General features: G+C 70.7%; 106 protein-coding genes (2 of these 106 only partly in view). 37 read left to right on the forward strand and 69 right to left on the reverse strand.

The genetic code is table 11. The features are described 5' to 3' along the window. Both ACFY1E_RS16190 and ACFY1E_RS16195 read right to left on the reverse strand, forming a co-directional pair. Window positions 1-323, reverse strand: the 5' end (the start) of a protein-coding gene (locus ACFY1E_RS16190; RefSeq protein WP_389076137.1) for an ATP-dependent helicase. The gene continues 3,082 nt to the left of window position 1, outside the view; the window shows 323 of its 3,405 coding nt (coding positions 1-323); its start codon is at window positions 321-323; its stop codon lies off the left edge, out of view. Between the two features lie 257 nt (window positions 324-580). Further along, entirely contained in the window at window positions 581-967 is a 387-nt protein-coding gene (locus ACFY1E_RS16195; protein WP_389076138.1) for an MGMT family protein, read from the reverse strand. A gap of 186 nt (window positions 968-1,153) precedes the next feature. Between ACFY1E_RS16195 and ACFY1E_RS16200 the strand changes: the two genes are divergently transcribed. The 3 genes from ACFY1E_RS16200 to ACFY1E_RS16210 all read left to right on the forward strand — a co-directional run bounded on the left by ACFY1E_RS16200 (window position 1,154) and on the right by ACFY1E_RS16210 (window position 7,249). Further along, window positions 1,154-3,925, forward strand: a complete 2,772-nt coding sequence (locus ACFY1E_RS16200; RefSeq protein WP_389076141.1) for a lysylphosphatidylglycerol synthase domain-containing protein — start codon at window positions 1,154-1,156, stop codon at window positions 3,923-3,925. Between the two features lie 77 nt (window positions 3,926-4,002). Further along, window positions 4,003-5,556 carry an alpha/beta hydrolase gene (locus ACFY1E_RS16205; protein WP_389076143.1) on the forward strand — a complete coding sequence of 518 codons (1,554 nt, stop codon included), beginning with the start codon at window positions 4,003-4,005 and terminating at the stop codon, window positions 5,554-5,556. A gap of 136 nt (window positions 5,557-5,692) precedes the next feature. Beyond that, complete coding sequence (locus ACFY1E_RS16210; protein WP_389076145.1) at window positions 5,693-7,249, forward strand: alpha/beta hydrolase; 1,557 nt, start codon at window positions 5,693-5,695, stop codon at window positions 7,247-7,249. A 266-nt stretch (window positions 7,250-7,515) separates the two neighbouring features. Here ACFY1E_RS16210 and ACFY1E_RS16215 read toward each other — a convergent pair whose 3' ends face one another. The 13 genes from ACFY1E_RS16215 to ACFY1E_RS16275 all read right to left on the reverse strand — a co-directional run bounded on the left by ACFY1E_RS16215 (window position 7,516) and on the right by ACFY1E_RS16275 (window position 22,879). Continuing rightward, entirely contained in the window at window positions 7,516-7,740 is a 225-nt protein-coding gene (locus ACFY1E_RS16215) for a hypothetical protein (RefSeq protein ID WP_344405422.1), read from the reverse strand. A 225-nt stretch (window positions 7,741-7,965) separates the two neighbouring features. Next, the gene (moeZ, locus tag ACFY1E_RS16220) at window positions 7,966-9,144 is read right to left on the reverse strand and encodes an adenylyltransferase/sulfurtransferase MoeZ (protein WP_389076147.1); all 1,179 of its coding nucleotides are present in this window, start codon (window positions 9,142-9,144) and stop codon (window positions 7,966-7,968) included. Window positions 9,145-9,207: 63 nt separating this feature from the next. Beyond that, window positions 9,208-9,957 (reverse strand): spherulation-specific family 4 protein, encoded by a 750-nt coding sequence (locus ACFY1E_RS16225; RefSeq protein ID WP_389076149.1) that lies wholly within the window; start codon window positions 9,955-9,957, stop codon window positions 9,208-9,210. Then, the gene (locus tag ACFY1E_RS16230; protein WP_030929185.1) at window positions 9,945-10,904 is read right to left on the reverse strand and encodes an NAD(P)-dependent oxidoreductase; all 960 of its coding nucleotides are present in this window, start codon (window positions 10,902-10,904) and stop codon (window positions 9,945-9,947) included. The genes ACFY1E_RS16225 and ACFY1E_RS16230 overlap by 13 nt, the downstream gene beginning before the upstream one ends. 175 nt (window positions 10,905-11,079) lie before the next feature. Next, window positions 11,080-12,219: a hypothetical protein gene (locus tag ACFY1E_RS16235; protein ID WP_389076151.1), complete on the reverse strand. Its 1,140-nt coding sequence runs from the start codon at window positions 12,217-12,219 to the stop codon at window positions 11,080-11,082. 458 nt (window positions 12,220-12,677) lie between these two features. After that, window positions 12,678-14,402: a DUF3492 domain-containing protein gene (locus ACFY1E_RS16240; RefSeq protein ID WP_389076153.1), complete on the reverse strand. Its 1,725-nt coding sequence runs from the start codon at window positions 14,400-14,402 to the stop codon at window positions 12,678-12,680. Between the two features lie 190 nt (window positions 14,403-14,592). Continuing rightward, on the reverse strand, window positions 14,593-16,455 hold the full coding sequence (locus ACFY1E_RS16245) for a dipeptide ABC transporter ATP-binding protein (RefSeq protein ID WP_389076155.1): 1,863 nt from the start codon (window positions 16,453-16,455) through the stop codon (window positions 14,593-14,595). Continuing rightward, the gene (locus ACFY1E_RS16250) at window positions 16,452-17,450 is read right to left on the reverse strand and encodes an ABC transporter permease (RefSeq protein WP_389076157.1); all 999 of its coding nucleotides are present in this window, start codon (window positions 17,448-17,450) and stop codon (window positions 16,452-16,454) included. Before ACFY1E_RS16250 ends, ACFY1E_RS16245 begins: the two co-directional genes overlap by 4 nt. Beyond that, a complete protein-coding gene (locus ACFY1E_RS16255) occupies window positions 17,447-18,451 on the reverse strand; it encodes an ABC transporter permease (RefSeq protein WP_389076159.1) in 1,005 nt (334 codons plus the stop codon). The genes ACFY1E_RS16250 and ACFY1E_RS16255 overlap by 4 nt, the downstream gene beginning before the upstream one ends. A gap of 4 nt (window positions 18,452-18,455) precedes the next feature. Further along, the gene (locus ACFY1E_RS16260; RefSeq protein ID WP_389076161.1) at window positions 18,456-20,174 is read right to left on the reverse strand and encodes an ABC transporter substrate-binding protein; all 1,719 of its coding nucleotides are present in this window, start codon (window positions 20,172-20,174) and stop codon (window positions 18,456-18,458) included. 184 nt (window positions 20,175-20,358) lie between these two features. Then, window positions 20,359-20,451: an Ms4533A family Cys-rich leader peptide gene (locus tag ACFY1E_RS16265; protein WP_311736786.1), complete on the reverse strand. Its 93-nt coding sequence runs from the start codon at window positions 20,449-20,451 to the stop codon at window positions 20,359-20,361. A gap of 56 nt (window positions 20,452-20,507) precedes the next feature. Beyond that, window positions 20,508-21,752 carry a DUF3152 domain-containing protein gene (locus tag ACFY1E_RS16270; protein WP_389076934.1) on the reverse strand — a complete coding sequence of 415 codons (1,245 nt, stop codon included), beginning with the start codon at window positions 21,750-21,752 and terminating at the stop codon, window positions 20,508-20,510. Window positions 21,753-21,817: 65 nt separating this feature from the next. Further along, the gene (locus tag ACFY1E_RS16275; RefSeq protein ID WP_389076164.1) at window positions 21,818-22,879 is read right to left on the reverse strand and encodes an alpha/beta fold hydrolase; all 1,062 of its coding nucleotides are present in this window, start codon (window positions 22,877-22,879) and stop codon (window positions 21,818-21,820) included. A 164-nt stretch (window positions 22,880-23,043) separates the two neighbouring features. Here ACFY1E_RS16275 and ACFY1E_RS16280 point away from each other — a divergent pair, with 164 nt between their 5' ends. The 4 genes from ACFY1E_RS16280 (at window position 23,044) to ACFY1E_RS16295 (ending at window position 24,961) form a co-directional block, all read left to right on the forward strand. After that, window positions 23,044-23,268, forward strand: coding sequence for a hypothetical protein (locus ACFY1E_RS16280; protein WP_389076166.1), 225 nt, complete (start codon window positions 23,044-23,046; stop codon window positions 23,266-23,268). Between the two features lie 205 nt (window positions 23,269-23,473). Next, window positions 23,474-24,118: a TetR/AcrR family transcriptional regulator gene (locus ACFY1E_RS16285; protein WP_115906081.1), complete on the forward strand. Its 645-nt coding sequence runs from the start codon at window positions 23,474-23,476 to the stop codon at window positions 24,116-24,118. 152 nt (window positions 24,119-24,270) lie between these two features. Next, entirely contained in the window at window positions 24,271-24,498 is a 228-nt protein-coding gene (locus ACFY1E_RS16290; protein WP_030929216.1) for a DUF3107 domain-containing protein, read from the forward strand. 193 nt (window positions 24,499-24,691) lie between these two features. Further along, a complete protein-coding gene (locus ACFY1E_RS16295) occupies window positions 24,692-24,961 on the forward strand; it encodes a hypothetical protein (protein WP_389076936.1) in 270 nt (89 codons plus the stop codon). 102 nt (window positions 24,962-25,063) lie between these two features. On the opposite strand, the gene ACFY1E_RS16300 is transcribed toward ACFY1E_RS16295, so the two are convergent. Continuing rightward, window positions 25,064-25,801 (reverse strand): ferritin-like fold-containing protein, encoded by a 738-nt coding sequence (locus ACFY1E_RS16300; protein WP_351483548.1) that lies wholly within the window; start codon window positions 25,799-25,801, stop codon window positions 25,064-25,066. 471 nt (window positions 25,802-26,272) lie between these two features. On the opposite strand from ACFY1E_RS16300, the gene ACFY1E_RS16305 reads away from it, so the two are divergent. Together ACFY1E_RS16305 and ACFY1E_RS16310 are read left to right on the forward strand one after the other, a co-directional pair. Beyond that, window positions 26,273-29,095 carry a DEAD/DEAH box helicase gene (locus ACFY1E_RS16305; protein WP_389076169.1) on the forward strand — a complete coding sequence of 941 codons (2,823 nt, stop codon included), beginning with the start codon at window positions 26,273-26,275 and terminating at the stop codon, window positions 29,093-29,095. A gap of 128 nt (window positions 29,096-29,223) precedes the next feature. Continuing rightward, a complete protein-coding gene (locus ACFY1E_RS16310; RefSeq protein WP_389076171.1) occupies window positions 29,224-30,114 on the forward strand; it encodes an alpha/beta fold hydrolase in 891 nt (296 codons plus the stop codon). Between the two features lie 3 nt (window positions 30,115-30,117). Here ACFY1E_RS16310 and ACFY1E_RS16315 read toward each other — a convergent pair whose 3' ends face one another. Further along, window positions 30,118-31,011 (reverse strand): NYN domain-containing protein, encoded by an 894-nt coding sequence (locus tag ACFY1E_RS16315; protein WP_389076173.1) that lies wholly within the window; start codon window positions 31,009-31,011, stop codon window positions 30,118-30,120. A 183-nt stretch (window positions 31,012-31,194) separates the two neighbouring features. Here ACFY1E_RS16315 and ACFY1E_RS16320 point away from each other — a divergent pair, with 183 nt between their 5' ends. After that, the gene (locus ACFY1E_RS16320; RefSeq protein ID WP_344405444.1) at window positions 31,195-31,347 is read left to right on the forward strand and encodes a hypothetical protein; all 153 of its coding nucleotides are present in this window, start codon (window positions 31,195-31,197) and stop codon (window positions 31,345-31,347) included. 127 nt (window positions 31,348-31,474) lie between these two features. Here ACFY1E_RS16320 and ACFY1E_RS16325 read toward each other — a convergent pair whose 3' ends face one another. From ACFY1E_RS16325 to ACFY1E_RS16340, 4 genes are all read right to left on the reverse strand, one after another. Next, window positions 31,475-32,080, reverse strand: a complete 606-nt coding sequence (locus tag ACFY1E_RS16325; protein ID WP_389076176.1) for a MarC family protein — start codon at window positions 32,078-32,080, stop codon at window positions 31,475-31,477. Between the two features lie 63 nt (window positions 32,081-32,143). After that, on the reverse strand, window positions 32,144-33,001 hold the full coding sequence (locus ACFY1E_RS16330) for a PHP domain-containing protein (protein ID WP_389076178.1): 858 nt from the start codon (window positions 32,999-33,001) through the stop codon (window positions 32,144-32,146). A 218-nt stretch (window positions 33,002-33,219) separates the two neighbouring features. After that, the gene (locus ACFY1E_RS16335; RefSeq protein ID WP_115906090.1) at window positions 33,220-33,861 is read right to left on the reverse strand and encodes a DUF6758 family protein; all 642 of its coding nucleotides are present in this window, start codon (window positions 33,859-33,861) and stop codon (window positions 33,220-33,222) included. Window positions 33,862-34,025: 164 nt separating this feature from the next. Further along, window positions 34,026-34,622, reverse strand: coding sequence for a suppressor of fused domain protein (locus ACFY1E_RS16340; RefSeq protein WP_389076180.1), 597 nt, complete (start codon window positions 34,620-34,622; stop codon window positions 34,026-34,028). A 450-nt stretch (window positions 34,623-35,072) separates the two neighbouring features. On the opposite strand from ACFY1E_RS16340, the gene ACFY1E_RS16345 reads away from it, so the two are divergent. Continuing rightward, window positions 35,073-36,191 (forward strand): magnesium and cobalt transport protein CorA, encoded by a 1,119-nt coding sequence (locus ACFY1E_RS16345; RefSeq protein ID WP_389076182.1) that lies wholly within the window; start codon window positions 35,073-35,075, stop codon window positions 36,189-36,191. Window positions 36,192-36,213: 22 nt separating this feature from the next. Continuing rightward, window positions 36,214-36,726 carry a hypothetical protein gene (locus ACFY1E_RS16350; protein WP_389076183.1) on the forward strand — a complete coding sequence of 171 codons (513 nt, stop codon included), beginning with the start codon at window positions 36,214-36,216 and terminating at the stop codon, window positions 36,724-36,726. Between the two features lie 28 nt (window positions 36,727-36,754). Here ACFY1E_RS16350 and ACFY1E_RS16355 read toward each other — a convergent pair whose 3' ends face one another. Next, a complete protein-coding gene (locus ACFY1E_RS16355) occupies window positions 36,755-37,492 on the reverse strand; it encodes a hypothetical protein (protein ID WP_389076186.1) in 738 nt (245 codons plus the stop codon). Window positions 37,493-37,706: 214 nt separating this feature from the next. Here ACFY1E_RS16355 and ACFY1E_RS16360 point away from each other — a divergent pair, with 214 nt between their 5' ends. Genes ACFY1E_RS16360 through ACFY1E_RS16370 form a run of 3 tightly spaced genes read left to right on the forward strand, consistent with a single transcriptional unit; the run spans window position 37,707 to window position 40,762 of the window. Continuing rightward, complete coding sequence (locus ACFY1E_RS16360; protein WP_389076187.1) at window positions 37,707-39,002, forward strand: magnesium transporter MgtE N-terminal domain-containing protein; 1,296 nt, start codon at window positions 37,707-37,709, stop codon at window positions 39,000-39,002. Beyond that, window positions 38,992-39,585, forward strand: coding sequence for a DUF1003 domain-containing protein (locus ACFY1E_RS16365; RefSeq protein ID WP_389076190.1), 594 nt, complete (start codon window positions 38,992-38,994; stop codon window positions 39,583-39,585). The genes ACFY1E_RS16360 and ACFY1E_RS16365 overlap by 11 nt, the downstream gene beginning before the upstream one ends. A 43-nt stretch (window positions 39,586-39,628) precedes the next feature. Then, window positions 39,629-40,762 (forward strand): Mrp/NBP35 family ATP-binding protein, encoded by a 1,134-nt coding sequence (locus ACFY1E_RS16370; RefSeq protein WP_099931150.1) that lies wholly within the window; start codon window positions 39,629-39,631, stop codon window positions 40,760-40,762. Window positions 40,763-40,836: 74 nt separating this feature from the next. On the opposite strand, the gene ACFY1E_RS16375 is transcribed toward ACFY1E_RS16370, so the two are convergent. The 5 genes from ACFY1E_RS16375 to sigE all read right to left on the reverse strand — a co-directional run bounded on the left by ACFY1E_RS16375 (window position 40,837) and on the right by sigE (window position 46,567). Next, window positions 40,837-41,508 carry a hypothetical protein gene (locus tag ACFY1E_RS16375; RefSeq protein ID WP_389076191.1) on the reverse strand — a complete coding sequence of 224 codons (672 nt, stop codon included), beginning with the start codon at window positions 41,506-41,508 and terminating at the stop codon, window positions 40,837-40,839. 248 nt (window positions 41,509-41,756) lie between these two features. After that, on the reverse strand, window positions 41,757-42,200 hold the full coding sequence (locus ACFY1E_RS16380) for a sec-independent translocase (protein WP_389076194.1): 444 nt from the start codon (window positions 42,198-42,200) through the stop codon (window positions 41,757-41,759). A gap of 204 nt (window positions 42,201-42,404) precedes the next feature. Next, window positions 42,405-44,111 carry a trypsin-like peptidase domain-containing protein gene (locus ACFY1E_RS16385; RefSeq protein WP_389076938.1) on the reverse strand — a complete coding sequence of 569 codons (1,707 nt, stop codon included), beginning with the start codon at window positions 44,109-44,111 and terminating at the stop codon, window positions 42,405-42,407. A 774-nt stretch (window positions 44,112-44,885) separates the two neighbouring features. Then, window positions 44,886-45,866 carry an anti-sigma factor family protein gene (locus tag ACFY1E_RS16390; protein ID WP_389076196.1) on the reverse strand — a complete coding sequence of 327 codons (981 nt, stop codon included), beginning with the start codon at window positions 45,864-45,866 and terminating at the stop codon, window positions 44,886-44,888. Beyond that, entirely contained in the window at window positions 45,863-46,567 is a 705-nt protein-coding gene (sigE, locus tag ACFY1E_RS16395; protein ID WP_389076199.1) for an RNA polymerase sigma factor SigE, read from the reverse strand. The genes ACFY1E_RS16390 and sigE overlap by 4 nt, the downstream gene beginning before the upstream one ends. A 301-nt stretch (window positions 46,568-46,868) precedes the next feature. On the opposite strand from sigE, the gene ACFY1E_RS16400 reads away from it, so the two are divergent. Then, window positions 46,869-47,501 (forward strand): O-methyltransferase, encoded by a 633-nt coding sequence (locus ACFY1E_RS16400; protein ID WP_099931145.1) that lies wholly within the window; start codon window positions 46,869-46,871, stop codon window positions 47,499-47,501. A gap of 114 nt (window positions 47,502-47,615) precedes the next feature. Here the strand turns inward: ACFY1E_RS16400 and ACFY1E_RS16405 are convergent, their stop codons facing one another. Next, complete coding sequence (locus ACFY1E_RS16405; RefSeq protein ID WP_003966491.1) at window positions 47,616-47,783, reverse strand: DUF3117 domain-containing protein; 168 nt, start codon at window positions 47,781-47,783, stop codon at window positions 47,616-47,618. Window positions 47,784-48,159: 376 nt separating this feature from the next. Between ACFY1E_RS16405 and ACFY1E_RS16410 the strand changes: the two genes are divergently transcribed. Further along, the gene (locus ACFY1E_RS16410) at window positions 48,160-48,963 is read left to right on the forward strand and encodes an enoyl-CoA hydratase/isomerase family protein (protein ID WP_389076201.1); all 804 of its coding nucleotides are present in this window, start codon (window positions 48,160-48,162) and stop codon (window positions 48,961-48,963) included. 74 nt (window positions 48,964-49,037) lie between these two features. Here ACFY1E_RS16410 and ACFY1E_RS16415 read toward each other — a convergent pair whose 3' ends face one another. Next, on the reverse strand, window positions 49,038-49,619 hold the full coding sequence (locus ACFY1E_RS16415; protein ID WP_389076204.1) for a DNA-3-methyladenine glycosylase I: 582 nt from the start codon (window positions 49,617-49,619) through the stop codon (window positions 49,038-49,040). Then, on the reverse strand, window positions 49,616-49,972 hold the full coding sequence (locus ACFY1E_RS16420; protein ID WP_180292538.1) for a DivIVA domain-containing protein: 357 nt from the start codon (window positions 49,970-49,972) through the stop codon (window positions 49,616-49,618). Before ACFY1E_RS16420 ends, ACFY1E_RS16415 begins: the two co-directional genes overlap by 4 nt. A gap of 164 nt (window positions 49,973-50,136) precedes the next feature. Here ACFY1E_RS16420 and folP point away from each other — a divergent pair, with 164 nt between their 5' ends. Then, complete coding sequence (gene folP, locus ACFY1E_RS16425) at window positions 50,137-50,997, forward strand: dihydropteroate synthase (protein ID WP_389076206.1); 861 nt, start codon at window positions 50,137-50,139, stop codon at window positions 50,995-50,997. A 107-nt stretch (window positions 50,998-51,104) separates the two neighbouring features. On the opposite strand, the gene ACFY1E_RS16430 is transcribed toward folP, so the two are convergent. Together ACFY1E_RS16430 and dapE are read right to left on the reverse strand one after the other, a co-directional pair. Continuing rightward, window positions 51,105-51,863 (reverse strand): TIGR00730 family Rossman fold protein, encoded by a 759-nt coding sequence (locus ACFY1E_RS16430; RefSeq protein WP_232647819.1) that lies wholly within the window; start codon window positions 51,861-51,863, stop codon window positions 51,105-51,107. Between the two features lie 99 nt (window positions 51,864-51,962). Continuing rightward, a complete protein-coding gene (gene dapE, locus ACFY1E_RS16435; protein WP_389076209.1) occupies window positions 51,963-53,042 on the reverse strand; it encodes a succinyl-diaminopimelate desuccinylase in 1,080 nt (359 codons plus the stop codon). An 85-nt stretch (window positions 53,043-53,127) separates the two neighbouring features. Between dapE and ACFY1E_RS16440 the strand changes: the two genes are divergently transcribed. After that, on the forward strand, window positions 53,128-54,105 hold the full coding sequence (locus ACFY1E_RS16440) for a heavy metal transporter (RefSeq protein ID WP_389076212.1): 978 nt from the start codon (window positions 53,128-53,130) through the stop codon (window positions 54,103-54,105). 279 nt (window positions 54,106-54,384) lie between these two features. After that, complete coding sequence (locus ACFY1E_RS16445; RefSeq protein WP_389076215.1) at window positions 54,385-54,840, forward strand: ATP-binding protein; 456 nt, start codon at window positions 54,385-54,387, stop codon at window positions 54,838-54,840. Between the two features lie 64 nt (window positions 54,841-54,904). Here ACFY1E_RS16445 and ACFY1E_RS16450 read toward each other — a convergent pair whose 3' ends face one another. After that, window positions 54,905-55,996 carry a bifunctional succinyldiaminopimelate transaminase/glutamate-prephenate aminotransferase gene (locus ACFY1E_RS16450; RefSeq protein ID WP_389076217.1) on the reverse strand — a complete coding sequence of 364 codons (1,092 nt, stop codon included), beginning with the start codon at window positions 55,994-55,996 and terminating at the stop codon, window positions 54,905-54,907. Between the two features lie 138 nt (window positions 55,997-56,134). Next, window positions 56,135-56,455 (reverse strand): ferredoxin, encoded by a 321-nt coding sequence (gene fdxA, locus ACFY1E_RS16455; protein ID WP_030929316.1) that lies wholly within the window; start codon window positions 56,453-56,455, stop codon window positions 56,135-56,137. Between the two features lie 140 nt (window positions 56,456-56,595). Here fdxA and ACFY1E_RS16460 point away from each other — a divergent pair, with 140 nt between their 5' ends. Continuing rightward, window positions 56,596-57,612, forward strand: a complete 1,017-nt coding sequence (locus ACFY1E_RS16460) for a GNAT family N-acetyltransferase (protein WP_389076218.1) — start codon at window positions 56,596-56,598, stop codon at window positions 57,610-57,612. 32 nt (window positions 57,613-57,644) lie between these two features. Continuing rightward, window positions 57,645-58,496 carry a tetratricopeptide repeat protein gene (locus ACFY1E_RS16465; protein ID WP_389076220.1) on the forward strand — a complete coding sequence of 284 codons (852 nt, stop codon included), beginning with the start codon at window positions 57,645-57,647 and terminating at the stop codon, window positions 58,494-58,496. Window positions 58,497-58,612: 116 nt separating this feature from the next. Here the strand turns inward: ACFY1E_RS16465 and ACFY1E_RS16470 are convergent, their stop codons facing one another. The 8 genes from ACFY1E_RS16470 to ACFY1E_RS16505 all read right to left on the reverse strand — a co-directional run bounded on the left by ACFY1E_RS16470 (window position 58,613) and on the right by ACFY1E_RS16505 (window position 66,227). Beyond that, window positions 58,613-59,227, reverse strand: a complete 615-nt coding sequence (locus tag ACFY1E_RS16470; protein ID WP_115906111.1) for a response regulator transcription factor — start codon at window positions 59,225-59,227, stop codon at window positions 58,613-58,615. Beyond that, window positions 59,224-60,423, reverse strand: coding sequence for a sensor histidine kinase (locus tag ACFY1E_RS16475; protein ID WP_389076941.1), 1,200 nt, complete (start codon window positions 60,421-60,423; stop codon window positions 59,224-59,226). Before ACFY1E_RS16475 ends, ACFY1E_RS16470 begins: the two co-directional genes overlap by 4 nt. Window positions 60,424-60,428: 5 nt before the next feature. Next, entirely contained in the window at window positions 60,429-61,160 is a 732-nt protein-coding gene (locus tag ACFY1E_RS16480) for an ABC transporter permease (RefSeq protein ID WP_389076222.1), read from the reverse strand. Further along, entirely contained in the window at window positions 61,157-62,107 is a 951-nt protein-coding gene (locus tag ACFY1E_RS16485; protein WP_389076225.1) for an ABC transporter ATP-binding protein, read from the reverse strand. Before ACFY1E_RS16485 ends, ACFY1E_RS16480 begins: the two co-directional genes overlap by 4 nt. A gap of 143 nt (window positions 62,108-62,250) precedes the next feature. Beyond that, window positions 62,251-64,542 carry a hypothetical protein gene (locus ACFY1E_RS16490; protein WP_389076227.1) on the reverse strand — a complete coding sequence of 764 codons (2,292 nt, stop codon included), beginning with the start codon at window positions 64,540-64,542 and terminating at the stop codon, window positions 62,251-62,253. A gap of 154 nt (window positions 64,543-64,696) precedes the next feature. Next, window positions 64,697-65,107, reverse strand: coding sequence for a DUF6113 family protein (locus ACFY1E_RS16495; protein WP_389076229.1), 411 nt, complete (start codon window positions 65,105-65,107; stop codon window positions 64,697-64,699). Then, window positions 65,104-65,985 (reverse strand): N-acetyl-1-D-myo-inositol-2-amino-2-deoxy-alpha-D-glucopyranoside deacetylase, encoded by an 882-nt coding sequence (gene mshB, locus ACFY1E_RS16500; protein WP_389076231.1) that lies wholly within the window; start codon window positions 65,983-65,985, stop codon window positions 65,104-65,106. The genes ACFY1E_RS16495 and mshB overlap by 4 nt, the downstream gene beginning before the upstream one ends. 47 nt (window positions 65,986-66,032) lie before the next feature. After that, window positions 66,033-66,227, reverse strand: a complete 195-nt coding sequence (locus ACFY1E_RS16505) for a hypothetical protein (protein ID WP_351483477.1) — start codon at window positions 66,225-66,227, stop codon at window positions 66,033-66,035. A 177-nt stretch (window positions 66,228-66,404) separates the two neighbouring features. Here ACFY1E_RS16505 and ACFY1E_RS16510 point away from each other — a divergent pair, with 177 nt between their 5' ends. Further along, window positions 66,405-68,525, forward strand: coding sequence for a prolyl oligopeptidase family serine peptidase (locus tag ACFY1E_RS16510; RefSeq protein WP_389076234.1), 2,121 nt, complete (start codon window positions 66,405-66,407; stop codon window positions 68,523-68,525). Between the two features lie 122 nt (window positions 68,526-68,647). On the opposite strand, the gene ACFY1E_RS16515 is transcribed toward ACFY1E_RS16510, so the two are convergent. From ACFY1E_RS16515 to ACFY1E_RS16565, 11 genes are all read right to left on the reverse strand, one after another. Beyond that, window positions 68,648-69,679 carry an ABC transporter ATP-binding protein gene (locus tag ACFY1E_RS16515; protein ID WP_389076236.1) on the reverse strand — a complete coding sequence of 344 codons (1,032 nt, stop codon included), beginning with the start codon at window positions 69,677-69,679 and terminating at the stop codon, window positions 68,648-68,650. Next, the gene (locus ACFY1E_RS16520) at window positions 69,672-70,655 is read right to left on the reverse strand and encodes an ABC transporter ATP-binding protein (protein ID WP_389076239.1); all 984 of its coding nucleotides are present in this window, start codon (window positions 70,653-70,655) and stop codon (window positions 69,672-69,674) included. The genes ACFY1E_RS16515 and ACFY1E_RS16520 overlap by 8 nt, the downstream gene beginning before the upstream one ends. Before the next feature lie 166 nt (window positions 70,656-70,821). Beyond that, window positions 70,822-71,799, reverse strand: coding sequence for an ABC transporter permease (locus tag ACFY1E_RS16525; RefSeq protein ID WP_389076241.1), 978 nt, complete (start codon window positions 71,797-71,799; stop codon window positions 70,822-70,824). Further along, window positions 71,792-72,715 (reverse strand): ABC transporter permease, encoded by a 924-nt coding sequence (locus tag ACFY1E_RS16530; RefSeq protein ID WP_389076243.1) that lies wholly within the window; start codon window positions 72,713-72,715, stop codon window positions 71,792-71,794. The genes ACFY1E_RS16525 and ACFY1E_RS16530 overlap by 8 nt, the downstream gene beginning before the upstream one ends. Before the next feature lie 6 nt (window positions 72,716-72,721). Further along, entirely contained in the window at window positions 72,722-74,353 is a 1,632-nt protein-coding gene (locus tag ACFY1E_RS16535) for an ABC transporter substrate-binding protein (protein ID WP_389076245.1), read from the reverse strand. Window positions 74,354-74,458: 105 nt separating this feature from the next. Beyond that, a complete protein-coding gene (locus tag ACFY1E_RS16540) occupies window positions 74,459-75,337 on the reverse strand; it encodes a GNAT family N-acetyltransferase (RefSeq protein WP_389076247.1) in 879 nt (292 codons plus the stop codon). Between the two features lie 120 nt (window positions 75,338-75,457). Then, window positions 75,458-76,579, reverse strand: a complete 1,122-nt coding sequence (locus ACFY1E_RS16545) for an ABC transporter ATP-binding protein (protein WP_389076249.1) — start codon at window positions 76,577-76,579, stop codon at window positions 75,458-75,460. A gap of 11 nt (window positions 76,580-76,590) precedes the next feature. After that, complete coding sequence (locus tag ACFY1E_RS16550) at window positions 76,591-77,652, reverse strand: ABC transporter ATP-binding protein (protein WP_389076252.1); 1,062 nt, start codon at window positions 77,650-77,652, stop codon at window positions 76,591-76,593. A gap of 22 nt (window positions 77,653-77,674) precedes the next feature. Then, window positions 77,675-78,655: an ABC transporter permease gene (locus ACFY1E_RS16555; protein WP_389076254.1), complete on the reverse strand. Its 981-nt coding sequence runs from the start codon at window positions 78,653-78,655 to the stop codon at window positions 77,675-77,677. 94 nt (window positions 78,656-78,749) lie between these two features. Beyond that, window positions 78,750-80,564: an ABC transporter substrate-binding protein gene (locus ACFY1E_RS16560; RefSeq protein ID WP_389076257.1), complete on the reverse strand. Its 1,815-nt coding sequence runs from the start codon at window positions 80,562-80,564 to the stop codon at window positions 78,750-78,752. 83 nt (window positions 80,565-80,647) lie between these two features. Continuing rightward, on the reverse strand, window positions 80,648-81,682 hold the full coding sequence (locus tag ACFY1E_RS16565; RefSeq protein WP_389076259.1) for an ABC transporter permease: 1,035 nt from the start codon (window positions 81,680-81,682) through the stop codon (window positions 80,648-80,650). A 791-nt stretch (window positions 81,683-82,473) separates the two neighbouring features. Between ACFY1E_RS16565 and ACFY1E_RS16570 the strand changes: the two genes are divergently transcribed. Next, window positions 82,474-82,920 carry a VOC family protein gene (locus ACFY1E_RS16570; protein ID WP_389076261.1) on the forward strand — a complete coding sequence of 149 codons (447 nt, stop codon included), beginning with the start codon at window positions 82,474-82,476 and terminating at the stop codon, window positions 82,918-82,920. 81 nt (window positions 82,921-83,001) lie between these two features. Here ACFY1E_RS16570 and typA read toward each other — a convergent pair whose 3' ends face one another. The 3 genes from typA to ACFY1E_RS16585 all read right to left on the reverse strand — a co-directional run bounded on the left by typA (window position 83,002) and on the right by ACFY1E_RS16585 (window position 87,981). Next, a complete protein-coding gene (gene typA / locus ACFY1E_RS16575) occupies window positions 83,002-84,909 on the reverse strand; it encodes a translational GTPase TypA (RefSeq protein WP_389076263.1) in 1,908 nt (635 codons plus the stop codon). 135 nt (window positions 84,910-85,044) lie between these two features. After that, entirely contained in the window at window positions 85,045-85,719 is a 675-nt protein-coding gene (locus ACFY1E_RS16580; RefSeq protein WP_389076266.1) for a hypothetical protein, read from the reverse strand. Between the two features lie 123 nt (window positions 85,720-85,842). Then, window positions 85,843-87,981 carry an ABC transporter family substrate-binding protein gene (locus tag ACFY1E_RS16585; RefSeq protein WP_389076268.1) on the reverse strand — a complete coding sequence of 713 codons (2,139 nt, stop codon included), beginning with the start codon at window positions 87,979-87,981 and terminating at the stop codon, window positions 85,843-85,845. Between the two features lie 332 nt (window positions 87,982-88,313). Between ACFY1E_RS16585 and ACFY1E_RS16590 the strand changes: the two genes are divergently transcribed. From ACFY1E_RS16590 to ACFY1E_RS16605, 4 genes are read left to right on the forward strand one after another with little or no spacing between them, the layout of a single operon-like run. Next, window positions 88,314-88,604, forward strand: a complete 291-nt coding sequence (locus ACFY1E_RS16590) for a hypothetical protein (RefSeq protein WP_115906133.1) — start codon at window positions 88,314-88,316, stop codon at window positions 88,602-88,604. Between the two features lie 19 nt (window positions 88,605-88,623). Then, window positions 88,624-89,445, forward strand: coding sequence for a hypothetical protein (locus ACFY1E_RS16595; protein WP_389076271.1), 822 nt, complete (start codon window positions 88,624-88,626; stop codon window positions 89,443-89,445). A gap of 16 nt (window positions 89,446-89,461) precedes the next feature. After that, window positions 89,462-91,429, forward strand: a complete 1,968-nt coding sequence (locus ACFY1E_RS16600) for a fumarate reductase/succinate dehydrogenase flavoprotein subunit (RefSeq protein WP_389076272.1) — start codon at window positions 89,462-89,464, stop codon at window positions 91,427-91,429. After that, window positions 91,426-92,196, forward strand: coding sequence for a succinate dehydrogenase/fumarate reductase iron-sulfur subunit (locus ACFY1E_RS16605; RefSeq protein ID WP_389076275.1), 771 nt, complete (start codon window positions 91,426-91,428; stop codon window positions 92,194-92,196). The genes ACFY1E_RS16600 and ACFY1E_RS16605 overlap by 4 nt, the downstream gene beginning before the upstream one ends. A gap of 22 nt (window positions 92,197-92,218) precedes the next feature. Here the strand turns inward: ACFY1E_RS16605 and ACFY1E_RS16610 are convergent, their stop codons facing one another. Beyond that, complete coding sequence (locus ACFY1E_RS16610; RefSeq protein WP_389076276.1) at window positions 92,219-93,424, reverse strand: hypothetical protein; 1,206 nt, start codon at window positions 93,422-93,424, stop codon at window positions 92,219-92,221. 330 nt (window positions 93,425-93,754) lie between these two features. Here ACFY1E_RS16610 and ACFY1E_RS16615 point away from each other — a divergent pair, with 330 nt between their 5' ends. Continuing rightward, window positions 93,755-94,375: a hypothetical protein gene (locus ACFY1E_RS16615; RefSeq protein WP_389076278.1), complete on the forward strand. Its 621-nt coding sequence runs from the start codon at window positions 93,755-93,757 to the stop codon at window positions 94,373-94,375. Between the two features lie 151 nt (window positions 94,376-94,526). Here the strand turns inward: ACFY1E_RS16615 and ACFY1E_RS16620 are convergent, their stop codons facing one another. The 7 genes from ACFY1E_RS16620 to ACFY1E_RS16650 form a co-directional block, all read right to left on the reverse strand. Next, window positions 94,527-97,193, reverse strand: a complete 2,667-nt coding sequence (locus ACFY1E_RS16620) for a SpoIIE family protein phosphatase (protein ID WP_389076280.1) — start codon at window positions 97,191-97,193, stop codon at window positions 94,527-94,529. A gap of 273 nt (window positions 97,194-97,466) precedes the next feature. Beyond that, window positions 97,467-97,874 (reverse strand): ATP-binding protein, encoded by a 408-nt coding sequence (locus tag ACFY1E_RS16625; protein WP_389076942.1) that lies wholly within the window; start codon window positions 97,872-97,874, stop codon window positions 97,467-97,469. A gap of 129 nt (window positions 97,875-98,003) precedes the next feature. After that, window positions 98,004-98,414: a (deoxy)nucleoside triphosphate pyrophosphohydrolase gene (locus ACFY1E_RS16630; RefSeq protein WP_389076282.1), complete on the reverse strand. Its 411-nt coding sequence runs from the start codon at window positions 98,412-98,414 to the stop codon at window positions 98,004-98,006. Window positions 98,415-98,433: 19 nt separating this feature from the next. Beyond that, window positions 98,434-98,634: an SPOR domain-containing protein gene (locus ACFY1E_RS16635; protein WP_344405510.1), complete on the reverse strand. Its 201-nt coding sequence runs from the start codon at window positions 98,632-98,634 to the stop codon at window positions 98,434-98,436. 352 nt (window positions 98,635-98,986) lie between these two features. After that, the gene (locus ACFY1E_RS16640) at window positions 98,987-99,739 is read right to left on the reverse strand and encodes a GntR family transcriptional regulator (protein WP_351462160.1); all 753 of its coding nucleotides are present in this window, start codon (window positions 99,737-99,739) and stop codon (window positions 98,987-98,989) included. A 147-nt stretch (window positions 99,740-99,886) separates the two neighbouring features. After that, window positions 99,887-101,005: a DUF4190 domain-containing protein gene (locus tag ACFY1E_RS16645; RefSeq protein WP_389076285.1), complete on the reverse strand. Its 1,119-nt coding sequence runs from the start codon at window positions 101,003-101,005 to the stop codon at window positions 99,887-99,889. Between the two features lie 111 nt (window positions 101,006-101,116). Then, on the reverse strand, window positions 101,117-101,563 hold the full coding sequence (locus ACFY1E_RS16650) for a MarR family winged helix-turn-helix transcriptional regulator (protein ID WP_389076288.1): 447 nt from the start codon (window positions 101,561-101,563) through the stop codon (window positions 101,117-101,119). Between the two features lie 137 nt (window positions 101,564-101,700). Between ACFY1E_RS16650 and ACFY1E_RS16655 the strand changes: the two genes are divergently transcribed. Further along, a complete protein-coding gene (locus ACFY1E_RS16655; protein WP_389076290.1) occupies window positions 101,701-102,681 on the forward strand; it encodes an SMP-30/gluconolactonase/LRE family protein in 981 nt (326 codons plus the stop codon). 234 nt (window positions 102,682-102,915) lie between these two features. Here ACFY1E_RS16655 and ACFY1E_RS16660 read toward each other — a convergent pair whose 3' ends face one another. Beyond that, window positions 102,916-103,740, reverse strand: coding sequence for an SDR family NAD(P)-dependent oxidoreductase (locus ACFY1E_RS16660; protein ID WP_389076293.1), 825 nt, complete (start codon window positions 103,738-103,740; stop codon window positions 102,916-102,918). A 106-nt stretch (window positions 103,741-103,846) separates the two neighbouring features. On the opposite strand from ACFY1E_RS16660, the gene ACFY1E_RS16665 reads away from it, so the two are divergent. Next, window positions 103,847-104,773 (forward strand): LysR family transcriptional regulator, encoded by a 927-nt coding sequence (locus ACFY1E_RS16665; protein ID WP_389076294.1) that lies wholly within the window; start codon window positions 103,847-103,849, stop codon window positions 104,771-104,773. A gap of 100 nt (window positions 104,774-104,873) precedes the next feature. Then, on the forward strand, window positions 104,874-105,455 hold the full coding sequence (locus ACFY1E_RS16670; RefSeq protein ID WP_389076296.1) for a Uma2 family endonuclease: 582 nt from the start codon (window positions 104,874-104,876) through the stop codon (window positions 105,453-105,455). A gap of 70 nt (window positions 105,456-105,525) precedes the next feature. Here ACFY1E_RS16670 and ychF read toward each other — a convergent pair whose 3' ends face one another. Next, window positions 105,526-106,614 carry a redox-regulated ATPase YchF gene (gene ychF, locus ACFY1E_RS16675; protein ID WP_351462166.1) on the reverse strand — a complete coding sequence of 363 codons (1,089 nt, stop codon included), beginning with the start codon at window positions 106,612-106,614 and terminating at the stop codon, window positions 105,526-105,528. 199 nt (window positions 106,615-106,813) lie between these two features. Between ychF and ACFY1E_RS16680 the strand changes: the two genes are divergently transcribed. Beyond that, window positions 106,814-107,404 carry a DUF6542 domain-containing protein gene (locus tag ACFY1E_RS16680; RefSeq protein ID WP_389076299.1) on the forward strand — a complete coding sequence of 197 codons (591 nt, stop codon included), beginning with the start codon at window positions 106,814-106,816 and terminating at the stop codon, window positions 107,402-107,404. 4 nt (window positions 107,405-107,408) lie between these two features. On the opposite strand, the gene ppgK is transcribed toward ACFY1E_RS16680, so the two are convergent. Further along, window positions 107,409-108,164: a polyphosphate--glucose phosphotransferase gene (ppgK, locus tag ACFY1E_RS16685; protein ID WP_389076302.1), complete on the reverse strand. Its 756-nt coding sequence runs from the start codon at window positions 108,162-108,164 to the stop codon at window positions 107,409-107,411. Window positions 108,165-108,193: 29 nt separating this feature from the next. Then, window positions 108,194-109,204: a 4-hydroxy-3-methylbut-2-enyl diphosphate reductase gene (locus ACFY1E_RS16690; protein ID WP_389076304.1), complete on the reverse strand. Its 1,011-nt coding sequence runs from the start codon at window positions 109,202-109,204 to the stop codon at window positions 108,194-108,196. Between the two features lie 81 nt (window positions 109,205-109,285). Between ACFY1E_RS16690 and xseA the strand changes: the two genes are divergently transcribed. From xseA to ACFY1E_RS16705, 3 genes are all read left to right on the forward strand, one after another. Further along, on the forward strand, window positions 109,286-110,503 hold the full coding sequence (gene xseA / locus ACFY1E_RS16695) for an exodeoxyribonuclease VII large subunit (protein ID WP_389076307.1): 1,218 nt from the start codon (window positions 109,286-109,288) through the stop codon (window positions 110,501-110,503). Window positions 110,504-110,550: 47 nt separating this feature from the next. Then, window positions 110,551-110,781 carry an exodeoxyribonuclease VII small subunit gene (locus ACFY1E_RS16700; protein WP_266959600.1) on the forward strand — a complete coding sequence of 77 codons (231 nt, stop codon included), beginning with the start codon at window positions 110,551-110,553 and terminating at the stop codon, window positions 110,779-110,781. Window positions 110,782-110,940: 159 nt separating this feature from the next. Next, a complete protein-coding gene (locus ACFY1E_RS16705; protein WP_389076310.1) occupies window positions 110,941-111,531 on the forward strand; it encodes a malonic semialdehyde reductase in 591 nt (196 codons plus the stop codon). Between the two features lie 98 nt (window positions 111,532-111,629). On the opposite strand, the gene ACFY1E_RS16710 is transcribed toward ACFY1E_RS16705, so the two are convergent. After that, window positions 111,630-112,151 carry a DUF4245 domain-containing protein gene (locus tag ACFY1E_RS16710; protein WP_389076312.1) on the reverse strand — a complete coding sequence of 174 codons (522 nt, stop codon included), beginning with the start codon at window positions 112,149-112,151 and terminating at the stop codon, window positions 111,630-111,632. A gap of 127 nt (window positions 112,152-112,278) precedes the next feature. On the opposite strand from ACFY1E_RS16710, the gene glpX reads away from it, so the two are divergent. Continuing rightward, on the forward strand, window positions 112,279-112,568 hold the start of the coding sequence (gene glpX, locus ACFY1E_RS16715) for a class II fructose-bisphosphatase (RefSeq protein ID WP_389076314.1). Its footprint extends 745 nt past the window's final position; the window shows 290 of its 1,035 coding nt (coding positions 1-290); the start codon lies at window positions 112,279-112,281; the stop codon falls past the right edge of the window.

Here is a 112,568-nt window from a genome sequence, read left to right on the forward strand (position 1 = left end):
GCCGCCCCCATGCGCAGCGCCATGCGGTCGCGCAGTTCGACGGCCGCCTTGCGGCTGAACGTCAGCACCAGGATGCGCTCGGGGTCCCCGCCACGGGCGATCCGCGCCGCCACGGACTCGACGAGGGTGGTGGTCTTGCCGGTGCCCGGACCTGCGAGGACGAGCAGCGGTCCGGCCTTGTGGTCAACCACGGAGCGCTGTGGCGCGTCCAGAAGAGGGGGATCGTGTCGGGTCGGCGGGGTACGCAGCAGTCGGTAGGCGCCACGGCCCCCCTGTCGCACCTGGGGGTGCGACAGGCGCCTGGTGGAGGAAGAGGAGCTCACGTGGTTCGCCGGTCCTGGTGGTTGTACTGGTCGTCGGACCACCGCGCGTGCAGGGCGGTGATCGGGAGGTGAGGGGGGCGCGTGCAGCCGACGCTACGCCGACCCAGGTTGCGGAAGCAGGGCTTCCTCTTCTTCCCTCGCGGCACGCGTACCCCGCAGGCCCCTCGTCCCACGAACGTACGCCATGCCACAAACGTGCCCCTCGTCCCCCGTACGGATCACGGGTCACACACCTGCCCGTCCCATGGCGGAAGCTTTCAGGTGTGACCGTCTGCGCGCTCGCCGCCGTCCCATCGCGCCCGCCTCATGTCGAGGCGCGGCAGGTGGCCCTCGGCGGTCCTGCTCGCCTCCTTCAGAGGGGTGCCCTCGGCGCGGTAGTGATCGAGAGCACGCAGCTCGTGCCCCGGGAGCAGGGCGCCGTCCGCGCGCACGACGCGCCACCACGGGACGGCTCCCCCGTAGAGGGCCATCACCCGGCCGACCTGACGGGGCCCGCCCCGCTCCAGCCATTCGGCGACGTCCCCGTACGTCATGACACGCCCGGGCGGGATCAGTTCGGCGACCTCGAGTACCCGCTCGGCGTACTCCGGCAGCGCGTCCGCGCGTTCCGGGCCGGCGTCCCGCGGAAGGCTCTCCTCGCTCATCCGGCCCATCCTGCCGCATGCCACCGACAGCGTGACGCGCTGTCGGCGCTGCGTATCCCTCGCCCCGGGGCGGCGCTTCCGGCAGACTGTGCGCCCCCGCTCTTGCACCCTGATGCCCCCGTGTGTCGGTGGAGCATGCCACCATCATGCGGGCGGTGACCGGTGATACGAGACCAAGAAGAGACGATGAAGCAGCAGGGTGCGCACCCAGAGGACGCCGAGAGCACCTCTGACGCTTCGTCGCGCCCCGGCACCGGCTCCGGCTCGGACACCGACGGCAAGGGCACCGACGGCAAGGGCACCGACGGCAAGGGCACCGCATCGAAGGACGTCGACACGGGCGAGGACGGCTTCCCGGACGAGGCCCACATCGACGAGGTCGAGGGCGACGAACCGCTGCTCCCCGCGCGCGTGCACCGTCCGTCGGATCTGATGCGCCTCCTGGTGGGCGTGCTGGGGATCATCCTGCTGCTCGCGATCGCCGCGTTCGCCCACGGCACCACCTCGGGCCTCGAACAGGACATCAACAAGGGCACCGGACAGGCACCCGATCTGCTCATCAAGATCGCCGGCCTGGCCTCCAGCATCGCGATCCTGCTGGTACCGGTCGCGTTCGCGATCGAACGGCTGATCAAGCGCGACGGCCTGCGCATCGCCGACGGCGTCCTCGCGGCGGTCCTCGCGCACGGAGTGACTCTCGCCACAGACCTGTGGGTCGCCAAGGGCGCCCCCGGCTCCATCCAGGAGGCGCTCACCCAGCCCTCCCCCGGCGACATCCACGCCCTGACCGACCCCGTGCACGGCTATCTCGCGCCGGTCATCGCCTACATGACAGCCGTCGGCATGTCGCGGCGGCCGCGCTGGCGGGCGGTGCTGTGGACGGTGCTGCTCCTCGACGCGTTCTCCATGCTGGTCTCCGGCTACACGACACCGTTCTCGATCATCCTGACGGTGCTGATCGGCTGGACCGTGGCCTACGGGACGCTGTACGCGGTCGGCTCGCCCAATGTCCGCCCCACCGGACGGACGCTGATGGCGGGCCTGCGGCACGTCGGATTCCGCCCGGTGACCGCGTCGCGCGAGGAACTGCCGGAGACACCCGAGACCGGCGACCGCGGACGGCGCTACTTCGTCACACTGGAGGACGGCCCGCCCCTGGACGTGACGGTCGTCGACCGTGAACAGCAGGCGCAGGGCTTCTTCTACCGCGTGTGGCGCAATCTGACGCTGCGCGGCTTCGCCACCCGCAGCAGCCTCCAGTCGCTGCGCCAGGCATTGGAGCAGGAGGCCCTGCTCGCCTACGCGGCGATCGCGGCCGGCGCGAACGCGCCCAAGCTGATCGCGACCTCCGAGCTCGGTCCCGACGCCGTGATGCTCGTCTACGAGCACACCGGCGGGCGCACCCTCGACAGCCTCGCGGACGAGGAGATCACCGACGAGCTGCTGCACGACACCTGGCACCAGGTACGCGCACTGCAGTCCCGGCGCATCGCCCACCGAAGGCTGGTGGGCGACGCGATTCTGGTGGATCGTTCCGGCACGGTCATCCTCACCGACCTGCGCGTCGGCGAGATCGCGGCCGGTGATCTGCTGCTGCGCATGGACATCTCGCAGCTCCTGGTGACGCTGGGGCTGCGGGTGGGCGCCGAGCGCGCGGTGGCGTCCGCGGTGGGCGTGCTCGGCCCGGACGCCGTGGCCGACTGCCTGCCGATGCTGCAGCCCATCGCGCTCAGCCGCACCTCCCGCGCGACCCTGCGCAAGCTGGCCCGGGAACGGGCCCAGCGCGAGCGGGAGGCGGTCCTGGAGGCGTCCCGGCAGGTCAAGCAGGACCGCCTGGAGGAGGCCTCCGAGCAGACCGGGGCCGTCGAAAAGCCCGACAAGAAGGCGGTGCGGGCTGAGCAGCGGGCCGAGAAGCGGGCCATCGACGAAGCCATCGAGGAGGCGCGCGAGGAGGACCTGCTCACGCAGATCCGGCACCAGGTGTTGTTGATCAGGCCGCAGGCGCCGGTCGAGCCGGCCCGGCTCGAGCGGGTACGGCCGCGGACGCTGATCAGTTTCATCGCCGGAGCCATCGGCGCGTACTTCCTGCTGACGCAGCTCACCCACATCGAGTTCGGTCCTCTGGTCGCCAACGCGCAGTGGGGCTGGGTCGTCGCGGCCGTACTGTTCTCGGCGCTGAGCTACGTCGCGGCGGCCATGGCCCTGCTGGGGTTCGTACCGGAGCGGGTGCCGTTCCTGCGGGCCGTGGCGGCGCAGGTCGCCGGGTCGTTCGTCAAGATCGTCGCGCCGGCCGCGGTGGGCGGTGTCGCCCTCAACACGCGCTTCCTGCAGCGCGCGGGGGTGCGCCCGGGGCTCGCGGTGGCGAGCGTCGGCGCCTCGCAGCTGTTCGGGCTCGGCTGCCACATCCTGATGCTGCTGTCGTTCGGCTATCTGACCGGCACCGAGAAGACACCGTCCCTGTCACCGTCCCGGACCGTCATCGCGGGTCTGCTGACGGTGGCCGTGCTCGTCCTCGTCGTCACCTCGGTGCCGTTCCTGCGGAAATTCGTCTCCACGCGCGTGCGGTCGCTTTTCGCCGGTGTCGTGCCGCGCATGCTGGACGTGCTGCAGCGGCCGCAGAAGCTCGTCACCGGCATCGGCGGCATGCTGCTGCTGACCGCCTGCTTCGTGATGTGCCTGGACGCCTCGATCCGCGCCTTCGGGCAGCAAGGGACCTCGCTCAGCATCGCCAGCGTCGCCGTGGTCTTCCTCGCCGGCAACGCGCTCGGCTCCGCGGCCCCGACCCCGGGCGGCGTGGGCGCCGTGGAGGCGACCCTGACGGTCGGCCTGATCGCCGTGGGCCTCCCCAAGGAGGTGGCGGCCCCCGCCGTGCTGCTGTTCCGGCTGCTGACGCTGTGGCTGCCCGTGCTGCCCGGCTGGCTGGCCTTCAACCAGCTTTCGCGCAAGGGTGCGCTGTAGTACGAAGACCGTAGCCGGGCTCCCTCTTACGGCCCGTGCCCCGAGCGCCCACGCGCGCGTGACGACAGGATGGGAGCATGCCGAACCCTTTCCGCCCGCGCGCGGCCGCCCTGACCGCCACCCTCCTGCTGCTGTCCTCCGTGCTGGCGGGCTGCAGCGGCAGCTCCAAGGGCGCCGAGGACGGGGACCTGTCGGCCCAGAAGCTGGACTGGAAGGACTGTCCGGCCCCGTCCGCGGCGGAAGGCGGCGGCAACGCCCCGTCACCTCTGCCGAACGGCGGCCAGTGGCAGTGCGCCACCATGAAGGCGCCCCTCGACTGGGCGAAGCCCAAGGGCGACACGATCGGCATCGCGCTGATCCGGGCGAAGACCAGCGGCGACAGCAGCAAACGCATCGGCTCTCTCGTCTTCAACTTCGGCGGCCCCGGCGGCTCGGGCGTCACCACGCTGCCCGCCTTCGGCCAGGACTACGCGAAACTGCGCACCCGGTACGACCTGGTCAGCTTCGACCCGCGCGGCGTCGGCAGCAGCGCTCCCGTGAAATGCGAGAACGACCAGCAGCTCGACGCGTACTTCCAGCAGGACGCGACACCCGACGACACCGGCGAGCGCACCGCATACCTGGACAACACCAAGAAGTTCAACGCGGCCTGCGAGAAGAACTCCAAGAAGGTGCTGCCGCATGTGCGCACCACCGACGCAGCCCGCGACATGGACCTCATGCGGCAGGTCCTCGGCGACGACAAGCTGTACTACTTCGGCATCTCGTACGGCACCGAACTCGGCGGTGTCTACGCCCACTTGTTCCCGAAGAAGGTGGGCCGCGCCGTCCTCGACGCGGTCGTCGACCCCACGCAGAACGCCGAGCAGAGCTCGCTCGGACAGGCCAAGGGCTTCCAGCTCGCGCTCGACAACTTCGCCGCGGACTGCACGTCGCAGGCCACTCCGTGCCCGATCGGCGACACCCCGCAGGACGTGAAGGACCGTATCGCCAAGCTGCTCAAGGACCTCGACGCGAAGCCGATCTCCGGCATTTTCCCCCGCCGGCTGACCCAGACCGCCGCGACCAACGGCATCGCGCAGGCCCTGTACTCCAAGGACTACTGGCAGTACCTCACCGAGGGCTTGCAACAGGCGTACAGCGGCGACGGCAAGGTCCTCATGGCGCTGTCCGACTCGCTGAACGGGCGCAACGAGAACGGCGAGTACAGCAACATCACCGCCGCCAACATCGCCATCAACTGCGCCGACGAGAAGCCCCGTTACAGCACGGCCTACGTGGAGCAGAAACTGCCCGAGTTCCGGGCCGCCTCACCGCTGTTCGGCGACTTCCTGGCCTGGTCCATGCTCAGCTGCACCGACTGGCCCGTCGCGGGGGCCGCCGACCATCCGGACGTGAGCGCGCCGGGGGCCGCGCCGATCCTCGTCGTGGGCAACACCGGCGACCCCGCCACGCCGTACGAGGGTGCGAAGAAGATGGTGGACGCGCTGGGCAAGGGCGTCGGCGTGGAGCTGACGTACAAGGGGCAGGGGCACGGCTCCTACGACAGCAAGAACAAGTGCGTGCAGGCCGCGGTGAACGGCTATCTGCTGGACGGGAAGGTACCGGCGGCCGGCACCGTCTGTTCCTGAGGCCTGACCCGAGTTTGCAGTAAAGCAGCAGGTCAGAAGGTTATCCACAGGCTCCGGCAGGTCTGGCTTGATCCGCCTACGATGGCCTGACAGCCGTCTGCTGCTCGATGCGGACGGCCCGTGAGGGGGGACGCACATGGCGCGATTCGTACGGTGGACGGCTCTGGGGGCCGCCGCGGCGCTCCTGGTCGGGGGTTGCAGCAGCGGTTCGTCGTCCGACGACGGCAAGGGCGGCGGGAGGACGAGCGCGGCCGCCTCGCCGTCGTCCGGCGCCTCGGGCACTACGGCCGCGCTGCCCTCCTCGCTGACCGCGCAAAACCTCGCCTGGGGCCGCTGCAAGGCGACCGACGACGCCCCGGCGCCGGGCAACGACTGGCAGTGCGCGACGCTGAAGGTGCCGCTGGACTGGTCGAAGCCGCAGGGCGAGACGATCGGCCTCGCACTGATCCGCGCCGAGACCCGCGGGGGCAAGCGCATCGGCTCGCTGCTGTTCAACTTCGGTGGCCCCGGCGCCCCGGGCGTCTCCTACCTGCCGTCCTTCGGCCCCACCTTCGCCAAACTCCGTGAACGGTACGACCTGGTGAGCTGGGACCCGCGCGGCGTCGGATCGAGCGGGGGAATCCGCTGCCGCAGCGACAAGGAGATCCAGGCCGCGGAGTCGGTGGACACCACACCGGACACCCCGGCCGAGGAGAAGGCGTATCTCCAGGACGCCGTCGACTTCGGCAAGGGCTGCGCGAAGGCCGCCGGAAAGCTGATGTCGCACGCGTCGACGACCGACACCGCCCGCGACATGGACCTGATGCGCCAGGTGCTGGGCGACCCGAAGATGCACTACTTCGGCATCTCGTACGGCACCGAACTCGGCGGCGTCTACGCCCACTTGTTCCCGAAGAGGGTCGCGCGGCTCGTCCTGGACGCCGTGGTCGACCCGAGCGCCGACATGGTGGGTCACGCCGAGAACCAGGCCAGGGGCTTCCAGCGGGCACTGGACGACTACCTCAAGTCGACGGGACAGGACCCGGCACAGGGATCACAGAAGATCTCGGCCCTGCTGAAGCGCATCGACAGCCGCCCGCTGCCGACCTCGAGCGGCCGCAAGCTCACCCAGACGCTCGCGCTGACCGGATTGACCTACCCCCTGTACTCCAGGCAGAGCTGGCCCAGTCTCACCAGCGCGCTGAGCGCCGCCGAGAGCGGGGACGGCTCGGAACTGCTGTCGCTGGCCGACGGCTACAACGGCCGCGACGCTGCAGGGCACTACGAGACGACGACCCATTCACAACGGGTCATATCGTGCCTGGACAGCAAGCTGCGCCCGACACCCGCCGAAACGAAGAAGCGGCTGGCGCAGTTCGAGAAGATCTCGCCCGTTTTCGGCGACTTCATGGGCTGGGACACCGCCGGCTGGTGCCACGACTGGCCGGTGGCCGGCCAGTGGGACACTCCGCCGGCCAGTGCGCCCGGCGCGGCCCCGATCCTCGTGGTCGGCAACACCGGCGACCCGGCGACGCCCTACGAGGGCGCCCGGAAGATGGCCGACGAACTGGGCAAGGGGGTCGGTGTGGAGCTCACCTGGAAGGGCGAGGGACATGGCGCGTACGGGAACGGGAGCGACTGCGTGGACTCGACGGTGAACGCGTATCTGCTGAACGGGACGGTGCCGAAGGACGGAAGGGTCTGCGCCTCGTAGCCCGGGCGGCGGGACTCGCAGCCCGGGACGCAGAAGGGCCCGGCACCCGTGGTGCCGGAGGTGCTCGGACACCGCCGCGGGGTGCTTCCATCCCGTCCACCATCGACCAGGCAGAGCCGAGCAGCAGCGGCCCATGGCGTCCAGGGGGTTCGTACGGTGGCGTGCTCCACCTGGACGCCGTGAACCACGCCCGCTCCACGGTGTGTGGGTCGACGGCGGACGGGACGGAAGCTGGGGAGAGTGGCGGGTTGAGGGGACCGTTCGACCTAGATCGTCGGGTAGTCGAGCACGTTGCCGTTCGGGCAGTTGTTGGCGTGGATGGGAACGAAGTCAGTCAGAATCGGCAGCGCCGACACCTCTGCCCCTTCCAGCCCGCAGACGGATCCCGGCGCGAAGGTCCAGTGGGGGGTCGACTTGTCGTCCGCATGAGCAGGAACTGCCATGGCGACAGCAGCCACGGCCAGCGTGGCGGTCAGGATGATCTTTCGCATGCTCGCTCCAACGACCATGACAATCACCAGACACGGCTCACCATGGGCATGTCCCCCACCTGCCCGAACCAGCGAGCACCAACGGAACAGCGGGGACCTGCAGGCCAGGTTTCACATCACCCCAGAGGCCGCCCGACGCCGACCGGCAACGACAGAAGCCCACGGCATCCGAACTGGTCAGAGCCGTGGGCTTCGTCAGTCTCGCTGGTCGGCGAGGGCGGGAGATCAGTAGACCGGCTTGTGCGGCTCGATCTGGTTGACCCAGCCGATCACGCCGCCGCCCACGTGTACGGCGTCGGCGAAGCCCGCGGACTTCAGGACAGCGAGGACTTCCGCACTGCGGACACCCGTCTTGCAGTGCAGGACGATCTTCTTGTCCTGCGGGAGGGTCTCCAGGGCGGCGCCCATGAGGAACTCGTTCTTCGGGATCAGCTTGGCGCCGGGGATCGAGACGATCTCGTACTCGTTGATCTCGCGGACGTCGATGATCTCGATGTTCTCGCCGTCGTCGATCCACTCCTTGAGCTGCTTCGGAGTGATCGTCGAGCCGGCGGCCGCCTCCTGGGCCTCCTCGGAGACGACGCCGCAGAAGGCCTCGTAGTCGATGAGCTCGGTGACGGTGGGGTTCTCGCCGCAGACCGCGCAGTTCGGGTCCTTGCGGACCTTGACCTGGCGGTACTGCATCTCCAGGGCGTCGTAGATCATCAGGCGGCCGACGAGGGGCTCACCGGTGCCGGTGAGGACCTTGATGGCCTCCGTGACCTGGATGGAGCCGATGGACGCGCACAGCACGCCCAGGACGCCACCCTCGGCGCAGGAGGGGACCATGCCCGGCGGCGGGGGCTCCGGGTACAGGCAGCGGTAGCAGGGGCCGTGCTCGGACCAGAAGACGGAGGCCTGGCCGTCGAAACGGTAGATCGAACCCCACACGTACGGCTTGTTGAGCAGCACGCACGCGTCGTTGACCAGGTAGCGGGTCGCGAAGTTGTCCGTGCCGTCGACGATCAGGTCGTACTGGCTGAAGATGTCCATCACGTTGTCGGCCTCGAGCCGCTCCTCGTGAAGGATCACGTTCACGTACGGGTTGATGCCGAGGACGGAGTCACGCGCGGACTCGGCCTTGGAGCGGCCGATGTCGGCCTGGCTGTGGATGATCTGGCGCTGCAGGTTCGACTCGTCGACCTCGTCGAACTCCACGATGCCGAGCGTGCCGACGCCGGCCGCGGCCAGGTACATCAGCGCCGGCGAGCCCAGGCCGCCGGCGCCCACACAGAGCACCTTGGCGTTCTTCAGCCGCTTCTGCCCGTCCATGCCCACGTCGGGGATGATCAGGTGGCGGGAGTACCTGCGGACCTCGTCTACGGTGAGCTCAGCAGCTGGCTCGACCAGGGGTGGCAGCGACACGGGGACTCCGTTGGTCGGTCAATCACTACAGTTGTTCTCCCCGTAACACTGCCACGGCCTTCTTCATTCCGAGACACCCGTTCCGATCCGCGAGACGATTTCGTCCCAGTAGCCGGGCATGGTCTCCCAGGGGTCGGCGCGGCCGCCCCGGTCGGTGTGGTCGGTGAAGTAGATCGTCGAGGCGCCCTGCCAGCGGGCGATGCGCAGTGCTTCCTCCAGGTGGGGGCGCGGCACCCCGTGGACGAAGTGGCAGAAGCGCTCCGGCGGGTGGTCCGCGGTCCATTCGGCCACCTGCGACCAGCGGTAGTCGCTCCAGGACCCGCAGAAGGTGACCAGCTGATCGGCGGTCTCGACGTAGCCGGGGTGCGGGTGGGTGCCGTGGCCGAGGACGATGTGGGCATCGTCACGGATCCCCCGGAGCGTGGTGACGGTCCGGCGGACCTCGGGGAGCGAGACGCGTTCGGTCGGGCAGCGGTCCAGCAGGAAGCCGTCGACCTGATACCAGTCGATGTAGCGGTGCGCGTCGGAGATCACCTCGCCGAAGGTGCGGGCCCCGTGGGCGGTGTCGAGATGGCCGAGGACCCGCACGCCCGCGTTGCGCAGGCGGCCGGCGGCCTCCAGGCAGTGCGGGTCGGGGCGGGAGCCGGGACCGTCGGCCACGTTGAGGACGACCCAGTGCAAGGGCGTTCCGGGGCGGGTGAGTTCGCCCCACTCGGTGGGTGCGACGAGGGGGTGTGCATAGCCCGGGATGCCGAACCCGGTGCGGACGTCGGTGCTCGCGGTGCCCGCTCTGGTGCTGGTCAGATACGGCATGCCGCCTCCATCCAGATGTCGGCGAGGGACTCTTCGAGGTTGATGCGGGGCCGCCAGCCGAGCCGGTCGCGTGCGGTGCGCACATCGGCCTGCTGCCAGCTGCCACAGCCGTCGGGGTACGGGTAGGCGACCGGGGCCGCGTGGTCGGATTCGCTGCGGGGGTGGCCGATGGTGGCCCGCAGCGGGCCGGGCGGGCCGTCGAGTTCGTGGAGCGCGCCGCCGTATCCGGCCACGCGGGCGAGCATGGCGGCGGCGTCGCGCAGCCGGACGGCGCGGCCCGAGCCGATGTTGATGACACCCTGCGCGGCGGAGAGCGAGGCGGCGTGGACGGCGCGCGCCACGTCGCGTACGTCGATGAAGTCGCGCTGGACGCCGAGGCCGCCGAGCTTGAGTTCGCCGTCGCCGGACTGCATGGCGCGGCGCATGGCCTCGGCGAGCCGGCCGAGCGGCGAGCCGGCGGGGGTGCCGGGGCCGGCCGGTGAGAAGACCCGGAGGACGACGGCGTCCAGGCCCGAGCCCAGGACCAGTTCGGTGGCGGCGAGCTTGCTCACGCCGTACGGGCCGCCGGGGCGCGGGACGGCGTCCTCCGCCGTCGACGAACCCGGCTGGCTCGGGCCGTACTCGGCGCCGCAGCCGATCTGCACCAGGCGGGCACCGCAGCCGCTGCGTCGCAGGGCCTCGCAGACGGTGGCGACGGCCACGGTGTTGTGGCGGGTGAGGTCGCGTGCGCCGCCCCGGGTGGCGCCGGCGCAGTTGATGACGACGCCGGGGTGGACCGCGTCGAGGAAGCGGGTGAGGGCTCCGGGGCTGCCCGACGCGAGGTCGAAGCGGACGTCGGCGTCGTCGCCGCGGCCGAGCGCGGTGAGCTGGACGGCCGGGTCGGCGAGCAGACGGTCGGCGACGAAGCGGCCGAGGTAGCCGTTGGCTCCGATCAGCAGGACTCTCATCGGGCGGCTCCCGGGGCCGAGATGTCGGATCGGGAGGTGATCATCTGGGGTTCTCCTTCGGAGGGGGTGGTGCGCTTGCCTCGGGCGGCGGGGCCGGGCGCCAGCGGCAGGGCGTGGGCCGACACGCGCCGGCGTGCGTGCGGCTCGTGGGGGTGCGCCGGGGACGGCTGCCGCGTCAGCACGGCCGGTCCGCGGGTGCATGGGCCGAGGCCCGGGTGAGGGTGCGGGTCGCGTGGATCAGCAGCGTCAGCGCGGCTGCCCCACAGGCCAGGGCCGGGACGCTGCCTGGGCCCCAGTCGTCGACGAGGGTTTCCACGGGGGTGGCGAGGAAGCCGCACCCGGGGAGGCGGCCCGCGAGAACGGTGGCCGCGGCGGTGATCTCGGCCGCGGCCGTGCCGGTGAGGACGAGCGCGGGGGCGCGGGTGAAACCGTGCGTGGTGAGGAGGCGGGCGAGGAGCAGCAGGGCGCCCAGGGTGACGGTCTGGGCGTAGGCCGCGGGCTCGTCCAGGGCCGCGCCGCACAGGGCGAGCAGGGCCGTCAGCGCGCACAGGAACAGGGCGAACGTGCCGATGAGGAGCGGGCGTACGGAGGCTGCGTACTCCTCCAGGGCACGGCTGGCGGTCAGTCTGCGGCGGGCGCGTACGGCGAAGAGGTGGGCGCTCCAGGCCGCGGGTGCGCAGGCCAGCATGAGGGCCAGGACGGGGGCCTTGGCGAGGGGCCAGGGGCCGTCGGCGGCTCCGGCGAGGGTTGCGCGCAGCAGGCCGTCACCGAGGAGGGCGTACCCGAGGAGCCAGTACGTGCTCACACGGCTGCCGGGTGCGTGCGGGAGGGGCCCCGGGGGTCTGCGGTCCGTCGCGCCGAGGGGGCCACGGGTGAGCGCCGCGCGCACGGCGAGAGCGACGGCGAGGACTCCGGCGGCGGCCGCGATCGCGCGGGCCTGTCCGTGGGTGAGGTGCAGGGCGGTGACGGTGGCCGCGCACAGTGCTCCGGGCAGGAGGGTGAGCAGGGCCCAGTCGACGCGCGCTCTGGGCACCTCGAGGGCTGCCGGGTGGCCGGAGGCACCGTCGTCGCGGGGTACGCGCGCGTACATCTCCTCCGCCAGCGAGAAGACGTCCCGGTGCCGGAAGCGCGCGGCGGTCCGGTCGGTGACGCCGTGCGCCTCCAGTCCCGCAGCGATCTCCAAGGGGTCCACCGCCCGCTCGCACAGCTCGCGGTGACGGTGCATCAACGCCTTCACGGGGTCGGCGGCGGCGCGCCGCGGAGCAGCTGGTTGGCGGGGAGTGGCCGGGGGGCCGGTGTCTGCCTGCCCCGGCACGGGGGCTTCGGCGTCCGCACGCGCCGGCGCGAGGGCTTCGGCGTCCGAACGCGCAGGCGCCAGGGCTTCGGCGTCTGCTCGCGTGTGTGCCGTGGCTTGGGCGTCTACATGCGCGCGGGACGGGGGTTCGGGGGCGCCACGCCTGTGTGCCGAGGCTTCGGCGTCAACACCCGCGCGGGCCAGCGATTCGGCGTCGCCACGCACGCGTGCCAAACCTCCGGCCTCAACACCCGCGCCGGCCAGGCACTCACCGTTTACATCGCCGCCCCCTCGTCCCAGCCCTTCGGCGTCGGCCCGTGCGCATCCCAGGGCGTCATCGCCGCCGTGTCCACCAGGTGCCGCCTCCCCTCCGGTGGCGTCCGGGCCGGTGGGCTCTTCCGTGAGCCATCCCTGTGACCGTTCGTCCCAGGCTCCGGGGCTGTCCGGGGTGCCAGGGCGGTCCAGTGCTCCCAGGTCGCTCATCGCGCCCCCTCGGTGGCCGGCATCGGGGGTGTGGGTCGCGGCGTCGCGCGTACCGGGGTGGCCGTGGCCCAGCCGGGGCCGCCGCGGGCCACCACGCGCGCGTCCGGGTGGGTCCAGCGGCCGGGCAGGTGTGCCTCGGCGGGGACGGCGAACGGCTGGGGCTCTCCCGTGTGGTCGAGGACGACGCGGCGCACCGGGGTGCGTGAGACGACCTCCAGGTAAATGCCGTGAAATGCCGTGGTGTTCTGCTCGACGGTGAACAGTTCGAGCGCCCGCGCGCGTGCCGCGGCGCCCAGGCGCTCCCGGCGCTCGGGGTCACGCAGCAGCGCCAGGCAGGCCTCGGCGAGCGCCCGGGGGTTGCGCGGCGGTACGACGAGCCCCGTGCCCCCGATGACCTCCACGACCGCGCCGACGTCCGTGGAGACGGTCGCGCGGCCGCAGAACATCGCCTCGACGAGGCTGATCGGGAAGCCCTCGACGACACTGGACAGCACGGTCACGGCGCCGGCGGCGTACGCGTCGGCCAGGCTCGGCAGCTCCGGGCCGCCGATCTCCTCGAAGGACACGGGGTTGTCACCGACGGCGTGCAGCCCTGCCGCCTCGTCGGGGAAGAGCTGCGCGGCCAGCGCCCGGCAGTGCCCGAGGTAGGCCTCGCCGTCGGGGCCGTCCGGGGTACCGACGATCCGCAGCAGGGTCTTCGGCGCCTCCTTGCGGATCTCCGCGAACGCGTGCAGCAGCGACACCAGGTCCTTGGCGGGTTCGACGCGGCCGACCCAGACCAGCGTGTCGGGGTCCGCGGACTCCGGGGACTCACCGACCTCGGCGAAGCGGGAGGCGTCCATGCCCGGGTAGACCGTGCGGAGCTTCGCTCGGTCGGCGCCGCACCGTTCCTGCCAGCGGCGGGCGTGCGCGTTGCCGGGCGTGACGATCGTGGCGCGGTCGTAGATCTCGGCGGCGAGCCTGCCGTGGAAGGCGGCGAGCAGGGACCGTACGGCGGGCGGCGCGTCCGTGGCGGCGAGGTAGTGGGTGCGCAGTCGCACGCCGTACTCGGTGAGCAGCAGGGGTACGCCGTGGAAGTGGCGGGCGAGCAGCCCGGCCAGGGCCGCGGGCCCGCCGGACGTCGCGTGGCACAGGTCGGCCGAGCCGAGTCCGTCGTCCTCGTACCAGTCGAGCGAGAGGGGGCGCAGGGCTCGTTCCAGGTGGGCGGCGACGGCGAGCAGATCCGGTACGCGCGCTTCCCGCGCCGCTCCCAGGGCGCCCGGCGCACGACAGGCGCGCTCCAGGGCTCGTACGGCGGCCTCGGAGCGGAGCGCTCCCACCAGGCCGCGCTCGTCGCGGGCGAGTTCGGCGAGCCCGTACAGCGCGCTGCCGAAACGGTCCGCCTCAGTGGCCGAGGTCCCCTCCGAAGCGCCGGAAGGATCCCCGGCGTTCCCCGAGCACAGCGCGGCCGCCAACTCTCCGTAGCACTCGGCGAACCGGCGCCGCGCCCGGCGCCCGTAGCTCGTCCCGTCGTCCTCGGCCGTCCACAGCGGCGCCGTCCGTACCCGGCCGACCTGCGGCGGGAGCGCGACCCAGCCCTCGCGCTCCTGGCGCTCGCTGCGGCTGAGCGCGTAGACGTCGAACTCGTGCTGCCCGAGCCCACGCACGAGCCGGTCGCACCAGAGCCTGGCGTCACCGCTCACATACGGATAGCCACCCTCCGTAAGCAGTCCGATGCGCACGAACGCACCCCCGATCTCCCGTCTGGGGAGCCGCCGTTGACCCGGCGGCTCGCAGCGGGAAGAACGTATGCGGACAAGGCGGTGGCGCGACGGACGGTTGTCCATCGCGCCACCAAAAGGGGTGAACGGTCGTAACTTTCCCGTGCAGTTCGCGTTCGATCGCGCTACGAGATCAAGCAGTTACGTCAAGTCAGGCGGCGGCCAGTTCCCGCCGGGCGGCCCTGCGCCGGGCCGCGACCTGCGGGTCGAGTGCCGGTACGGCGGCGAGCAGCTGCTGCGTGTACGGCTCCTGGGGGTTGTCGTACACCTCGTCGGCGGGCCCGGACTCGACGATCCGGCCGCGGCACATCACCGCGACCCGGTCGCTGACCTGCCGTACGACGGCGAGGTCGTGGGCGACGAAGACGAGCGCGAGCCCGAGTTCGCGCTGCAGCTCGCCGAGCAGGGCCACCACCTGGGCCTGCGTGGTCACGTCCAGCGCGGAGACCGGCTCGTCGCAGACGATGACGCGCGGGTCGGCCGCGAGTGCCCGGGCGATGCCCACGCGTTGGCGCTGGCCGCCGCTGAACTCGTGCGGGTACCGGTCGTAGTGCGTCCCTTCGAGCCCCACGCGCTCCAGCAGTTCCGTCACGCGGTCCCGGATGGCCTTCTCGTTCCGCTCTCCACGCGCGCGTAGCGGATCGGCGATCGACTCGCCCACGCTGCGACGGGGGTTGAGGGAGGAGACGGGGTCCTGGAACACCATCTGGACGGCCGGATTCACGCCCACGCGCGCGTGCCCCTCGTAACGGACCTCACCCGCGGTCGGCTCCAACAGCCCGACCAGCATCCGCCCGAGTGTCGTCTTGCCGCTGCCGCTCTCGCCGACGACGCCGAGGGTCTCGCCGCGGCGGAGGGTCAGCGACACGTCGTCCACGGCGGCGAACGCCCGCTTGCCGCGCCCGAATTCGCGCCGCAGCCCGGCCGCCTCCAGGACCACGTCCCCGGTAGCGCCCGAAGAGACACCCCGGGCGTCCTCCGTCCCGGTGGCCGGGGAGGCAGCCTGGGTGCCCTCCGCCGAAGCGCTCGACGAGCCGCCGTCCCCCGAGGAGCCGGCCCGGGCGCCCCGCACCGGAGCACCCGAAGAGGCCGTCTCGCCGGCCCCGGACGCAGCACCCGCGGACAGCGGCCCGCCCTCCCCCGACGAACTGGGCTGCATGCCCTCCGCCGGAACCTCCGGCAGGGCGATCCCGCCGTGGCCCGCCGCGGACTGCGGGAGGGCCCCGGGTGTCGTCCGCCGCGCGTCCACGCGCGGGACCGCTGCCAGGAGGGCCCGTGTGTAGGGCTCCGTCGGCGCGTCCAGTACGTCCGTGACCGGTCCGTGTTCGACCACGCGCCCGTGCCGCATGACGAGGACCTCGTCGACGCTCTCGGCGGCGACGCCCACGTCGTGCGTGACGAGCAGCAGCCCCATGCCCGTCTCCTCGCGCAGGGTGTGCAGCAGGTCGAGGATCTGGGCCTGGACGGTGACGTCGAGCGCGGTGGTCGGCTCGTCGGCGATCAGCAGCTCGGGCTCGCAGGCGAGTGCCATGGCGATGAGTGCGCGCTGGCGCATGCCGCCGCTGAACTCGTGCGGCCGGGAACGGGACCGGCGCCGTGCATCCGGAATGCCCACCCGGTCGAGCACCTCCACCGCACGCGCGCGTGCCGCCCGTCGTGACCCGCGCGTGTGCACGCGGTACACCTCGGCGATCTGGTCGCCGATCGCGTAGTACGGGTCGAGGGACGACAGGGGATCCTGGAAGACCATCGCGGCCTTTGCGCCGCGCAGCCGCCGCAGTTCGTCGTCCGATGCGTGCTGTACGTCGGTGCCGGCGACCTCGATCGAGCCGCCGACCCGCGCGCCCGTGCCGCGGTGCAGCCCCAGCAGCGCCGCGGCGACGGTGGACTTCCCGGAGCCGGACTCGCCGACCAGGGCCAGGGCGGCGCCCTGTTCCAGGCGGAAGGAGAGGCCGTCGACGGCCCGCAGGTCGCCGAACTCGACGGAGATATCCGTGACTTGGACGAGACTCACGTCAGTACCACCCGTCGGTCGGCCACCGCGTACAGCACGTCCGCGACGGCGTTGGCGAGGACCACGAAGAAGCCGATCACCAGGACCATGCCGACGACGACCGGCAGGTCGACCACATTGACGGCGTGGACGAGTTCCTGGCCGATGCCGGGGAGGCCGAAGAGGGTCTCGGTGAGCACGGCGCCGCCGATCGCTGAGCCGACGTTGTTGGCGTTCAGCGCGATGACGGGCGCCAGCGCCCCGCGCAGCGCATGCCGTCCCACGATCGTCCGCTCCGCGACGCCGTAGGCCCGGAACGTGCGGATGTGGTCCTCGGCCAGGGTCTCCAGCATCGACGACCTGGTCAGCCGGGCGAACGCCGCGGCCTCGACGAGGGCGAGCGAGAGCCAGGGCAGGAGCAGGTTCCACGCCCACTGCTCGGGGTCGTCGGTGAAGTTCACGTACTGCGGGAAGGGCAGCAGTTGGAGTTCGCCGCAGACGACGATCATCAGGACCAGCCCGATGACGAAGACCGGCGTGGCCCAGCCCGCCAGGGTGAGGGCGGTCAGCACCCGCTCGGTGAGCCGGCCGCGCCGCCAGGCGGAGAGGACACCGGTACCGACGCCGAGCACCAGCCACAGCACCATCGCGCCGAGCACGAGCGAGAGGCTCACCGGGAGCTTCGTGAGGATGATGGCCATGACCTGCTGGTCGCTCTGGTAGGAGAGCCCGAGGCAAGGGGCCGGGCAGTGCTCCACCGAGGTGCCCGTGGAGTAGTCCTGGCCGATGACCAGGCCTTCCAGGAAGTGCCAGTAGCGCAGGTACAGCGGATCGCCGAGCTTCAGCTGCTGCGCCACCTGGTGCACCTGCTCCGGGGAGCAGCGCGGGCCGCAGGTGATCTGCGCGACGTTGCCGGGCGTGGCGTAGAAGACGACGTAGACGATCACCGAGATGGCCAGCAGGGTCACCACGGCGCCGAGGGTGCGACGCAGGAGGAAGCCTCCGAAGCCGCTCATGCGGTTTCCTCCTTGTCGGCCTTGGCCTCACGCCTGCTGCCCGTTCCGACGCTCAGGCGCGAGGCCGCGCGCGGGTCCAGGGCGACGCGGACACCGTCGCCGAGGACGGTCAGCGCGAGGACGGTGACGAACAGCGAGCCCGCCGGGAGCAGCAGGTACTGCGGGGCCGCCTGGTACCAGACGTCCGCTGCGGTGAGCATCTGTCCCCAGGACGGCGTCGGCGGCTTCACTCCGACGCCGAGGAAGGACAGGGCGGCCTCGATGCTGATGTTGACCGGCATGAGGATCGCTGCGTACGTGATGACCGGCGCGGCGAGCCCCGGCAGCAACTCCCTGCGGGCGATGCGCCAGGTGCCCCAGCCGCTGAGCCGCGCGGCGGAGACGTAGTCGAGCCCCTTCAGGGTGAGCGTCTGGGCGCGCACGATCTTGGCGATGTTGCCCCAGGCGATGAACCCGATGACCAGGGTGACCAGCACAGGTCGCGGGAAGCTCGCCGGGACGATCGCGAGCAGGGCCAACGACATGATCATCAATGGCATGGCGACGAAGATGTCGGTGATCCGGCTCAACAGTTGATCAACCCATCCACGGCCGAGTGCGGAGGCGATGCCCATCACCACACCCACGACGACCTGGATGACCGTCGCGGCGAGTGCGACCCCCAGCGAGACCCGCGCCCCGTACACCAGCCGGGCGAACAGATCCCGCCCGGTCTGCGGTTCGACACCGAGCCAGTGGTCCCCGCGGATGCCCCCGAAGGAGCCGGTCGGCACGCCGCCGCGCGCGGAGTCGACGAGCGAGGGGTGGTACGTGGTGGGGTCCTGGCCCTCGAGGGCGGTGAGGAGGGGTGCGGCGAGCGCGACCAGGACCAGCAGCGCGACGACGGCCGCCGCGACGAGGGCGGCGCGCTGCGTGCGCAGCCGACGCCAGAACAGACGGGCCCCCGAGGCCCCCGAGGAGGAGACCTCGGGGACCTGGGTGGCGACAAGTGCCTCGCTCACGGCGCTACTTCACCGCGACCTGCGAGATGTCCAGCACACCGGTCCAGTCGCTGATCACGACGTTCCTGATGTCCTTGCCGACCAGGCGCTTGTAGACCGGGTGGAACAGCGGCACGGTCAGCGCCTGCTCGCCGATCTTCTTGTCCAGTGCACCCCACCTCTTGGCGGCAGCGTCAAGATCGGTCAACTTGTTGATCGCGTCAATCTCGGCATTGACCGACTTGTCATTGAGCAGGCCCGAGTTGAAGTTCGCGCCGTCCTTCACGATCTGCCGGCCGTCGAAGATCGGAGCCAGGAAGGGACCGCCGGAGGGCCAGTCGGCACCCCAGTGGGCGAGGAAGAACCCGGGCTCGGTCTTCACGTTGTGGATCTTGTCCCGGTAGTCGTTGTCCTCCAGCCCCTGCAGCTTGACCGTGATGCCGGCCTGCTTGAGCGCGTCCTGGACGGCGGTCGCGATCTCCGGGCTGGTCTCGAAGTTCTTGGCGTTGGAGTGCGTCAGCGTGACGGTGAGCCCGTTCTTGTAACCGGCCTGCGCCAGCAGCTCCTTGGCCTTCGCCGGGTTGCCCGTCTTCCCCGCCGGGAAGAGGTCGTACGGCGTGTAGCCGAAGGACTTCTGGTCGGGCAGGTAGGTGGTGGCGGCCTCGGCGAGCGCGGAGCCGCCCGCCGCGTTGATCACGGACGACCGGTCGATGGCGTACGAGATCGCCTGCCGCACCTTGACGTTGTCGAACGGCTTGACGGTCGGGTTGAACGCTATGTAGTTCGTGTAGCCGAAGTGGCCGGTGCCGACGCGCGAGGCGAGCTCCTTGTCGCCCGTCACCTTGGCGAGTTCGGCCGGGCCGAGGTTGGTGTCCGTGGTGACGGCGGCCGCGTCCGCGCCCTGGGAGGCCGAGAGCCGCTGGTTGATCACGGACGAGTCCAGACCCGACTTCACGTCGACCTTGTCCGGGTAGGCCTTGCGCTCGGCGTCCGTCGCCGTCGACCAGTAAGGGTTGCGCTCGAGGAGGAGGTGCTCGCCGTTGTTCTCGTTCTTCACGACCTTGTACGGGCCGGACGAGACCGGGTGCTCCGCGTACTTCGTACCCGTGTCCTTGCTCTTCGGGACGGGCGTGAACTGCGTCTGCGTGGCCAGGTACGGGAACTCGCCCTCGGGCTTGTTCAGATGGAAGACGATGGTCCGGGCATCCGGCGTCTCGATCGCCGACAGGCCCTTCTTGTCCTTGTACGGCCCCTGGTAGTCCGCCGCGCCGACCAGCCAGTCCCTCAAGTAGGGGGCGCCGCCGGACAGTTCGGGCGCGAAGGAGCGCTCGATGCCGTACTTGATGTCGGCGGACGTGATCGCGGTGCCGTCCTCGTACTTGAGGCCCTTCTTCAGGGTGTACGTCCACACGGTCGCGTCCTTGTCGGGGCGCCCGGTGTCGGTGGCGAGGTCCGGGACGACCTTGGCACCGGCCGCGCCGTTCTCGCGGTTGCGGGTGGTGAGCGTACGGAAGACCAGGGAGGGGACGTTGCCGCCGCCGGAGGTGTACAGGCGGGCCGGGTCGAAGTTCTCCTGGGCGACGGAGTTCAGCACCGTGAGGGTGCCGCCCTTGTGCGGCGTGGAGTCGCCACCGGAGCCCTTGGCATCGTTGTCCTTCGGCCCGCAGGCGGCGGCGCCCGCTGCCAGGACCAGGCCTACGGATGCCGCGGCCACGCGGCGCGCTCTGACGGACGGTTGACGCATCGGAATGACGACCTCTCGGAGTGGTTCGGGCCGGTGAAACCAGGACAAGCCCGAATGGTGAGACGGATGGACGAGGAGTGAGACGGAAGCGAACAGACCTCTGCCCAGGCGTCAGGTCGTCGAAAACCGTGACCGAGTCACGGAGGGAGAAAGAGATGGCGACGCGAACGCCGAAGGGCGAGCGTCAGCGACAGTGGATGTCGGCCACGCAGAGCGGGGTCACGCCGATGAGCGCCAGCTCGATGGCGGCGCGGTCGGAGGCGTGGGGGGTCGACATGCCCAGAAATATGTATGAACTTTCTGCGCATGTCAACGTGACATATGAGGTGCCCGTCAACTCCCGGGATAAGGCCAGGGGTTGGGCAGACAGTGGATCCCGTCGTGGTCGAGGAACTTGGTCTGCTGCTGCATGACCGGCGCGAGCTGGCCGTTCCTGGTGCAGGTGACGTGGCTGTGGCCGAGCCGGTGACCCACCTCGTGATTGATCAACATCTGCCGGTAGGCGTGAATTTGATCACCGTACGTCTTCGATCCCTGCGCCCATCTGTATGCGTTGATCATCACACGCTCGGTGGCGGCCGAGTCGCACGAGACATTGTCCTCGGTCGTGTCGAGCCCGGACTTCGCGCACCATTTCGCGGTCGTCCCGGGGCTGGCGAGCGTGATCACGAAGTCGGGCTTGCCGGTGTAGATGCGCTCGAAGGTGCGGGCGCCGTGGTGGGCCCAGCTCCGGTCGTCGTTGAGTGTCTTCTGCACGGCTTCGGCGAAGAGCGCACCGTCGAGCCCGAGCCCCTGCTCCACGTCCACGCGGTAGGTGTACTTCTGCCCGGTGCCCGGCGCCTTGTCGAACCCCGGAACCGCATCGAACTTCCCCGACCCCTTGAGCGTGGCGCTGAGCGGGTACTTCTCCCCCATCGCCTGCGCGTACGTCAGCGTCGCCACGCCGGCCGAGGAGGTGGGCGACGGCCCCGAGTCCCGGGCGTCGCGTGCCTGGTCGGTGGCCGACCGCGTCCCGAGGTCGGTGGTCTCGCGTCCGTTGGTGACCTGGCCGGCGACGACGACGGCCAGCACGGTGGTGACGGCGGCCGCCGCGATACCGGTGAACGTCCGGCCCTTGCTGCCTCTGGTCTGCGCGGGTACGCCGGTGGGCGGCTCGTCGTCATCGGCCTCGGAGGGCACGCCGACACCGGTGCCGGGGCCCCGGTCGGTGACGGAGGCGTACTGGTCCGAGGCGTGCGCCGCGACAGCGGTGCGGGGCGCGAAGACGTCGTCGTCCTCGTCGAAGGCTTCGAGATAGTCCTGCCGCGGCCCACGGGACGCCGCCTGCCGCTGCCGCGGTATGGCCGCACCGGGACCGGTACCGCTGCCCGGCCCCCTCAACTCACCCCATCCGCCACCGGCTTCACGCTGCTCGGGGTGACCGCCGCGGACCTGGGGGGTGCCGTGCGCGGGGGTGCCGTCGGGGAACCGGGGCACCCCATGGGCAGGCGTACCGTCGCCCGTCCTCGGTGCCCCGTACCCCGGAGCCCGCTGCTGCCCGCCCGACGGCCCGGTCATCCGGCGGCCCCCCGCACCCATGTCAGCGGCGTCACCCTTCGCGGCGGCGGCGCCTCCGCGGCGGCTGTGGCGTCCCACGTCGACCCTCAGCTCCCCGCACTCTCGGCGGCGGCCTCGCCGTCGTCGACGACCGGACCACCTCCGTCGGGGGAAAACGCGGTCACCGGGTCACCGGCCGGGACTCCGCCGGCCAACTGTCCTGTCTCACCGAGGAGTTCGCAGAAGGCCCGGGCCACCGTGTCCGGGTACTCCATCATCGCCACATGCCCCGCGTCCGGCAGGGTGAGCAGCCGGGAGTCGCGGAAGGCGCGGGCCGCCCGCTGGGCCATGCGGAAGCCGACGAGCTGGTCCCGGCCGCCGTAGACGAGCAGGGTCGGGGCGAGGACGCGCTCGGCCTGGCGCCACAGGCCGTGCTGGCCACCCAGCGTGTAGGCGTTCACCACCCCGCGTGCGGAACGCGTCAAAGCGTCCCAGAAGTACGGCAGTTGGAGGCGCCGTTCCATCTCCTCGACCGCATTGCGGAAACCTTCCGGCGTCACCCGCCCGGGGTCGCCGTAGCAGAGCGCCGTGACCCCGCGGACCCGCTCCTCCGCGGACCACTCCTTGGTGAACCGGGTGAAGAGCGCGGTGACACCGGGCAGCGCCAGCAGCGCCGTGGGGACCGCGGTCCGCTGGACGCGGATCTCCGGGAGCGCCGGCGACACCAGCGTGAGCGTCCGCACGAGGTCGGGCCGCAGGGCCGCGACGCGGGTGCTGACGGCACCGCCGAGCGAGTTGCCGAACAGGTGCACGGGCCCGCGTCCGGCCGCGTCGAGGAAACGGATGACCGCGCGCGCGTGCCCGGTCACCGAGTAGTCGCCGTCGTCCGGCGGCGGGGAGTCGCCGAAGCCCGGCAGGTCGATCGCCTCGCCGTCGACGACGCCCTCCAGCTGCTGCATCAGCGCCGACCAGTTCTGCGAGGAGCCGCCGAGGCCGTGGACGTACAGCGCGGGCGGCAGTCCCTCACGGGCCGGCGGTCTCGACCGCACCGACAGCGTGATCCCCGGCAGCCCGACCGACCTGAGCCGCTCACCGTCCGCGACCCTGACGGGCGCCACCTTCGGGAGCGCTGTGGTCGCCGGCACGGAGGGCAGCTCGGTCGAAGACATGCGGCAATGTTACGAGACGATCACGCAGTGACTCATGTGTTCGCCGTCACAGATCGCATGCGCAACACATAGCGTCCGGATCGGGTGTCTCCTAGGCTCGTAAAGAGGGCACCCGCTGTGGTCCCTGCTTCTTCCAGGGACAGTCGTAGGAAGGGAGCCCAGCCATGGCCGTAGACCCCACCGACCCCGAGACGTTCGAGGACGAGGACGCGCAGGAAGCCCAGGAGATCGACGTCGAGGCCCCCGAGAACGACGCCGCGGAACAGCACACCGGGCTGGCGCCCGACCGCGACGAACCCCTCGAGGACGTGGACCCGGCCCGTGCGAACGAGGCCGACCTCGTCGAGCAGCGCCGTGTCGTCTCCATCGACGAGGACGACTACCGCTGACAAGCGCTTACGGGGCGGCGGAGGGCGGCGCTGAGCTGGAACGGGGTGACCCGCTGCCCGCTTCGGCGTGCTCTGAAACCCTTTGTACGGCTTTCGCCGCCGTCCGGTCCGTGAAATTCTGCGCTCGCACCGCGCACGACAGGGTTACCGAAAAGTACGATGGCCGCGCGGCGCACACCGCATGTGGACGATTTTGGGAGGCGGCGTGACAGCCATCGAGCAGACAGAGGCGGCACGCCCGCGGGGCACGCGCCTGCCGCGCCGTGCCCGACGGAACCAGTTGCTGGGCGCCGCACAGGAAGTCTTTGTGGCGCAGGGGTACCACGCGGCCGCGATGGACGACATCGCGGAGCGCGCCGGCGTCAGCAAGCCGGTGCTCTACCAGCACTTCCCGGGCAAGCTCGACCTCTATCTCGCGCTGCTGGACCAGCACTGCGAGTCGCTGATCGGGGCGGTTCGCGGGGCACTCGCCTCGACGAGCGACAACAAGCAGCGCGTGCGGGCGACGATGGACGCCTACTTCGCATACGTCGAGGACGACGGCGGTGCCTTCCGCCTGGTCTTCGAGTCGGACCTGACGAACGAGCCCGCGGTGCGCGAGCGCGTCGACAAGGTCACGAACGAGTGCGCGGAGGCGATCCGTGACGTGATCGCCGAGGACACCGGCCTCTCACCCGCGGAGGCGATGCTGCTGGCCTCCGGTCTCGGCGGCCTCGCCCAGGTGGTGGCCCGGTCCTGGCTGCACAGCGACCGCAGCGTGCCGCGCGACCAGGCGGTGCAGCTGCTGACCTCGCTCGCCTGGCGCGGTATCGCGGGCTTCCCGCTGCACGGCACCGAACAGCACCACTGACCCGCACGCGCGCGTACAGGCCGTTTGTTCCCGTCCGCTGTTCGCTCCTGGCGTGCAGGCGCGGAGGGTGTACGTCCCCTCACCGGGCTAATGTGTGCTGGGTACGGCGCGTAAAGGTCGCGCACTTCACTGACCGTCGGAGGGACATAGCCGTGGAGGTCAAGATCGGCGTGCAGCACGCGCCCCGCGAGATCGTTCTGGAGAGCGGTCAGAGTGCCGAGGAGGTCGAGCGGGTCGTGGCCGAGGCACTGGCCGGGAAGTCACAGCTGCTGACCCTCGTGGACGAGCACGGCCGCAAGGTCCTCGTCCCGGCCGAGCGCCTCGCCTACGTCGAGCTCGGCGAGCCGGCCCCGCGCAAGGTGGGTTTCGGAGCGCTGTAGGCACACAACAGCACATCACTGGAGAGGGGCCCGGCGACCGATGGTCGCCGGGCCCCTCTCGCTTCCCCCCGAGATTTTTTTCTCCACAACTGGAGCACAAGTCGCGCACAGGGGAGGATTGCATTCCGCAGGTCACGGGTATGACGGGCTACGACCGTGATCGGCAGTGTGGCCGTGTGGGAGGGACTCCATGATGTTGTTCGAAGCGCTCGGCTCCGCACTTCTCGGTCTCGTGCTGGCAGGGGCGGCGATCCACCGTCTTTCCGAGCGTCTGCCCACCCGTTCGCTGGTGCTCGCGACCGGTGTGGCCGGCGCCCTCTTCGGCGCCTTCGTCACCCACAGCGCGCTGGACCCGGGCAACTTCCTGCTGATCCTGCTCGGCGCGGCGATCGTCTCCGCGGCCTCGCTCTCCCTGCTGGTGCGCCCGGCCGGGAGACTCCGCCGGCGATCAGCGCCGGCGTAATCCCGACCGGGACGACGAGGAAGACCGGGACGACGAGGAAGACCGGGACGACGAGGAAGACCGGGACGACCGGGACGACCGGGACGACCGGGGAAGCGAAAGCTAGGCGGCGAGCCCCAGGGCGGCCATCCGCTTGGTGTGGGCCTCGGTGATCCGCGAGAACATCCGGCCGACCTCGGCGAGGTCGAAGCCGTCCGCGACGCCGCCGACGAGCATCGTCGACAGCGCGTCGCGGTCCGCGACCACCCGCTGGGACTGGGACAGGGCCTCGCCCATGAGACGCCGGGCCCACAGGGCGAGACGGCCGCCCACGCGCGGGTCGGCGTCGATCGCGGCGCGCACCTTCTCCACGGCGAAACCGGCGTGCCCGGTGTCGTCGAGGACGGCCAGCACCAGCTCACGCGAGTCCGAGTCGAGCCGTGCGGCGACCTCGCGGTAGAAGTCACTGGCGATCGAGTCGCCGACGTAGGCCTTCACGAGCCCCTCCAGCCAGTCCGAGGGCGCCGTCTGCTTGTGGAAGCCGTCCAGCGCGGCGACGAACGGCTCCATCGCGCGCGTGGGCTCCTCGCCGATCTCCGTGAGCCGGTCGCGCAGCCGCTCGAAGTGGTGGAACTCCGCCGAGGCCATCTTGGCCAGCTCCGCCTTGTCCGCCAGCGTCGGCGCCAGCTTGGCGTCCTCCGCGAGCCGCTCGAACGCCGCGAGTTCGCCGTACGCGAGGGCACCGAGGAGGTCGACGACCGCTGCCCGGTACTGGGGGTCCGCGGAGGCCCGGCCCCAGTCCTGGGCGGCCACTCCGGTCTGCTCGGCGGGTGCGTCAGAGGTGTTGTCAGGCGTCGTCATGAAGCGCACAATAGTCCGCTTGCCGAGCCCTGGAAGTCCCTGGTCAATCAGTGTGATGACGGCTACGTGACCAAATCGGCCATCGCATGTGCGTGATTCCGGGGTATGGTGGTAATGCGCCTGCCGAGTACTCGACGGGCCGCACGTATGAGGATGCCCGGTCGGTGGCCCGATCGGCTCCGACCCGACAGCCCTCCAAGCCCGTACGGCACATTGCGTACGGCGTCCGGAGGGACACCCTCAGCGGTACGAGCGCTAGAGCGTCGGCAGTGGTCCCGTGCCCTACGGCAAGCCCGTAAGGCAGCCGACGTCCCCGGCACGGTCCGTCAAAGACCCCCCGCGCTCGCCTCGCACCGCGCACACAGAAGAGGCAGCACCCTGACTACCACGTTCAGAGATCTCGGCATCCTTCCCGAGACCGCCGAGGCCCTCGAGGCCGTCGGCATCATCACCCCCTTCCCCATCCAGGAGATGACCCTCCCCGTCGCCCTCTCCGGCACGGACGTCATCGGCCAGGCCAAGACCGGCACCGGCAAGACACTGGGCTTCGGCCTCCCGCTCCTCGAGCGCGTCACCGTCCCCGCGGACGTGGAGGCGGGCCGCGCGAAGCCCGAGGACCTCACCGACACCCCGCAGGCGCTCGTCGTCGTCCCCACGCGCGAGCTGTGCACACAGGTCACCAACGACCTGCTGACCGCGGGCAAGGTGCGCAACGTACGCGTTCTCGCCATCTACGGCGGCCGGGCCTACGAGCCCCAGGTCGAGGCCCTCAAGCAGGGCGTCGACGTGGTCGTCGGCACCCCGGGCCGGCTGCTGGACCTCGCGGGCCAGAAGAAGCTCAACCTCAAGCACGTCAAGGCGCTCGTCCTCGACGAGGCCGACGAGATGCTCGACCTGGGCTTCCTGCCCGACGTCGAGAAGATCATCAACCTGCTGCCGGCGCGCCGTCAGACGATGCTGTTCTCGGCGACCATGCCGGGCGCGGTCATCGGTCTCGCGCGCCGCTACATGTCGCAGCCCACGCACATCCGCGCCACCGCGCCGGACGACGAGGGCGCGACGGTCGCGAACACCTCGCAGCACGTGTACCGCGCGCACAACATGGACAAGCCCGAGATGGTCGCGCGCATACTGCAGGCCGAAGGCCGGGGACTGGCCATGGTCTTCTGCCGTACCAAGCGCACCGCGGCCGACCTCGCCGACCAGCTCAAGCAGCGCGGCTTCGCGGCCGGCGCGGTCCACGGCGACCTCGGCCAGGGCGCCCGCGAGCAGGCGCTGCGCGCCTTCCGCAACGGCAAGGTGGACGTCCTCGTCTGCACCGACGTCGCCGCCCGCGGCATCGACGTCGAAGGCGTGACGCACGTCATCAACTACCAGTCTCCCGAAGAGGAGAAGACGTACCTGCACCGCATCGGCCGTACGGGCCGCGCGGGCGCCAAGGGCATCGCGATCACGCTCGTCGACTGGGACGACATCCCGCGCTGGCAGCTGATCAACAAGGCGCTGGAGCTGAGCTTCAACGACCCGCCGGAGACGTACTCCACGTCCCCGCACCTCTTCGAGGAACTGAACATCCCCGCGGGCACCAAGGGTGTTCTGCCGCGCGCCGAGCGCACGCGTGCCGGGCTGGACGCGGAGGAGCTCGAGGACCTGGGCGAGACCGGCGGCCGCGGTGCACGCGGCGGTCGCGGTGGCCGCCCCGAGCGGGGTGGCCGGGGCGAGTCCCGGTCCACCGAGCGCGAGCGCGCGGAGCGTACGCCGCGTCGCCGCCGTCGTACGCGCGGTGGGGCGCAGTTGGACGCCACGGCCACTCCGGAGGCTTCGACGGCGGTCTCGCCGTCCGAGGAGGCCACCGGTCCCCGCACCCCGCGTCGCCGTCGCCGCACCCGCGGCGGTTCGGCCCCGGAGCCGGTGTCGGCCACGACCACGGCCCCCGAGGCCGCGGAGGCCGCCGTCACGACGGCGGAGGGCCCCGCGCTGGACGCCCCCGAGGCCCCGTCGACGCCGCGCCGCCGCCGCACCCGCAGGTCCGCGGAGAGCACGCCGGCCGCGGAGGCGCTTGCCGTTGAGGCCCCGGCGACACAGGAAGCCCCGGCCCCCACGGAGCCCGAGGCCCCCGTCGCGGCACCGCGCCGCCGTACCCGCAAGGCCACGGCCGCCGCCGAGGCCGCGGTGGACACCGCCGAGGCCACCGAGGCGAAGCCGCGCACCCGGACCCGCAAGGCCACGGCCGCCGCGGAGACCGCGGTCGCCACCGCCGAGGGCACCACCGAGTCGGCCCCGGAGCCGACGGAGGCCGCACCGCGCCGCCGCACCCGCAAGGCGACGGTTGCCGCGGAGCCCACGGTCGACACGGCCGAGGCCACGGAGGCCAAGCCGCGCACCCGGACCCGCAAGACGGCCGCTGCCGCGGAGACCGCGGTGGACACCGCCGAGGCCACCGAGGCCAAGCCGCGCACCCGCACCCGCAAGGCCACGGCCGCCGCGGAGACCGCGGTCGACACGGCGGAAGCCACCGAGGCCAAGCCCCGCACCCGCACCCGCAAGGCCACGGCTGCCGCGGAGCCCACGGTCGACACGGCCGAGGCGACCGAGGCCAAGCCCCGCACCCGCACCCGCAAGGCGACAGCCGCTGCAGAGGCCGCCGTCGACACCGCCGAGGCCAAGCCGCGCCGCACCCGCAAGACGGCCGCCACCGCGGAGACCGCGGTGGACACGGCGGAAGCCACCGAGGCCAAGCCCCGCACCCGTACCCGCAAGGCCGCCGCCGTGGCGGAGATCCCGGCGCAGGCCGCCGAGGAGCCCGAGGCCAAGCCGCGGACGCGGAAGGCGGCGGAGGCCGTGGTCGACACCGTCGAGGGCACGGACGCCAAGCCGCGCACCCGGGCCCGCAAGACGGCCGCCGCCGCGGAAACCGCCGAGGCCGCGCCCCGTCGGCGTACCCGCAAGGCCGCCGAGTCCGCCGACGCCGCCCCGGCGCCGGAGGTGGCGAACCCGCGTCGTACCCGCAAGGCGGCGGCTGCCGCCGAGGCCGCGGTCGACACGGAGGCCAAGCCGCGCACCCGGACCCGCAAGGCCACGGCCGCCGCGGAGACCACCGAGGCCAAGCCCCGCCGTACCCGCAAGGCCGCCGCCGTGGCCGAGATCCCGGCGCAGGCCGCCGAGGAGCCCGAGGCCAAGCCGCGCACCCGTGCCCGCAAGGCCGCGGTACCCGCCGAGGCCGCTGCCGAGGCGAAGCCCAGGGTGCGTCGCACGCGGAAGGCCACGGCCGCAGCGGAGCCCACGGAGAGCTGATGCGCTCACTCACCGACGGCCCGGTCCCCCCGCCTCACGGGAGGGGCCGGGCCGTCGGCCTGTGCGCCCACGGCTGGATGCCGCAGCCCGTCACCGTCCCCGACACCCGAGGCGGATAACCTCACCCCATGAGCAGGCCCCCGACCTTCACCCCGCCTCCCGGCGCCCGCGCGTACTCGCTGCGGACCGCGCGCGGGGAGTTCGCCGTCGTCGACGCGCCCGTGGCGGACGGCGTCGCCGCCAAGGGAACCGCGCTGCTGCTGCCCGGGTTCACCGGCAGCAAGGAGGACTACAACCCACTGCACGAGCCGCTCGCGGCCCGCGGTTACCGGACCGTCGCGGTGGACGGACGGGGCCAGTACGAGTCCGACGGTCCCGAGACCGACGAATCGGCCTATGCCCAGAGCGAGTTGGCGCGGGACGTGCTCGCCCAGGCCGCCGCGCTCGGCACCCCCGTGCACCTGGTCGGCCACTCCCTCGGCGGGCAGATCGCACGAGCAGCGGTCCTGCTGGACCACACCCCGTTCCTGTCGCTCACCCTCATGGCCTCCGGCCCTGCCCAGATCTCCGGCTCCCAGCAGCAGCGCGTCAAGCTGCTCCGTGACGCTCTCGCCGTGATGAGCATGGCCGAGGTGTGGGAGGCGATCCAGGCCATGGAGGCGCCGGAGGAGACCGAGACCGGCGAGCCCGGGGAACTGGACGGCGGCCTCGACGACCAGGACGACCTGCGGCGCCGCTGGCTCGGCAACAAGCCCGCCCAACTCCTCGCGACGGGCCGCCAGTTGTGCGTCGAACCGGACCGCGTGGCCGAACTGGCCGCCGTACCGCTGCCGTTCCACGTCCTGTCGGGTTCCAGCGACGACACCTGGCCGGTACCCCTGCTCGACGACATGGCGCGGCGCCTGCGCGCGCACCGCACCGTCGTCCAGGGCGCCGAACACTCCCCCAACACCGACCGGCCCCTCGACACGGCCCGCGCCTTCGCGGACTTCTGGGACCGCAACAACCCGAGCCGGTAGCCGCTAGTACTGCCCCTGCAGGTGCTCCCAGAACCCGTCCCGCAGCGCGCGCCGCAGGTCCGCCTGGCCGCGCAGGGAGTACTGCAGCAGCCCCTCCGCCTCCACCAGCAGGTCCTGGTCCACCGAGCCCGGCAGATAGGGGTGGCCGGGCAGCAGTTCCGCCAGGGAGTCGCGGCCCCGCGCGGCCAGCCACTTCGCCGCGATCTGCGCACCGACGAAGCGGACGTCGTCACGGCCGGGCCGGGCGGCGGTGGCCTCGTAGGCGGCCCCGGTGCGCCGGGAGACGTACGGCTTGAAGAAGTCGAGGTCGAGGGTGCGCTGGCTGTCGACCTCCCAGAGCAGGGGCTCCGCCTGGTTGCGCCCCTCGGGGGCCTCGATGCCCCACAGGTGGACGCGCGCCCCGTACCCCTGCGCCGCCTCGACCGCCGACACCAGGTCCTCGTCACCGCCCAGCAGTGCCGCATCGCTGATCGCCCGGTGTCTGGCGAGTGACTCCAGATCCGTCCTGATCAGCGAGTCGACGCCCTTCTGCTGGTTGTTGGCGTTCAGGTTGCCCAGCCGGACCTTCACATCGGGGAGTTCGGCGATCGACTGCTGCTCGCCGGTGTGGATGCGGCGCCGCGCGCCGTCGTACCAGTAGACGCGGAGCAGCCGGCTGTCCGCGAAGATCGTGCGGGCCCGGTCGATCAGCGCCTCGATCAGGCCCTCGGCGTCCAGGTCGAAGGCGCGACGGTCCTCCGTCCCCGCCACCAGTCGGCCCGCGGCCGCATACAGGTACCCCGCGTCGACGAAGATCGCATGGGTCGAGGGCGTCTTCGCCACCTCGGCGAGCATTCGCTGCAGCAGCTCGTTCGTGCGGTCGATGCGGGCGCTGAGGGCCGCGAGGTCGTCGTTCATCGCCTTCATTGTCCCGGCGGTCACGCTGCGAACACAACTGGTCCCGATCGGTCTCCCCTGCCTCCGTGGCGGTTCCTTACCGGCGAGTAGTTAGACGTTCGAAAAATTTCTTTAGCGTAGGGAATGTTTGTAACACGCAGCCCGTTGACTGTCATGGAACACAGCGAGACGAAGGGAGAGGCCATGCGCTTCGAAATCATGCGACTCGACGAGGTCGACGGCACGACCGTGGACAGCACCGTCGTGGACGCCGCCTCCGTCAACCGGATCGTTCAGCAGGCCGCGGCCATCGGGCAGCGCCTCTGGATCCGTCCGGCCGAGGACTCGGCCGCGTAACACCGACGCGAAGACGTAACGCCAAAGACGCAACGACGAGGACGCGGATCACCGCAGCAGCTTCAGAGCCCCCGTACGGCATCGACGCCGTGCGGGGGCTCTGCGCATGCCCGGCGCCCTGCGGGGCTCAGGCGCCCTTGATCACTTGCGTGATGCCGTTGATGATCTGCTGCACGGCGATCGCGGAGAGCATCATGCCCGCGAGCCGTGTCACCAGGACCACGCCCCCGTCCTTGATGACCCGGATGATCAGCAGCGAATACCGCATCACGAGCCACAGCACGACATGGATGGCGAGGATCGCCATCCACACCGACGTCTGTGTGGCGACGCTGTCGGCCTTCTGCACCGCGAGGATGACGGACACGATGGCGCCGGGACCGGCCAGCAGCGGCATGCCCAGCGGTACGAGCGCCACATTGACGTCCTTGGTCTGCTTCGGCTCGTCGTTCTTGCCGGTCAGCAGGTCGAGGGCGATGAGCAGGAGCAGCAGCCCGCCCGCGATCATCAGCGCGGGCACGGAGACATGCAGATAGTTGAGGATCTGGTGCCCCAGCAGCCCGAAGACGGTGATCACACCGCCGGCCACGCACACGGCCTGGAAGGCCATCCGCTTCTGCACCTTGCCGGGGCGCCCGGCGGTCAGCGCGAGGAAGATCGGGGTGATCCCGGGGGGATCCATGATGACAAAAAGGGTCAGGAACAGGGAGCCGAAGACGGCGACGTCGAACATGGGTGAGCTACACGCCTTGCAGGAAAAGGTGAGGGACGGGAACAGGGGGGTGCGGACGGTTCCTCAGGCTCCGCCGGTCCCCGGCACCGGGAACGCCCCGGTCGCCCGTCGCGTGATCTCCCCGTAGACCTCGGGATCCGTGACGTACTCGCCGAGCACGCAGGTCTTCCGGCTGCCGTGGTAGTCGCTGGACCCGGTGGTCAGCAGTCCCAGCTCCTTGGCCAGTCCGCGCAGCCGTGCCCTGGTCTCCTCGTCGTGGTCCATGTGGTCGACCTCGATGCCGTCGAGCCCGGCGGCGGCCATCTCGGCGATCGTGGACTCCGGCACGGTACGGCCGCGCTTGCTGGCGCCCGGGTGCGCGAAGACGGTGACCCCGCCCGCGGCCTTGACCAGCCGGATCGCCTCGAAGGGGTCCGTCTCGTGCTTCTCGACGAAGGCCCGCCCGCCGTCGGCCAGCCAGTCCTCGGTGAACGCCTCGCTCACGGTCGGTACGACACCCAGCTCCACGAGCGCGGTCGCCACATGCGGCCGCCCGACGGAACCGCCCCCGGCGATCCGCTCGACCTGCTCCCAGGTGACCGGCACACCCAGCCCGTTCAGCTTGGCGACCATGCCCTTGGCCCGCGGCACCCGGTCGTCCCGCACCAGCTCGCGCTCGGCGAGCAGCGCCGGCTCCTCGGGATCGAAGAGGTAGGCGAGCATGTGCATGGAGACACCGTCGACCCGGCAGGACAACTCGGCCCCGGTGACCAATGTGAGCCCCGCCGGCACCGCGGCGATCGCCTCGGCATACCCACGAGTGCTGTCGTGATCGGTCAGCGCCACCACGTCCAGCCCGGCCGCGGCAGCATTCCGCACCAGCTCAGCCGGGGTGTCCGTACCGTCGGAAGCAGTGGAGTGGGCGTGCAGATCGATACGCACTACGCAGACTCCAAGCGGTGACGGCACGAAAGGGGACGCTCAAGGATAACCGGATTCTCACGGTCCCCTGTCACACCCGCACAGCCCGATCGCCCCCTACCGAAACCACCGCCCAAAGGGGCGCGGGGCTGTGTCGATGTGCGGCTCCGCCGCGTTGGCGCGACACGCCCCGGACAAGCCGCAGCCGCCCACAAACAGCACCCCCCGCCCGGTGTGCGCTACGGCTCAAGCAAGCGCGGCGACAACGCCCCGCAGGGCACCAGCTCGACCTCCGCCCCCGCGTCCCGCAAATCCGTCAGCACCAGCTCGTCGTACATCAGCAACCCCGACTGCTCGGGCCACACCACCGCCCACAGCCACAGCCCCCGCGCCTCGCCCGCGAAGACCGCCCGGTCGTCGGGGCTGCCGGCGACATGCCACAGCGGGGTGGGCCGCCCGCCGGCCAGCACCTTCGCCTGAGGAGGCTTCTCGACATTCATGTACGGCCCCGGGTCCGGGCCGTCGATCCCCGCGTACCGCGCACCGAGTCCGACCCCGAGCTCCTCGGCGACCAGGATCAGCTCCCCTATGCCACCGAGCGGCCCCGGGCCCGAGCAGGCCACGGCGGTGGCGCGGCCGCCATGGCGGTCGTCACCCGCGCAGGCCACGCCCGTGAACAGCCAGCCGATCGGCAGCGGCCACGGCATCCACACCGGCACCTGCGTGCGATGGACCACGACACTGAGGGCCTCGACGCTGGGCGGGATCACGGGCTGCAGCGGATGCACGGTTCCGTGCACATCGCACTGCCAGGTGTCGGAGAAGAGGCCGGGAGCCCTGACCCGGCCACCACACTTCGGGCAACTGGGTTCGCCCCTCATAGGGCCCCACGGTCCTACCCCCGCTCCGCCACGTCAAGGACGATCACCCGTCCGGACGGAACCCTTCACCGGAACCCTCGCCACCGGTTCGGAATGTGCGGTGTCACGGCCTTTGCCAACTGACCGATTCCGGCCGAGTGTTGGTGAGCTTGCTCACTCGGCGTTCAGTCCAGTGGGACGGACCTGCGGGACGGGTCCCTCAGGTCCGTGCCGTTCGTCAGCCACCGCTCCTGGAGGGCCTGGGCGCCGTGCACGCGCTTCCAGGCGGCCTCGTTCGGCGTCATGGGCAGCAGGGGAAGGAAGCGGACCGGATCAAGAGGCTCGTCGAGATCGAGGTCCTCGACCAGGCCGCCCGGCTCGGCGACCAGGACGGAGCTGAACGGAGCGCCCGGCCACAGGGGTTCGCCGACGTCCAGCGAGGCCCCCGGCGCCACGATCACGCCCTCGACCTGCGGGGACGCGGCGAGTACGGCGAGCGGGCGCAGCGCCTTGTCGGTGTCGGCGAGGCCGCCGCGCACCGAGAGGATCAGCTCCGCGCGCGGGCCCTTGACCGGGTCGGCGAGGACCGCGGTGGGGTCGCTCATCGGCTGCGCGGACATGCCGAGGGTGGCGTAGCGGACGATGCCCCCGTCCCCGGAATCGTCCCGGAAACGCAGCACCTCGATGCGGTCCGTGCCCAGGAACGTGACCGCCGCGCGTGCGTCCGGTTCGCCCAGCGCGCTGCGCAACCGGGCCTCGACCAGGGGGAGAACATCAACCATGCGGCGAGCATAGAACTCGTCAGCACCGGGCAAAGCGGCGCCTTGACAGTTTGGGCGACTGGTACTCTGGCCCGGTCGTCGGGGCAGCGCGCAGAAGCGTCGCGATCGAGTCCCGACGCCGATTGAGACTCCCTTACGAGGGACCGGCCGGAGGAGGTGGGGCTGTCATGGATCGAAGTCACCCGTGCAGTACCACTCGCTCTTCCCGCCGCTGATACAGCTGATCCGGCTCCGGCTGACCGCCGCCTTTCACGCTCAGGTCTTCCTGCGGAAGAGCACTTCGTTTTGCCTGATCTGTCTGATCTGAATCAGTAACGAAGCTCGCCACCGCGATGGTGCGGTGCTCCCCGCTTTGTGGACGTGCCAAACACACGAAGTCAGGACGTCCCCATTCCGGGCAGTTCCACCCGTCGTCGGCGCCTTGCGTTGCCTGTCACGAAGGAGCCAGCCATGTCGATGATCCGTGACCTCCGCGCCGCGGTCCGGCCGTCCCGCATCTCCCTGCGCAAGGACACCGGCGTGTACGACACGACGCGCGACCCCTCGACGCCCTCCGCGGTCGTCGACTGCGCCGTCTACCGCGACGGGGCCCGCGTCGACACCGGCAACCCGATGGCCCCGCACGAGGCGATGCGCCTGGTGCGCCGCGACGGGGGCTTCGTGTGGATCGGGATGCACGAGCCGACCGAGGCCGAGTTCGCCGGTATCGCCCGCGAGTTCGGGCTGCACCCGCTGGCCGTCGAGGACGCCGTCCAGGCCCACCAGCGGCCCAAGCTGGAGCGGTACGACGACTCCCTGTTCACCGTCTTCAAGACCATCCACTACGTCGAGCACGACCGGCTGACCGCCAACAGCGAGGTCGTGGAGACCGGCGAGGTCATGTGCTTCACCGGGCGGGACTTCTTCATCACCGTCCGGCACGGCGGCCAGGGCTCGCTGCGGGCGCTGCGGCACCGGCTCGAGGACGACCCCGAGCTGCTCGCCAAGGGCCCCTCGGCGGTGCTGCACGCGATCGCCGACCATGTGGTCGACGGCTATGTCGTGGTCGCGGACGCCGTCCAGGACGACATCGACGAGGTGGAGACCGAGGTGTTCTCGCCGGGGCGCCGGGGCGGTGTCTCGCGCGGTGTGGACTCGGCGCGGATCTACCAGCTCAAGCGCGAGGTGCTGGAGTTCAAGCGGGCGGTGGCACCGCTGCTGCGTCCCATGCAGCTGCTGAGCGAGCGGCCGATGCGGCTGGTCGACCCCGACATCCAGAAGTACTTCCGGGACGTCGCCGACCACCTCGCCCGGGTCCAGGAGCAGGTCATCGGCTTCGACGAGCTGCTCAACTCGATCCTCCAGGCCAACCTCGCGCAGGCGTCCGTCGCGCAGAACGAGGACATGCGGAAGATCACCGCCTGGGCCGCGATCATCGCCGTACCGACGATGGTGACCGGTGTCTACGGCATGAACTTCGACTACATGCCGGAGCTGCACTGGAAGTACGGCTATCCCCTGGTGCTGAGCGTCACGGTCGCCATGTGCGTGGGCATCCACCGGGTGCTCAAGCGCAACGGCTGGCTGTGAGGCGCCTCGATAGGCTGAGCCCATGACAAGCGAGCTGCTCGACCAGGCCCTCGTCGAGGAGGCCACGAAGAAGTCCGGCCTCATCTGGGTGAAGGGTGCCGGTACGGCGGCCCGTGCGCTGTGGCACGTGTGGCACGAGGGTGCCGCGTGCGTCGTCGGCGACGGGCCGGGCGAGCAGCCGCTGCCGGGGCTGGCCGACGGCGGTTCCGCCGAGGTGACCGTGCGCAGCAAGGACAAGGGCGGTCGGCTGGTGACGTTCACGGCGACCGTGTCCGAGCTGCCGTCCGGGTCCGCGGAATGGGAGGCGGCCGTCGCCGAGCTGAAGGGCAAGCGGCTGAACGCCCCCGACGGTGAGGCGATGACGGAGCGTTGGGCCCGTGAGTGCAGGGTGCTCCGCCTGGAGCCTGCGGGGGTGCCGGGCCCCCTGCCCGACGGCAGCCTGGCTCAGGCGCCGCTGCCGTCGCCCGCCACTACCCGTCAGCCGATCCCTGCGGGGTTGCCGCGGCTGCTTTTCCGGAAGCGCAGGCGTCGCTGAGCGTCCCTGCAGGGCGCTACCGCACCTTTCACGACGTCGGCAGCTTCTTGCCGTAGTCGACCGTCTCGTCCTTCTTCGGCTCGGTGAGGGGGAAGTCCTTGCCCCAGGAGGAGAAGGTCAGGGTGCCGGCGCCGCCTGCTCGTTCCAGGCGGAGGGGGTACGGGGTGCCCTCCAGGGAGACGTCCAGGGTGCCGCCGGAGCCCTTGTCGCCGGTGATGCGGATGGTGCGGGTGCCCGCCTGCTCGTGGTGGCCGTCGGTGGCGAGCGCGCCGTGCAGGGTCAGCAGCCCGTCGAGCAGGACGTCCTTGTCCGTGAAGCCGCTGAACTTCTTGTACGAGGGGTCGCCCTGCGGCACCTTCACATACTTGCCGTCGAGCGTGCCCCCGGCCGAGGCGTTGCCGTCCGCGTGGTTCCAGAACTCCGCGTCGGCCTTCAGATACAGCTGCTCGCCGATCCGCAGCAGCCCGAAGGACATCCCCTTGGAGGTGACCGAGCCGCTGCCGCCGCCGGACTTCAGGCGCATGTCGAGTGTGTACGTCCGCCCGTTGGTCACCACGGTTCCGGCGAGCCGGACCGCTTCGGCGGATTCGGCGGCCGCCCTGGTCTTCGACTGGATCTTGTCTGCCGGCAGCTTGCCGACCCCGTTGGTGCCCGCGTCGGGGTCCTCGCTGCATCCCGCGAGCAGCCCCGTCCCCGTCACGACCAGTGCGCACACCGCGCTCACCAGCGAGGTCCGACGGGTTCGGCCGAGGGCAATCGCAGTCACAGGTGGGGCTGCCTTTCAGTCGAGGGACGCGAGCAGCGTACGGCAGAGTAACGGGTGCCGTTCCGGCCTGGCGGAGCCGGTTCGTCCGGACCTCCCATCAGGGCGGATCCGATGGGTACGGGCTAGCCTGAAGCCCATCCGAGCGGGCAATTCGGAAAAGATGCACAGCAGCGACACGCAGCACTGGACACCCGTACGCAAAGGAGCCGCAGCCATGGCAGCGGGCGCGCCCCGGATCTTCGTCTCACACCTCGCCGGCGTCGCCGCCTTCGATCCCAACGGCGACCAGGTGGGCCGTGTGCGCGATCTGGTGGTCATGCTGCGCGTCGGGCGACGGCCCCCGCGCGTGCTCGGGCTGGTCGTCGAACTGCCCAGCCGGCGCCGCATCTTCCTGCCCATGACCCGGATCACCAGCATCGAGTCCGGCCAGGTCATCACCACCGGCGTGCTCAACGTCCGCCGCTTCGAGCAGCGCCCCACCGAGCGCCTCGTCTTCGGCGAGCTCCTCGACCGGCGCGTCACGCTCGCGGAGACCGGCGAGGAGGTCACCGTCCTCGATGTGTCGGTGCAGCAGCTCCCGGCCCGCCGGGACTGGGAGGTCGACCGTGTCTTCGTCCGCAAGGGCAGGAAGAGCGGCGCCTTCCGGCGGGCCAGGGGCGAGACGCTGACGGTGGAGTGGTCGGCCGTCACCGGCTTCTCCCTCGAGGAGCACGGGCAGGGCGCCGAGAGCCTGCTCGCCACCTTCGAGCAGCTGCGCCCGGCCGACCTGGCGAACGTCCTGCACCACCTCTCCGCCAAGCGCCGCGCCGAGGTCGCCGCCGCCCTCGACGACGACCGCCTCGCCGACGTACTCGAAGAGCTCCCCGAGGACGACCAGATCGAGATCCTCGGCAAGCTGAAGGAGGAGCGCGCCGCCGACGTCCTGGAGGCCATGGACCCGGACGACGCGGCCGACCTGCTCTCCGAGCTCCCCGAGGAGGACAAGGAGCGGCTGCTGAGCCTGATGCAGCCCGCCGACGCGGCCGACATGCGGCGCCTGATGTCGTACGAGGAGCACACGGCCGGCGGTCTGATGACGACCGAGCCGATCGTGCTGCGGCCCGACGCGACCGTCGCCGACGCCCTCGCGCGGGTGCGCAACCGCGATCTGTCGCCCGCGCTCGCCGCGCAGGTCTACGTCTGCCGACCCCCGGACGAGACGCCGACCGGCAAGTACCTCGGCACGGTCCACTTCCAGCGGCTGCTGCGCGATCCCCCGTACACGCTGGTCAGCTCGATCATCGACGACGATCTGCAGCCCCTGGACCCCGACGCGGCGCTGCCCCTGGTGGCCGGGTTCTTCGCGGCGTACGACATGGTCGCGGCGCCCGTCGTCGACGAGGCCGGGTCGCTGCTCGGCGCGGTGACCGTGGACGACGTACTGGACCACATGCTGCCCGAGGACTGGCGGGAGACCGAGTTCCACCTGGAGGACGAGGACGACGAGGGGGCGGCCCCCCATGCCTCCTGAGCGCGAGACCGGCCGCGAGCGCACCCCGGCGGGTGCGACGGCGACCACGCGCACGCGTCCCCGTCTCGACCAGCCGCGGCCACCGCGCCGCCGGTTCCTGCCCGAGTGGGACCCGGAGGCCTTCGGACGGCTCTCGGAGCGCATCGCGCGCTTCCTGGGCACCGGGCGGTTCATCGTCTGGATGACGGTCGTCATCATCGCGTGGGTGCTGTGGAACGTCTTCGCGCCGCACGACCTTCGCTTCGACAACTACCCGTTCATCTTCCTGACCCTGATGCTGTCGCTCCAGGCCTCCTACGCGGCGCCGCTGATCCTGCTCGCGCAGAACCGGCAGGACGACCGGGACCGGGTCAACCTCGAACAGGACCGCAAGCAGAACGAGCGCTCCATCGCCGACACCGAGTATCTGACCCGCGAGATCGCCGCCCTGCGCATCGGCCTCGGCGAGGTGGCGACCCGGGACTGGATCCGCTCCGAGCTGCAGGACCTGGTCAAGGAACTGGAAGGACGGCAGGACGGTCACCACGAACATGCCGTATTCCCGGCAGAACGGTCCCGTGGACGTGACGTAGACGACCGCTGACGGGCTTTCCGGGCCCAGGCTACCGAGCCGTACCATCGTTCCTATGGCTAGCGAAGACGCGGTGCGCGAGGCACTGGCGACGGTGAACGACCCCGAGATCAACCGGCCCATCACCGAACTCGGGATGGTGAAGTCGGTGGAGATCGGCGCGGACGGGGCGGTCGCGGTCACCGTGTACCTGACGGTCTCCGGCTGCCCGATGCGCGAGACCATCACGCAGCGCGTGACCGAGGCGGTCTCCCGGGTCGACGGCGTCACCCGCGTCGACGTCACCCTCGACGTCATGAGCGACGAGCAGCGCAAGGAGCTGGCGGCCGCGCTGCGCGGCGGCACGGCCGAGCGCGAGGTGCCCTTCGCCAAGCCGGGCTCGCTGACCCGGGTGTACGCGGTCGCGTCCGGCAAGGGCGGCGTCGGCAAGTCCTCGGTGACGGTGAACCTGGCGGCCGCGATGGCCGCCGACGGCCTCAAGGTGGGTGTCGTCGACGCCGACATCTACGGCCACTCGGTGCCGCGCATGCTGGGTGCGGACGGGCGCCCCACCCAGGTCGAGAACATGATCATGCCGCCGTCGGCCAATGGCGTGAAGGTCATCTCCATCGGCATGTTCACGCCGGGCAACGCGCCGGTGGTCTGGCGCGGCCCGATGCTCCACCGCGCGCTGCAGCAGTTCCTGGCGGACGTGTACTGGGGCGACCTGGACGTGCTGCTCCTCGACCTGCCGCCGGGCACGGGCGACATCGCCATCTCGGTCGCCCAGCTGGTCCCGAACGCCGAGATCCTGGTCGTGACGACCCCGCAGCAGGCGGCCGCCGAGGTCGCCGAGCGGGCGGGCTCCATCGCCGTGCAGACCCACCAGAAGATCGTCGGCGTGGTCGAGAACATGTCGGGCCTGCCCTGCCCGCACTGCGGCGAGATGGTCGACGTCTTCGGCACGGGCGGCGGCCAGACGGTCGCGGACGGCCTCACCCGCACCACCGGCGCGACCGTCCCGGTCCTGGGCGCCATCCCGATCGACGTCCGCCTCCGCGAGGGCGGCGACGAGGGCAAGCCGGTGGTCCTGACCGACCCCGACTCGCCTGCGGGCGCGGCCCTGCGCGGCATCGCGGGCAAGCTGGGCGGCCGCCAGCGCGGCCTTTCGGGACTGTCGCTGGGGATCACCCCGAAGAACAAGTTCTAGGGCCCGCACGACCGGCTCGTACGGCAGAGGGGGCGCTGACCAGCTGGTCAGCGCCCCCTCTGCCGTACGAGCCCCTAGGCGTACGTGCTGATGTCCTTGATCATGGCGAAGCCCAGGCCGTATGCGCTCATGCCTCTCCCGTACGCCCCCAAGTGCACCCCTTGCTGCGTGGAACCCGCGAGGACCCAGCCGAACTCGGACTCGCGGTAGTGGAACGGCGTGGGGACGCCGTCCACCGGCAGCGACAGCGTCGACCAGTCAGGACCGGCCAGGTCGTCGGCGAGGGCCCAGGCCGTCTCGGTCTGCTGCTCCAGCCAGTCGTCGCGCAGGGAGTGGTCCATCTGCCCCGGCCAGGTGAAGGACAGCAGCCCCACACCCGCGAGCCAGGCCGCCGAGGACACCGAGGTGGCCTCCAGGAGCCCCGTGCCGTCGGCGCTGCGCCGCACCGGGTTGGCCGCGACCGTGACCACGACCGCGAACTTCTCCTTGGGCTCCCCGGCCGTCCCGACCGCGTACTCGTTCTTCACGGAGGGCTCGTCGCCGTGCCCGAGCGAACCGTGCTCGACGGCGTCGTCGGCCGCCGTCCCGACCTGCATCAGCCAGCGCGGGCCCGTGAAGGCCTCGTCGAGGCCGTACCACGGGAAGGGCGCCAGCAGGTAGCCGTCGACCGTACGCCGGGCGGTGGGCAGCTGTTCCTGTCCCTCCGCAGCCGGCGCCTGCGCGACCGCCTGACTTGTCGTCTCCATGTGCCCGGACGCCTCCTCGCTCTCGTCGGACCGGAGCGGCCCGCCCCCCTTCGGGCGGCGTTACTCCTCGAAGTACGGTCCGCACAACAACTCGGCAGCATAGCCACCCCGCTCGGGACAGCACGGAAACCGCCCGGCGCGTGGGTCGCGCGGAGGGCGGGTTTCAGGCCGTACAGGGGCGCCGTGGACTATGAAACGCGTCACGTGGGGCGCGGGTGAGGCGCAGGGGATCAGCCGGGGCGTACGGCTCAGGTGGCGTCCGCGTCGAACGGCGGGCGGTCGTCTTCCTCGGGCTTCTTCGTCATGTCGACGCGGCCGCCGGTGGAACCGGAGGACGAGGAGGAAGAGGCGGACGAGGAGGACGGCGCTTCGGTGCCGTGGACGGCGTCCGTGACCTCGGCCATCTCCTTCTTCAGGTCGAAGCCGTTGCGGATCTCCTTGAGCCCCAGTTCGTCGTTGTCCAGCTGCTTGCGGATGAACGTCTTGGGGTTGAGGTCCTCGAACTCGAAGTCCTTGAACTCCGGGCCCAGTTCGCTGCGGATGTCCTGCTTCGCGCTCTCCGAGAACTCACGGATCTTGCGGATCGTCCGTGTGACGTCCTGAATGAACTTCGGGAGCTTGTCCGGACCGAAGACGAGCACGGCAAGGACAACGAGCGTCACCAGCTCGAGCGGTCCTATGTCATTGAACACCTGAAGCTCCTTGCGATGTCCTCGGTCCTCGGCCCTCGGTGGTCTGTGCGGGTCTTCCGTGGTCCGGGCCGGATCCACGGTACCCGGCGATCCCGTACGACCGGTACTGTCCCGGGGTTTCCGAGTGCGTCTTCCTGCGCGGTTTTGGGGGTTGTTTGCCTTGTGGGCGATGGTTGCGGGTCGTACCTGTGAGGTTCGTGTCCATCAGTCGCCGTCGGCGGAACCGAGCGCCAGCGAGATCTTCTTCTCCTTGCCGTCGCGCCGCACGGTCAGTTCCAGGAGGTCGCCGGGGCGGTGGGCGCGGATCTTGACGATCAGCTCCTCGCCGGAGTGCACGCGCTCGCCGTCCACCGCGGTGATGATGTCGCCCGCCTCGATGCCGGCCTTGTCGCCCGGGCCGCCCCTGCTGACGGCGGGGCCGCCGCCGGAGGCCTTGGTGCCGACGCGGGCGCCGTCACCGGAGTAGTCCATGTCGAGGGTGACGCCGATGACGGGGTGGGTGGCCTTGCCGGTGTTGATGAGTTCCTCGGCGACCCGCTTGGCCTGGTTGACGGGGATGGCGAAGCCGAGCCCGATGGAACCGGCCTGGCCGCTCTCGTCGGTACTGCTGTCGGCGGAGCGGATGGCGGAGTTGATGCCGATGACGCGGGCCTTCGAGTCGAGGAGGGGGCCGCCGGAGTTGCCGGGGTTGATCGGCGCATCGGTCTGCAGCGCGTCCACGTACGACACATCGCTCCCGTCGGAGCTGTCGCCGCCGGCGGTGATGGGGCGTTCCTTGGCGCTGATGATGCCTGCGGTGACGGTGCCCTCCAGGTCGAAGGGGGCGCCGATGGCGACGACGGGGTCGCCGACCTGGACGTTGTCGGAGTTGCCGAGGGCCAGGGGCTTCAGGCCGTGCACATTGCTGACCTTGACGACGGCGAGGTCGTAGCCGCTGTCCCGACCCACGACGGTGGCCTTGGCGGTGTCCCCGCTGTTGAAGGTCACGGATATCTCGCCCGTGGCGCCGGTCGACCCGGCGGCCGGTTCGACGACGTGGTTGTTGGTGAGGATGTGCCCCTGGTCGTCGAGCACGAACCCGGTTCCGGTGCCGGACTCGTCGGCGCCGGTCACATGCAGGGTCACCACGCTGGGCAGGGCCCGGGCGGCAATCCCGGCCACACTGTCCGGAGCCCGCCCGGCAGGCTCCTTCGCGGCCTGCGGCAGCTCTACGCCCCCCACTCCCCCGTTGCGCTCGAGGTACGCCCCGATCCCGCCACCGACCCCACCGGACACCAGCGCCAGCACCACAGCACCCCCCACCAGCCCCCTCCGCACCCGCCGACGCCGCTTGCCCTCCGCCTCGACAGCAGCCCCGGTCTGCTGGAGGGGGGCGGGGGCCCAGGGGTCGTAGTTCTGCCAGGGGGTGGAGAGGAGTGCCGGGACAGCCGGGGCCGGTGGTCCGGGGGGCTGCGTCGAGGCGGGACCGCTGTGGGGGGTCGCAGCGGCAGGGGACGGCGGCTGGGGGGATACGGCGGGCAGGCTGTGGGGCTCGGGGGCACCGGTGACGGGCGTGGTGAGGGCCGACGGCGGTGCGGCGTGGGGCGGTGCCGGCGTCGGTATCGCCGTGCCCTGGGTGGCTCTGGCCGCCGGGTGCTGTACCGGCGGAGCGGGGGCCCAGGGGCCGGGCTCGCCGTATGGCGGGGTGCTGTAGGGATCAGGGTCGTGCAGCGGTCTGGGACGCTCGTCGGCGGGCGGAGCGGAGGCGGTGACCGCGGCCGAGGCCTCCTCCGCGGAGGGGGTGGCCGCCTCGGTGGGCGGGTCCAGCTCGAAGTCACCTCCGGTGCGGGGCTCCTCCGCGCCAGGTCCCTCGGTGGCGAGGCCGCCCGCGGCCCCGGCCCCTGTCCCGGCCGTGTCCTGCGGAGCCCTCAACTCGAAGTCGCCGTCGGGGAGAGCACCTCCGCCGCCGACCACAGCGGGACGCCCCGGCTCGACCCTTCCGTCCCCGGCAACTGCGCCCTCACCCTCGGCGACGGCCGCGTACTTGACGGAAGAACCTTCCGGCCGGCCCGGCTCGAAGTCGCCGTCGGGGACGAACGCACGGTCGCCGGCGCCCTCCGGCCGGCCCGGCTCCTCGGCAGCCTCGGAGGCGGCCGTCCCGCTGCGCCCCGCGTTCGGCGGCCTCAACTCGAAGTCACCGCCACCGGCGTCGTGGGCCGGGGCCGCCGCCCTGCCGTCCACCGGCGCCGTCCCGGCCACGGGTCGCGGCGCCGCATCCACGGCCGCGGCGTCGGCGACCGCCGACGAGCCCTCGGCCGCCGTTGGATCCGGAGCCGCATCCACAGCCCCGGTGAAACCGGCCGTGGCGTCGACGCCTGCCGTCGAGCCTGCGGCCGCAGCCGCCGGCGAAGCCGAAGCCGCATTCCCGGACATCGGCGAACCGGCAGCGGTACCCGCAGCATCCGCGACCTGCGTCGCCCCCTGCGCAGCCCCCGATGCGGGCGCCGCAGGGGTCTGCGGGCGTGGGCGGTTCCACCACTTCGGCTTCGTGGGCTTCCCCTCGTTCATGCTCTCCCCACAGCTGGCCACGACGCGGCGCGCCTCGTCGGCGGTGGCCTCAGTTGTCGACTCCGCGCGCGGCTGACTGCCGTGGACGCGGTCCACCACGGATTCAACCAGGTTCGCGGGCCGTCGCGCAGGGGCCGGTCAGCGGGAGGGGTGGGGGGAGGGGGGAGCGGAGGCCGTGTCGGGGAGGGGTGCGGCCAGCAGGCCGTGGGACGAGACCTCGGGGGCCGTGGACCACGAGGTCAGGGTGAGCGGCGGGGTCGTGGTGAGGGGACGTATCAGCGGGGACATCACTGCGGCACCCGCCATCACGGGGGTGGTCAGCGTGTGCACGGTCTGCGCCGCACCGGCAGGGCTCGGTACCCCCGGCAGCAGCGGTGCGGACACCTGGGTAGGGGCCACCGGGGCGTCACCGAGCGACTGCCCACCCTGCGCGAGCAGCGGGCCGGCGCCACGGCGCCGCTGGGTCTCGGGGGCCGTGGCGGCGCCCGTCCCCTGCGTACGCATCGGGGTCACATTGCTGCCCGCCCCCGTGCCGCCGCGCGTGTCCGTGGTGTCGACCGGGGTGCCCGTCGTGACGCCGCCCAGTGCGACCGCGGCGAGCGACACCGCACCGGCGGCGACGAACGCGAACCGCATCCCGCGCGAGGCCGACCGCTCGGCCTCGTGCCGGCTGACGTCGTGTATGCGGAAGCCGCGGTCCGCGGACGGCGGGAGCATCGGAGCGTGCGAGGGAGAGGAGGGGACGTAGTCGAACTCGAAGCGCTCACCCCGCTTCAGCCCGAAGACCCCGGTGACGCCCGGTCTTCCGGGGGTCGCGCCGAGGAGTCCTCCCCCGCCGAACGGCGAGCCACCGCCGTCCGGATCGCCTCCCCCCGGAAGGCCCTGCAGCCGGGCCAGGAAACTCTCGGAGGGCGGCGGCGGAGCCGCCTCCGCGAACACGTTCTTCAACTGCCGCTGCGCATCGGCCTCCGCCTTGCACTTGGCACAGGTGGCCAGGTGGGCGAGGACACGCTCGCGTGATTCATGACCGAGCTCTCCGTCCACGAGGGCGGAGAGTCGGTCTCCCAGATGCTGCTCGGCCAGACGCCTCTCGGCGGGGCTGGGTCGTGTTCCACTCACGCGGTCGCGCCCCCTCCCCCCAGTGCGGGTACACGGGGCACGAAGGAGCGGCGCTCGGAGGCCCGGGCCTGAGGCGAACGGTGCGCGAGAGCCTTGCGCAGCTGCGAGCGGCCGCGGTGGATCCGGGAGCGGACCGTGCCGAGCTTGACGCCGAGGGTCGCGGCGATCTCCTCGTACGACAGTCCTTCGATGTCGCACAGGACGACCGCGGCGCGGAACTCGGGCGCAAGGGTGTCGAGTGCCTGCTGGACGTCCGCGTCGAAGTGGGCGTCGTTGAAGACCTGCTGGGGCGACGGCTCACGGCTCGGCAGCCGCTCGGCCGCGTCGTCGCCCAGGGCGTCGAAGCGGATGCGCTGCTTGCGGCGGACCATGTCCAGGAAGAGGTTGGTGGTGATCCGGTGCAGCCAGCCCTCGAAGGTGCCCGGCGTGTAGGTCGACAGGGACCGGAAGACGCGGACGAAGACCTCCTGGGTGAGGTCCTCGGCGTCGTGCTGGTTGCCCGTCAGGCGGTAGGCAAGTCGGTAGACGCGGCCACTGTGGGTGCTGACGATCTCCTCCCAGGTGGGCGGAGTCCACGCCTGCCCGTCCGCGTCGGTGGAGAAAGTCGCGGTCTGGGCGTGGTCAGCGGCGTGGCTGGGGTCAGCAGCGGTGTCGTTCACGGATTTCGGCCTGCCTGCCGATCCGAGAAAGCGCCGCAGCACTCCTCCCCGATCCACAGGCGCGGCCGCACCTCCCCTGTCGGCTCTGGTGGTGTCCAGTGGAGCCCCTACCATAGCCACCTCGCCCGTTAGCTCCGGATAAGCGGTTTTACGAGAATTTGATCTGGGCTGATACCGCTCGGACCCCTGCTGCTGCAGTTGCTCGGGCCGCTGCCCCTCATCGTGATCCAACTGTGTCCCCCCGTGCCGTCTCCTACCCCTCTAAACGCCCGGTCCCATCTGCGGGTTCCCGGGCCCAACGGATACAGTCACGCCCAGGCAACCACGGGGACAGGAGAGGGTCATTACCGGCAACCGGCAGACGAGCTGGGCGTTCGCCGACGCCTACGTCGCCGAGGACGAAGTGCTGCGCTGGGCCCGCGACCGGGCCCGGGAGGCGGGCCTGCGCTCGGTGTCGCCCGGCACGGGCTCCGCGCTGCGGTTGCTGGCGGCTTCGGTGGACGCGAAGGCGGTGGCGGAGATCGGCACCGGCACCGGCGTCTCCGGCATCCATCTGCTGCACGGCATGCGCCCGGACGGGGTGCTGACCACGGTGGACCCCGAGCCCGAGCACCAGCAGTTCGCCCGCCAGGCCTTCCGCGCCTCCGGTTTCGCCAGCAACCGCGCGCGTTTCATCCCGGGCCGTGCCCTGGACGTCCTGCCCCGGCTCGCGGACGCCGGCTACGACCTCGTCTTCTGTGACGGCGACCGCCTGGAGTTCCTCGACTATCTCGCTGAATCGTTGCGCCTGCTGCGCCCCGGTGGCCTGGTCGTCTTCGAGGGCGTTTTCGCCAACGGCCGCACGGTGGACTCGGGCCCGCAGCCCACGGAGGTGCTGCGCCTGCGGGAGCTGCTGCGCGCGGTGCGCGAGAGCCAGGAGCTGGTGCCGTCACTGCTGCCGGTGGGTGACGGACTGCTGTGCGCGGTCAAGCGGTGAGGGGTCGCCCTCAAGCGGTGAGGGGCCGGGGAGCGAGCGGGGAAGGGCCGGGAAACAGCAACCCCGGCACCACTTGGATGCCGGGGCAGCTGAAAGGGTATGGTCGCTTCCGCGTCAGCCGACGACCTTCTTGAGGGCGTCGCCGAGCGCGTCGGCCTCGTCAGGGGTCAGCTCGACGACGAGCCGACCGCCGCCTTCGAGCGGAACGCGCATGACGATGCCCCGCCCCTCCTTGGTCACCTCGAGCGGGCCATCGCCCGTCCGCGGCTTCATGGCCGCCATGCTCGTTCCCCTTCCTGAAACCAGCTCATCGTCAAAAGCCGACGGCCCTGGGAGGGCACGCCTGTCCAGCGTGGGACACGCGACACCGGCATCGAACACATTGCTTCCAAGCCATTATCCCGCATCTCAGGACCCGATGACCAACATCAGTCGGCATCGCTTGGGCAACGCGCGCGAGCAAAACCACTCAATTCGGCGATGTGACTGCGATACTGCGCGGCCGCACGGAGTTCCGCCGTCCGGGAACCGTCCAGGATTCTTTGACGCAGGTCACACGTCCACTCCGGTCCCCCGGCGGTGATCTCCGCCATGCTGTCCTACGGACAGGGGCGTACCGGCCGGTACGCCTGCACCGCGACAGCCGAGGGGACACACCATGGCCGACACCGTGCTCTACGAGGTGAGCGACGGACTCGCGACGATCACGCTGAACCGCCCCGAGGCGATGAACGCGCTGAACATCGCGACGAAGGTCGCCCTGCGGGAGGCGGTTCGCTCCGCGGCCGAGGACGACGCCGTACGGGCGGTGCTGCTGACCGCCGCCGGGGAGCGGGCGTTCTGTGTGGGACAGGACCTCAAGGAGCACATCGGGCTGCTGGCGCAGGACCGGGAGACGGGGTCCGGGCAGACGATGAGCACGGTGAAGGAGCACTACAACCCGGTGGTGCGGGCGATCGCGGGGATGCCGAAGCCGGTGGTGGCCGGGGTGAACGGGGTGGCCGCCGGGGCCGGCTTCGGCCTCGCGCTCGCCGCGGACTACCGCGTCGTCGCGGACACCGCTGCCTTCAACACGTCCTTCGCGGGGGTTGCGCTGACCGCCGACTCCGGCATGTCCTGGACGCTGCCGCGGGTCGTCGGGCCGGGGCGCGCCGCCGACCTGCTGCTCTTCTCGCGGAGCATCAAGGCGCAGGAGGCGTACGAGCTGGGGATCGCCAACCGGCTGGTGCCGGCCGGCGAGCTGCACGCCGAGGCGGAGAAGGTGGCCCGGGCGTTGGCCGAGGGGCCGACGGTGGCTTATGCGGCGATCAAGGAGGCGGTGGCCTACGGGTTCTCGCACACCTTGTCCGAGACCTTGGACAAGGAGGACGAGCTGCAGACTCGGGCGGGGTCGTCCGAGGACCATGTGATTGCGGTGCAGGCGTTTGTGAACAAGGAGAAGCCGAAGTACTTGGGGCGGTGACCTCCGTTGTGGGGTGCAGGTGGCTTGTGGCGCCCACGCGGCGGTAGCCGCGAATCGACACAGCCCCGCGCCCCTTACGGGGCGCTCCTCGCCACGCAGGTTTCCAAGTGGTCGTCCACCAGCCCGCACGCCTGCATCAACGCATACGCCGTTGTCGGTCCCACGAAGCGCAGGCCCCTCTTCTTCAGGGCCTTCGAAAGTGCCGTCGACTCGGGGGTGACCGCGGGCACGTCCCCCAGAGTCTTCGGAGCCGGCCCCGGCGCCGGTGCGTAGGACCAGATGAATTCGTCCAGCTCCCCCGGCGCCCACTCCGCCAGCACCCGCGCGTTGGCCAGGGTCGCGTCGATCTTGGCGCGGTTTCGGATGATGCCGGGGTCGGTGAGGAGGCGGGCGCGGTCCGTCTCCGTGAAGGCGGCGACCTTGGCGATGCGGAAGTCGGCGAAGGCCGCGCGGAAGCCGGGGCGGCGGCGCAGGATCGTGATCCAGGACAGGCCCGACTGGAAGGCCTCGAGGCTGAGGCGCTCGTAGAGGGCGTCGTCGCCGTGGACCGGGCGGCCCCACTCCTCGTCGTGGTACGCCACGTAGTCCTCGGTGGACAGGGCCCAGGGGCAGCGCAGGGCGCCGTCCGGGCCGGCGATGGCGGTGCCGTCGCTCACTGCTGCTCCCCCTGGCCGTGCATCGGCTTGTCCATGGAGACGTGGTGTGCGGCGGCCTGGGCGCCCGCCAGTGCGGACTCCAGGTCGGCGATACGGGCGTCGCGCTCGGCGAGTTCGGCGCCGAGGCGGTTGAGGGCGTCGTCGACGTCCGCCATGCGGTAGCCACGGGCGGCGAGCGGGAAGCGGAGGCTGTCGACGTCGTCGCGGCCCACGGGCCGGTCCAGCGGCAGCGGGTCCTGCAGCCGCTCGGGGGCGACCTCGGGCAACGGGCCCTCACCCTCTGATCCGCCGACCACGGCCAGTGTCACGGCGGCGACCACGACGGCGAGAGCGACGACCAGGAACAAGAACATAACCATCGCTGTGGTCCCCACGCTCGATGTTCGGAAGCTGGATGAAGCTGAAGATGAAGCCGGATGTGTCAGGGTCCGATCGTGCCATGCGAGTCTGACAGTTAGGGTCGCAGGCGGCCGCGGAACCGGTCTTACCCAGGTCGTACTACGAGAGGTCACAGCGGATGCTCAGGCTGGGCAGGCGCGTATTCGAGGCGCACGAGCCGGTGATCATGGCGATCGTCAACCGGACCCCGGACTCCTTCTACGACCAGGGAGCGACCTTCCGGGACGAGCCCGCCCTCGCGCGCGTGGAGCAGGCGGTGTCGGAGGGCGCTGCCATCATCGACATCGGCGGGGTGAAGGCCGGGCCGGGCGACGAGGTGTCGGCCGAGGAGGAGGCGCGGCGGACGGTGGGGTTCGTCGCGGAGGTGCGGCGGCGCTTCCCGGACGTGGTCATCAGCGTGGACACCTGGCGGGCCGAGGTCGGCGAGGCCGTGTGCGAGGCCGGCGCGGATCTGCTGAACGACGCGTGGGGCGGCGTCGACCCGGGGTTGGCCGAGGTCGCGGCGCGGTACGGGGTCGGGCTGGTGTGCACGCACGCGGGGGGCGCCGAGCCGCGTACTCGTCCGCATCGGGTGACGTACGACGATGTCGTGGCCGACATCCTGCGGGTGACGCTGGGTCTTGCCGAGCGGGCGGTGGCGCTGGGGGTGCCCCGGGAGTCCGTGCTGATCGACCCGGGGCACGACTTCGGGAAGAACACCCGGCACAGCCTGGAGGCGACGCGGCGGCTCGGGGAGATGGTCGACACGGGGTGGCCCGTCCTGGTCTCCCTGTCCAACAAGGACTTCGTCGGCGAGACCCTGGACAAGCCGGTGAAGGAGCGGGTGGTGGGGACGCTCGCCACCACGGCCGTGTCGGCGTGGCTGGGCGCGCAGGTGTACCGGGTGCACGAGGTCGCCGAGACCCGGCAGGTGCTGGACATGGTGGCGTCCATCGCCGGGCATCGGCCTCCGGCGGTGGCGCGGCGGGGGCTGGCGTAGGGCCTTTCGTCGCCCCCGCCGCCCCTTCCCGTCCCGACCCTGGGGGCTCCGCCCCCAGACCCCCGCTCCTCAAACGCCGGAGGGGCTGGAATTGCGCACGGCAGGACCTAGCGTGCCGCCTCCTTCGACACCAACGCCACCGCCTCGTCCACGTCGTCCGTGACGTGGAACAGGAGCAGGTCCTTCTCCGAGGCCTTGCCCTGGGCGATCAGGGTGTTCTTGAGCCAGTCGACCAGGCCGCCCCAGTACTCGCTCCCGAACAGCACGATCGGGAAGCGGGTCACCTTCTGGGTCTGCACCAGGGTCAGGGCCTCGAAGAGCTCGTCCAGGGTGCCGAGGCCGCCGGGCAGGACCACGAAGCCCTGCGCGTACTTCACGAACATCATCTTGCGGACGAAGAAGTAGCGGAAGTTCAGGCCGATGTCGACGTAGGGGTTGAGCCCCTGCTCGAAGGGCAGCTCGATGCCGAGGCCGACCGAGATGCCCTTCGCCTCGCAGGCGCCCTTGTTGGCCGCCTCCATGGCGCCCGGGCCGCCGCCGGTGATCACTGCCCAGCCCGCCTCCACCAGGCCGCGGCCGAGCCGGACGCCCGCCTCGTACTCCGGGGAGTCGACGGGTGTGCGCGCCGAGCCGAACACGCTGATCGCGGGCGGGAGTTCGGCAAGCGTGCCGAAGCCCTCGATGAACTCCGACTGGATGCGCAGCACCCGCCAGGGGTCCGTGTGGACCCAGTCGGTGGGAGCGCGCTCGTCCAGCAGCCGCTGGTCGGTGGTGCTCTCCGTCACCTGGCCGCGCCTTCGGAGGACCGGTCCGAGCCGCTGCTCATCCGGCGGCACCTTCTTGCCCTCGGGGTTCCCGGTAGCCATGTGCGCTCCCTCCGCTTGCAGGTGTCTCCACCTCAGAGTAGATCTACGCGGGTTACGGACGGGGGACGTCAGTATGTCCGCCCTGAAGCGGTGTCCGGGCTAGGCCGTCAGCCAGGCCCGCAGCCGCTGCTCGCCCGCCAGGATCTTCGCGGTTTCGACCCGTTCGTCCCGCTTGTGGGCCAAGTGCGGGTTGCCGGGGCCGTAGTTGACCGCGGGGATGCCGAGGGAGGAGAAACGCGAGACGTCCGTCCAGCCGTACTTCGGCTGCGGGGTTCCGCCGACCGCCTCGATGAAGGCCGCCGCGGCGGGGTGCGAGAGTCCGGGAAGGGCCGCGCCGCTGTGGTCGTCCACCACGAACTCCTGCACTCCGCAGTCCGCGAAGACTTCCCTGACGTGGGCGATCGCCTCCTCCTCGGTGCGGTCGGGCGCATAGCGGAAGTTGACGGTGACCACGCATTCATCGGGGATGACATTGCCGGCCACCCCGCCCGAGATGCCCACCGCGTTCAGTCCCTCCCGGTACTCCAGGCCGTCGATCACCGGGTAGCGGGGTTCGTAGGAGGCCAGGCGGGCCAGGATCGGCGCGGCCGCGTGGATGGCGTTGGAGCCCATCCAGCTGCGCGCCGAGTGCGCCCGCTCGCCCGTCGTCTTCAGCAGAACCCTGAGGGTGCCCTGGCAGCCGCCCTCGACCTCGCCGTCGGACGGTTCGAGGAGCACCGCGAAGTCGCCCTCCAGCCACTCGGGGTGCGCCTCGGCGACGTGCTTGAGGCCGTTGAGGTCCGCGGCCACCTCTTCGTTGTCGTAGAAGACGAAGGTCAGGTCGCGGTTGGGGGCCGGGACCGTGGCCGCGATGCGCAGCTGCACGGCCACGCCCGACTTCATGTCGCAGGTGCCGCAGCCCCACAGGACGCCGTCCGCGTCCAGCCGGGACGGGACGTTGCCGGCGATCGGCACGGTGTCGATGTGGCCGGCCAGGATCACCCGCTCCGGCCGGCCCAGGTCCGTGCGCGCGACGACGTTGTTGCCGTACCGCTCGACCGTCAGGTGCGGCAGGGCGCGCAGGGCGGACTCGATCGCGTCGGCGAGGGGCTTCTCGGTGCCGCTCTCGGACGGGAAGTCGACCAGCTGCGCGGTGAGCTCGGCGGCGTCCAGGGTGAGGTCAAGTGGGGTGTCGGCCATGCCGTCGACCCTAACCCGCCGGGGCCCTGGCCCACCGGTCACATCCGTCTCGTGGGCCACAGAGCCCTCCGCTACCTTGTACGACGTGCCAGAGCCGTCATCCACCCTCAAACGCCGTGGCCGCTTCTTCCGCCTCGGGGCGGCCTTCGTGATCCTGCTCGCCGTCGCGGGCTATCTCGCGGTGCAGTACGTCACCGGGGGCAGGGGCGGATCGGGCTGCAGAGTGGTCTCGGGCGCGGCGGACGGAGCGGCGTACGAGTTCACGCCGGAGCAGGCGGTGAACGCGGCCACGATCGCCGCGGTGGGCACCGGGCGCGGCATGCCCGAGCGGGCGGTGACCATCGCGCTGGCGACCGCGCTGCAGGAGTCGCAGCTGCGCAACATCGAGCACGGCGACCGCGATTCGGTCGGTCTGTTCCAGCAGCGGCCCTCGCAGGGCTGGGGCACCAGGAAGCAGATCCTGGACCCGACGTACGCGGCGGGCATGTTCTACCGGCACCTGGCCAAGGTGCACGACTACGCGAAACTCCCCCTCACGGTCGCCGCGCAACGTGTGCAGCGCAGCGGGTACCCCGAGGCCTACGCCAAGCACGAGCCGGACGCCGCCCTGCTCTCCGCCGCTCTCACCGGGAACTCACCGGCGACGCTGACCTGCGCCGGTCTCCCGGCCGCCACGCAGACGGCGGGTCCGGACGCGGTACGGGCCGCTCTCGTACGGGACTTCGGACGCGACGCCCTGCAGCCGGCCGCCGTGGAGGTGAACGCCGTGTCGACACCGGCAGCTTCGCCGACCGACAGCTCGGGGACGAGCGCCCGCACCGTCACGCTCCCCGTCGCCGCCGGCAAGAGCCCCGCCGAGGGCCGCAGCGTCCGCCGGCGCGGCTGGCAGCTCGCCCACTGGGCCGTGGCCAACTCCTCCGCCCTGCACATCGAGCGGGTCTCCTACGGCGGGCGGGAGTGGACCGCCGGGAACGCCGACAACCCGTGGCACAGGGCCGCCGCGGACGGCGTCGACGGGGCGGAAAAGGCCGCCGACGCGGTCCGAATCGTCACTGCGCAGTAGTACGGTCCTTCACTCCCCCGGGTTATGCCGGGCATGCTCGCCCCACCGGGTGGGCAGGTTTTCGCACCGTCACCCCTGCATCCGTCAAAGCCCTTGCCGACAAAGGGCTGTAAGGATTCGGCAGACTTTCCGGCCCGACGCTTTTTGCCCGTTTTTATCCGCAGCCGATAATGCGACGCATTGCCAACTCTTTACATTGGGACGCCGCAACCTTCGGGGCCTTCGAGCGGTAGTCACATCGTCCGAGCCCGGACGATCAACATCCATCGAAGGAGCATCATGTCCCTCCCCCTGACCCGTCGGATCGCCCGTGCCGCGCTGCTCGTCGCAGCGGGAGCGGCTGCCGGGGTCGGTGCGGCCGGCTCCGCGAGTGCGGCCCCCGAACTGCCCGCTGCCCCGAACGTCGGCGGCCTGACCGCTCTGGACGGGGCGAGCGTCGGCAACACCGTCGACGGTGCGGCGCAGAACGTGACCGGGCTTGCGGGCGACGCCGGCAGCAACGCGGTCAAGAAGGCCGTGCCGAACGCGGGCAAGACCGGCGGCAGCGTGGCGAAGAAGGCGGCTCCGGCCGCGCAGCGTGCGGCGGGAGCCGCGGCGGGCTCCGTCGGGGAGATCGTCGGCGTCACCACGCAGACGGCTGCCGAGAACGGCGGCACCCTGCCGGCGGGCTCGCTCAAGGGCGGCCTGCCGAGCACCGGCAACCTGCCGGTGAAGGGCCTGCCGATCGGCGGCTGAGCCACCTGAAACGCGGAGGGGGCCCGGGACAGCGTCCCGGGCCCCCTCGTCACGTCCACGGCGGCTACAGCCGCTCCACGGCCGCCCGCACCCGCTCGTCCGTCGCCGTCAGCGCCACACGTACGAACTTCTCGCCCGCCGTGCCGTAGAAGTCGCCCGGCGCGACCAGGATGCCGAGCTCGGCCAGGTGGGCCACCGTGTCCCAGCAGGACTCGTCCCGCGTCGCCCACAGGTAGAGGCTGGCCTCGCTGTGCTCGATGCGGAAGCCGTGGCGAAGGAGCGCCTCGCGCAGGGCCGTGCGCCGGGCCGCGTACCGCTCGCGCTGCTCCCGGACATGGGCGTCGTCGCCCAGGGCCGCCACCACGGCCGCCTGCGTGGGCGCCGGCGTCATCATGCCGCCGTGCTTGCGGACCTCGAGCAGCGGGCCGAGGACGGCCGGGTCACCGGCCAGGAAGGCCGCGCGGTAGCCCGCCAGGTTGGAGCGCTTGGAGAGCGAGTGGACGGACACGATGCCCTCGTACGAGCCGCCGTTCACCTCCGGGTGCAGAACCGAGACCGGGTCCGCCTCCCAGCCCAGCTCCAGGTAGCACTCGTCGGAGAAGAGCAGGATCCCGTGCTCGCGCGCCCACGCGACGATCCGGGTCAGCTCGTCCTTGCCGAGCACCTTGCCGGTCGGGTTCGAGGGCGAGTTGAGCCAGAGCAGCTTCAGGTTGGTCGGGTCCAGCTCCGTGGGGTCGTCGTAGACCTCGTGGTCCGCGCGCGCCAGACGGGCGCCCACCTCGTACGTCGGGTACGCGAGGCGCGGGTACGCCACCTTGTCGCCCGGGCCGAGGCCCAACTGCGTCGGGAGCCAGGCGACGAGTTCCTTGGAGCCGACGATCGGCAGGACGTGCTTGTGCGTGACCTCGCGGGCGCCGAGGCGGCGCTCGACCCAGCCGGTGATCGCGTCGCGCAGGGCCGGGGTGCCCCAGACCGTCGGATAGCCCGGGGAGTCCGCCGCGTCGATGAGGGCCTTCTGGACCAGCTCGGGGACCGGGTCGACCGGGGTGCCGACAGAGAGGTCGACGATGCCGTCCGGGTGCGAGGCGGCCGTTTTCTTGTACGGCTCCAGCTTGTCCCAGGGGAAGGTGGGCAGGCGGTCGGAGACTGCGGACACGGGATCTGGCTCACTTTCTGGTACGGCATACGACCCAAAGGCGCTGGTACGGCAAACGCCTCGGTCCCGTACGGCGATCACCAGGGCGATCCGGCCGTACGGGACCGAGGCGGCACGGTGTGCGGGCCGCTTAGGTGATTACTCGGCCTGCGGCGGCAGCGCGGCGATGAAGGGGTGGTCCCGCTCGATCAGGCCCAGCTTGCTGGCGCCGCCGGGGGAGCCGAGCTCGTCGAAGAACTCGACGTTCGCCTTGTAGTAGTCCTTCCACTCCTCCGGAGTGTCGTCCTCGTAGAAGATCGCCTCGACCGGGCAGACCGGCTCACAGGCACCACAGTCGACGCATTCGTCCGGGTGGATGTACAAGGACCGCTGGCCCTCGTAGATGCAGTCGACCGGGCACTCCTCGATGCACGCCTTGTCCTTGACGTCGACACAAGGCTGCGCGATGACGTAGGTCACGCTGTCGTTCCTCCTCGATAGGGCGCTGGCGGGCCTCCGTAGGCTCCGCCGCCTGGCGCGCGGGAGCGCGGCGTCGTCGATGCCCGCCCCTAGTATCTCCGTTCTTGGGCATGATCCGAACAGGAGGGGTGAACTGACCTGTGGAAATCTCGGCCGGCGGACGTCTCGAGGTTCGTATCACCGCTGCTGACGTGGGGAAACGGGTCTCGGTACGACGCGTGATCGAACCTGCTCGCCCGGAGGAGAAGTTCACCGACACGGTGGGTGTTCTCACATCATGGGACGACGGTGTGCTGCTGATCACACGCAAGGACGGCGAAAGCGTCCGGATTCCGGAATCTGCGCTGGTCGCGGGAAAGGTCGTGCCCACAGCACCGGCCCGTCGACAGGGTCCCGCCGCCTCCTACGAGGAACTCGCGCATGTCGCCTCGCGCGCCTGGCGGCCGGTGGAGAGCGAGCGGCTCGGCGAGTGGGAGCTGCGGGCCGCTGCCGGGTTCACCCGGCGCGCCAATTCGGTGTTGCCGCTCGGCGACCCGGGCGTGCCGCTCGACGAGGCCCTGGACGTCGTACGACGCTGGTACGGCGAGCGCGCGCTGCCCGCGTACATCCAGACCGCGACCGGCGCCGAAGGCACGCAGGAGCTGTTGTGTGCGGAGCTGGAGCGGCGCGGGTGGGTGCGTGAGGTGACCGCCGAGCTGTGGATCGGGGCGCTGGCGCCGGTCGCGGACCGGGCGGAGGCGTCCGGGGTCGTGCTGTCCCGGACGGCGGACGAGGCGTGGCTTGCGCGGTACCAGCGCAAGGGGGTGAGCGAGGTGGCGCTGAAGGTGCTCGGGAGCGGGCCTTCGGTGTGGTTCGCGACCGTCCCCGGCTCGTCGGAGGGTGCGGCGCCCGCCGCGATCGGGCGGTGTGTCGTGGACGGGCGGTGGGCGTCCTTCGCCGCCGTCGAGGTGGATCCGGAGCAGCGGCGACGCGGGCTGGCCACCACCGTCATGGCCGCGCTGGCCCGGCGGGCGCTCGACGAGGGCGCCTCGGCCGCCTGGCTGCAGGTCGAGGCGGACAACGTGGGGGCGCGGGCGCTGTACGCCGGGATGGGTTTCGCCGCGCACCACGCGTACCACCACTACCGGGAACCGGCGGCTCCCGGCAGCGGCCAGTAGTACCGATCGCCGGGAGAGGGCACCAGGCTGCTATGCGTTCCCCACACCCCCCACCGCCCGAGCGCTCCGCCGAACTGCGGCGGCGGTTCGCCGAGGAGGCGCGCTCCGAGCGGCCCGATCTGTCGACGCTCTGCCTGCTGGTGGGCGCGGAGGCGGACGGGGCGCTGGACGAGGCGGGCCTGGACGCCGCCCAGATGGAGCTGGACCGGCTGGCGGGGCGGGTGCCGTTCCGGCCGGGCGGTCCGATGGCTTGGGCCACGGCGCTGCACCACCTGCTCGGGGTGCAGGACGGCTTCCGCGGCTCCCCTGCCGACTACCAGCGCCTGGAGTCCTCGCTGCTGCACGAGGTGCTGCGGCGGCGGCGCGGGCTGCCGATCCTGCTGTCGGTGGTGTGGATGGAGGTCGCACGGCGGGCGGGGGCGCCGGTGCACGGGGTCGCTCTGCCGGGGCACTTCGTGGTCGGGTTCGGGCCCCGGGAGCAGCAGGTGCTGGTGGATCCGTTCGACGGGGGGCGGGTGCTGGGGGTCGGCGACGCTGAGCTGTTGGTGGCCGGGGCCACGGGGGCCGCGCTGGATCCGTCGATGTTGACGGCGGCGGATCCGCTGGATGTGGTTCTGCGGATCCTCAACAACATCCGGGCGTGGGCGGCCGCTCGGCCGGAGCGGTCGGATGTGTCCTTGTGGGCGGTGGAGCTGTCGTTGCTGTTGCCTTCGCATCCTGCGCGGTTGCGGTATGAGCGGGCTCAGTTGCTGGTTCAGCGGGGGGACTTCGTCGAGGGGGCGGTGGAGCTTGAGGCTTACGCCGAGGTTCTGGCGACGGTGGATGAGGCGGCTGCACAGCGCGTGCGGGGGCAGGCCCGGGCGGCCCGGGCACTTCTCAACTGAGGTTCGCCTGTTCGCCGTAGGGCTTGTGCAGTGGTGCGAGTGCGAGTTCGTTGTGGCTGATCGCGCCCGCGCGGCGGAGCCGCAAATCGATATAGCCCCGCGCCCCTGGAGGCCCGCTACAGCCAGCCCTTTTCCCGTGCGATCCGGACGGCTTCGGCTCTGTTCCTCACCGCCAGTTTCTGGATTGCCGTCGACAAGTAATTCCGGACCGTCCCCTGCGACAAATGCAGTGCTGCCGCCAGTTCCGCGTTGGTCGAGCCGTCCGCCGCCGCTCGCAGGACCTCTCGCTCCCGGTCCGTCAGGGGATTGGCGCCCTCTGCCAGGGCCGCTGCCGCCAAGGTGGGGTCGATGACCCGCTCCCCCGCCAGCACCTTCCGTACCGCTTCTGCCAGTTGGGCCGCCGGGGCGTCCTTGACCAGGAAGGCGTCGGCGCCTGCTTCCATGGCGCTGCGGAGGTAGCCGGGGCGGCCGAAGGTGGTGAGGACGACCAGTTTCACGGCGGGCAGGGCCTTGTGGACCTGGGCCGCCGCCTCGATGCCGGTGCAGCCCGGCATCTCGATGTCGAGGAGGGCCACGTCCACGGCGTGCTCGCGGGCGGCCGCCAACACCTCGTCGCCGCGTGCCACTTGGGCCACGACCTCGATGTCGTCCTCCAGGCCGAGGAGGGCGGCCAGCGCCTCGCGGACCATCGACTGGTCCTCGGCGAGGAGCACCTTGATCGTAGAGCTCATGCCCCGGATCCTACGGCCGACGGGGTGTCGGCGGGGACGCGGGCGACGAGGCGGAAGCCGTGCTTGATGCGGCCCGCCTCCAGGGTGCCGCCGGCCTTCTCCAGGCGTTCCGTCAGGCCCGTCAGACCGTTGCCCGGGCCTTTGCCGGCGCCGCCGGGACCGCCGGGGCCGTTGTCCTCGACGGCGAGTTCGAGGACCGGGCCGTCCAGGGTCTGGCGGTGCAGCACCTCCACCGTGCAGCGGGTGGCGCCGCTGTGCCGTACGACGTTGGTGACCGCCTCGCGCAGCGCCCAGGCGAGGGCGGACTCGCTGTCCGCGGAGACGCCGGTGAGGTCCGGTTCCCCGGGGACGTCGGCCGTGACGCCGGCTGCCGTCAAGGCGACCTGGGTGCCCGCGAGTTCCTCGGACAGGCGCGGGCGGCGATAGCCGCTGACCGCCTCGCGGACGTCCACCAGGGCCTGGCGGCTGACCTGTTCGATGTCGGCGACCTGCTGGGCCGCCTTGTCGGGGTGGTCGGGGAGCATGCGGCCCGCCAGTTCGCTCTTCAGCGTGATCAGGGAGAGCGAGTGGCCGAGGAGGTCGTGCAGGTCGCGGGCCAGGCGCAGACGCTCCTCGTTGGCGGCCAGTTGGGCGACCGTGGCGCGGGCCTTGCGCAGCTCTACGGTCGTCCGCACCAGTTGCTTCACGCCCATCATCGCGAAGCCCAGGAGCAGCACCACCAGCACGAGGCTCCAGTCGTCCGCACGGAAGTGCAGCAGGACCAGGAGCATGGCGAGGGTGTTCAGCCCGATCGCCCAGTACGCGATCCGCTGCGGCAGCGTGGCGCCGCAGGTGACGGAGACGTACACGAAGAGGCCGACCCACGCGCTGCCGAGGGTGAGGCACAGGACCAGGGCGAGCGTGCCGAGCACGGCGACGAGGGCGCCGACGGCCCGGCCGGAGTACGGGCGGCCCATGTTCCGGAAGACCAGCGCCAGGTAGACGCCGGTGAAGGAGGCCAGGGCCACCCAGCCCGCCGCGGTCGCGGCGGGCGTGTGGTGGCCGGAGGCCAGGTCCTGCACCGGCGATCCGAGAAAGATCAGCCAGGGCAGGATCCAGACCAGTTTGCGCGTGGCCTCGCCCCGGTTGCGGGGCGGCTGGCCGACCCGGATCGCGTTGTCGGCCCGGAGTTCCGCGGGCAGCCCGTCGTCCGTCATCGTGCTCACGCCTTCAGCGTGTCCTTCCGGTACAGCCACGCCGCGCCGCCCGCGAACAGGAGGAAGTAGACGACGAGGAGGGCGAGGTCCTTGGTCTCGGGGGACTGACTCTGTTCGATGGCCCGTCCGAGGGCAGCGTACGCGTGTGTGGGCAGCCACTTGGCGATGTCCTGCAGCCACTGCGGGAAGGTCGTGGACGGCATCCACAGACCGCCGAGGATCGACAGACCGAAGTACGTGATCATCGTGATCGGCCGGACCGCGTCCCCGGTGGCCAGGTAGCCGATGGCGACGCCGAGCGCGGCGAAGACCAGGCTGCCGGCCCAGATCGCCCCGGTGAGCGCGAACCACTGCCAGGCGTCCAGCCGTACGCCCCGCACGGCCGCGGCGACCAGGAAGACCACCACGATGGACGGGAGGCTGACGACGGCGGCGCTGGCGGTCTTGGCGAGGACATAGCCGCGCCCGGGCAGCGTGGTCAGCCGCAGCTGCCGCACCCAGCCGCCCTCCCGCTCCTTGGCGATGCGCTCGCTGTTGCCCATGAGGACCGCGGTCAGGGCGCCGAAGGAGGCCATGGAGACCATGACGTACGAGGCGACGCTCAGTCCTGTGCCGTCGACCTTCCCCGTCTGGTTGGAGACCAGCAGGAAGATCACCGACGGGTAGATCACCGAGAAGAACAGGAACTTGCGGTTGCGCAGGGCCCGCGTGAGCTCCAGCTTGATCAGGCTGTTCACGACTGCTTCGCCTCCTCGGCGGCGGTGATGGCGACGAAGGCCTGCTCCAGACCGAGCCCGGCGACTTCGAGGTTGCGGGGGTAGACGCCGAGGCCGTACAGGGCGTGGACGGTCGCGTCGGCGTCGGAGGACTGGATGCGGACGGTCTGACCGCTGCCCGCGGCGGAGCCGCTGTGAGACACAGTGATCGAGGTCAGGAACGGCAGCGCCCGAATCGCCGCCTCGTCGATGGTGCCTTCGAGGTCGAACGACACCCTGCGCGCCCCGGCCTTCGCCTTGATCTCGGCAGCCGTGCCGTCCGCAAGGAGCCGGCCCCGGTGCAGCACCAGCACCCGGTCGGCGATGGCGTCGGCCTCCTCCAGGTAGTGCGTGGCGAACAGGACCGTCCGGCCCTGGTCGGCCTGCTCGCGCATGGTGGCCCAGAAGGCCTGGCGGGCGGAGACGTCCATGCCGGTGGTCGGCTCGTCGAGGACGATCAGGTCGCTGTCGCCGGCCGTGGCGAGGGCGAAGCGGACGCGCTGGGCCTGGCCGCCGGAGAGCTTGTTGACCTTGCGGTCGGCGATCTGGGAGATGCCTGCGCGGGCGAGCACGTCCTTCGCCTTGTAGGGCTTCGGGTGCAGGTCGCAGGCGAGCTTCACCAGCTCGGCGACCGTGACCTCGTCCATCAGCCCGCCGCTCTGCAGCATGGCGCCCACCCGCCCGGCGACGATGGCCTCGCGCGGGCTGGTGCCGAAGACGCTGACCGTCCCGCTGTCGGCGTTCTTGAGGCCGAGCAGCAGGTCGAGGGTGGTCGACTTGCCGGCCCCGTTCGGCCCCAGCAGTGCCACGGTCTCCCCCGGGTGCAGGGCGAGGGTCAGACCGTCGACGGCCCGTACCGTCCCGTACGTCTTGCTCACCTGGTCGAAGCCGACCACCGGGGCGGTGGTCGCTTTCGCTGTCGTCGTCATGGATCCATGGTGGCGGCGCGGGCCCAGGTCACGGCAGTGTCGGCGGTCCTGACCGGTGGATGACAGATGTCATACGGCGGACGGTGACATACGGCGAAGGTGGCACCCGGCGCCTGCCGGGTGCCCCCTTTCCGGGTCTGACGTCAGCTGGGGTTCGTCTTGATGATCCCGACCCGGTTGGTCTTGCTCAGCAGGGCCTGGCGCAGGGCGACGTAGACGTCCTGGGGGGTGACGGCCGTCTTCTTGCCGGTGGCCCGGGTGATCAGGACGTTGTCGAACTGGCCGCCGTAGAGCTGCTTGAGCGCAGCCAGGTCCGGCTTGTCGACGAGCTTGCCGTCCACAGCCGCGACCCTGAGGAACTTCCACAGGGAGTTCTGCGGGCTGAGCGGCAGCGAGACGCCCGTGTCGGTCTTGACCGTGACGAGCCCCGACATCGCCGGCTCGGCGAAGGCCTTCATCTCCCGGTCGACCTCGGCGTTCGTGACCGTCGGCTGCTGGGTCGTGGTGACGACCGCGACCGGGTCGGTGGAGTTGGTCTCCACCTGGCTGCGGTACGCGTCCTCGACCGCCTGGGCCGACCTGACGGCGTCGATGCCCTTGCCCGCCTTGCCGTAGACGGCGACGGCCTTGCCCGAGGTGAACTTGATCGTGCCCTCGGTCATGGAGCCGGAGCCGCCGGCCGCGCTCTGCAGGGCGGCGGTCAGCTTCTCCTCGTCGACGGGCATGACCGGGTCGACGACCCGGTGGTTGCCGAAGAGGGAGCCGATGACGGAGATCGGGTTGTAGTCGGCCTGCGCAGCCGCCGCGACCGTGGCCTGCTCGTCGAACTGCAGGCCCGCCTGGTCCGGCTTGAGCTCGACCGTCCTGCCGCCGACGGACAGCTTCAGCGGCTTGTCCACCCGGTCGCCGAAGGCCGCGTCGAGCTTCTTGACGGCCTCGTCGCGGGTGCCGCCGCCGATGTCGACGCCGAGCACGGTGGTGCCCTTGGGCACGTCGGAGTGGTTCATCAGCAGCCCGGCGCCGTACGCGAGACCACCGACGATGACCACGCCGGTGGCGAGCAGCACCAGCTTGTTGCGCCCCTTCTTCTGCTTCTTGGGCGCTGCGGCGGCCGATGTGCTCTGGCCGCCCGGCTCGGGCAGCTTCGGGGGCGTGTGCGGCAGCGGGCCGTCGGTGTGGGAGCCGGGGCCGAACGGCGAGCTCGCGCCCGGCGACCCGACCGGGACGCCGCTGGTGACGGTGTGTCCGGAGATGTTCTCGGGCGCGGGGAAGCCCTGCTGGGCCGGCTCGGGGGCCGGCTTCTGCGGGGTGAGGATCGCGGTGTCGTCGCTGAGGCCGCCACCGGGGCCGAGGCCCGCGCCGTGCGCGCCGCCGATGGTTCCGGGGCCGCCGATGCCCGCGGGGCCGCCGAGGTCGGCAGGTGCACCGGAGCCGCCGGGGCCCTTGGGTCCGGCAGGTCCGCCGGGTCCGGCGCCGAAGGGCGAGGTCACGGGGCCGTCACCGGTGACCGGGCCGACGGTCGGGCCCGCGGGACCCTGGGCGCCGCCGCCCTGGCCGCCGCGGCCGCCCGGCCCGTTGAAGCCGCTCGCGCCGCCCGGAGCGCCGTAACCGCCCTGGTCGTTCTGCCGGTTCTGCCCGTTCTGGGTGCTGCGCTCGCCGTCCGAGAAGTACGGGAGGTCGTCACGGCGGGGCTCGCTGCCGCCGCTGCCGGGGCGTGCGCCGCCCCCGAGCGGTCCGGCGGCCAGCGCCTCGGTGACGTCGAAGGAACCGGTGCCGCCGCCGTGCCCGGGCGCCACGGGGCCGCCGGTCGCTCCGGGCAGCCCGGCGCCGTTCGTCCCGCCCGGGCGGGAGGCGCCGCCGGGCCGGGAGCCACCCGGCACGCTCATGGAGCCGACCACGCCGCCGGGGCGGCCGGTGCCCGGACGGGCGCCGCCGGAAGGAGCGCCCCCGCCGAAGGGACCGGTGCCCGGGGCGGCCGGCGCACCCGCGCCCGAACCGCCCGGCAGACCGGCGCCGTTGGTGGAGCCGCCGCCCTGACCGCCCTTGGCGGGCGCCGACTTGCGGGGCGCGAACCACCCGCTCGTCCTGTCCTCGGCGGGCTGAGCGGCCTCGGCCGGGGGCTCGACGGTGCTCATGGCCTGGGTGACGCCCGGCCCCGGAACCTCGGTCTCCCCGGTGTCGTCGGAGCCCTCGGCGTCCGCGACGGGCGTACGCACGACGACCGGCGGAATGGGCCGCGACCCGGGGATGTTGATCCGGATCCGGGTCGTCAGTGTGGTCTCGGTCTTGCGGTCCTCCGGCTGCGCGGCCGAACGGCCCGCATCCGTACCGGCGTCGGAAGCCGTGGGGGTCCCGTACGGCGGCGTGCCCGACGGGTATGCGGCTTGGCCGCGCCCGTTGGGCCCGGAGGACGGAGTGTCAGTTTCACGACTCAAGGCAGGTTCTCCCGGTTGGCTCCGCCGCCCGACACAACCTCACGGGCGGCTCGGCGGCGCGCACCACCATACTGGCCACTTCTGGCGCGTATCCCATGACCGCCGGGGAAACCCACACGGGACTCCCACTAGTGGTTAATGGCGAAGTGGTACGTCACTTGCCAAGTCGGACGTCACGGGCATCTGGTTGCCGCCCCTGTCCGAGGGTGGCGCAGATCACAGCTACGGCCATCCCTCCGAAGAGGAAGAGATAGGAGCCGCCTCCCGCGCCGAAGAGGAAGTCCCCTTCGGGTCTGCTGGCGGTGAGCAGGATGACGCAGATCATCCATCCGGCGGCAGCTGCTAGGGCCCCGCCGCGGCTGCCGGTGGCCCGTCCGCCGCCGAGACAGAGCCCGGCCTCGCCCGCGAGCGCGAGCAGCAGCCCGCCGGGGAACCAGCCGGCCTGCACCAGCGCACCGGCCGCGCCGACGACCGCGCCGAGCACGAAGAGGCCCACGTACAGCAGCGCCCGTCCGGCGGAGGGCCGCTGCAGCGGCTGGGCGAGCAGGGAACCGCGCTCCGTCATGACGCCTCCTCGGCACGGGCGGACTCGATCCCGGCGAAGAGATCGGTCTCCCTCGGCTCTGCGGCTGCCCCGCGCACCAGTTCGTAGTACTCGGTCGTGAAGAGGGGCTGCGCCTGCTCGTTGGAGAGCGCGAAGTAGGGTTCGGCGACCTCGATCTGGGTGGCGTGGGCCCGCATCGCGGCGGCCTTGGCGGCGGCGTGCGCGGTGCCGTCGATCTCGGCGGTGATCCGGTCGTCGGGCACGACACCCGGTACGTCGTCGATGACGGCGGCCTTGGAAAAGGGAGCGTAGGGCAGTCCGGGCAGATCATCCGCAAGGCGGGCGAAGGCGCCCTCCGCAACGGACTGCGGCACGCGGTTCCAGTAGACCTTGGGGATCTCCCACCCCGCCCGTGCGGCCAGTTCCACGGCGCGCATGGCCACGCGGTGGGCCTGGATGTGGTCGGGGTGGCCGTATCCGCCGTTGTCGTCATAGGTGACGAGGACCTGGGGGCGTACCTCCAGGATCACCTCGACGAGGTGGGCGGCCGCCTCGTCCACGTCCGCCTGCCAGAAGCAGGCCGGGTCGTCGTTGTCGGCCAGGCCCATCATCCCGGAGTCGCGGTAGCGGCCCGGGCCGCCGAGCTGACGGAAGTCCTCGACGCCGAGCTCGCGCATGGCGGCCGTGAGCTCCTGCAGCCGGTACTCGCCCAGGGCGGTGCCCGTGAGGTGCCGCAGCTCCGGTGGAATGACCTCACCGAGCTCGCCCAGGGTGCAGGTGACCAGCGTCACGAGGGCACCACCGGCCGCGTAGGCGGCCATGGTCGCGCCGTTGTTGATCGACTCGTCGTCCGGGTGCGCATGCACCAGCAGCAGACGCCGGGAGGGCTGTTCCGTCATGGAGCCACCCTACGAGGCGGCACCGACAGCGCGGTGCAGCCAGGGCCTCAGAACTTGATGCTGCCGATCATCCCCGCGATGTTCGTCGTCAGCTCACTGATGGTGGGAGCGATCGTCGAGGAGGCCATGTAGAACCCGAGCAACATGCAGACGATCGCATGCCCCGCCTTCAGTCCTGACTTCTTGATCAGAAGGAAGACGATGATCGCCAGCAGCACCACCGCCGAAATCGAGAGTGCCACGGCGGCTCACCTCCAAAGGTCCCAAGAGCGCGGGGGGTCGAACTTAGGGGCCGGACAGAACCACACAACAAGCAGCAGGTTCATACCCACTATGCGCTAGTGATCATAACTATCCGACCGCGCGCATCGATCGGCGCACGGCCGCACAAGGGGGCGCATGGCCAATATGGTCAGGGCATGACGACGACGTCCGACTCCTTTCCCCGCAGGCACGCCCGCACCCAGCGGTTCACCCTGGGCGCGCCGCGCGCTTTCACCGTGGCGCCCGACGGCACCCGTGTCGTGTTCCTGCGCTCCACCTCCGGTACGGACAGGGCGAGTTCCCTGTGGGTTCTCGATGTAGAGGGCGGCGGGGAGCGCGTGGCGGCCGACCCGCGCGCCCTGCTCGGCGGCGCCTCCGAGGAGCTTCCCCCGGAGGAGCGGGCGCGCCGCGAGCGCAGCCGCGAGGGCGGCGCGGGCATCGTCGGCTACGCCACCGACGCGGCCGTGGAGTTGGCGTCTTTCGCCTTGTCAGGGCGGCTTTTCACGGCGGAGCTGCGGGCCGGTACGGCACGTGAACTCCCCGCCCCCGGACCGGTGATCGACCCGCGCCCCTCCCCCGACGGCCGGCATGTCGCCTATGTCGCGCAGGGTGCGCTGCGGGTGGTGGGTGCCGAGGGCAAGGACGAACGGGCCCTCGCGGAGCCGGAGTCGGCGAACGTCACCTACGGGCTGGCGGAGTTCATCGCGGCCGAGGAGATGCAGCGCCTGCGGGGCTTCTGGTGGTCGCCGGACTCGGACCGGCTGCTGGTCGCGCGCGTGGACGACACGCCGGTACGGCGCTGGTGGATCTCCGACCCGGCCCAGCCGGAACGTGAGCCACAGCACGTCGCCTACCCGGCGGCGGGCACCGACAACGCGGACGTACGGCTGTTCGTGATCGGTCTGGACGGGGCACGCACGGAGGTCGTCTGGGACCGGGCGCGCTATCCGTACCTGGCGCATGTGCACTGGTCAGAAGCGGGCACACCCTTGCTGCTCGTACAAGCGCGCGACCAGCGGAGCCAGTTGTTCCTGGCCGTGAGCCCCGAGACGGGCGCGACCCGGCTGGTGCACGCGGACGAAGATCAGGTTTGGCTTGATCTTTTCCCCGGGGTGCCGTGCTGGAGCCCGTCCGGGCAGCTGGTGCGCATCGTGGACGAGGGCGGCGCGCGGGTCCTCGCGGTGGGTGAACGCCCGTTGACGGGACCGCAGTTGCACGTCCGCGCGGTGCTGGACGTCTCGGACGACAACGTGCTGATCGCCGCGTCCGCCGGCGAGGAGGCCGAGGCCCCCGAGACGGGCGAGGTACATGTCTACCGCGTCAACGAACTCGGCCTGGAGCGGGTCTCGCAGGAGCCCGGCGTGCACTCTGCGGTGCGTGCGGGGGGCGTGACGGTGCTGGTGTCCGCCGTGCTGGACCGGCCGGGCGCCCGCGTGCAGGTGCTTCGCGACGGCAAGCACGCGGCGACCGTCGCCTCGTACGCGGAGGACCCCGGTATGACACCGCGGGTGACCCTCACCGAGGGGGGCGCACGGCGCATCCCGTGCGCCGTGCTGCTTCCCCGCGACCACGACGGCGAGAGTCCGCTGCCGGTCCTCATGGATCCCTACGGCGGTCCGCACGGCCAGCGGGTGGTCGCCGCGCACAATCCGCATCTGACCTCGCAGTGGTTCGCCGACCAGGGGTTCGCGGTCGTGGTCGCGGACGGCCGCGGCACCCCGGGCCGCTCCCCGGCCTGGGAGAAGGCGGTCCGCGACGACCTCGCGGGGGTCACGGTCGAGGACCAGGTGGACGCACTCCACGCACTCGCCGAACGCTTCCCGCTGGACCTGAGCCGGGTCGGCATCCGCGGCTGGTCCTTCGGCGGCTATCTGGCGGCGCTCGCGGTGCTGCGCCGCCCGGACGTCTTCCACGCGGCCGTGGTGGGCGCCCCGGTCACGGATCTGCGGCTGTACGACACCCACTACCAGGAGCGCTACCTCGGCCACCCGGACGAGCAGCCGGAGGTGTACCGCCGCAACTCGCTCATCGACGACGCGGGCCTGGTGGACGCGGCCGAGCCGCACCGGCCGATGATGATCATTCATGGTTTCGCCGACGACAACGTGGTGGTCGCCCACTCGCTGCGGCTGTCCTCGGCCCTGCTGGCGGCCGGCCGTCCGCACGAGGTGCTGCCGCTGTCCGGCGTCACGCACATGACCCCGCAGGAGTCGGTCGCCGAGAACCTGCTGCGGCTCCAACTCGACTTTCTGAAGCGGTCGCTGGGGCGGGCCTAGGCACGGCAACGGGCCGGGGCTACATGGCGAGCCCCGGCCCGTTTACGGCACCCGCACGGCCGTACGCTCTAGAGACTGACGCGTCCGTATATCGGAACCGGGTCGGCCAAGTTGCCTGCGTGTTACTCCTCGGTCGGTACGACAGCCTTTTCTTCTGCGAAGTGGCAGGCCGAGTCATGGGCTGCCGGACCGCTCACGTCCCGGAACGCGGCCGGCACCGCCAGCAGCGGCACCTCCAGCGCGCACCGCTCCTGCGCCTTCCAGCACCGCGTGCGGAAGCGGCACCCCGAGGGGATGTTCGTCGGTGACGGCACGTCTCCCGCGAGGATGATCCGCTCCCGGTGCTCCCGCGCCACCGGGTCGGGCACGGGGACGGCGGACAGCAGCGCCTGGGTGTAGGGGTGCGTCGGATGGTCGTAGATCTCGGCGTCCCTGCCGGTCTCCACGATCCGCCCGAGGTACATCACCCCGACCCGGTCCGAGATGTGCCGGACGATCGACAGGTCGTGCGCGATGAAGACGTAACTCAGCTCGAACTCGCTCTGCAGCCGGTCCATCAGATTGACGACCTGGGCCTGCACGGAGACGTCCAGCGCGGAGACCGGCTCGTCGGCGACGATGACCTCGGGGCGCAGCGCCAACCCCCGGGCGATGCCGATGCGTTGGCGCTGGCCGCCGGAGAACTGGTGCGGATAGCGGTTGATGTACTCGGGGTTGAGCCCGACGACGTCCAGCAGCTCCTGGACCTTCTTGCGCCGGTCGCCCTTGGGCGCCACCTCGGGGTGGATCTCGTACGGCTCCCCGATGATGTCGCCCACGGTCATCCGGGGGTTGAGGGAGGTGTACGGGTCCTGGAAGACCATCTGGATGTTGCGCCGCACGGCGCGAAGGGCCTTGGCGGACAGCTTGCCGATGTCCTCGCCCTTGTAGCGGATCTCCCCCGCCGTCGGCTTCTCCAGGTTGACCAGCATCTTGGCGACCGTCGACTTGCCGCAGCCGGACTCGCCGACGATGCCGAGGGTTTCACCGCGGGCGAGTTCGAAGTCCACGCCGTCGACGGCCTTCACCGCGCCGACCTGCTTCTTGAAGAGAATCCCCTGAGTGAGCGGATAGTGCTTGAAAAGCCCTCTGACCTGCAGAATCGGCTCAGCCATTCATGCACTCCCTCCAGAAGTGGCAGGCGCTGCGCCGGTCCGGCTCTTCCCCGTTCACCTCGTACAGGGGCGGTTCGTCGGTCCGGCAGACGTCCTGGGCCATCGGGCAGCGGGGGTGGAAGGCGCAGCCCGGCGGGATGTGCATGAGGTTGGGCGGCAGGCCCTTGATGGCGTAGAGCTCCTGGCCCTTCTGGTCGAGCCGCGGGATCGACTCCAGCAGGCCCTTGGTGTACGGGTGCGCGGGCACCTTGTAGATGTCGTGCACCGGGGCGGACTCGACGATCCGGCCCGCGTACATCACGGCGATCCGGTCGGCGACGTCGGCGACCACGCCCAGGTCGTGGGTGATCAGGATGAGTCCCATGTTGTACTCGCGCTGCAGCTCGGCGAGCAGGTCCATCACCTGGGCCTGGACGGTGACGTCCAGCGCGGTCGTCGGTTCGTCGGCGATGATCAGCGCCGGCTCCAGTGCCAGCGCCATCGCGATCATGATGCGCTGGCGCATACCGCCGGAGAACTGGTGCGGGTAGTCCTTGACCCGCTCCCTGGCGGCCGGGATCCGCACCCGCTCCATCAGCTCCACGGCCTTCGCCCGCGCATCCTTCTTCGACATCCCGCGGTGCACGACGAACATCTCGCCGAGCTGGTCGCCCACGGGGAGCACGGGGTTGAGGGAGGACAGCGCGTCCTGGAAGATCATGGCCATCTCGGCGCCGCGGACCTTCCTGCGCTCCTCCTCCTTCAGCTTCAGCAGGTCCTGGCCCTGGAAGAGGATCTCGCCGCCCGTGATCCTGCCGGGCGGCATGTCGAGGATGCCCATGACCGCCTGCGCGGTGACGGACTTCCCGGAACCGGACTCGCCGAGCACGGCGAGGGTCTCCCCCGCGTCCACGCCGTAGTCGACCCCGTTGACGGCCTTGGCGACCCCGTCCCGGGTCCGGAACTCCACGTGCAGGTCCCGCACTTCGAGCAGCATGACGCCGTCACCTCAGCTTCGGGTCGAGGGCGTCGCGCACCAGGGCGTCCCGCCGAGCAGTCCAGGAACACGGACCGCACCGGCCCGCAAAGCACCGGGCCGGGCGCCCCTTCACCAGGGCCCAGGACCCCACCCGCCGGTCACACGCTTCCAGCGCCATGTCCCCTCACCTCAGCTTCGGGTCGAGGGCGTCGCGGACCGCGTCGCCGAGCATGATGAACGCCAGTACGGTGATCGCCAGCGCGCCGGCGGGCCACAGGAGCATGTGGGGGGCGTTGCGGATGTACGGGGAGGCCGCCGAGATGTCGATGCCCCAGCTGACCGTGGGCGGCTTCAGACCGACGCCGAGGTACGACAGGGTCGCCTCCAGCGCGATGTACGTGCCGAGCGCGATGGTCGACACGACGATCACCGGAGCGACCGCGTTCGGCGTGATGTGCCGCAGCAGGATGCGGGAGTCGGAGGCGCCGAGCGCGCGGGCGGCCTGCACGTAGTCGTTCTGCTTGGCGGTGATGACCGAGCCGCGGGCGATGCGGTAGACCTGCGTCCAGCCGAGCAGCACGATGAACCCGATGACCGGCCAGATCGTGTTGCTGGTCACCACGGACAGCAGGACGAGGCCGCCGAGCACGACCGGGATCGCGAAGAAGATGTCGGTGATCCGGGACATCAGCGAGTCCCAGCCCCCGCCGAAGTACCCGGCGAGCCCGCCGAGTACCGAGCCGAGCAGCGCGACGCCGAGCGTGGCCAGGACGCCCACGCTGATGGAGATGCGGGTCCCGTACACGGTGCGCGTGTAGACGTCGCAGCCCTGCCCGTCGTAGCCGAAGGGGTGCCCGGGCTGGGAGCCCTCCTGGGCCTTGGCGAGGTCGCACTTGAGGGGGTTGCCGGAGGCGATCAGGGACGGCCACAGGGAGATCACGACCAGGAACAGGATCACCAGCGCCGAGACGATGAAGACGGGGTTGCGGCGCAGGTCGCGCCAGGCGTCCGACCACAGGGAGCGCGGCCTGCCCGCCGGGCCGGTGCCTTGCGGGCCGCCGGGAGTCCGCTCCAGGGTCTCCCCCTCGCTCACGGCCAGGTCCATCGCGCCGCCCATGCCCGTGGAGGAAATGGCGCCCTCGGACTCGTACTGCTCAGGCATAGCGGATCCTCGGGTCGAGTACGGCGTACAGGAGGTCGACCAGCAGGTTGGCCACCAGGAAGACGAGGACGAGTACGGTCACGAAGCCGACGACGGTCTGCGTGTTCTGGCGCAGGATGCCCTGGTAGAGCTGGTAGCCCACGCCATGGATGTTGAAGATCCGCTCGGTGACGATCGCGCCGCCCATCAGCGCGCCGATGTCGGTGCCGATGAAGGTGACCACGGGGATCAGCGAGTTGCGCAGCAGATGGCGGATGATCACCCGCTGCCGGGGCAGGCCCTTGGCGACCGCCGTGCGGACGTAGTCGGAGCGCCGGTTCTCCGCGATGGAGGTGCGGGTCAGCCGGGTGACGTACGCCAGGGAGACGGACGCGAGGACCAGTCCCGGCACGATCAGCTCGCTGAAGGTGGCGTCGGTGGAGACCGACGGTTTGATCCAGCCCCACTCGACGCCGAGGAGCAGCTGGAGCAGCAGGCCGGTCACGAAGGTGGGGACGGAGATGACCACGAGGGTGGCCAGCAGGACCGAGGTGTCGACCGGCCTGCCGCGCCGCAGACCGGTGATCACGCCCAGTGTGATGCCGATGACGATCTCGAAGAGGATCGCCACGATCGTCAGCCGGATGGTGACCGGGAACGCCGTCGACATCAGCTCGGTGACCTTCTGGCCGTTGAACGCCGTGCCGAAGTCGCCGGTGAAGACGTTCCCCATGTAGGTCAGGTATTGCTGCCACACCGGCTTGTCGAGGCCGAACTCCTTCTTCAGCTGCGCGGCCGTGGCCGGGTCGCACTGCCGCTCACCGCAGAGTCCCGCGATGGGGTCGCCCATCACGTTCACCATCAGGAAGATCAGCAGCGTGGCCCCGATGAACACCGGGATCATCTGGAGCAGACGCCGGACCACGTACCGTCCCATGCGCGGTCAGCCGACCTTGATCTCGTTGTAGACGGGGACGCTGAACGGGTTCAACGCGACGTTCGAAAGCCGGTCGGACCAGCCCGCGCTGCCGTTCTGGTACCAGAGCGGGATGGCCGCCATGTTGTCGCGTACGACCTTCTCGGCGCTCTGGAAGAGCCCGATCGCCTTGGTGGTGTCGGTCTCGGAGTTGGCCTGGTTGACGTAGTTGTCGAAGTCCTTGTTGGACCACTTGCCGTCGTTGGAGGAGGCGTTGGTGTAGTAGAGGGGCTGCAGGAAGTTCTGGATGAGCGGGTAGTCCATCTGCCAGCCGGCCCGGAACGGCCCGGTCATCTTGTGCTGCCCGATCTGGTTGCGGAAGTCCGCGAAGGTGCCGACCGGGTTGCCCACGCAGGCCTTGTCGTTGCCGAGCGCGTTGTTGATGGAGTTGCAGACGGCGTCCACCCACTCCTTGTGGGAGCCCGTGTCGGCGTTGTACGAGATCTTGACCTGGCCGCCGGGCAGCCCGCCGCCCTCCTGAATCAGCTTCTTGGCCTCACTGGGGTTGTACTCGCAACTGCTCCCGCACAGCCCGTCCTGGAAGCCGCCCTTCGTGCCGAGGACCGGGGAGGTCCAGTCGGTGGCCGGGGTGCGGGTCTTCTGGAAGATCGTGTCGGTGATCTGCTTGCGGTTGATCGCCATGGACAGGCCCTTGCGGACCTTCTCCGAGCCGCTCTTGTTCCAGTTCGGGTCGTAGAACGGGAAGGCGAGCGTCTGGATGATGCCGGCGGGGGTGTTGAGGTACCGGTCGCCGAGGTCGGCCTTGACGTTCTTGAGCTGGGCGGCCGGGACGTCGTCCACCAGGTCGAGGTTGCCGGCCATCAGGTCGGTGTAGGCGGTGTTGTTGTCGGTGTAGACCTTGAGGTCCACGCCGCCGTTCTGCGCCTTGTCCGTGCCGGGGTACCCGTCCCACTTCCTCAGGGACATCTTCGAGCCCTTGGTGTACGACTCCACCGTGTACGGCCCGTTGCCGACCGGCTTCTTGATCCATGCGGCGTGGTCGGAGAAGAAGGCCGAGGGCAGCGGGTCGTAGGCCGAGTAGCCGAGGGTGTCCGGGAAGGTCGAGAACTTCTGGGTCAGCTTGACGGTGAAGGTCAGGTTGCCGGTGACCTTGAGGCCGGAGAGCGTGTCGGCGGTCTGCTTGCCGGTCTCGGGGTGGACCTTGTCGTAGCCGTCGATGTACCCGAAGAAGTACGCGTTCTTCTGGTTGTTCTTCAGGCTCGCCCCGTAGTTCCAGGCGTCCACGAAGGACTTCGCGGTGACGGCCTCGCCGTTGCTGAACTTCCAGCCGCTCTTGACGGTGATCGTGAAGTTCTGCGAGTCGGTGGTGTCGATCTTCTCGGCGAGCATGTCCTCGGCGGCGCCGGTCTTCGGGTTGTACCGCTTCAGCCCCCGGAAGATCATGTCGAGGACCTTGCCGCCCTGCACCTCGTTGGTGTTGGCCGGCTCCAGCGGGTTCTGCGGGTCCCCCCAGGAGGAGCTGAGCACGGCACCGCTGTCACTGCCGCCCCCGCCCCCGCTGCTGCCGCCGCAGCCCGTCGCGGCGAGGGCGAGCGCCGCGGCGCCTGCGGCCCATTTGGCGTGGGTGGCTGCGGGCATGGGGGGCCTCCTCGGGGATACTGTCCGTTACCGGTCAATATCGGGCCCGAGGTGGCACACCGCACTCGCAGACCGCCCGTTGGGGGCATACGCCATCCGGATGGGTCAGCTTCCTCCACACCCGGTTCGGGAGAGGTCGTACCCGGTGAAGTCCGCGACACGGACGTATCCGATGCGCTGGTAGAGCGCGTTGCTGGTGGGGTTGGCCGGATCGGCGAACAGAACCACCTCCGTCGCGCCCGCGGCCAGCGCGGCCCTGCTCACCTCGACCGTCACCGCGCCCGCGTAACCACGACCCCGCAGGTGGGCCGGGGTGTAGACGGGGTCCACCCGGACCATGCCGGCCACCATCGGGTTCGCGCCCGCCATGGAGACGGGCGTGCCGTCCGGGGTCTCCCAGAACGTATAGCGTTTCTCGGCGAAGCGGGTGCCGGCCCAGGAAGCGGAGTCGACGGTGACGGCCTCCCCGACATCCGCGGCGAACTCACGGCACCAGCGCACGACGTGCTCGTGGTCTTCCTCCCCCGCTAGCCCGCCCCGGCCCTCTGGGACCGGCTCCGGCGGGGTGAGCGTGCCGAGTCGGTAGAGAAGGGCCTGCCAGTCGCGCACCGGCGCTGCGCCCGTGTGCCGTTTCCATGCCTCGGCGAACGCCGTGGCGGTGTCGTGGTCCGAGGTGACGCCGGAGAAGGTGTGGCCGAGGCCGGCCAGGCGGGCGGCGAGCGTGTCGGCCTGCCCGGCGGAGAGCGTGGTGAGGGTCAGGCGGCCGCGCGGAGTGCGATAGCAGACGGCCCGGACCTCGCCGTCCGACTCCAGTCGGCCGAAGACCGTGGCCCCGGCACCGGACGCGTCCGCGCCGCTTTTTCTCAGTTTCTCGAGCGTCGTCAGCGGCGTGTTGTGCATGACGGGGCGCGAGCACAGGAAGTCCCCGGCTCGGGCGAGGAAGTCGTCGATGTCTGCGGTGAGTTGCCAGTCGTCCAGGGGCATGCTTCATGGTCCCCGGGTGATCGCCGATATATGCGGACCTCTCAGTACGGCGACGGGGGGCGGGGCCTGAAGCCCCCGCCCCCCGAGACCATCACCGCGGCACCGCCGCCGAACCGGCCGTCACTCCTCCGCCGCGTCCTCCAGCGCCGCCAGTGCCGGATCCAGCACGATGTCCTCCGCCCGGCCCTCGATGGTCGGCTCCTCCGGGAAGTGGCAGGCCGTCAGGTGGCCTGCGTGGTTGCCGGAGAGCTGGATCAGCGGGGGCTCCTGGGTCGCGCACTTGTCCTGCGCCTTCCAGCAGCGGGTACGGAAACGGCACCCGGAGGGCGGGGCGATCGGGGACGGGACATCGCCCGCCAGCCGGATGCGCTCGCGCCCGCCGGTGTCCTCGCCGCTCAGATTCACCTCGGGAACGGCGGACAACAGGGCGTGGGTGTACGGGTGACGGGGGCGGGTGTAGATGGACTCGCGGTCGCCGACCTCGATGATCTTGCCGAGGTACATCACCGCCACGCGCTGCGAGAAGTGCCGTACGACGGCGAGGTCGTGGGCGATGAACAGGAACGCGATGCCGAGTTCGTCCTGCACCTTCTGGAGCAGGTTCACCACCTGGGCCTGGATCGAGACGTCCAGGGCCGACACCGGCTCGTCCGCGACGATCAGCTTCGGTTCGAGCGCCAACGCCCGCGCCACGCCGATGCGCTGACGCTGGCCGCCGGAGAACTCGTGCGGGAAGCGGTTGTAGTGCTCGGGGTTCAGACCGACGATCTCGAGCAGCTCGCGTACGCGCTTCTCGCGGCCGCCCTCCGGCTCGATGCCGTTGATCTCCATCGGGCCCGAGATGATCTTGCCGACCGTCTGCCGCGGGTTCAGCGACGAGTACGGGTCCTGGAAGATCATCTGGATCTCGGAGCGGATCGGCGCCAGCTCCTTGCGCGTGGCGTGCGTGATGTCCTGGCCACGGTAGGAGATCTTGCCGCCGGTGGGTTCCATCAGCCGGGTGATCAGCCGGCCGGTGGTCGACTTGCCGCAGCCCGACTCCCCCACCAGGCCGAAGCTCTCACCTACGTGCACGGTGAGGTCGAGACCGTCGACGGCCTGTACGGCGCCGACCGTACGGCGGATCGGGAAGCCGCCCTTGATCGGGAAGTGCTTGGTCAGGCCGGTGACTTCGAGCAGCGGTTCCCCGCTCGGGCCGGTGCCCGCGTCGCGGGGGGCGGGAAGGACGAGGTCCTCTGTCATGACGTGTCCTCCTAGCCCAGACGGGGCTTGATCTCTTCGACGAAGATGGTGTGCTTCTGTTCCGCCGTGAGGTGGCACGCCGAGGCACGGTCCGGGGCGAGCAGCGGGCGCTCGGTGACGCAGAGGTTGCCGCCGACCCGGTCCTGGAACGTGCAGCGCGGGTGGAAGCGGCAGCCGGAAGGCGGCGTGAGCAGCGAGGGCGGGGCGCCGGGGATCGGCGCGAGCGGGGCGGCGAGGTCGGAGTCGAGGCGCGGCATGGAGTTCAGCAGGCCCCAGGTGTAGGGGTGTTGCGGCGTGCGCATCACCTCGTTCACCGTGCCGCGCTCGATCGCGCCGCCCGCGTACATCACCATGATGTCGTCGGCCATGTCGGCGATGACGCCCAGGTCGTGGGTGATGAAGATGATCGCCGAGCCGAACTCCTGCTGGAGGTCCTTCAGCAGGTCGAGGATCTGGGCCTGGACCGTCACGTCCAGGGCCGTCGTCGGCTCGTCGGCGATCAGGAGGTCGGGGTCGCAGACCAGCGCCATGGCGATCATCGCGCGCTGGCGCATACCGCCGGAGAACTGGTGCGGGTACTCCTTCGCCCGCTCCTTGGGGTTGGGGATGCCGACCTTGCCGAGCATCTCGACGGCCCGGTCCCAGGCCGCCTTCTTCGAGGCCCCGGTGTGCTTCCTGAACGGCTCGGCGATCTGCCGGCCCACCGTGTAGTACGGCGAGAGCGCGGTCAGCGGGTCCTGGAAGATCATGGCGACCTTGTTGCCGCGCAGCTTCTCCAGCTCCGACTCCCGGGCGGTGGTGAGCTCCTTGCCCTCCAGCAGGATCTCGCCCTCGACCGTGGTGAACATCGGGTTGTGCAGGCCGAGGATCGTCAGGTTGGTGACGGACTTGCCGGAACCCGACTCACCGACGATGCCGAGGGTCTTGCCCCGCTCCAGGTCGAAGGAGAGGCCGTTGACGGCCTTCACGACGCCGTCCTCGGTCTTGAAGCTGACGTGCAGGTCCCGCACGGAGAGGAAGGTGCCCGCGTCGGCCGGCACGGGGGCGCCGGCTTCCTTGGTCAAAGTGGTCACGAGAGTGCTCCTCTTACCCGGCCTAGGAGAGCCGCACGCGCGGGTCGATGAAGGCGTAGCAGGCGTCGACGATGATGTTGAACAGCAGGATCATGGCGGCGGAGAACAGCATCACACCCAGCAGCATCGGCAGATCGCTGAACTGCACGGACTCCACGGCCAGTCGGCCGAGGCCGGCCAGTCCGAAGGTGTACTCCGTGATGATGGCGCCGCCCAGCAGCGTCCCGAGGTCGATGCCGAAGATGGTGACGATCGGGATCAGCGAGCCGCGCCAGGCGTAGCGGAAGAAGACGTACTTGCGGGACATGCCCTTGGCGCGGGCGGTGCGCACGTGCTCCTCCTGGAGCTGCTCGATCATCGCCGAGCGCGCCATACGGGTGTACTGCGAGGCGAAGATCGTGGACAGCACCACCCACGGGATGAGCAGCCCTGTGAACCAGGCGACCGGATCCGCGGTGAAGTCGTTGTAGACGGGCTTGTCGAAGAGGTGGGTCTGGTAGACGAGGAGCGAGAGCAGCAGCGGGCCGATGAAGTAGATCTGCAGCGAACCGATCACCATCGACCCTGCGGTGACCGACTTGTCGAACAGTGTCCCCCGCTTCCAGGCGGCGAGCATGCCGGTGCCCAGACCCACGATCAGGAAGACCACCGCGGCACCCAGGGTGAGCGAGATGGTGGTGGGCAGGCGGTCCATCATGGTCGCCCAGACCTGGTCGTTGGTGTGGTACGAGTACCCGAAGCAGGGGGCGGGGCAGGGGCCCTGGGCGAACTGGTTGCTGCCGAGGACGAGGTTCTTCAGGAAGATCCAGTACTGCTCGGGGATCGGCTTGTCCAGGCCCAGCACATGGTGGATGTTCGCGAGACTGGTCGGGTTGCAGGTCTTGCCGCACATCAGCAGCGCCGGATCACGAGGCATCCCGAAGAACAGCAAGAACGTCACGATGCTCAACAGGAAGAGGATGACGACGGCACCGAGGGTCCGGCGGACGAGGAAGCGCAGCATGACAGGGGCAGCTCTCTGACGTCAGCGGGCCGGGCGGTACCCGGTGCGACCACCGCGCTAGGCGGCCGCACCGGGTACCGGTCGGACAGGGGGGTTACTTGATGAAGAGACGACGCGGGTCGATTCCGCCGATGACGTCGTCGTAGACCAGGCCGCCGACCTTGGAGCCGGAGATCTGGACCTGCTTGTAGTAGATGGTCGGAACGGCGTTGATGACGTTCTTGGCCAGGTACTGGTCGATCTTCTCCCAGGCCTCGGCCGACTTGACCGGGTCCGAGATCTTGTTCGCGGCGTCGATGTCGGCGTTGACCTTGGGGTCGTTGACGTGCGAGTAGTTCGGCGAGCCGTCGGCGATCGTGCGGCCGTCGAACACCGGCGGGATCACGGTCGAGGCGGACGGCCAGTCGGCGCCCCAGGCGGAGGCGTAGATGTCGTAGTTGTTGTTGACCTTGCCGACCTGGTCGTAGTACGTCTCGGCCGGGATGTCCTGGCGCTGCACGTTGAAGCCGGCGTTCTTCAGGGCCGCGGCGATGGCCGTGGAGTACTGCTGGCCCTCGGGCGTGTTCTGGTAGCCGTAGGTCAGCTTCAGACCGAGCTTGCCGGCCTTCTTCAGCAGCGCCTTGGCCTTGGCCGCGTCACCGCCGGGGTTCTTCTTCTTGCCCCACGGGTCGAAGGAGGCGTCGTAGCCGCTGACGGTCGGGCTGATGAAGCCGCCGGCGACCTCCGCGGCCGAGCTGCCGCCGAAGGCGCGGACGATCGGCGTGACCGGCAGGGCGTAGGCGATGGCCTCACGAACCGTCTTGTCCTGCAACGGCGCGTGCTTCATGTTGATGTTGATCTGGCCGACGTAGGGCTGGTAGCCCGAGACCGTACGGGCCTTGATCGCCGCGTTGCCGCCGAGGACCGCGCTGATGTTGCCCGCGTCCACCGAGTTGTTGAAGCTGACGCCGGTCTTGTCGGCACCGGTGTCCGCGAGGAGCGCCTTGGTGGAGCCCTCGTACTGGACGTTGAAGGTGAAGTTGAACTGGTCCGGGTACTGGTTGCGGATCGGGTCCGTCTTCGGGTCCCAGTTGGTGTTCTTGACCAGCACCATCGACTTGCCGGACTTGAACGACTGGATCTTGTACGGACCGGTCGCGAGCGGGGCCTTGTCGTACTTCTGCTGCGTGTCACCCTTCTTGGACACCACCGCGTAGCCCGCCATGGCGAGCGCGTACGGCAGGTCGGGGTGCGCCTTCTGGAAGTGGAAGACGATGGTCTTGGCGTCCGGCGTCTCGAGGATGCTGTCGGGCAGGTGCTTGCCCTTGTACGGGCCGTCCGGCAGCAGCTTGCGGTAGTCGGCGGCGCTGGAGGTGTTGGCCATCCACTGCTGGATGTACGCCGGGCCCTGGTTGATGAAGGGCGCGAACAGGCGCTCGAAGGTCTGCCGGAAGTCCGCCGAGGTGATCGGCGTACCGTCCTGGAACTTGATGCCGTCCTTGAGGGTGTACTTCCAGGTCTTGCCGCCGTCCGTGGTGGTACCGGAGTCGGTGGCCAGGTCGCCGACGACCTCGTGCTTGCTGCCGTCGTTGCTGGTGGCCTTGTAGCCGGTGAGCCCTCGGAAGAGCAGGTTGGCCAGCGAGCCCTCGTCGGAGACGTATATCTGCCCCGGGTCGAGGTGGGCGTAGGAGTCGCGCTGCAGCACCTCCATGGTGCCGCCGCTCTTGGCTCCCGGTACGGCGGCGGCCGGACCCGTCGAGTCCGCCGCGTTGCCGAACTTGATGGACGCCTGCTGCTGCTTGGCGTTCTGCTGGTCCTTCTTCTCGTTGTCGCTGGCGTTGCTGCCGCCCTTGCTGCAGCCGGTGAGCACGAGTGCCCCCGCCGCGAGCACGGAGAGCGCGGCGTATGTCTGGCGTCCGCCCCTACTCATCACTGAAGTCTCCACCCATCTGTGTGTCGCCTGATGCGAAGAAATTGCTGTGCGTATCCGGGCGAGGACGCCCAAACTCTCGGTCAGCGTGCTGCCCTGGGATCGAAGGCGTCCCTGACCGAGTCCCCGAGCAGGTTGAACGCGACGACGAAGATGACCATCGAGACGCCGGGGAAGATCATGTAGGTGATGTCGTTCTGCAAGACGAGTTCGGTCGACGCCCTGGAGAACATCTGACCCCAGTCGGGGGTCGGTTCGACGATGCCGACGCCGAGGAAGGACAGTCCCGCCTCCGCCGTCACGAACGACGGCAGCATGTACGTCGACTGCACGAGGATCGGCGTCACCACGTTCGGCAGGAGCTCCTTGCGGATGATCCGCCAGGGGGAGGCTCCGCTGACCTTCGCCGCCTCGATGAACTCCCTCTCACGCAGGGCGAGAGTGGTGCCGCGCAGGATGCGGGCGAGGCTCATCCAGCCGAGGAACCACTGGACGAGGATGAGCGCGACCACCCGCACATAGGTCGGTGTCTCGTCGCGCGGGCTGACGAACAGCGACACCACCACCGGCATGCTGGCGATGAAGAACAGCTGCGAGGGGAAGGCCAGCAGGAAGTCGATGACCCGGCCGATCCAGTAGTCGGTCCTGCCCCCGAGGTAGCCGGCCGCGATGCCCAGCAGGATGCCCGTCACCACCGTGGCGACCGTCACCGCGACGGAGATCATCAGCGAGGTGCGGATCCCGTAGATCAGCTTGGTGAACACGTCGTAGCCGTTGCCTGGTTCGAGCCCGAACCAGAATTCGCCGCTGATGCCGCCGTTGGGCTGCACCGGTACACCCGCGCTGTCGAAGAGCTCCGGGCGGACGTCGGCGTAGATGGTGTACGGGTTCTTGCCGTACAGCTTCGCGATCAGTGGCGCGGCGGCCGCGACGACGAAGAAGAAGAGCACGACGAACGCCGAGATGACGCCGGTGCGGTCGCGCTTGAAGCGGATCCACATCAGCTGGCCGGGCGAGCGGCCCTCGAGCTTGGCCGCCGCGGCCTCCTTCGGAGGCTGGGGGGCGCCGTCGACGACGACCGACGTACCGCCGCCGTCAACCTCGATAGGACTGGTCACAGTTGGTCCATTTCAACAGGTGTGGGTGTGCCGAGCCGACGGCCGCCGCAGGGTGTGCGCGACCGCGGACCGGTTCATGAAGAAGTGTCGAAGCTCCCGAGGAAGCGAGAAACCCGCAGCCGGACGCGCGTAGGCGTTCGCCCGCGCTGAACGGCTGTCGAATCCCTCAGAGTGAACCGCCGCAACCAGCTGGGCAGTTGCCCACCACGGGCGGCGTGGCCCACTTGGTGTTCATGACACCGCACATGGGGCTCCTCCTCATGACTCCACGTGTTCACCGACAGGAAGGGCATATGTCTGGCTTCCGCCACCCCTGACGGACAGTCAGACATCCCTTGGGCTCGCGAATCCACACTGCCCCCACAGTGCGAGACCCGTCGACCCGAGCTACGCGCCTAACTATCTGCCATGAGCCATGACCGAACCACACTCATAAGGTCTCGGTTCGATCACACCTTACGCGTACATCTTCCAAAATCCGGACAAAGGGTTTGCCGAAAGATCCCTGCGAAACGGACTTGTTACACACCTATCGGACCCGCATGTCCGTATACCGAACGCGCAACACCTGAAAATTGAGTTGCGGATCTACGGCCACTGTGCATGGACGCGCAGTCCATCACTTTCGGTCACCGGCCCGACAGTTCGGGGCCGTTCGCATCGCTCTCCCGGCGGATGGCCAGAACTCACGCTGGCAGGAGCCTAGACCGGTTCGAACCGCCTTTACGGATCCGGAACAAGAACTAGGGTTTTCCCTACCTCTGTCTGAACACCGGGGGGTACACGCCGACATGGACGGACGCCCCAGCCACCAGCCCGGCACCCCGCGGATGTCCAGAAACGACTGGTGGGGCGTCGTGCTCGAAGCGCCCGATCCGCAGGCGCTGGCGCGCTTCTACGCGGAGCTGCTGGGCTGGGAGATCGCCAAGGAAGACGATGACGGGGCGGCCATCGCACCGTCAGAGGGTGTGGCCTACATCGCCTTCCAGCGCGGGCACGGGTATGTCCCGCCGGTCTGGCCCGCCCGGGACGGCGCTCAGCGGATCACGATGCACCTCGACTTCGAGGTGGTCGATCTGCAGGAGGCCGTGGCGCACGCGCTCGTACTCGGCGCGCGGGAGAGTGGCCACCAGCCGCAGGACGACGTCAGAGTGCTGCTCGACCCGGCCGGCCACCCTTTCTGCCTCTACCGGGACGGCAGCAGTGCCCAGCGCGGCAACGCAGGCGAGCGGGAATGAGCTTGGGGGTCACCTGGGCTGTGGATGCCGGGCCCGATCCACCGGAGCGGCCCGGCATCCACATGCCCTCAAGGTCAGCCGTCAGCCGTGCTTGGCGCGGCTGGCCGCGCGGGCGCGCTCGCGGGCGTCCAGGTTCACCTTGCGGATGCGGACCGCCTCCGGGGTGACCTCCACGCACTCGTCGTCGCGGCAGAACTCCAGCGACTGCTCAAGGGAGAGCTTGCGCGGCGGGACGATCGACTCGGCCACATCGGCCGTGGACGACCGCATGTTGGTGAGCTTCTTCTCCTTGGTGATGTTGACGTCCATGTCGTCGGAGCGCGAGTTCTCGCCGACGATCATGCCCTCGTACACCTCGGTGCCCGGCTCCACGAAGAGCACGCCGCGCTCCTGGAGGTTCGTCATCGCGAACGCGGTGACGGCGCCGGCGCGGTCGGCGACCAGCGAGCCGTTGTTACGGGTCTGCAGCGCACCGAACCACGGCTCGTGGCCCTCGTGGATGGAGTGGGCGATGCCCGTGCCGCGGGTGCTGGTCAGGAACTCCGTGCGGAAGCCGATCAGGCCGCGCGAGGGCACCACGAACTCCATGCGGACCCAGCCCGAGCCGTGGTTGGACATGTTGTCCATGCGGCCCTTGCGGACGCCCATCAGCTGGGTGACCGCGCCCATGTGCTCCTCGGGCACGTCGATGGTCATGCGCTCGACGGGCTCGTAGACCTTGCCGTCGACGTCCTTGGTGACGACCTGCGGCTTGCCGATGGTCAGCTCGAAGCCTTCCCGGCGCATGGTCTCGACCAGGATGGCCAGCGCCAGCTCACCGCGGCCCTGCACCTCCCAGGCGTCGGGGCGGTCGGTCTCAAGGACCCGGAGGCTGACGTTACCGACCAGCTCGCGGTCGAGGCGGTCCTTGACCTGACGGGCAGTGACCTTGCGGTCCTTGACGGCCGACTTGGCGTCGGCGCCCTTGCCGGTGCCGCCACGGCCGACCAGCGGCGAGGTGTTGGTACCGATGACCATGGAGATCGCGGGCTCGTCGACGGTGATCAGCGGCAGCGGGACCGGGTTCTCGGTGTCGGCCAGGGTCTCGCCGATCATGATGTCCGGGATACCGGCGACGGCACAGATGTCACCGGGGCCGGCCATCTCGGCGGGCTTGCGGGTCAGCGCCTCGGTCATCATCAGCTCGCTGATGCGGACGTTGCTGATGGACCCGTCACGCTTGATCCATGCGACGGTCTGGCCCTTGCGCAGCTCGCCCTGCTCGACGCGGAGCAGCGCGATACGGCCGAGGAAGTTGTCGGCGTCCAGGTTGGTGACGTGGGCCTGGAGCGGGGCGGCCTCGTCGTAGGTCGGGGCCGGGATGTGCTCCAGGATCGTGGAGAAGAACGGCTCCAGGCTGTTGGAGTCGGCGGGGACGGTCCCGTTCTCCGGCTTGGTGAGCGAGGCGATACCGTCACGGCCGCAGGCGTAGACGATCGGGAACTCGATCTGCTCCTCGTCGGCGTCCAGGTCGAGGAAGAGGTCGTAGGTCTCGTTGACGACCTCGTCGATACGGGAGTCCGGACGGTCCGTCTTGTTGATGCACAGGATGACGGGCAGCCGCTGCTGGAGCGCCTTGCGCAGCACGAAGCGGGTCTGCGGGAGCGGGCCCTCGGAGGCGTCGACCAGCAGCACCACACCGTCGACCATCGACAGACCGCGCTCGACCTCGCCACCGAAGTCGGCGTGGCCGGGGGTGTCGATGATGTTGATGGTGATCGGGTCCCCGCCGTCCTTGGGGTGGTACTTCACCGCCGTGTTCTTGGCGAGGATCGTGATGCCCTTCTCACGCTCCAGGTCGTTCGAGTCCATCATGCGGTCGTCGACCGAGTCGAGCTGATGGGCGGCGAAGGCACCGGCCTGCTTCAGCATGCCGTCGACGATGGTCGTCTTGCCGTGGTCGACGTGGGCGACGATGGCGACGTTGCGGATGTCGTGGCGCGTGGCCATGAAGGCGTACTCCTGGAGTGTGAGGAAGGCCAACGCGTACGTCTGTGTTACGCGGACCCTGCCGGGCTGGACACGCCACGGCCTTACACCATGGTACGGGGCCGCTGCGGCGGCGGCTTGCCGGGCAACCGGGGGTCAGGCTTTCCGGGCGGCCCGGGAGCCCGGTTCGCAGGAGAGCCGGGCGGCCTGGCGGGCGATCGCGCTGTCGACGGACTCGTCGCAGGAGAGGATGCCCTGCAGGTCGACCGTCCAGTTCCGCGCGTGGCCCGTGGTGGTCCGGCCGCCGGGGCAGGTGTGGCGGAAGTCGCCCTCCCATTCCCGGACTCCGGCGTACTGCACGGTTTCGCGCGGGTCGGCCACCTCGGAGAAGCGGCTGTCCAGGTTCGGCGCCTTCTGGTGCACGTCGGTGAAGGCCCAGGTGTCGCCGTTCACGTCGCCCAGAGTGGCGGCGTCGGAGTCGATCTCGCCGATCTTCTTGCCCAGCGAGAAGAGGACCTCGGCCGCGGACAGGGACGGCCCCTCGGTCCGTACCGACGGCTTCGGGGTGTAGACCCGCTCGATCGGGTTCGTCGTCTTGATGGTGCGGCCCCCGCTCGGCTCGGGCGCGGACACACCGGTCAGCCGGTCCGTCTTCTTCACGCCGGTCCATGTGAAGGTCCCGTTCGCGCAGGCCTTCGCCACGGCCGGTGCGCTGCTCCTGGCGGCGGCCTTGCCGTCGCCGTCCCCGCCACCGGTGCACCCCGCGAGCCCCGCCACCGCCGTCACCACGGTCAGCGCCGCAGCCCACGTCCCCCGTGTGATGCCCCGCATGTGCCGCCCCGTTTCGCCGCGCACGGGCGCCCGGCGCCCGCGGCATGATCAATGGTCGACTCATGCTGCGGGCGCCGGACGCATACGGCAAGCGTTTTGAGCTGTTGCTGAGCTACGGCCCCGTCAGCCGCCCGGCTTCGCGCTCGCCGAAGGCTTCGCCCCCTTCTTCAGGAAGCCCATGTCCTCGTAGACCGGCGTCCGGAAACCGAAGGCCCCCGCGTTCACCAGGTTCTTCGTCACGGCGATGAGCTGGGGGCGCTGGTACAGCGGGATGGAGCCGGCGGCGGCCCAGATGCGGGAGTCGGCCTTGCGGATCAGGGAGAGGTTCTCGTCGGTGTCGAGGGTGGCGGCCGCCTGGTCGAAGAGGTGGTCGACCTGGTCGGTGCCGATGCGGGTGTAGTTCTGCTCGACGTCGAGGGAGCCGTCGGCGGCCGGGACCGGCTTGGCGTAGATGGGCCGGGCGTCGGTGGCGGGGAAGGCGGAGGCGGGCCAGGAGTACAGCGCGAGGTCGAACTCGCCGGACGCGATGTGGTCCTTGAAGTAGCTCTCGTCGGAGACCTTCGTGATCCGAGTGCCGATGCCGACCCGCTGCAGCATGGCGCCGATCCGGTCGGCCACGGTCCGCAGGGCCTGCGAACCGGGCCCCGAAGGCAGCACGAAGCGCAGGGTGAGCGGCTTGCCGTCCTTGGCCAGCACCCCGACGGCGGCACCGGCCGGGGCCGCGGTGCCCTTGGGCGCGTAGGCGCCGGGCGCGCCGCCGTGCACCGGCTGCCGGCCTGCGTACTTGCCGTCCGCGAGGTGCGTGCCGCCGCCCTTGGCCTTCTCGTCCTTCCTGCTGTGGTCCTTGGGGTCCTTGTGGTGGCCGCTCTTGCTGTCGCCGTTGTCGTCCTCGCCGACGATGTACGTCCCGTCGTCGCCGCCCTCGGACTCGTCGGCCTTGCGTCCCTGGGCCCCTGCGGCCTTCTCGCCCTTCTGCTGCTTCTTCTCCTCCTTGACCGGACCGCCGCGCACCCACCCGGCGTCCGCGAGCAGCGCCTCGGCCTCCGCGGTGTCCTGGCCGCCGAGCGCGCCGCTGTTGTCGGCGTAGGCGGCCTGCCCGGACAGCGCTAGATGGCTGCCGACGGGCACGGCGGGCAGCCCGAGCGGTTTGAGGACGGCCTCGGCGAGCGCCTTGCGGTCGAGGGCGCGGGCCACAGCGCGGCGGACGCGCTCGTCGGCGAGGGGGCCTTCGGCGCCGTTCAGGGCGAGCTGGGTGTAGACGGGTTCCAGGGACTTGCGGACCTCGAAGCCGTTCAGGCCCTCGGCATCTGCGGGCAGGGTCTTGGCGGCGGCGCGCCTGGCTTGTGGGCCCGGCAGCGCGGCGGAGCCCTTGGCCCCGGCGGTCGGCGCGATGCGCCGGGCGGCGGACGGGTCGATCTCGGCCAGGTCGATCTCCCCGTCGGCGAGCGCGGCGGGCCGCTTGTCGAGCGGTACGGCCTTCAGGTCGATCTCGGAGAGCTTGGCCGGCTGACCCCACCAGCGCGGGTTGCGGACCAGGCTGACCTGGTTGTTCTTGTGGTCGACCGCCTTCAGGGCGAAGGGCCCCGCGGTGACCTTGAGCGTCCTGCGGGCCCCGTCGTTGAAGGAGTCCGGCGTCCCCATGACGTCCTTGGGGTACAGCGGCGAGAACAGCGACTGCCAGTCGGCGTACGGCCGCGCGAAGGTGACCTTGACCTCGAGGTCGTTCGCGCCGCGCTCGATCTTCTCGATGCGGTCGTAGCCGGCGTTGCGGGCGGTCCAGTACGCGGTGTCCTTGCCGGACAGAGCGCGCCACTGGGCGGCGAAGTCGGCGGCGCCGATCTCGCGGCCGTCGCTCCAGACGGCCTGCTGGGCGATCTTGTAGAGCACGACCTGCTTGGGCTCGGTCTGGACGACCTTGGCGGACTCCAGGTAGTCGGAGTTGCGCTGCGGCCGCCCGTTCGCATCCAGCCGGTACATGGAGGGGAGGACGGCCTGGGCGACGCGGTTCGTGACCGCGTCGGCGTCCGACTGGAACGTGTTCAGGGTCTCCGGCACGTCGTCCACGGCCCACCGCAGGGTGCCGCCGTCGGCCACCTGGTCCCGCCCGGCGGGCGCGATGTCCGGCCCCGCTAGGGGCTTGCCCGCCTCGTCCTCGGAGCCACAGCCCGCGAGCAGGGGCACCACGAGCACGCCCGCAGCGAGGAAGGCGACCGAGCGCGCGACCGCACCGGGCCTGGTCCTCAGTCTCCCGTCGTGGGACATCTTCGCTACCTCCGAGGCCGCTCCAGCCGGTGACACGGGTGGGGGTCTGATCACATTTGGGCGTATTTTGGAGTTGATCAGATCTACGGCCCCACTGAAGAGGAAAGGGTTCGCCAACCGGGGGTGACACGGCGGCACAGCCGGGCAACCCCACTCGTACGGCCCAATGTGCGCCCCCGGCGCACACAGAGCGCTTGCAGGCGTGCACTGGAGGCGTGCAATCCGCCAATCGCTGCACATCCCTTCCCACCGGCAGGTGTGACGCGCAACACTCGCAGGCGCATGAACGTTGCCACCTGAGGCCTGACGGCCCATGGAAGTGAGGTCACGTCATGTCCGTGCAAGACGACCTGACGACAATGCAGCGCTGCCTGGACGACCTGTCCCGGTCGGTGGGCCGCCTGGAGAAGCAGCTGGGCAGTGGCGGCCTCGACATACGCCGCGTCCGCGCCGACGCCGATCACCTGCGGGAGAGCGTCGCGCTCCTGCGCGAGGCGGCGTCGAGTCCGAGCGCACCGCGCAAGCCGGAACTGGTCACCATCCCCGACACCCCGTACGACCCCTCGCTGTGGATCGACACGGACGACGAAGGACTCGGCGCCCGCGACCGCCACGCCCCCTGAACCCGACCGGAGTCATGAGTTGGCCACTGGTACGGAACCACATCTGAACAGCGGCGGCGTACGCACCGGTACGCGCGCCGCGATCGACGCCCCGCATCTGCGGACCGACCACTGGTGGCTGGCTCCGGCCGCCACCGCGGCCGGGTTGCTGGCCTTCATCGTGTACTCGACGTGGCGGGCCTTCGCGAACGCGGACTACTACTCGGCGCCGTATGTCTCCCCGTTCTACTCGCCGTGTCTTGCGGAGAACTGCAAGGACATGCCGTCGGGCCCGAACGCCGACCTCTTCGGGAGCTGGTGGGGCATCTCCCCCGCCATCATCATCCTGATCTTCCCGCTCGGCTTCCGCCTGACCTGCTACTACTACCGCAAGGCCTACTACCGGGGCTTCTGGGCCTCACCCCCGGCCTGCGCGGTGGCCGAGCCGCACAAGAAGTACACCGGTGAGACCCGCTTCCCGCTGATCCTGCAGAACATCCACCGGTACTTCTTCTACGCGGCGATCCTGGTCGCGGGCGTGCTGACGTACGACACGGTGCTGTCCTTCCGCGACACGCACGAGAACTGGGGCCACATGGGCCTCGGCACGGTCGTGTTCCTGGTCAACATCACGCTGATCTGGGCCTACACGATCTCCTGCCACTCCTGCCGGCACATCGTCGGCGGCAAGCTCAAACACTTCTCCAGGCATCCCGTGCGCTACAAGGCGTGGCAGTTCGTCGGGAAGCTGAACGCCCGGCACATGCTGCTCGCCTGGGCGTCGTTGGTGAGCGTGGCGCTCGCCGACTTCTACGTCTATCTGGTGGCGTCCGGCGCCTTCGACGATCCGCGATTCTTCTGATGAGGGGTGCCTTCTGATGTCCGTGGTCGACCGCCAGGAGTGGGACGTGGTCGTGGTCGGCGCCGGGGGTGCCGGGCTGCGTGCGGCCATCGAGGCACGCGAGCGAGGCGCCCGTACGGCAGTCATCTGCAAGTCGCTGTTCGGCAAGGCGCACACGGTGATGGCCGAGGGCGGCATCGCGGCGGCGATGGCGAATGTCAACGAGCACGACAACTGGCAGGTGCACTTCCGCGACACCATGCGCGGCGGCAAGTTCCTCAACCAGTGGCGGATGGCCGAGCTGCACGCGCAGGAGGCCCCGGACCGGGTGTGGGAGCTGGAGACCTGGGGCGCGCTCTTCGACCGTACGAAGGAAGGAAAGATCTCCCAGCGCAACTTCGGCGGCCACGAGTACCCGCGCCTGGCGCACGTCGGCGACCGCACCGGCCTGGAACTGATCCGCACGCTCCAGCAGAAGATCGTCTCCCTCCAGCAGGAGGACCACCGCGAGACCGGCGACTACGAGTCGCGCCTGAAGGTCTTCCAGGAGTGCACGGTCACGCGGGTCCTCACTGTGTCTGACAGCGGCTCCGCCGCGGGCGGCAGCCGGGTCTCCGGTGTCTTCGCCTACGAGCGCGAGAGCGGCCGTTTCTTCGTCCTGGAAGCCCCTGCCGTGGTGATCGCGACGGGCGGCATCGGCAAGTCCTTCAAGGTCACGTCGAACTCGTGGGAGTACACGGGTGACGGGCACGCGCTGGCGCTGCTGGCCGGGGCGCCGCTGCTGAACATGGAGTTCGTGCAGTTCCACCCGACGGGGATGGTCTGGCCGCCGTCGGTCAAGGGCATCCTCGTCACGGAGTCGGTCCGCGGCGACGGCGGGGTGCTCAGGAACTCCGACGGAAAACGCTTCATGTTCGACTACATCCCCGACGTCTTCAAGGAGAAGTACGCGGAGTCGGAGGAGGAGGGCGACCGCTGGTACGAGGACCCGGACAACAACCGGCGTCCCCCGGAGCTGCTCCCCCGTGACGAGGTCGCCCGCGCGATCAACTCCGAGGTGAAGGCGGGCCGCGGCTCCCCGCACGGCGGTGTCTTCCTGGACGTGTCGACGCGGATGCCCGCCGAGGTCATCCGGCGCCGGCTGCCCTCCATGTACCACCAGTTCAAGGAGCTGGCGGACGTCGACATCACCGCGGAGGCGATGGAGGTCGGGCCGACCTGCCACTACGTGATGGGCGGCATCGCGGTCGAGTCCGACACCGCCGCCGCGCGCGGGGTGCCCGGGCTGTTCGCGGCCGGCGAGGTCGCGGGAGGCATGCACGGCTCCAACCGGCTCGGCGGGAACTCCCTCTCCGACCTGCTGGTGTTCGGACGCCGGGCGGGCTGGCACGCGGCCGAGTACTCGGCGGCCATGGCCTTCGAACGTCCCGCCGTCGACGAGGTCCAGGTCGACACCGCGGCCGCGGAGGCGCTGCGCCCCTTCTCCGCCGAGGGCCCCGCGCCGGGCGAGGACGACGGCCGCCCGCCGGAGAATCCGTACACCCTGCACCAGGAACTCCAGCAGACCATGAACGACCTCGTCGGCATCATCCGCCGCGAGGGCGAGATGGAGCAGGCGCTTCAGAAGCTGGCGGACCTGCGGGTACGGGCCCGCCGGGCCGGTGTCGAGGGGCACCGCCAGTTCAACCCCGGCTGGCATCTCGCGCTGGACCTGCGGAACATGCTGCTGGTCAGCGAGTGCGTGGCCCGGGCGGCCCTGGAGCGCACCGAGTCCCGGGGCGGCCACACCCGCGAGGACCATCCGACGATGGACCGCAAGTGGCGCAACATCAATCTGCTGTGCGAGCTGATCGACCCCACGGGCGGCCTTGCGGCGACGGACCCCGTGCAGGGCCAGATCGCCCTCTCCCGTGAGACCACCGAACCCATCCGCGCCGACCTGCTCGCCCTCTTCGACAAGGAGGAGCTGGTCAAGTACCTCGCCGAAGAGGAGCTGTACGAGTGAGCAGCTACGAGGCCCGCTTCAAGGTCTGGCGGGGCGATGTGAAGGGCGGCGGCCTGGAGGACTTCGCGGTCGAAGTCAACGAGGGCGAGGTGGTGCTCGACATCATCCACCGCCTCCAGGCCACCCAGGCCCCTGATCTGGCGGTCCGCTGGAACTGCAAGGCGGGCAAGTGCGGTTCGTGCTCCGCCGAGATCAACGGGCGGCCGCGGCTGATGTGCATGACACGGATGTCGGTGTTCACACGGGAGGAGACGATCACCGTCACGCCCCTGCGCGCCTTCCCGGTCGTACGGGATCTGGTGACCGACGTCGGCTTCAACTACACCAAGGCGCGCGAGGTGCCCGCGTTCGTGCCGCCGGAGGGTGTGGGGCCCGGCGAGTACCGGATGATGCAGGAGGACGTGGACCGCTCGCAGGAGTTCCGCAAGTGCATCGAGTGCTTCCTGTGCCAGGACACCTGCCATGTGGTGCGGGACCACGAGGAGAACAAGACGGCGTTCGCGGGGCCCCGCTTCCTGATGCGGGTCGCGGAGCTGGACATGCACCCGCTGGACGCGGCGGCCGAGACCGGACTGGACCGCAAGAAGACCGCCCAGGACGAACACGGCCTCGGCTACTGCAACATCACCAAGTGCTGCACGGAGGTCTGCCCCGAGGGCATCAAGATCACGGACAATGCGCTGATTCCGTTGAAGGAACGGGCGGTCGACCGCAAGTACGACCCGTTGGTGTGGCTGGGGTCGAAGATCAGGCGACGGTCTTCGTAGGCCTCGGGCGGGACGGCCGGGGTCAGCGGACCCAGCCGTCCCGGTACGCCCTCCAGTCCGCCTCCGTGGCCGCGAAGTCGACGTAGAGCGCGACACCGAAGCGGGACCGGTCCGCGTCCGTGCGGGACAGGCCGAGGCGCACGCCGCGGACGGCGGCCGGGACGGTCTCGGCATGGTTCCAGTGGCTGAACCGGTTCTCGTGGTAGAAGGGCAGGCCCATCAGCAGGTCGGTCGTGGGCGGGGTGACCTCCAGGGCGAGCGAGGTCTGCTGGGCGACGTAGCCGCCGTACAGGCTCTGCAGCGGCTGCATGGTGTCGTACGACATCACGGCGATCTGGTCCACCCTGCGTGCGACCTGCCCGAAGAACCTCTGCGACCACCACTTCGGGTGCCCGGCGACCGTGCCCCAGAAGGCGTGGAAGCCGGGGAGCGGGTCGATCTGGTGGGCGGCGACGGACAACAGGGCGTGGTGTGCGCGGGTGACGGAGCGGAGGGAGTCGAGGAGGGCGAGGTAGTCGCGGTCGCCGGAGTGGAGGGGCTCCAGGTCGAAGTGGACGCCGTCGAAGCCGGCCGCCAGGATCTCGCGGGTGGAGGCGACGACGGCCGCGCGGGTCGCCGGCCGCTCCAGGCGCATGCCCGTCGGGCTCTCGGTCGCGAGTACGTCGCCGAGCCAGGCCTGGACGCGTAGCCGCGGCGCTCGGCCGTGCAGGGCTTTTGTCAGCCAAGTCGCCTTGCTGTACGCGGACTTGGGGAGGGTGCCGTTGTGTTCCAGCGGGCCTGCGTGGACGTACAGGTCGCGGATGCCGGTGGTTTTCAGGCGGTCGGCGAGGGCCGTGACGTCGGCGTCGGTCTTGCGGCCGTCGACCCAGGCGTGGCCCAGCCAGATGGCGTCGCGGTTTCTGGTGTACGTGCCCTCCTCGGGGTCGCCGGTGTAGTTGAGGCGGAGGGCGGATTCGGCGGCGAGCAGGGGGACGAGGAGAGCCAGGACCAGGGCGAGGGCCAGACGTCGCCATCGGCGGGACGGCGGCTTTGTCGCCTCGGCTTCGCCGTCGGCTTTGTCGTTCCCACCCGCACCACCCGTACTGCTTTCGTCGTCGGGTGCGGGCGGCCCCGGTGGGGCGTTCTCGCCGTCGGCGGCTGCGGGCGTGTGCGGGGGCGCGAGCGGCTCGCCCGTCCCGCCGGCCTGCTCGATCCCCGCCCCTTGCCCCGTGTGCTGCGCCCGCTCCATCCCACTCACTCCCCCTCGTCGATCCCGTCCCGTCCAGCCCCGCCTCCCCCACCCCTGACCCACCCCGGTCGCGCAGCCGCATTCCTGCTCATACGCTCCGAAATGTGACGTCACCCTTGATTCGGGGCCGGCCGCGGCGGGCCACCGCTCACATATCCGTGCGGGTGCTGCACACCGTGGTGGGCGGGCTGGCCGCGGTGGTGTGGCTGGTGTTGCCGTGGATGACGATCAACAGTGAGGTGCCGGTTCCGGCCGCCCCTGCGCATCCGGCCGCCGCGAGCGCCGCCGCGCCGGAGCAGAACGGGACGTCGGCCGCCGATCTGGTACTGCGTGACCGGCATCGAGCGGCTCGCCGCCGCTCTGGCCTCGGCCGCGGAGTTGCTGCCGGCCGCGCTCACCGGGGCGGAGGCGGGGCTCGCGAGCGCGCGGACGGGCGCGGGAGACGTCCCCGCCGGGGAACTGCACGCCCGCGCCGCACACGCCGACCTCGTCCTGACGGCCGTACGAGAAGAGCTGACCGCCGGGCCGTACGACCCGCTCGCCGCCCTCCGGCTGCTGGTGCGGGGGCTCCTGCCGGTGGGCGTGGGGCGGGCCGGGGTGCTGTCGGCCGCCGCGTCGCTGGTCGCACGCAGTGCCGTGGCCGAGGCCGACGCCTTCGTCACGACACACCGGGGCGCCGTCGGCAGCACGGCGCGCACCCGGCTGGCGGAGGCGCAGCGGCTGCTCACCGAGGAGCCCCCGGACCTCCTCACCGCCGACGCCCTGGCCCGCCGGGCCCACGAACTCGCCGAACGCGACGTACGGCTCCACGGCAACCCGGCCGCAGGGGCGGCCGAGCACGAGAGCGGCGCCGCGGGGGCGGTTCTCAGTGGGGTGCTGCTGAGCGATGACTCACCATCGAGCTTCGGCGGACCCCGCACTCATGCCCGCCGGGCCGCGACCCCGCGATGAAGGGGCGCGGGGCTGTGTCGGCATGCGGCTCCGCCGCGCGGACGCGACCAGCGGACCGCGCCCAAAGGGGCGCGGGGAACTGCGCGACCAGCCACAACGCACCGGCAGTCGCCCGACAACAGGAACCCCGCACCCAACAGGCGCACCCCGGTCAAAACAGACTCAGCAGCGCCTCCGCCGGATCCGCCAGCCCCGTCTCCCCGTCCGGCAGCGGCAGTTCGAACCACACCGTCTTGCCGCGCGGCGTACGGCGGGAGCCCCACGCCGCGCTGAGGAGGCCGACCAGCTGGAGGCCCCGGCCGCCCTCGTCGGTGTCGCGGGCGCGCCGGCGGCGGGGCTGGACGAGGCCGGAGTCCCAGACCTCGCAGACCAGCGTGCGGTCCAACAGCAGCCGCAGTCTTATCTCACCCTCGCCGTACCGCAGGGCGTTGGTGACCAGCTCGCTGACCAGCAGCTCCGTGGTGTCGACGAGGGGTTCGAGGTCCCAGGACAGCAGCTGCCCGCGGGCGTACTCCCGGGCTCTGCCCACACTGCGCGGCTCCCGCGGCAGCGTCCAGTCGCCGACGGAATCGGCGGGCAGGCCCTGGACGCGGGCCATCAGCAGCGCGATGTCGTCCTCGCCGTGGTGGGTGTCGAGGGTGTTGAGGACCTGGTCGCAGACGTCCTCCAGGGGCGCGGAGGGGTCCGTGAGCGCGCCGACGAACGCCTGGAGGCCCTCGTCCAGGGGGTGGTCGCGGCTTTCGACCAGTCCATCCGTGTAGAGCGCCAACAGTGCACCTTCGGGTAGTTCGACCTCCACCTCCTCGAAGGGCTCCCCGCCGACGCCCAGCGGCATGCCCGGCGGCACGTCGAGCATCAGCGCGTCCTCGCCGGGCTCGACCAGCACGGGCGGCAGATGACCCGCGTTGGCGAACGTGCAGCGACGCGTGACGGAGTCGTAGACCGCGTAGACGCAGGTGGCGAGGTACACCTCGGAGAGGTCCGCCTCGCGGGGGCGGCGGGCCGCGCGGGTGGCCTGCTGGACACCGCCGGGCGCGCCGAGGCCCCGGGCGATCTCGTCCAACGCGCTCAGCACTTCCGCCGGTTCGAGGTCGAGCAGCGCGAGTGTCCGTACCGCCGAACGGAGTTCGCCCATCGCCACCGCCGCCCGCAGTCCGCGGCCCATGACGTCCCCGACCACCAACGCCGTGCGGTGCCCCGGCAGTTCGATCACGTCGAACCAGTCGCCGCCGACCTCGCTGGGGCGGTCGGCGGAGGAGTTGCCCGGCAGATAGCGGCAGGCGATGTCCAGGCCGGAGGCCACCGGGTCGCCCGGCGGGAGCAGCGACCGCTGCAGTATCAGGGCGCGTTCGTGCTCACGGCGGTACAGACGCGCGTTGTCGATGCAGACGGCGGCGCGCGCCGCGAGCTCCACCGCCAGATCCCGGTCCCGGTCCCCGAACGGCTCGCTGCCCTTCGTACGGGCGAACTGCGCGAGTCCCACGACGGTGTCGTGGGCGACCATCGGGACGGCCAGCGTGGACTGGACGAGGCCGCCCTCCTCGGCGGGGACGAGCTGGGGGCGGGCGGTGCGCAGGGCGTCCGCACAGGGGGAGTTGAAGGGGTAGTGGTGGACCGCGCCGACGGCGACGGGCGCACCGCCCCCGACGAACGGCGCGTCGGAGACCGCGCTGGCGAAGGCGACCCGGCGCAGCTCCGCGCTGCCGTCGGCGAGGCCCGGCGGGGTCTCGTCGCCCGCCAGCAGCCCCTGGTAGAGGTCGACCGTGGCGAGGTCGCAGAAGCCGGGGACGACGACGTCGAGGAGTTCGCGGGCCGTGGTCTCCAGGTCGAGGGAGTTGCCGATGCGGGCGCCCGCCTCGTTGAGAAGGGCGAGATTGCGCCGCGCGGCAGCGGCTTCGCGGGCCGCGGCGCGGCGGGAGGTGATGTCGGTTCCGAGCCATGCGACGCCGATGGGGCGCCCGGAGCCGCTGTGCACGCGGTACAGGTTGATGGACCAGTGCCGGCGCTCCTCGGAACCCGGCACGAAGCCCGTGACGTGCATGTCCGTGATGGAGTTGCCGGTCTCCAGGACCCGGCGCAGGGTCGCCGCGACCCGCTCGGCCTCGGGTCGCTGCAGATAGTCGTGGACGCCGCGGCCGCGATGGTCGTCGGGCGTGCCGCCGAAGGTGTTCGCAAACTGCTCGTTGACGCGGCGGACCCGCAGGTCGGGGTCGATCAGAAGGAAACCGAAAGGAGATTGACCGAAAATCGACTGCGAGGCGGCAAGGTCGGTCTCGATGCTGCGCAGGGTGCGTACGTCGACCACGATGCAGACGGCGGCCTTCTCGCCCTCCTCGGTCCGCGTCGGCATCACATAGACCTCGGCGAGCCCCTCCCGCCCGATCTCCCCGGCCGTCGCACCGGGCTGACGGAACGGGACCACTCCGGTCCACTCCCGCCCGTCGAGGATCTCGGCCATCTTGCGCTGACCCTGCTCCCGCAGGTCCGGGTCGATGAACGCCTCGATGGGGTCCATGCCGACCGCGCGCTCGGCGGGGATCCCGAAGAGCTGCTCGGCGCGCAGACTCCACTGGTCGACGAGCCCGTCCGGGCCGATGGAGAAGGACGCGACCTTGATGTAGTCGTAGATGGAGCCGGGTGGACTGCTCTGCCACATGGCGTCACCGTGAGGTGTTCCGTGGGTTCCGTCGAAGGCGGACAGGGCCGTCCCGCCCGCCGTCCCGCTCGTCACATCGGCCGCGGCATCACCCGCGGCCTTTGCCCTCGCGCCGTCCGACGGGTCCTCGGACTCCGTGGCCTTCGCTGGTATCTCGCTCACGCGAACCGTCCCCTCCAGCTCACCGCGCCCGGCACCGGTCACCGGGGGCGGCTGCCCGCAGTATCCAGCACTACGGTGCCGCACAACACGGTGTTCACGATCACAGCACGGTCCCGACGGTTTTCGGTCCCGGCTGCGACAACACTCCCAGTCTTCTAACCAGCCGACACCTCGTCGAACCCCGCTCGCCGGACACTGCCACCGGCCTGATCCGGTCGGTCTACAGGGTGGGTGTTCGCGTACAGCGTCCGAGGGGCCGGACCGGGCACGGGCTCAGCCGGGCAGGGTCAGTTCGAACCACACCGTCTTGCCCGCCTCGCCGGGCCGGGTCCCCCAGCGACGCGAGGAGTGGGCGACGAGCTGCAGCCCGCGGCCGCTCTCGTCCTCAGGGCGGGCGACGCGTTCGCGCGGCGGGTCGGGCAGCGGGTCGGAGACCTCCACCAGGAGGACGTCCTCCAGGCCTGCGGGCCGTACGAGGCGTACGCCGATGGGTCCGGTGGCATGCCGCAGCGAGTTGGTCACCAGCTCGCTGACCAGCAGGGCCGTGAGATCTCCAAGGACGTCGAGCTCCCAGGTGCGCAGCTGGCCGCGGACGGCGACGCGGGCACTGCGGGCGGCTCCCGGTTCCGCGGGGAAGCTCCACTCGGCACAGTCACCTTCTGTGTCGATCACGCCGATCACTTCCCAGGCCAGAAGCCCACCCTTGTCCGGTTTCGTGGGGTTAATGGGCACATACCCGATATCGGGGATGCAGTACCGTCCACGGCGGGAGCTTGCTCCGCGGGGGTGCAGGGCGCCTATGGCCCATACCTACACAGCCCCGCGCCCTTGGAGGACGGTCAGCTCGCGGACCGCCTCGACGTCCTGGTCCAGCCAGGGCACCGTCCACAGCTCGTCCCCGGTGAGCCAGCGCAGTTCGTCGTGGTCCTGGAGCGGCTCGGGGGCGGCGGAATCCGGGCGCAGGCGGGCCGTCCACACCTGGAGGACGTACGGGGACTTCAGGGGCCACTCGCCCGGTACACGGGCCACGGGGTCGGCGTCCACGCCGAGTTCTTCTCGCAGTTCGCGTACGAGGGCCGCCTCGGGGGCCTCGCCCGGTTCGACCTTGCCGCCCGGGAGTTCCCAGCGGCCGGCGAGTTCGGGAGGTGCGCTGCGGCGCGCGGCGAGCAGGCGGTCGCCGTCGAACAGGGCGGCGCCCACCACCACGATCCGTTCGGTCATGCGGGGGAGCCTACGGGAGTCAGTTGGCCGCTGCTGATCCGTTCTGCCCGTTCTGGCCTATGCGCTCGACCCAGTACAGCTGCTTGTGTCCGCGGTCGTCGAGGCTGTCCGCGATCTTCTGGGCCTCGGCGCGGGTCGCGTACCGGCCCACGCGGTAGCGATTGCCGTTGTCGTCCTGCCGAATGACGAGCCAGGGAAGCGTGATCGTGCCGTCGTTCATCGCGCCCCACCGCTCCTTCCCACCCCGGCCCGACCGCTCCTCGCCCGCGGTTCGTGCCGTGCCCCACCCTGTAAGGAAACCGCAATCCGCATATGCCCGAGCCTACGCCTTACCTTTACGCAGCGAACACGCCTTTTCACAAAGAGGTACGCAACCGGCCAGAACGAGGGGGGCGCACGGAATCGAATGCGCCGCGCGCGGGCGTCGACGCATCCGGTCAGCGGCATGGCGGGCATGCATGGGACGACCTGCGAGAACGGCCAGATTCCAGCGGCGGACGGGCCGGTTCCGAGGGCGCGCGGAGGGGGTGACGGCGAGGGGGCGGCGGGGTCAACTGCCGTAAAGGTGTGCGCTACTTCACTGGGAGGTGGTACGCCACGCGGTAGCGATCAGCGGGGATGACGACGTCGGCCGTCTCCACGGGGCGGCCCGAGGCGAAGAAGGTGCGCTGGATGACCAGGACGACATGACCGGGGACGCCGCCGAGGGTCACGAGCTCCTCGGCGAGGCCGGGGCGGGCGCCGACCTCCTCCGTGACGTTGTCCACGATCACATCGATCGCCGCCATGCGCTCGACGACGCCCATGCCGCCGAGCGGCCCCTCCTCGGGAAGCATCACGGGGGTGCGGCCGGTGACCGCGAGGGGCTCCCAGGAGGTGGAGAGCATCATCGCCTCGCCGGCCTCGCGGAAGACGTACCTCGTGCACATCACGCGGTCGCCGGGCTTGATGTCGAGCCGCTCCGCGACGGAGCTGCTCGCCTCGGCCTGGGCGCTGCTGGACTCCCAGGTGCCGCGCCCCTCCCCGTCGGCCTGCTCCTGGCGGAAGGGGGTGGCGCCGCCGGCCGGGCGGAACCCGGAGCGGGCCACGCTGCGGGGCACCGGTCGCTCACGGACGTAGGTCCCCGACCCGGAGCGGCCCTCGACCAGGCCCTCCGCCATCAGCACCTTGCGCGCCTCCAGCGCGACGGTGTCCGAGACGCCGTACTCCTCGCGGATTCTGGCCTGGGAGGGCAGTCGGGTGTGCGGCGGCAGCGAACCATTGACGATCTTCTTGCGGAGATCACCCGCGACACGCAGGTACGCCGGCTGCTCACCGAAAGTCACTGGCCGCTCCCATCAGGTTGTACAGACAGCAACAGCGTGGCAACCGTGGGTTGTGCCATGCAAGCAAAGGCCAGAGAATCACTCGATGTGATGACATGTGTCCGCGGAGGGCTTTACGCAGGCACTTTCTCCCCGCTATAGCCGTGGTCACACCTCGAACTCGGACGCGCCTCCGCCGCCGTTACCGTCGTCGCCCGCGTCCTTGGACTCGGGCGGGGTGGCGGCCAGGCCCAGAGCCTTGCGGGCGGTGACGGCTCGGTCGGGTGTCGAGAGCGCCATGACGAGGTCGTAGTGCTCGTAGAAGCCGTTGGCGTCACCGGCCTTCGCGGCGTCCGCCCATTCCTGCCGCCGTGCCGCGACCTCCTCGGCGACCTTCGCGACCGGCGTCCGCGCAGCGGCCGGCCAGGAGTGGCCGTGCAGCATCCGGGCCTCCTCGGTGAGCGCGGCCGACATCTGTCCGGCCCACTGGCGGTTGGCCCGCAGATCGTCGTCGGGGCTGTCCGTGGGCTGCCGGTCCAGGGCGGCGTTCTCGACGTCGACGGCCTTGAGATAGGCGGCCTGGTCGGCGTTCAGGGTCTGCTCGTCGTTGCGCAGCGAACCCTCGATACCGGCTTTCTCGTCGGTGTTGCCGAACAGGCAGGTGACCTCGCGGTCGCCGTAGCGCCAGCTCTGCCGGCTCGGCGTCAGGTAGTACACGTCGACGTCCTCGGGCATGGCCCAGGCGTCCATGGCGTAGCCGTAGCGCAGTGCGTAGCACCTGGTGTCGGCGGCGTCCGTGATCTCGCCGTCGCCGGGGTAGTCGGCGCCGCCCGGCATCCGGAAGGTGGCGAAGACCTCGGCGTCGTGTCGGCCGGCGCAGGGCACCTTGTCGACGTCGTAGGCCACGCCCTCCAGGGAACCGCTCGGGGAGTCGAAGCACTCGCCCTTGGTGAGGGAGTAGGCGCTGCCGTGGTCGCGTGCGGCGCCCTTCACCCAGCCGTCGAGCGCGGCGCCGCCGACCGGCACCGCCACCCACAGCACGAGCCCGAGAGCGGAGAGGACGGCACCGGTGACGGCCATCGCGCGTCCCCGCTCGCCGGTCCTCCTGATCTGGCGCAGCGCGACCAGCCCGAGCAGCAGCCCGAGGGCCGGGACGCAGCAAAGGATGCCGAGCACCAGGGCGGCGATGGCGACCCCGTTGACCGGCGCCGGCGTGCTGTACGGGCGGTAGCCCTGCCCCCAGGGCTGGTACGGGTACGGCCCGGGAGGCGGGGGTGGTGTGGACACGGCTGCCGTGCTCCTGGTTCGGACGACTGACGCACAGAACGGGCGTACGGAACTCGTACGACTGGGCGCATGGTAAGCGCGCGGTGAGGAGAAGAGGACCCCCTGCCTCCGTTACGCCCGCCCGCGCTCCGTCTCCAGCAGTGCCACACACCGCTCCAGCAGCCCGGTCAGCGCCTCGCGTTCCTCGTCCGTGAACTCGGCGGCCAGGGCCCGTTCGACCCGTACGGCGCGGGCGTCCGCGTCGGCCATCACCGCGCGGCCCTCGTCGGTGAGACGGGTCTCCAGGACGTTCTTGTGCCACTCGTGGGGGGTTCGTTCGATCAGGGCGCGGTCCTGGAGGTTGTTCAGGACCGTGTTCATCGTCGGCGGGGTGACCCCGCACAGGCGGGCCAGGGCCGCGGCCGAGATACCGGGGTTCTCGGAGAGGTGGAGGAGCGCCGAGTACTGCGCCACCGTCACACCGGCCGGTTTGAGGACGGCCGCCTTGGTCGCGCTGAGAGCCTGTTCGGCCCGCTTGAGGTGGGAGCCGAGGCGCTCGGACACGGGCATGGACGTCATCTCCGCATGGTAGCGGCCCCATTCAACGATCAACATACAGCCGTCCGTTAATGCATTGACGAGGATTAGAGTTCTAATCTACGTTCATACACGCAAGGAAGTGAGTACCGAATCGACCTGAAACGAGAGGCACCGACGTGTCCCGTTCGATCCACCGCCGCACCTTCCTGACCACCGCCGCCGCACTGGCCGGCGCCGTGGCGCTTCCGGCGACGGCCGCCCGCGCCGCCGCCCCACCCCGCATCAGCACCGCCTTCACGCTGCCCGAGGCCCGCGCCTATCCCGAAGGCATCGCGCTGGACGCGCGCACCGGTGACGCCTACGTCGGCTCGTACACGACGGGTGCGGTGTACCGGGCCGTGCGCGGCAGCCGTGCGGCCGAGGTCTTCCTCCCGTCCGGCACCGACGGCCGTACCACCGCCAACGGCCTGAAGGCCGACCGGGCCGGGCGTCTGTGGGTCATCGACTCCACCGCCGGGGTGGACGTCTACGACCTGCGCACCCGTGCCCTGCTCGCGCGCTTCACCGTCCCCGGCAGCAGCCCCTCCTTCGTCAACGACCTGGCGCTCGGCCCTGACGGCACGGCCTACCTCACCGACAGCTCCCGCCCGGTGGTCTACCGCGTCACCCCGGCCGACCTGGGCCGCGCCCGCGGCGGCAGCGCGACGCTCGACGCCGCCTACGACCTGAGCGCCGTGGCCCCCTCCGAGGGGTTCCTCCTCAACGGCATAGTCGTCGACCCGTCGGGGCGGTACCTGCTCGCCGTCGACATGACGGGCGGCGGTCTGTACCGGGTGAACACGGCCTCCGGGTCCATAAGCCAAGTGGCCCTGGACGGCGGTGACTTGAAGCACGGCGACGGCCTGGAGCTGGCGCACGGCACGCTGTGGGCCGCGCACAACGCCACCAACGCCCTCAGCCGCTGGCGGCTGTCCCCGGACGGCACCTCGGCCCGCCTGGAGCGGCAGTTCACCGACACCGCCCTGCAGATCCCGACCACGCTCGCCCGCACCCACGGCCGGCTGCTGGTCGTCCGCTCGCAGTTCGACAAGGGCGGGCCGATGGGGCCGGGGGTGCCCGAGGAGCCGTTCACCGTGGCGTGGGTGGACGGGATCTGAGGACCGGCCCGGCGGGCCGGGCGGGCGGCCTGGCGCCACCGAGGGGTGGCTGCGGCTGGGCCGTCGAGGCCGCCCAGTGCGCCTCGCGCGGGCCATGCACGAGGCGAGCCGGTGCGAGCTGCGGCGATCATCCGGTGCCGTCCCGAAATCCGCCGAGCCGGGCGACCAGGATGGATCCCGACTGCCCGGCGCCGCGTTCGCGCCTCGGCGGGGCGGGCGCCGGGAGGAGACGGCTCAGTCGCGGAAGCCCGTGCGGCGGGTGCGCTTCTCCCAGGCGAGGACGTCGTCGCGTACCTGGTCGAGGTGGTCGAGGACCGCACTCACACCGTCGTCGCCGAGCGGCAGGCGCAGCGGGGTCTGTCCCGCCTCCAGCGCGGCGAGGATGAGCGCCGCCGCCTTGGCCGGGTCGCCCGCCCGCTCGTCGAAGCCGGCGTCGACCATCGCGCGAGTACCGCCCACCGTGGCGTACGCCCCGCCGTCGGCACTGGCCTGCGTCCCGTCGTACAGCGCCGTACGGAAGGCGCCCGGCTCGACGACGAGGACCTTGATGCCGTACTCGGCGACCTCGCCCGCGAGCGCCTCGGACATGCCCTCCAGGGCGAACTTCGTCCCGCTGTACGCCGAGAAGCCCGGGTAGGAAGTCTGCCCGCCCATGCTGCTCATCTGCACGATCGCGCCCGAGCGCCGCGAGCGCATGTACGGCAGTACGGCGCGCACCAGCGCGGCCGGGCCGAACACGTGCACGTCGAACAGGGCGCGCAGCTCGTCGTCGGTGGTCTCCTCGAAGGCACCGACATGGCCGCGTCCGGCGTTGTTGACCAAGACGTCGATCCGCCCGTGCCGCGCCACCACGTCCCGTACCGCCGGTTCGGCGGCGGCCGTGTCGGCGACGTCCAGGCGCAGCGCCTCGACCTGGTCGGGGTGGGCGGCCACGAGGTCGTCCAGCCCCTCGGGCCGCCGCGCGGCGCCCACCACGACGTCACCGTCGGCTACGGCCGCCTCGGCGATGGCCCGCCCGAGTCCGCTGCTGGCACCGGTGATCAGCCACACCTTGTTCACGACAACCCACCCTCTCCGAGCAACGCTGCGAGTGCCTCCCTGGGCAACTCCTGAACCAGGCTGCTCCTGTGGCGAGTTGCCCGTCCAAGACCTACGGTGACAACCGATGGCTATGACGGCGGACGTTCATGTGCGGGACCTGCGGTACTTCGTCACGGTCGCCGAGGAGCTGCACTTCACGCGCGCGGCCGAGCGCTTGTACGTCTCGCAGCCCGCGCTGAGCAAGCAGATCCGGGCGCTGGAGCGGCAGTTGGGGGTGGAGCTGCTGCGGCGCGACCGGCACGGCGTGGCGCTCACCGCGGAGGGAGCGGCGCTGCTGCCGCACGCCCGGCGGGTGCTGGACGCCTGGGCGCAGGGTGCGTCCGTGGTCGCGGAGGCGCGGGCGGCGCAGCGCAGCACCCTGGTGGTGGGCATGAGCACCAGCCCCGGCCGCGGCGGTCTGCTGCCCGCGATCCGCTCCCGCTTCACCGCCTCGCATCCGGAGGCGGCAGTCCGTCTGCGCCAGGTGAGCTGGGACGACCCGACCGCGGGCCTGGCGGACGGCGACACGGACATGGCCTTCGTCTGGCTGCCCCTGCCCGGCCAGGAACGCTACGCCTGGACGGTCGTCGCCGAGGAGCCCCGCCTGGTCGCCCTCCCCGACACCCACCCGCTCGCCTCCCGCCCCGAGATCGACTTCACGGACCTGGCCGAGGAACCCTTCCTGGCCCTGCCGAAGAGCGCGGGGCCGCTGCGGGACTACTGGCTGGCGGCCGAGGAGCGCGCGGACCGGCTCCCCCGCATCGGCGCGGAGGTCGCCAGCACGGAGGAGACGTACGAGGCCCTGGTCGCGGGCCTCGGCGTCTGCCTGGTGGCGGTGGGCAACGTCCCGCTGATCACCCTCGGCGGCGTGGTGACCCGGCCGGTCCGCGGACTCGCACCCAGCCGGTATGTGCTGGCCTGGCGCAAGGGGGACCACAGGCCGCTGGTACGGGCGTACGCGGAAGCCTGCCGCCGGGTGACGGAGCAGGCCGGCGGCAATGAGACCGCGTGAGCGTCCGCGCCCTCCGTATGCACACGGGGTCGCAGGTCCGGGGCGGTGACCCCTTGATGACCTCGTGGCCCGGGCCTAGCCGAGCCGCTACGGTTTAGCCATGACCGCACTGCCCGACTGGATGCGCCCGCCGCGCGAGGAAGGCTGGTTCGCGGAGGACCTGGACCACCTGCCCGAGGCACCCCGCCACACCGAGCTGATCGACGGAGCTCTCGTCTTCATGATGTCGCCCCAGCGATGGTGGCACGGCCACCTCGTCACCATGCTCACTGTCGCCCTCATGGGGCAGGCACCCAGCGATGTCAGCGTCGGCCGCGAGATGACCATAAAACTCGACGAGCGCAACCGGCCCGAGCCCGATCTGCTCCTGACGACGGCCGCCTACGACGGCGACCGCACCTGGTTCACGCCTGATGAGGTGCGACTCGTCATCGAGGTCGTCTCACCCGAGTCCGCGCACCGCGACCGCACGATCAAGCTCCGCAAGTACGCCGAGGCCGGCATCCCGCACTACTGGTGCATCGAGGACGAGAACGGCGCCCCGGTCGTGCATGTCTACGAACTCGACGAACCGACCGGCGTCTACGCACCCGCCGGCATCTTCCGGGGCACCCTGAAGCGGCCTGTGCCCTTCGAGATCAGCCTGGATCTCGACCAGCTCACCCCGCCGAGGCGCAAGTAGCAGCCGGCACCAGGTCGGCACGGGAACGTGGAAGGGGCCGGGCTCACAGAGCCCGGCCCCTTCCGGCCGCTCACACGTTGAACCGGAACTCCACCACGTCCCCGTCCTGCATCACGTAGTCCTTGCCCTCCATCCGCGCCTTGCCCTTCGCGCGGGCCTCGGCGACCGAACCCGTCTCCACCAGGTCCTCGAAGGAGATGACCTCCGCCTTGATGAAGCCCTTCTGGAAGTCGGTGTGGATGACACCGGCGGCCTCGGGGGCGGTGGCGCCCTTCTTGATGGTCCAGGCGCGGGATTCCTTGGGGCCGGCCGTGAGGTAGGTCTGCAGGCCGAGAGTGTTGAAGCCCACGCGCGCGAGGGTCGTCAGGCCCGGCTCCTCGGCGCCGACCGACTCCAGGAGCTCCATGGCGTCCTCCTCGTCGAGCTCCGCGAGGTCCGCCTCCAGCTTGGCGTTGAGGAAGATCGCCTCGGCGGGCGCGACCAGGGCACGCTGCTCGGCCTTGAAGTCCTCGTCGACCAGCTCGTCCTCGTCGACGTTGAAGACGTAGAGGAAGGGCTTCGTGGTCAGCAGGTGCAGGTCGTGGAGAAGCTCCTCGTTGCCGGAACCCTGGACGATGCCCGCCGAGAACAGCGTGTCGCCCTTCTCCAGGATCTCCTTCGCCGCCTCGACCGCCGCCACCTTGGGAGCCACGTCCTTCTTGATCCGCGACTCCTTCTGAAGCCGGGGCAGGACCTTCTCGATGGTCTGGAGGTCGGCGAGGATCAGCTCGGTGTTGATCGTCTCGATGTCGTCCTTCGGCGAGACCTTGCCGTCGACATGTACGACGTTCTCGTCCTTGAAGGCGCGGATGACCTGGCAGATCGCGTCGGACTCACGGATGTTCGCGAGGAACTTGTTGCCCAGGCCCTCACCCTCGGACGCGCCCTTCACGATGCCCGCGATGTCGACGAAGTCGACGGTCGCCGGGAGGATGCGCTGCGAGGAGAAGATTTCGGCCAGTTTCGTCAGCCGGGGGTCGGGGACGCCGACGACGCCCACATTGGGCTCGATCGTGGCGAACGGGTAGTTGGCCGCGAGCACGTCGTTCTTGGTCAGGGCGTTGAACAGGGTCGACTTGCCGACATTCGGCAGGCCGACGATTCCGATCGTGAGCGACACGTTGCGACTTCCCGTACGTGAGAGAGATCAGGGGACTGGGGCGGTGGGCCCGGTCCTTCTTCGGTGCACGGGCGGGCCGATCCACCAGTCTACGGCGTACCGGTCCCCGCCCCGGCGCCCCGTCGAACGCTTGGCCAGGGTCCGCCCCTCGGCGTGTCTGAGGGGCGATTGCGCACATAAACCGACCTAAGTTGGTCCGGTGGAGCAACACGGGTCGGGACCACCGCACAACGGAGCACGACGCGGCACGCCCCCGCTGCCCCCGCAGGCGAAGCGCGGCGGAAGCGGTGGGGGTGCGGGCGGTGGTGCGCGACCTGCCGGACAGCGCCGCCCCGCCACCCGCCCGGCGGCGCGGCAGCCCGGCCCGCCGCCGGCCGAGGCCGTACGGCGGCTGCCCAACCCGCGGCTGACCGGGCTGGGCAGCGGACTGTTCAGCGGGGCGGTGATGTTCACGCTCGGCTGTCTCGACCAGCTGCTGTTCGGGGCGTCGCTGACGCTGTACGGCGTGCTGTTCCTGCCGGTGTGCCTGCTGACCACGATCTGGGTGCGCAAGAGCGACCTGGCGACCGCACCCGTCGTCGTACCGATCGCCTTCGCGGCGGGCCTGCTCCCGGTGGCCGACGGCAGCGGCGGACTGCTCGGCCGGCTGATGGGCCTGGTGACGGCACTGGCCACACAGGCCGGGTGGCTGTACGGGGGAACCCTCGTCGCGGGCCTGATCGTCACGGGACGGAAGGCGGCCCTGATGCGCCGTCGACGCACCGGCGGCCCCCGTCCGCCCCGGTACTAGCCGGCTAGGCCCGGCTCTGACTCTCCGCGGCGTGCATCGCCGCGCCGACGATCCCCGCGTTGTTCTGCAGCTGCGCCGGGACGATCTCCGCCTTGATGCCGTCGATGAAGGGCAGGAACTTCTCGGACTTGCGGCTGACGCCGCCGCCGATGACGATCAGCTCGGGTGAGAACAGCATCTCGACGTGGGCGAGGTACTTCTGCACGCGGTGCGCCCAGTGCTCCCAGGTCAGCTCGCCGTCCTCCCTGGCCTTGCTGGAGGCGCGCTTCTCCGCGTCGTGGCCGTGCAGCTCCAGGTGGCCCAGCTCGGTGTTGGGCACCAGGGTGCCGTCGACGAACAGGGCACTGCCGATGCCGGTGCCGAAGGTCAGCAGGATGACCGTGCCCCGGCGGCCGCGGCCCGCGCCGAAGTGCATCTCGGCGACGCCCGCCGCGTCCGCGTCATTGACCACCGTCACCGGCAGGCCGCCCAGGCGGGAGCCGAACAACGCGCGCGCGTCCGTGTCGATCCAGCTCTTGTCGACGTTGGCCGCCGTGCGGATGGTGGACCCGCCGGTGACCACGCCGGGGAAGGTGAGGCCGACCGGGCCGGTCCAGCCGAAGTGCTCGACGACCTGCTTCACGCCGTCCGCCACGCCGTCGGGTGTCGCCGGGTGCGGAGTGAGCACTTTGCAGCGCTCCTCCGCCAGGTCGCCCTTGTCCAGGTCCACAGGGGCGCCCTTGATCCCGGATCCACCGATGTCCACACCGAAGATCTGCATGGCTCTACGTTACGACGGACGACTGACAGTCACTCCGGCGAGGTGCCGGTTCGCTCCGCGATCAGCGCCGCCGCCTCCTCGCGCAGGTCGCGGCGGAGCTCCTTGGGCAGCGAGAACGTGATGGACTCCTCGGCCGCCTTGACGATCTCGACGTCCTCGAAGCCGCGCTGTGCGAGCCACTCCAGGACCTGCTCGACCAGGACCTCCGGGACGGAGGCGCCGGAGGTGACGCCGACCGTGGACACGCCCTCCAGCCAGGCCTCGTCGATCTCGTCGGCGAAGTCCACGAGGTAGGCCTCGCGCGAGCCCGCCAGCTTGGCGACCTCGACGAGCCGCTTGGAGTTGGAGGAGTTGCGGGAGCCGACGACGATCACCAGCTCGGCCTCGGCGCCCATCTGCTTCACCGCGAGCTGGCGGTTCTGGGTGGCGTAGCAGATGTCGTCGCTGGGCGGGGAGATCAGCTGCGGGAACTTCTCCTTCAGGGCGTCGACGGTTTCCATCGTCTCGTCGACGGAGAGCGTGGTCTGGGAGAGCCAGACGACCTTGGAGGGGTCACGGACCTCGACCTTGGCGACATCGCCCGGGCCGTCGACGAGCGTGATGTGCTCGGGGGCCTCGCCGGAGGTGCCGATGACCTCCTCGTGGCCCTCGTGCCCGATCAGGAGGATGTCGTAGTCCTCCTTGGCGAAGCGGACGGCTTCCTTGTGGACCTTGGTGACGAGCGGGCAGGTCGCGTCGATGGTGGCGAGCTTGCCGCGCTCGGCCTCTTCGTGGACGACCGGGGCCACGCCGTGCGCGGAGAACATCACGATGTTCCCCTCGGGGACCTCCTCCGTGCGCTCGACGAAGACGGCGCCCTTCTTCTCCAGGGTCTGCACGACGTACTTGTTGTGCACGATCTCGTGCCGGACATAGATCGGAGCCCCGTACTGCTCCAGGGCTTTCTCGACGGCGATCACGGCGCGGTCCACACCCGCGCAGTAGCCCCGGGGGGCGGCGAGCAGGACACGGCGGCCAGGCGAAGCAGTCATACGGTCCATCGTAAGGCCGGGTTCGGGGGCGGCCGGACGGGCTGAAGGACGCAGCCCGGAGTTGTCAGTCGTGGCCGTTACGCTCGCCGCATGGCTCTCAACACGTCCGCAGAAGCGCCCCTGCCCGTCGGTGAGGTGTCGCGGCTCATCGGTGGGTGGATCGACCGGCTGGGGGCCGTCTGGGTAGAGGGGCAGATCACTCAGCTCTCGCGGCGGCCCGGCGCCGGGGTGGTGTTCCTGACCCTGCGGGATCCGTCGTACGACATCTCGGTCAGCGTCACCTGCTACCGGCAGGTGTTCGACGCCGTCGCCGATGTGGTGAGCGAGGGTGCGCGGGTCGTCGTACTCGCGAAGCCGGAGTGGTACGCGCCGCGCGGGCAGCTGTCCCTGCGGGCCGCCGAGATAAGGCCCGTGGGAGTGGGTGAACTCCTGGCGCGGCTGGAGCAGTTGAAGAAGTCCCTCGCCGCCGAGGGGCTGTTCGCGCCCGAGCGCAAGAAGGCGCTGCCCTTTCTGCCGCAGCTCATCGGGCTGGTCTGCGGCCGCGCCTCGGCCGCCGAGCGGGACGTCCTGGAGAACGCCCGGCACCGCTGGCCCGCGGTCCGCTTCGAGGTGCGCAACGTGGCCGTGCAGGGCGTGCACGCCGTTCCGCAGGTCGTGCAGGCCGTGAAGGAGCTGGACGAGGCCGGCGAGGTGGACGTCATCATCGTCGCGCGCGGGGGCGGGAGCGTGGAGGATCTCCTTCCGTTCTCCGACGAGCAGCTCGTGCGCGCCGTCGCCGCGTGTCGTACGCCGGTCGTGTCGGCGATCGGGCACGAGCCGGACAACCCGCTCCTCGACTACGTCGCCGACCTGCGGGCCTCCACCCCGACCGACGCCGCCAAGAAGGTCGTACCGGATGTCGGGGAGGAGTACGAGCGCGTGCAGCAGTTGCGCAACCGGGCCCGGCGGTGCGTCGAGGCGCTCGTCGAGCGGGAGGAGCGCGGGCTCGCCCAGGCGCTCGCCCGGCCCTCGATACAGGATCCGCACCGGATGATCGACGAGCGGGCCGATCATGTCGCCTCGCTGGTCGACCGTTCGCGGCGCACGCTCGGGCACCTTCTGGACCGCGCCGCCTCCGAGCTGACGCACACGCACGCACGCGTGGTGGCCCTCTCCCCCGCCGCGACCCTGAAGCGCGGTTACGCCGTGCTGCAGAAGTCCGACGGGCATGTCGTCCGCGCCCCGGACGAGGTGGGGGCGGACGAGACACTGCGGGCGCGGGTGGCCGAGGGTGAGTTCACGGTGGTCCGGGCCGACCGGGAACGCTGAGAGCACGGGAACACGGGACGGTCCGAGTCGATGCATAGGGTGGGCGGATGACCAGCAAGGTGGATGAGGCGCTCGGCTACGAGCAGGCACGGGACGAGCTGATCGAGGTCGTACGACGGCTCGAGGCGGGCGGTACGACGCTGGAGGAGTCCCTGGCGCTCTGGGAGCGGGGCGAGGAGCTGGCCAAGGTGTGCCGGCGCTGGCTGGACGGGGCGCGCGCCCGGCTGGACGCGGCCCTCGCGGAGGAAGAGGCCGCGGAGGAGGCCGACGGCGAGTAGCGCACGACGAGGCGATGGGCGGTGGTCTGCTGTGAGGCGGATCACTACGGTCCAGTTATAGTTGAACCTTGAACCTTCCTTCGCGTACCGTCGGTCCCGTCAGTCGATCCGGACCACGGTCCGGATCGGATCCCGGCGCCATCCCGAGGAAGTTCCCGCATGTCTCTCGTTCTTGACCCCGCCGCCCAGGACCTGCTCTTCCGCGAGGCCCGTACCGCGAACACCTTCACCGACGAGCCGGTGACCGACGAGCAGATCCAGGCGATCTACGACCTGGTCAAGTACGGCCCGACCGCCTTCAACCAGTCGCCGCTGCGCATCACCCTGGTCCGCTCCGCCGAGGCCCGTGAGCGCCTGGTCAAGCACATGGCCGAGGGCAACCAGCCCAAGACCGCCACCGCGCCCCTGGTCGCGATCCTCTCCGCGGACAACGAGTTCCACGAGGAGCTGCCGACCCTCTTCCCGCACTTCCCGGCCGCCAAGGACGTCTTCTTCTCCGAGCGCCCGGCCCGCGAGGGTGCCGCCGGCCTGAACGCCGCGCTGCAGGCCGCCTACTTCATCATCGGCGTCCGCGCCGCCGGTCTCGCCGCCGGCCCGATGACCGGCCTCGACTTCGCGGGCGTCCAGAAGGAGTTCCTGGACGCCGACCACACCCCGCTGATGGTCGTCAACATCGGCAAGCCGGGCGAGGACGCCTGGTTCCCGCGCTCCCCGCGCCTCGCCTACGACGAGGTCGTCACGACGGTCTGAGCGGCCCCGCACGACGGACGGCTCTGAGCGACCCCGCAGGACAAAGGCCCCCGGCGACGAAGCCGGGGGCCTTTCCCGTGCAGTCCGGTGGGCGGGACCTAGGCCAGTTTCAGCGCCTGCGCCATCTCCGTCAGCTGCTGGAACGAGCCCGTGCCCGCGACCACCGTCGTCGAGCCCTTGCCGGGGAGCACGAGGGCGTCGTAGCGGCCGCCGGTGTAGCGGGTCCAGGTGCGGCCGGCGATCTCCTCGGTGGCCTTCGTGGCGTTCGCCCCCTGGGTCGCCTGGTCGATGAACGTCGACGGCTTCTGAGTCGACTGCTCGATCTGTACGTACTGGCCGTCGGGCGTGTGGAAGCCCAGGTGCCAGGCGTCGAACTGGTCGCCCTGGAAGCGGACCGAGGTCGCCTTCCAGTCCTTGGACAGGCCTTCGGGTGCGGCCACCGGGTAGGCGGCGGCGCGGCGCGCCGTGAGCAGTTCGACGCGGTAGTCGACCCGCGGGAGGTCCGGAGGCGAGTCGTCGTGCGGGATGAACACGTAGATGAGTGCCGCCGCGATCCCGATGAGGCCCAGGGAGAGAACCATGTCCCGGACCGTCTTCTGCTTGCCGTTCGAACCTGCCACGTCCCCTATCGTCGCAGGTGCCCGGCTCGCTCATCCGTGGGGTCCCCTGCTCATTTTGTCGGACTGAGGATAGAGTCGAGGGTCGAACCCTCATCCGGCCGTCGTCGTATCAGAAAGGTGCGCCTCGATGACCGAGCATCATCACTTGCCGTCCGAGCTCGAAGTCCCCAGCGAAGCCCCCGACCGCAACCTCGCCCTCGAACTCGTCCGGGTGACCGAAGCCGCCGCGATGGCCGCGGGTCGCTGGGTCGGGCGGGGCGACAAGAACGGCGCCGACGGCGCCGCGGTGCGCGCCATGCGGACCCTCGTCTCCACCGTGTCGATGAACGGCGTGGTCGTCATCGGCGAGGGCGAGAAGGACGAGGCCCCGATGCTCTTCAACGGCGAGCGCGTCGGTGACGGGACCGGGCCCGAGTG

This window comes from Streptomyces sp. NPDC001604, assembly GCF_042893475.1.
Taxonomy (GTDB): Bacteria; Actinomycetota; Actinomycetes; order Streptomycetales; family Streptomycetaceae; genus Streptomyces.

Excerpts from the sequence above, each read along its gene's own strand:
- xseA (WP_389076307.1), top strand. The coding sequence starts at position 109,286 with ATGGCTCTCAACACGTCCGCAGAAGCGCCCCTGCCCGTCGGTGAGGTG.
- ACFY1E_RS16315 (WP_389076173.1), bottom strand. The coding sequence starts at position 31,011 with ATGAACGACGACCTCGCGGCCCTCAGCGCCCGCATCGACCGCACGAAC.
- ACFY1E_RS16360 (WP_389076187.1), top strand. The coding sequence starts at position 37,707 with ATGGCAGCGGGCGCGCCCCGGATCTTCGTCTCACACCTCGCCGGCGTC.
- ACFY1E_RS16210 (WP_389076145.1), top strand. The coding sequence starts at position 5,693 with ATGGCGCGATTCGTACGGTGGACGGCTCTGGGGGCCGCCGCGGCGCTC.
- ACFY1E_RS16365 (WP_389076190.1), top strand. The coding sequence starts at position 38,992 with ATGCCTCCTGAGCGCGAGACCGGCCGCGAGCGCACCCCGGCGGGTGCG.
- ACFY1E_RS16320 (WP_344405444.1), top strand. The coding sequence starts at position 31,195 with ATGCGCTTCGAAATCATGCGACTCGACGAGGTCGACGGCACGACCGTG.
- ACFY1E_RS16205 (WP_389076143.1), top strand. The coding sequence starts at position 4,003 with ATGCCGAACCCTTTCCGCCCGCGCGCGGCCGCCCTGACCGCCACCCTC.
- ACFY1E_RS16295 (WP_389076936.1), top strand. The coding sequence starts at position 24,692 with ATGTTGTTCGAAGCGCTCGGCTCCGCACTTCTCGGTCTCGTGCTGGCA.
- ACFY1E_RS16345 (WP_389076182.1), top strand. The coding sequence starts at position 35,073 with ATGTCGATGATCCGTGACCTCCGCGCCGCGGTCCGGCCGTCCCGCATC.
- dapE (WP_389076209.1), bottom strand. The coding sequence starts at position 53,042 with ATGGCCGACACCCCACTTGACCTCACCCTGGACGCCGCCGAGCTCACC.
- ACFY1E_RS16610 (WP_389076276.1), bottom strand. The coding sequence starts at position 93,424 with ATGGAGCGGGCGCAGCACACGGGGCAAGGGGCGGGGATCGAGCAGGCC.
- ACFY1E_RS16510 (WP_389076234.1), top strand. The coding sequence starts at position 66,405 with ATGACGACGACGTCCGACTCCTTTCCCCGCAGGCACGCCCGCACCCAG.
- ACFY1E_RS16560 (WP_389076257.1), bottom strand. The coding sequence starts at position 80,564 with ATGAGTAGGGGCGGACGCCAGACATACGCCGCGCTCTCCGTGCTCGCG.
- ACFY1E_RS16630 (WP_389076282.1), bottom strand. The coding sequence starts at position 98,414 with ATGACCGAACGGATCGTGGTGGTGGGCGCCGCCCTGTTCGACGGCGAC.
- ACFY1E_RS16540 (WP_389076247.1), bottom strand. The coding sequence starts at position 75,337 with ATGCCCCTGGACGACTGGCAACTCACCGCAGACATCGACGACTTCCTC.
- ACFY1E_RS16580 (WP_389076266.1), bottom strand. The coding sequence starts at position 85,719 with ATGCGGGGCATCACACGGGGGACGTGGGCTGCGGCGCTGACCGTGGTG.
- ACFY1E_RS16600 (WP_389076272.1), top strand. The coding sequence starts at position 89,462 with ATGTCCGTGGTCGACCGCCAGGAGTGGGACGTGGTCGTGGTCGGCGCC.
- ACFY1E_RS16485 (WP_389076225.1), bottom strand. The coding sequence starts at position 62,107 with ATGACGACGACAGCGAAAGCGACCACCGCCCCGGTGGTCGGCTTCGAC.
- ACFY1E_RS16270 (WP_389076934.1), bottom strand. The coding sequence starts at position 21,752 with ATGGGTGCGGGGGGCCGCCGGATGACCGGGCCGTCGGGCGGGCAGCAG.
- ACFY1E_RS16520 (WP_389076239.1), bottom strand. The coding sequence starts at position 70,655 with ATGCTGCTCGAAGTGCGGGACCTGCACGTGGAGTTCCGGACCCGGGAC.
- ACFY1E_RS16305 (WP_389076169.1), top strand. The coding sequence starts at position 26,273 with ATGACCCTCCCCGTCGCCCTCTCCGGCACGGACGTCATCGGCCAGGCC.
- ACFY1E_RS16375 (WP_389076191.1), bottom strand. The coding sequence starts at position 41,508 with ATGGAGACGACAAGTCAGGCGGTCGCGCAGGCGCCGGCTGCGGAGGGA.
- ACFY1E_RS16590 (WP_115906133.1), top strand. The coding sequence starts at position 88,314 with ATGTCCGTGCAAGACGACCTGACGACAATGCAGCGCTGCCTGGACGAC.
- ACFY1E_RS16370 (WP_099931150.1), top strand. The coding sequence starts at position 39,629 with ATGGCTAGCGAAGACGCGGTGCGCGAGGCACTGGCGACGGTGAACGAC.
- ACFY1E_RS16335 (WP_115906090.1), bottom strand. The coding sequence starts at position 33,861 with ATGAGGGGCGAACCCAGTTGCCCGAAGTGTGGTGGCCGGGTCAGGGCT.
- mshB (WP_389076231.1), bottom strand. The coding sequence starts at position 65,985 with ATGACGGAACAGCCCTCCCGGCGTCTGCTGCTGGTGCATGCGCACCCG.
- ACFY1E_RS16700 (WP_266959600.1), top strand. The coding sequence starts at position 110,551 with ATGACCAGCAAGGTGGATGAGGCGCTCGGCTACGAGCAGGCACGGGAC.
- ACFY1E_RS16705 (WP_389076310.1), top strand. The coding sequence starts at position 110,941 with ATGTCTCTCGTTCTTGACCCCGCCGCCCAGGACCTGCTCTTCCGCGAG.
- ACFY1E_RS16200 (WP_389076141.1), top strand. The coding sequence starts at position 1,154 with ATGAAGCAGCAGGGTGCGCACCCAGAGGACGCCGAGAGCACCTCTGAC.
- ACFY1E_RS16650 (WP_389076288.1), bottom strand. The coding sequence starts at position 101,563 with ATGACGTCCATGCCCGTGTCCGAGCGCCTCGGCTCCCACCTCAAGCGG.
- ACFY1E_RS16445 (WP_389076215.1), top strand. The coding sequence starts at position 54,385 with ATGTCCCTCCCCCTGACCCGTCGGATCGCCCGTGCCGCGCTGCTCGTC.
- ACFY1E_RS16465 (WP_389076220.1), top strand. The coding sequence starts at position 57,645 with ATGCGTTCCCCACACCCCCCACCGCCCGAGCGCTCCGCCGAACTGCGG.
- ACFY1E_RS16430 (WP_232647819.1), bottom strand. The coding sequence starts at position 51,863 with ATGGCTACCGGGAACCCCGAGGGCAAGAAGGTGCCGCCGGATGAGCAG.
- ACFY1E_RS16265 (WP_311736786.1), bottom strand. The coding sequence starts at position 20,451 with ATGTCGACCCCCCACGCCTCCGACCGCGCCGCCATCGAGCTGGCGCTC.
- ACFY1E_RS16350 (WP_389076183.1), top strand. The coding sequence starts at position 36,214 with ATGACAAGCGAGCTGCTCGACCAGGCCCTCGTCGAGGAGGCCACGAAG.
- typA (WP_389076263.1), bottom strand. The coding sequence starts at position 84,909 with ATGGCCACGCGCCACGACATCCGCAACGTCGCCATCGTCGCCCACGTC.
- ACFY1E_RS16410 (WP_389076201.1), top strand. The coding sequence starts at position 48,160 with ATGGCCGACACCGTGCTCTACGAGGTGAGCGACGGACTCGCGACGATC.
- ACFY1E_RS16300 (WP_351483548.1), bottom strand. The coding sequence starts at position 25,801 with ATGACGACGCCTGACAACACCTCTGACGCACCCGCCGAGCAGACCGGA.
- ACFY1E_RS16670 (WP_389076296.1), top strand. The coding sequence starts at position 104,874 with ATGACCGCACTGCCCGACTGGATGCGCCCGCCGCGCGAGGAAGGCTGG.
- ACFY1E_RS16260 (WP_389076161.1), bottom strand. The coding sequence starts at position 20,174 with ATGCGTCAACCGTCCGTCAGAGCGCGCCGCGTGGCCGCGGCATCCGTA.
- ACFY1E_RS16250 (WP_389076157.1), bottom strand. The coding sequence starts at position 17,450 with ATGAGCGGCTTCGGAGGCTTCCTCCTGCGTCGCACCCTCGGCGCCGTG.
- ACFY1E_RS16215 (WP_344405422.1), bottom strand. The coding sequence starts at position 7,740 with ATGCGAAAGATCATCCTGACCGCCACGCTGGCCGTGGCTGCTGTCGCC.
- ACFY1E_RS16515 (WP_389076236.1), bottom strand. The coding sequence starts at position 69,679 with ATGGCTGAGCCGATTCTGCAGGTCAGAGGGCTTTTCAAGCACTATCCG.
- ACFY1E_RS16475 (WP_389076941.1), bottom strand. The coding sequence starts at position 60,423 with ATGACGGACGACGGGCTGCCCGCGGAACTCCGGGCCGACAACGCGATC.
- ACFY1E_RS16275 (WP_389076164.1), bottom strand. The coding sequence starts at position 22,879 with ATGTCTTCGACCGAGCTGCCCTCCGTGCCGGCGACCACAGCGCTCCCG.
- ACFY1E_RS16525 (WP_389076241.1), bottom strand. The coding sequence starts at position 71,799 with ATGCCTGAGCAGTACGAGTCCGAGGGCGCCATTTCCTCCACGGGCATG.
- ACFY1E_RS16325 (WP_389076176.1), bottom strand. The coding sequence starts at position 32,080 with ATGTTCGACGTCGCCGTCTTCGGCTCCCTGTTCCTGACCCTTTTTGTC.
- ACFY1E_RS16310 (WP_389076171.1), top strand. The coding sequence starts at position 29,224 with ATGAGCAGGCCCCCGACCTTCACCCCGCCTCCCGGCGCCCGCGCGTAC.
- ACFY1E_RS16495 (WP_389076229.1), bottom strand. The coding sequence starts at position 65,107 with ATGACGGAGCGCGGTTCCCTGCTCGCCCAGCCGCTGCAGCGGCCCTCC.
- ACFY1E_RS16535 (WP_389076245.1), bottom strand. The coding sequence starts at position 74,353 with ATGCCCGCAGCCACCCACGCCAAATGGGCCGCAGGCGCCGCGGCGCTC.
- ACFY1E_RS16665 (WP_389076294.1), top strand. The coding sequence starts at position 103,847 with ATGGCTATGACGGCGGACGTTCATGTGCGGGACCTGCGGTACTTCGTC.
- ACFY1E_RS16570 (WP_389076261.1), top strand. The coding sequence starts at position 82,474 with ATGGACGGACGCCCCAGCCACCAGCCCGGCACCCCGCGGATGTCCAGA.
- ACFY1E_RS16555 (WP_389076254.1), bottom strand. The coding sequence starts at position 78,655 with ATGCTGCGCTTCCTCGTCCGCCGGACCCTCGGTGCCGTCGTCATCCTC.
- ACFY1E_RS16225 (WP_389076149.1), bottom strand. The coding sequence starts at position 9,957 with ATGCCGTATCTGACCAGCACCAGAGCGGGCACCGCGAGCACCGACGTC.
- ACFY1E_RS16195 (WP_389076138.1), bottom strand. The coding sequence starts at position 967 with ATGAGCGAGGAGAGCCTTCCGCGGGACGCCGGCCCGGAACGCGCGGAC.
- ACFY1E_RS16545 (WP_389076249.1), bottom strand. The coding sequence starts at position 76,579 with ATGACAGAGGACCTCGTCCTTCCCGCCCCCCGCGACGCGGGCACCGGC.
- ppgK (WP_389076302.1), bottom strand. The coding sequence starts at position 108,164 with ATGCAGATCTTCGGTGTGGACATCGGTGGATCCGGGATCAAGGGCGCC.
- ACFY1E_RS16585 (WP_389076268.1), bottom strand. The coding sequence starts at position 87,981 with ATGTCCCACGACGGGAGACTGAGGACCAGGCCCGGTGCGGTCGCGCGC.
- ACFY1E_RS16635 (WP_344405510.1), bottom strand. The coding sequence starts at position 98,634 with ATGAACGACGGCACGATCACGCTTCCCTGGCTCGTCATTCGGCAGGAC.
- ACFY1E_RS16280 (WP_389076166.1), top strand. The coding sequence starts at position 23,044 with ATGGCCGTAGACCCCACCGACCCCGAGACGTTCGAGGACGAGGACGCG.
- ACFY1E_RS16230 (WP_030929185.1), bottom strand. The coding sequence starts at position 10,904 with ATGAGAGTCCTGCTGATCGGAGCCAACGGCTACCTCGGCCGCTTCGTC.
- ACFY1E_RS16470 (WP_115906111.1), bottom strand. The coding sequence starts at position 59,227 with ATGAGCTCTACGATCAAGGTGCTCCTCGCCGAGGACCAGTCGATGGTC.
- ACFY1E_RS16690 (WP_389076304.1), bottom strand. The coding sequence starts at position 109,204 with ATGGACCGTATGACTGCTTCGCCTGGCCGCCGTGTCCTGCTCGCCGCC.
- ACFY1E_RS16420 (WP_180292538.1), bottom strand. The coding sequence starts at position 49,972 with ATGTTCTTGTTCCTGGTCGTCGCTCTCGCCGTCGTGGTCGCCGCCGTG.
- ACFY1E_RS16530 (WP_389076243.1), bottom strand. The coding sequence starts at position 72,715 with ATGGGACGGTACGTGGTCCGGCGTCTGCTCCAGATGATCCCGGTGTTC.
- ACFY1E_RS16405 (WP_003966491.1), bottom strand. The coding sequence starts at position 47,783 with ATGGCGGCCATGAAGCCGCGGACGGGCGATGGCCCGCTCGAGGTGACC.
- ACFY1E_RS16340 (WP_389076180.1), bottom strand. The coding sequence starts at position 34,622 with ATGGTTGATGTTCTCCCCCTGGTCGAGGCCCGGTTGCGCAGCGCGCTG.
- folP (WP_389076206.1), top strand. The coding sequence starts at position 50,137 with ATGCTCAGGCTGGGCAGGCGCGTATTCGAGGCGCACGAGCCGGTGATC.